Genomic DNA, 115,343 nt, shown 5'->3' with positions numbered 1-115,343 from the left:
CTGACTTTTGTCAAAAAGTTAGCAGATGGCAAATTCAAAGACTCCCGCCTGAATTGTTTCGATTTTTTCTTTCCGACAGTGATTTTAATCATTTTCACCCTCTTTACAACTAATCAGCTCAGCAAGATTCCGAAAATTTTCCAATTGTACTACAACAGTTTAGAGATTATTTGTTCATAGTGAGGTATTTCTGATAGCCTAGCTCTTCTAGCTGAGTTTGTTTTTTCATTACAGATTCGGACAAAGTTTTGCGGTAATCCAGGATTCGCTCCAGCAATTGAGGCTGGGAAACTGCTAATATTTGAATTGCCAGCAAGCCAGCATTTTTAGCATTGCCGATCGCCACTGTTGCTACGGGTATGCCGGCTGGCATTTGGACGATCGAGTACAGCGAATCTAGGCCTTGGAGGTGGCGGCTCGCTACTGGTACACCAATTACCGGCAATGGTGTTAAAGATGCTACCATACCCGGAAGGTGCGCCGCTCCCCCAGCACCTGCGATAATTACTTTCAAACCTCGTTGGTGCGCGGTTTGAGCATATTCCACCATCCGATCCGGGGTACGGTGGGCGGAGACAATTGCTACGGAGCAAGGTACGTGGAATTCTTCGCAAACTGCGATCGCTTCAGACATGGTAGGCAAATCAGAATCGCTGCCCATGATAATTCCAACTGTCGGTTGACTCATGCAATTTTCAGATGTGAGATTTCAGATTAATGGTAATTTTAAGTTATGGCGTTAACTAAAAGATCTCTTGCAGAAATACAACGCACCCCACCCCAACCCTCAGAGCGAGTAAGGGGAGGGGGTAAGATTATTCTTGTTTCCCCCCTTAATAAGGGGGGACTTGCGGGGGGTAAATTTGACGAGAGCAAGAGTTCTAAAATTTAGATATTTTGTAGCCCAACTCATGCTCGAAAGCAATTTGGTGACAAGCCAAGAGTGCAGAAAGCAAAAATCTCCACATCCTCATCACGAGCCCGCAGATTTATCGAGGCGAGCAAATCTAAAATCTAAAATCTAAAATCTAAAATCTAAAATCGGATGACTGAAGCCACAACCCCAACTGCCGCCCCTACAGATATTCTCAATGCTCGCCTGCCCGGTTGCAAGGATTTGCAGATGCTTGCTGTTGACAACACGGGCATCATTCAAGAAGTTTGTTCGATGGACAAAGTATTTAAACGAATTGCTCCTCCCAATTTGCAAGTGATCGACGCTGCGGGTGATTGGGTTTCTCTGGGCGGTGTTGACTTGCAGATTAACGGAGCGCTCGGTTTAGCTTTCCCAGATTTAGAAAGCAAGGATGTTGAAGTTTTACCTAAAATTTGTCAATTTTTATGGTATCAGGGAGTTGATGCTTTTTTGCCGACTTTGGTGACAACTTCCCTCGATAAGTTTAGGCGATCGCTCTCCACGATAGCTGATTATATGCGGACTGCAAAAACCGCTGCTCCCGCCACCAATAAATCCCAAAGTGCCGAAATAATCGGCGTTCACCTCGAAGGCCCTTTTCTCAACCCCCAGAAGCGAGGAGCTCACCCAGTTGAGTTTTTACTACCACTAACGATAGAAAATGTCAAGTTAGTTTTAGGAGATTGTGCCGATATTGTCAAAATAATTACTTTAGCGCCGGAGTTAGACAGCACTGGTGAAGTCATTCCCTATTTGCAAAGTTTGGGAATTGCCGTCAGTCTGGGACACTCCCAAGCGACGGCAGAGCAGGCACAGCAAGCATTTGCCCAGGGAGCTTCAATGGTAACTCACGCTTTTAATGCGATGCCGAGTTTGCATCATCGAGAACCGGGTTTGTTAGGGGCGGCGATCGTTTATCCGGGCGTAAAATGCGGTTTAATTGCTGACGGCAAGCACGTTTCTCCGACAATGATTGATTTTTTACTGCGTGCTGGCAGATACGACACAGGCGTTTTTTTGGTAAGCGATGCTTTGGCTCCTTTGGGTTTGCCTGACGGTGTTTATCCTTGGGATTCCCGACAAATGGAAGTCAGAAAAGGTACGGCGTGGGTAAGATTGGATTACCATTCGCCGCTGGAATCTGCTACTTTGGCAGGTACAACTCTGCCGCTGTTGGCGGGAGTGCAGAATTTGGTGAAGTGGGGGATTTGCGATGTCGAAAGTGCGATCGCCCTAGCAACTGATTCTCCCAGAAAGGCGATCGGGCTTTCGGGAATTATCGGCAAACCGGCAACTCAATTGTTGCGCTGGAATTTCAATGCAGCGACAAAAGAATTGATTTGGCATCGGTTTTTTTAAGGAAGAAGGAAGAAGGAAGAAGGAAGAAGGAGGAAAAATAATGCAACTTTTTTAAGTTACCTATGCCCTATGCCCTATGCCCTATGCCCTATGCCCTATGCCCTATGCCCTATGCCCTATGCCCTATGACAGTAAAGGATTTATAAGCAATTAACTGGACTTGATATAATTCGGTGTTCTCGGCAAGTTCGATCGTAAATATTATTTAATTCCACAGCCAAGCAAATCTCACCCCGCAGCCATAGCGGTACAACTGGAAGCGTGGAACCCACAGCTAAGTTTTCCTGCCAAATATCTAGACATTGGTTGCCGTCTCGCTCGATCGGGCGATAAGCTGTAGCATAGAGCTCGGCGTCGAAGGGCGAAGCAATTCCTCCCACTAGACGGGCTAACAATTCATTGTGAAGATTTGCCTTCCTAACCGTCACAACATCCACTATTACCAACCCAATTCCCTGTCGCAAATACGTCTCGCACTTAGACACAAAAGCACAGCGATGACTAGAACGATCTTTGTTAGCAGGAGTTACTAATTCAATTGCACCTGCTAAAACCGGGCCACCTTCTGTGTTAAAAATATTGACTTGTACAGATTCCGCCACAGGTATAAAAGGTATGCTTTGTGCTGGGGGCGACATCCAATTGTTTGGTAAATCTATTGGCAAATTAATTACCGTCTCTGGACAATCAAAGTCCGGTAGAGGTTCCTCAAAAGCTGCTACATCAATTTCAATTTCAAACTGCACGTTGGGTTCGGCAAAGTAACCTTCGGGTAATTTGGCATTCAAGTCAGATGCAATATAAGTCGCCCAAGCATTGTAAAAGGCGTGCCAGTGACGGCGCGCTGACAGCGGCGGGCGGAAATGATCTTGTAGCACCATATTTTTTAAAGTTAGCGCTAATTAAAATTATAATGTCTAATCGTTGGCAATAACTCAGCAGCAGGCAGAAAGATGAATTTGGTAAATGACAAAGATATTGTCAAACAGTATTTTAACTCGACGGGCTTCGATCGATTTTTGCGAATTTACGGCGACGGCAAAGTCAATAAAGTGCAGCTAGACATCCGCACCGGGCACCAGCAAACGGTAGATACAGTGCTCGGCTGGCTGCAAGCTGACGGCAATTTGGGCGGGCTTAGTGTCTGCGATGCCGGCTGCGGTGTGGGCTCTCTGAGCATTCCCCTAGCTGAGGCTGGAGCAATTGTTTGTGCGAGCGATATCTCTGAAAAGATGGTAGCAGAGGCCTACGATCGATCGACAGCCGTTCCTGGCAAGCTGTACAACATATCCTTCGCAGCCCAAGATTTGGAAGCTTTAACGGGCAAATTTCACACAGTAATTTGTTTGGACGTGCTGATCCACTATCCTCAAGCTAAGGCTGCGGAAATGATCGCTCACCTAAGTTCGATCGCCCAATCGCGACTAATTCTCAGTTTTGCCCCCAAAACTTTAGCACTTACCGCGCTCAAAAAATTTGGCGAACTTTTCCCCGGCCCGAGCAAAACTACCCGCGCCTACCAGCACCGCGAAGCTGATATTATCAAAATCCTCGAAAGCAACGGTTTTGCGATTAACAGAACAGCAATGAATAGCACCAGCTTTTACTATTCTCGTTTGCTGGAAGCCGTTCGGAAATAGGTTAAAAAAAAATCGGCTAAAAAGCTAATTTATCATAAACGTAGGGTTTGCAGTACAGTACGTTGTTGCGATGAAAGCGCTGTTTCATGAAAGAGCGCTTAAGCGCAACAACGTACCTACAGGAGCGCTCCATTTTCTGGGATTGATTTGCTAATTTTTTATTAATAGGCAAACCGCAGATAAATGCAGATAACGCAGATGATTTCAATATAGTTTGTGAATTAATGCAACTCAAGTATATTTATCTTCACCAATTACCAATTGCCAATTAAAAAATTATGTCAACGCTAATCCTAACACGCATTTTCATAGCAGCAGCAGCAGCCCTATTTGGAGGTTTATCGGTTGCCGGCGGGGCTTTTGCCTCCCACGCTTTGAAAAATCAATTGACCGATCGCGCTTTAGGCATTTTTGAGACCGGCGCCCGCTATCAAATGTACCACGCCCTGGCTCTATTACTGGTCGCTTTATTATTAAGCCGCGCCCCAGAGTCTCAAACCTTTTTTGCAGTGGCTGGATGGGCTTTTATTGTCGGTACGATAGTCTTTTCAGGTAGTTTGTACGCCCTGAGTTTGACTGACATCAAATGGCTGGGTGCAGTTACGCCTGTGGGCGGAGTTGCTTTTATTGTCGGTTGGGGCTGTTTGGCTGTTGCAGCTTGGAGTTTTAAATAGAGATTGGCAATTATCAATGCCAAATCCTTCCGCGAGAGCTCCGCTTTTCGACCCCATGCCCCATGCCCAATTCCCAATTCCCAATTCCCAATTCTCTAATTGTCAAAGACATCGCTGGAAAACATATCTGTCACAGTCCGCAAGTAAGGTAAAAATACCATAACATCGGCAGCCGGGAGGTGATCGGATATTTCCCAAAATAAAATTAGCAGCATATCCTGCACTAATTCCCAACTTACATGAAGTCTCGGGTACAGCATCACGCAGATTGGAAACAATTCTTGCTGTACGGGGCGAATGCTTTCTTCCAAAACGCACCAGCACAAATAACTTTGAAAAATCTCGACATCCCGAATGCCAGAAATTTTGACCTGCGGATCGGTCAAATAACCGCTGCTGCTGCGGTATCCTTGATGCTGGGAACTAGCTCGATCGTACACTGCACTAGCAATCTGAGTTGTCTGCTGCAACAAATGCTGAACGGCTAAGAGAGCTTTTGAATTCGGCGCATGATCCGCCGCAGCTTCGTTAATCTCTCCGTGGGGAATGTGCAGATAGTCGTCTATAACTTTTAAGTAGGGTGCAAATTCCGATCGCTCTGACTCCGAAAGGCATCCTAACAAGATTTTGCTAGTGTATTGAAACTCCAACGTCACAAATCCCAGCACTAACGGATCTGTGTCTGAGTATTTCCGTCTTACTTGGACAATATCTTTTCCCACCAGCACTGACAAGCGGAAAACAGGTTCCCTATCGCCGTAAGCGTCTATTGCTTTCCGATATAAGCTGCGAGTGTCGGCGACAATTTCTTCTTGATTAATTAAGCTAGGATCGATCGCGTGTCGCTCTATTTGTTCCCCTAAAAGTGCCTCTACTTTATTCCAAGCTATCTGGCTGGCAACTTTCAGAGTATCTGTCAATTTGTCAACTATTTTGGCTCGATTGCCATCAAAATTGCTGAAATCTCGGCTCTCGGAGATTTGCTGATGTGTTTGGTTTTCTCGTCCCGCTACTGTACTGTAATATTTTTTTGCCCAGCTAACTGCCAAGGAGGAAATGCTAACTCCTTTAGCCCCTGGGATGTTGTGAATGTCCGATTTCGTAATAGCCTGTGACGCAAAACTGTCGCCCTGTTGCAGTTCGTCGGCCACCGATAAAAACTTTGAAGATCGTTGTGAAATGCCAGCCATGAGAAACCTCGTTGTTTTATAAAGCCGTACCCGATAGATTCCCCTAATTTTTAACGTTATTAAATATAATCTTCTGCTTTTATACCCTGACAGTCATCCGCCATTGTGCTTAAAACTATGAGCCATTTGGCTGCAATCCCTGCATCATATACAATTTGCACGTCAATAACGCTATTCATTGTGCGCTCGATCACAGTCACTATGTGATAGTCACTGATTTTTTTCTTTACCTGTAAAGACGGCAAAAGTAAATTAAATTTGTCTTAAAAGCTCAGAATTAAACTCTAGTCTGCCTTGAAAAAATTGCTCGTTGAGATATTTTATCTTTGTTTTATCCTTTGTGTCGATCGCCCTAGGTTCTCAAAGAATCTAGGCTACATCACGATCGAGCGGTGACTTTGATTGATTTATTTTCCTATATCAAGCCAAAAAAATTAGTCTGACATTTGTGAGGAAAGCTTAACACATTCAACGAGCGGCATTTCTAAATAAATTATTAAATTTGAGAGGAGCATCAGATTTATGTGAATTATGTGAATGCTATTGCCAGCGCGATTTTTTGGTGCTGGTTTTTTGAGCTTTCTCAACCGCCCGCAATCGATCGCCATCCATTCGATCGCCCGCTCGCGCTTCAACTAAACCAGCAGGAGTCCCGCGCTCTACTTGTACCCAGGTGAGCGTCGGGAGGAATGCGCGCGAGTGAAGAGATCCGCCCCGAACCAAAACGATAGCTTGAGATGTCGGAGGGTGAGGGGCGGTCGATGAAGGAGCAAATTATTTTTTGACAACACTTGACCTGATTCTCTTCACGAGATAAGCTCTGATTATAGTTTGTGAAAAACAATGTTCCAGGTAATCACCGCCAAGTTAAAGCTAAATCTGAACGCCGAGCAAAAAGCTCTGGTAGCTCAGACTGCTTTAGCCTACCGTGACGCTTTGAACTATACTTCACAAGTCGCTTTTGATGCGGGCAAAACCAGCAATGGGCTTAAGTTGCAGAAATCTGTCTATAACGAATTGCGCGAAAGATTTGGGCTGGGCGCTCAAATGGCTTGCAATGTGCCTAGACAAGTGTCAGCAACCTACAAAACCCTCTGGACTAAGGTTAAACAATCTAACGATGCTATCGCTAAAGGATACACCAAGAAGCGATACAAAGGACTGGATCGAGTTCCTAAGTACGTTTCTCGGACTTGTACCTTAAACTATCAACGTGACTACTCTTTTAAGACAGAGCAAAGGGTGAGCATTATCACTTTAGCTGGCAGAATAGTAGTGACCTATGATGGCTATAACAAGCATCTGGATTTGATTGTCAGCGGTTCCAAGATTGGGGCAGCCAAGATTGTATATCAGCGCTCTTCTAAAACTTACTATTTAATGGTGAGTATTGAAGTAGAAACTCCTGAAGTTGACCCACTGAAAATAACCAGAGTTTCTGGTGTTGATGTGGGGATGCGCTACCTTGCCGTGGAAACAGACTTGCAAAATAAGTCGAAGTTCTATTCAGGATCGTCAGCCAGACACAAAGCCAATCGCTATCACAAAGCGAGACGAACTCTTCAGCGTAAAGACACTCGTTCGGCAAAGCGCAGATTAATTGCTTTGTCGGGAAGAGAGAGACGGTTTATCGCTGATGTGAACCACCAAATCAGTAAGAAAATTGCTAGAACCAACAGCTTAATTGGACTAGAAAACTTAACCGGAATTCGGGAAAGAACTAAGTCTAAGGCTGGGGATAAAGCTAGTAAAAAGCAGAGAAAAGCAAATCGGAATAAAGCTAAATGGTCATTTGCCGAATTACACGGTTATATCGACTATAAGGCTAATCTGAATGGCTCCTTAGCTACTAAAGTTCCAGCGCATTACACTTCGCAAAGTTGTCCTAAGTGCGGGCATACTTCGACGGGGAATCGTCCGAACAAAGGGCTGTTGTTCCGATGTGAATGTTGTAACCATGAACTTCATGCTGATTTGGTGGGTGCGCGAAATATTGCGATAAGAACGTTGCTTGTCCGGCAAGACTGGACGAGTACGGGGAGCTTGTCAGCATCCCCTGATGTGTCGGGCTGTGAAACTAAAGCTGAGATTCTGCAAAGGTTCTCGGAATTGCGGTGGAGCTCAGATACAAGCCCACATCATAGCGGTACTCCGCTTGATGCTGGGTAGTTGACAACCGGAATCTCGATCGACTCGCCCGATCGTTCCTACACTTTACAAACCCTGGCTAGTTCCAGTCCTCTGTCGGAAGAGGTACCTTGGCTCTACAACGATACGAGTGGGTTTCCATGCCCCACAGGCTATCGATCGTTACAAACAGATAGCCAGTGCATCTTTAAGGCTATGCCTTCGGGTAGGATTAGTAGGACGAGAGGAAGTGGATAAAATGAGCGCCAGCAATTCAACAGAAATCAAGTTCGGAACCGATGGGTGGCGGGGACTGATTGCCCATGACTTTACTTTTGCCAACGTGCGAAAAGTCACCCGGGCGATCGCCAGCTACCTCGAAACCGCTTACACGAAAGACCGCCCAGTGCTAGTATCCTACGATACCCGCTTTTTGGCAGACGAGTTCGCCCGCACATCGGCGGAAGTCTTGGCAGATTTGGGATGGACGGTGATGGTAGTCGATCGAGATTGCCCGACGCCAGTTATAGCCTACAGCGCCAAGCATCTCAACTCCGCAGGCGCCCTGATGTTCACGGCTTCGCACAATCCCGCACCTTACTGCGGCATCAAGTACATCCCCGACTACGCAGGGCCGGCAACCCCGGAAATTACGGATACCATTGTGGCAAATATTACTGGTGCTTCTGATGCCCCGGCGATCGGCAGCCACAACGATAAAATCTCCACTTTTGACCCGAAACCCGAATATCTGAAGTTTCTGTATACTTTGATCGATGTGGAGCGGATTCGCTCTGCTAAGTTGAAGGTGAAGTACGACGCCCTCTATTCGACTTCTCGCGGCTATCTAGACGAAGTTTTGGTACACTGCGGCTGCGATTTGGAAAGTTTTCACACTTACCGCGACGTGCTGTTTGGGGGCGGAATGCCTGAACCCAAGGGCGAACAGTTAGTCGAGTTGGTGGAAGCTGTTAAGAAGGATGCGGCAGATTTGGGTTTGGCTACGGATGGCGACAGCGATCGCTTTGGTATTGTTGATGAGTTGGGTAATGTCTTGACTCCGAATACTGTACTGTTGCTGTTGGCGCGTCACTTGGTTAAGAATAAAGGCTTGACTGGGGCGATCGTCCGTACCGTCGCAACTACTCACTTGCTAGATAATATGGCCGCCAAATACGGTTTAACAATCTATGAAACCGCAGTCGGCTTTAAATACATCGGCGAAAAGATGCGGGAAACAGCCGTGCTCATCGGTGGCGAAGAGTCTGGCGGTTTGAGCGTTTTGGGTCACATCCCCGAAAAAGACGGGATTTTGGCTGATATGCTAGTTGCTGAGGCGATCGCCTATGAAGGCAAACCGCTATCTCAGCTAGTAGAAGAAGCCATCAAAGAAGCTGACGGCCCTCTGTACAACAAACGCTTGGACTTGCACCTAGAAGAAGCGCACAAAGCAGCAGTTTTGGACTCTTTCACCAAAAATCCCCCGACAGAAATAGCGGGTATTGGCGTTAAGGAATTGGGACGCAAAGACGGGATTAAACTGTATCTTGAAGACGGCGGTTGGGTATTGCTGCGGCCTTCGGGAACCGAACCTTTGATGCGGGTTTACATGGAAACCAACTCTGTGGAAAAGGAAACCAAAGTTGCCGAGTACATGGAAAAGGTAATTGCCCAGTTAGAACCTGCTTAACTTTCAATTTATCCTAATGCGGGGTTTTTCTCGTAAGCGTTGAGATTGTAGGGTGCGCGCCGCGCACCTTACGTATTTTTGAGAATTTTTGCCAAGCTTGTGAACATTAGACTTCTTGCTCTCATTAGGGAAACAGTCGTGGGGTGCGTCAGCCAATTCTCGATACCCGCCTGAAAATTATGCTCATCGCTGACGCACCCTACAATATCTAACTATTTTTGCAAGAAGTCTATTATATTTCTGGTATTAATTCGTTTTCAATTACCAAAAAAAATAGGTCTAAAGCCCCGTCCTTTTAGGACGGCTTTTATTCCGGAACTTGTTAGCAACTGATGGTATAATAGACAAGTAACAAGCGCCATAAAAATGAAAGCAAGATACCAATTCCGATTCTATCCAACCAACCAACAACAACAGAGTTTAGCTCGGTTGTTTGGGTGCGTTCGGGTAGTTTGGAATGATGCGCTTGCTTTGTGCAAACAGTCCCAGAAAAAACCTAGCTCGGCAGAACTCCAAAAAGTAGTAATAACTCAAGCAAAGCAAACTGAGGAAAGAGTTTGGTTGGGCGAGGTTTCGGCAATTGGGTTGCAGCAGTCTGTAGCAGATTTAGAAACAGCTTTTAAAAACTTTTTTGAGTTCTGTAAGGGAAAAAGAAAAGGACGCAAAGTCGGCTATCCCAAGTTCAAAAAACGTACAAACAGTCAGTCGGCAAGACTAACTCGTGGGGGCTTTTCAATCAAGGGAGACGGGGTTTATTTAGCGAAGATTGGCATTGTTAAGCCTATCTGGTCGAGACAACTGCGATCAGAGCCTAGTTCTGTAACCGTCATTAAGGATTGCGCTAATCGCTATTTCTTAAGTTTTGTTGTAGAAATTAATCCCGAAATTGTCGAAGCTAAAAACCACAGCATCGGCATCGATTTGGGTATTAAAACTTTTGCAGCAATGAGCGATGGAACGACAGTCCAAAGTCCAAATTACAAACCGCTCGATCGTAAAACCCGCAAACTTCAAAAAAAGCTAGCAAGGCAACTCAAAGACTCAAAGCGCCGGAACAAAACTCGGATTCAGATCGCCAAGTTGCACAACCAAATTGCTGATACCCGCAAAGATTTTCTACACAAACTTTCAACCAAAATAGTTAGCGAAAACCAAGTAATTGTTTTGGAAGATTTGAACGTGTCGGGTATGGTCAAAAACCGCAAACTTGCACGAGCGATTAGCCAGCAAGGATGGTACGAATTTAGGAATTTGTGCGAGGGTAAATCCGAGAAACTGGGTAGAGAGTTCAGGGTAATTAGTCGCTGGGAACCTACCAGTCAAATATGTTCGGATTGCGGGTTTAAGTGGGGCAAATTAGACCTCTCTATTCGGGAGTTAATCTGCCTCAACTGCGGCATCCAACAAGACAGAGATTTGAACGCCGCAAAGAATATAGTAAAAGTCGGGATAGGGCATTGCCACGACTCTAAACGGACACAGAGAGAAGGTAAGACCGCTTGCGGCGCATCTCAATGAAGTGTCAAGAATCCACTCGCCTTTAGGCAGGGGAGTATGTCAACAATCTACCTTAGATGCAACTGAACGGGAAGATTTTAGGGGTTGAGGTTGATGCCCTATAGGATAACTGTGCCGCGCATACTTTTCGGCTTGGGATTCTACTCAGGCAATTTGAAGAATGCTAGGTTCCGGGATGGGCGAACCTTCTTCCTGCCAAGCTTCTAGATACATTTCGATCACTTCTTCGCCATGTCGGATAGCTGCTTCGCGGGTTTCACCGTGTGTACAGGGCATAATCACGCGATCGGCAAATTCTGGAATCGTCACTAAGAAAAGTTGATCTTCGTCAGACCATTGGACGATCGTACTGTATCGATTCATTAATCTTCCTCCTTTAACTCGTCGAGTTCCGCTAACAATATTGCCAACTGTTTGGGATAGGTGAGATAGTGGGTGATGAGTTAACCTCCTCTGTAAACTTCCTTCCGATGTTTGCATTGCAACAGCAGAATCCTTAACTCTTCATCTTCAATTTCATAACGAACACGATAATCACCGATGCGAATACGGTATTCATTTTCATAACCTTTGAGTTTAACCACTCCATCTGGGCGCGGGTTTTCCGCAAGTTGCTGGATTTTGACAGCGATACGATCGTAGATATCATCGGGCAAGGCATCTAGCTGTTTTTGCACAGCTTTGGGTATGATGATTGTATAAGTCATTTTGACTTTCTTGCCCTTTGAGTCGTGTATTGGTGGAACGTGGTGTATTCACCGGCTTTGTAATCAGCACGGGCTGCCTCAATTTCAGCAATATCTGCTGGAGAATCTTCGTCATCTGGAAATAATTGAGCTTCCAACAGTTCCCAAAGCTGCTTTTTTTCAGCAGTTTCCAGTGACGAAATTGCTTCTAGCAGTGATTGAAATGAGATATCTATTTTCACGGTATTCTCAGCCATTCAAACTTTTCTCTATATTTAGTAGTTTTACATTTTTAATTGTGTCTGTAACAATTCTTGCAGTTGTACGTCGGGCCGATCGCACTTTAAAATTTTTCCATCAAATCTTTTTCTGCGGCATAAACATCCCGTAGCTGTTGTAGCGCCGCCCCAGAAATTGCCGATTTGAGTTTAGCTACCAATTTCCCCCACTCAAACAAGCAGTCAACTGAAACAGCAGCCTGGAAGTTGTGGGTATAAAATTTAGTCCAAAATCCGGGTGCTTGCTTGCCTTTCCAGCGTTTGTACCACCGGCCAAAATCTTGAGGGGAAGGCGGATTGACTCGTAAGATTGGGGGAAAATCGGCGTAGCTGACAAACCGGCTGATGCCTTTGGCGTGGACATACACCATGTAGCGGCAGCATTCAATCCGGTAAATCTCCTCTGTTGAGATGTTGAAAAGCAGTGCTACTGTGTCTTCTGTGACGAATCTCGCCAGCGGATGCAGGATGGGAGATTTGTGGATAATTTTTGATTCTGCGATCGCCGATGATTTTCTCGGAGCATCTGATATCATAGTATGTACCTATTCTGATTGTAGATAAGTCTGGTAGGTGTTTAAGACAGCTAGTAACTGTCTATGTAAGTTTTAAAGACGATCGCCCTTTAGTTTTCCAGGCCGGGGGGCGATCGACTTTTTTGATATGCTTATTTTAAGGTGGCATGACACCAAGTGTCAAGTATGGGTTTAGTTAGAGTAAAAGTTAGAGAATTAGCCGCCGAGAAAGGCTGGACGTTTAAGGAAGTCTCAGAACGCTCTGGAGTCTTGTATAATACGGTCAAACATTATGCCCGCTGTCCAGCGATGTCAAAGGTTGACTTTACTTCTCTGCTGAAGTTAGCTCGCACGTTTGACGTGATGATTGAGGATGTAGTCGAGGTTTTGGAGGAATAGGTCGATCGACCTTGAGTTATTCATACCGGGGGGCGATCGCTTTCTTATATGCAATCATAAAACGCAATTGCATTATTTGTCAAGTATGGGTTTAGTCAGAATCAAAGTTCGAGAACTGGCGGCAGAGAAAGGCTGGACGTTCAAGGAAGTCTCAGAGCGTTCTGGTGTGGTTTACAGTACGATCACAACTTATGCTCGGCGATCGTCGATATCAATGGTTGATTTTACTGCTATCTACAAGTTAGCGCGGGCGTTTGACGTGATGATTGAGGATTTGGTTGAGATTATTGAGGAATAGGTCGATCGACCTTTCCACATTTCCACTACAAACATTACGCTCCGTCTTGTTAAGACGCGCTTAAGCGCTTTGTATCGCAGCTAAGGGCTTAACTTAAAGGTGCTAAGATTTAGTCGAAGTTGTTAATCTCCCGTTAGTGTTGTGACCAGAGCCAGTACCGCGATCGGAGTCAGCCCCATCATCAAGGATATAGTGCAGAAAAAGGCGCTAGCAACCCGACTAACGCTGAAGGAAATTATATATGTCGGGATGCTGGCGATCGACGAGTTGGACGAAAAGCGCCTGCAAGAATTGGCTGACAAGGTGCATCAGATGCAGGTTAATGCCGAGATTTGAGGGGTTGAGGGCGATCGGGCTTTTGGTGAAAAGAGGGGAATGCGATTCAGTCCGCTCCTACAGAATAGTTGTGCCGCTGTCAAGGATTGTAGTCCATTAAGCTCAAATATTTCAAGCCAATCCAATCACCGCGTGCGGTACAGCCAAACTTGTATCCGCATCCTACATCCCAGAAGCAAAACATATATTGTTTTTGGTCTTGCAGGTATTCATGCACTAACTGATTAGTAGGTTCCTCCTCAGAAAAGTCATGATAATTTATATTGAAATAGTAAATGTCATCATCCAAAAACTTGCCTACCTTCAGAGCTTTTTCAATTGCTGTGGCTTCCTCAGAAGCTGCTGTACAAAAAATCTGATGATGGTGGCTGTATTCGTCGTAGTAACCAGTCACTTTAATAGGTTGAATTTTAGCAAGAATTTTACGAATTTTATCATGTAAATCTCGCGTTACAAAGTTTCGTGAGTCACAGCAAGTTAGTGACGCGAAGGCTGGATGATACGAATTAGAGTATCGATTCCAAACGGCATCGGGAACGGTAGGAGCAAGACAAATCCAGTCCGAATCTGGAGTTTGACCCACAATTATATAAATCTTAAATTCGCCCGACCCCCGACGATAGTTGAGGCTACGTTCAATACTACTCAAACTGTAAACTTTAAGGTTCTGCAAACTCTTTTTTAAGAAGTAGGCTAAAGCATTGTAATACTGGAAATGCTGTGATTGTAAATATGGATTCCAGGATTTATCTTTACGTTTGCGTCGAGGTAGTGCGTATTCATAGCCAGGATATTCCTTGGGGTCAATGGGCAATCCACGTCGCTCTATGAGTTTCCATGCTGTAATGGCTCGATCTATATCTGCAAGCTGAACAAAGCCTTCGGAGACTAACAGATTCCAGGCATTCAGGCTTCCTCTACGCTCTGTATCCCACCAAAATGGGTTCAAACTTTTCGCATAGCCTTTGAACTTGTCGATTAGTTGCTCTGTCTCTGGGTGCATATCACTATCTAAAACCGCCAGAATCGTCTGTCCTTTCCAACGCATTGTTCATCAACTACGCAGATATTTACTTACACAGTGGATCAATCAATTATCAGCCTGAAAGTTAGATTTATTCTTGGCTCTATATTCCTCGATGTTTTCGGAATTTGATGCTGCCAGAAATGCTGAGTTTCACCAGCCATTAACAAAAAACTACCATGTGTTAAATCAACTTCTGCTTTCATTTCCTTATCATATCTATGACGAAACATAAATCTTCTGGTCTCGCCAAAACTAACAGAACCAATTATAGGATTCTCTCCTAATTCTCGCTCTGCATCCGTATGCCAAGAGATTCCATCGCTTCCGCTACGATATAGATTTAGCAGAACACTATTAAACTCAACCTCTGCAACCTCTTCAATCCGTTCCTTTACTTGAAGTAATGTTGGTGTCCAAGGTTCAGGTTCGAGATGAATACCAGAGAATGTATATGATTTGTTGCTATCTCCATACCAAGCAGTCTTTCTTGGTAAATTGACTTCCTTACCATAGACATTCATTTTGTCTTGTCGCCAATTAATCTCCTCAAGTAGAACTTGAAAAAGCTCGTCGCTGTCCTCTCGCTTAAAGAAGTTTCGATAGAAAAAAACCTTCGCATCTGGCATGGATAAAACTTCTTTTGATACCTCATCAGACGTAGCGACGCTAATATCAGAACCAAAACCAGAGAACAAGTCTCCTTGAACATAATTTAGAGTAGCTTTACTTTTCATCAGAATTATTTCCTCAACATTAAGTCAGGTTTACAGTAAATTGCCTCTCGTACCTACCTATTCTACATCTTTCATATTGTTTGTTTTTAAAGTAAAATACTTCTTGATAAATTGGCAGATCAGAACTTGCTGAGTTCACAAGTTGGCAAGACTGAGAAAATAAATCAGAGAAATCATCTAACCTATATTTGCCATTGCTGTCTGGACTTGTACAGATAAGTCGATTACAACCTTGGAAAGAAGCAAGTATCAACCTGTGCAGATCGTTTAAACTGAATGCTTCTACATCAATGATGTTGGAAAAAAGATGTACTTTGATGGTTCCCATCTCTGAGGCTAAGTCGTTAGCTGTCAAATCATCTATGTATTTGTTTACCTTTCTGATGGTGCAACGGCTAGAGGAAGTGGATTGCAGCATCTGACGAGTAAAGTTGTTACCGCGATTCAGTGCTATCAACGAAGGTTCTATAAGTGTGACTGATACAATATTGGGATTAATATTATTATCGATCAGATAATCAATCAAAACACAAGTCGCCAATCCTTGACCGCATCCCCAGTCAATGATTTCTATATCTTTGCTCTCAGTATACCGAAAGTTAGTTGAGGCAAATGCTGCATAAAGTTTGTGAAAATGATGTCCGCCATAAAAAGCTATGTAGCGATCACATTTTCTATCGTCATCCAATACTGCCTTGCCGTTGTCTAAAATACTGAGAACACTTGGAATGTCTTGTATATTTTTACATTTTTCCACGCAAGGTTTATAAATACCGTCTATAAATCTCATGCTCTAAAGGGTCTGAATTGCGGTCTGATCAAGAAAGATATCATCAAAATTGACTGTGAAATTCAAATGCACAGCAGGCTAATTATACCGCGATCGCACTATAAATTTCTCTGTAGGCTTCAATTATCGCAAACAGCTTTGACATAAAGGGTTTTGGAAAAACTTGATCGCCTTCAGATTTCTGATTAACAGCTTCCATCAACCAAAATATCAAAAAAAATCCCCCGCCCGAAGGCAGGGGATTTGATTTAATTACCTACAAAACCAGAGTTCGGAATTACCCGAATTTCCCGGCCGTCGAGGCAATTACAAAGGCTGCGTAAGTGAAGACGTTGCCCACCGTAAAGTGAACTAAGCCAACCAAACGACCTTGGACGATAGACAAAGCAACAGGCTTGTCTTTCCAGCGAACCAAGTTGGCCAAAGGAGTGCGCTCGTGAGCCCAAACCAAGGTTTCGATCAACTCTTGCCAGTAACCTCTCCAAGAGATCAGGAACATGAAACCAGTTGCCCAAACGAGGTGTCCGAATAAGAATATCCAGGCCCAGACAGACAGGTTGTTAGTACCATACGGGTTGTAACCGTTGATCAACTGAGAAGAATACAGCCAGAGGTAATCGCGGAACCAGCCCATCAGGTAGGTAGAAGACTCATTGAACTGAGCCACGTTACCTTGCCAGATGCCTAGGTGCTTCCAGTGCCAGTAGAACGTTACCCAAGCTAGGGTGTTCAACATCCAGAAGACAGACAGGTACATGGCATCCCAAGCAGAGACATCGCAGGTACCGCCACGGCCGGGGCCGTCGCAAGGGAAAGCATAACCGAAGTCTTTTTTGTCCGGCATCAGCTTAGAACCGCGTGCATCCAGAGCGCCCTTGACCAAGATCAAGGTGGTGGTGTGCAAGCCGAGTGCGATCGCGTGGTGAACCAAGAAATCGCCAGGTCCGATCGCCAAGAACAGAGAATTTGTACTGCTGTTGATTCCTTCCAACCAGCCTGGGAGCCATACGTTGCCGTAGTTGGGCCAAGCAGTCGCCGCAATGCTGTCAGGGTTGGAAAGAAACACGTCCATGCCGTACAGAGCCTTCCCGTGAGCAGCTTGGATGAACTGTGCGAACACTGGTTCAATCAAGATTTGCTTTTCAGGAGTTCCGAAAGCGACTACAACGTCGTTGTGAACGTACAAGCCGAGAGTGTGGAAGCCCAAGAACAGCGACACCCAGCTCAAGTGAGAGATAATCGCTTCTTTGTGCTGCAACACGCGATCGAGCACGTTGCCTTTATTAGCTTCAGGATCGTAGTCCCGCACCAAGAAGATAGCTCCGTGGGCGAAAGCACCGACCATGATGAAACCAGCAATGTATTGGTGGTGCGTGTACAACGCAGCCATTGTCGTATGATCCTGCGCTATGAAAGCGTAGGGAGGCATTGCGTACATATGCTGTGCGACCAAGGATGTAATGACACCCAAAGCAGCTAGGTGAATTCCGAGTTGGAAGTGCAACGAGTTGTTATAGGTTTCATACAACCCTTGGTGAGGCAGGTTGAAGGGGCCTTCACTCTTGCCACCGACCAAACCAGCCTTAGAATCCATCATCTCTTTGATGCTGTGGCCGATACCGAAGTTAGTCCGGTACATATGACCGGCAACGATAAACAGAACTGCGATCGCCAAGTGGTGGTGAGCAATGTCTGTGAGCCACAGGGATTCTGTTTGAGGGTGGAAGCCACCCAAGAAAGTCAGAATTGCAGTTCCCGCGCCTTGGGAAGTACCGAAGACATGGCTCGCTGCATCTGGGTTCTCGGCGTAAACGCCCCAGTTACCAGTGAAGAACGGAGCCAAACCAGCCGGGTGAGGCGGGGTAGACAGGAAGTTGTCCCAACCTACGTGCTGTCCGCGAGATTCGGGGATAGCAACGTGAACCATGTGACCAGTCCAAGCCAAAGAGCTGACACCGAACAAACCAGCCAAGTGGTGGTTGAGGCGAGATTCAGCATTTTTGAACCAAGACAAGCTCGGGCGGTACTTCGGCTGGAGGTGCAACCAACCTGCGAACAGCATGACAGAAGCCAACAGTAGCAAGAAGATAGCTCCTTGATACAAGTCGCCATTTGTCCGAACCCCTTGGGTATACCACCAGTGGTAAACACCAGAGTAGGAAATGTCCACTGGGTTAGAAGCGCCCGCTTGAGTGAAAGCTTCTACTGCTGGAGCACCGAATTGAGGGTCCCAAATCGCGTGAGCGATCGGGCGGACGTTTAGAGGGTCTTTAATCCACTGTTCAAAGTTACCTTGCCATGCTACGTGGAACAGGCTGCCCGAAGTCCACAAGAAAATGATTGCTAGGTGGCCGAAGTGAGAAGCAAAAATCTTTTGGTAAAGATTTTCTTCGGTCATGCCATCGTGGCTTTCAAAGTCGTGCGCTGTGGCAATCCCGTACCAGATCCGCCGTGTGGTCGGGTCTTGGGCAAGGTCTTGGCTAAATTTTGGAAATTTCGTTGCCATAAGCCTTGATTAATCCTGAATCCTGAACGTTGAAGAGGTTCGGTTCCGAGGTTTGGATTCTGGGTTTGAGATTGCTCCCAAATCCTGAATCCAAAACCTAAAGGTAGTTTACCCTACCGAGATGATTCGCGCTAGGAAAAATGCCCACGTAGTGACAATTCCTCCCAGGAGGTAGTGAGCTACACCCACTGCCCGACCTTGAGTAATGCTCAGAGCGCGAGGCTGAATCGAAGGAGCTACCTTGAGCTTGTTGTGAGCCCAAACAATGGACTCAATCAGTTCTTGCCAGTAGCCGCGGCCGCTGAACAGGAACATCAAGCTGAAGGCGAACACGAAGTGTCCAGCTAGGAACATCAGACCGTAGGCCGACAGTGCCGAACCGTAGGACTGAATTACCTGAGAAGCTTGCGCCCACAAGAAGTCCCGCAGCCAGCCGTTAATCGTGATCGCACTTTGTGCGAAGTTGCCGCCGGTGATGTGAGAAATTGTGCCGTCTGGCGATACTGTTCCCCACACGTCCGACTGCATTTTCCAGCTAAAGTGGAAAATCACGATCGAGATGCAGTTGTACATCCAGAACAAGCCGAGGAACACGTGATCCCAACCAGAAACTTGGCAGGTACCGCCACGGCCTGGGCCGTCGCAAGGGAACCGGAAGCCTAAGCTGCCTTTGTCAGGAACCAAGCGAGAACTGCGTGCGAACAACACGCCTTTCAAAAGAATCAGAACTGTAACGTGAATGGTGAAAGCGTGGATGTGGTGGATCATGAAATCCGCCGTACCCAACTCGATCGGCATCATCGCTATTTTGCCACCGACTGCTACTGCACCGCCACCAAAAGCATGGCTGACGATTTCCATAGCATTAGGCGCTGTGTTACCTGGTGCCAAAGCGTGGATATTTTGTACCCATTGGGCAAATATCGGACGCAATTGGATGCCCGTATCTGAGAACAAATCTTGAGGACGGCCGAAAGCCCGCATTGTATCGTTGTGAACGTACAAACCGAAGCTGTGGAAGCCCAAGAATATGCAAACCCAGTTAAGGTGAGAGATGATTGCATCTCTATGGCGGAGTACGCGGTCGAGCAAGTTATTAACGTGCTGAGCCGGATTGTAATCCCGCACCATGAAAATTGCTGCGTGAGCTGCTGCTCCAACAATCAGGAATCCGCCGATCCACATGTGGTGGGTGAACAGGGATAGCTGAGTCGGGTAGTCAGTCGCGATGTACGGATACGGAGGCATCGCGTACATGTGGTGAGCCACGATGATGCTGATAGAGCCCATCCAGGCCAAGTTCCACGACAGTTGAGCGTGCCAAGACTGCGTGAAGATTTCGTACATCCCCTTGTGGCCTTCGCCAGTGAAGGGGCCTTTGTGAGCTTCCAGAACTTCTTTGAAGCTGTGGCCAATGCCCCAGTTCGTGCGATAGAAGTGTCCGGCGACGATGAACAGCACTGCCAAAGCTAAGTGGTGGTGCGCTGTATCGGTCAGCCACAGACCGCCCGTGGTGGGGTTCAGACCGCCTTTGAAGGTCAGGAAGTCTGTGTATGCGCCCCAGTTGAGGGTGAAGAAGGGCGTTAGACCTTTAGCGAAGCTTGGGTAGATGTCTGCCATCAAGCTCGGTGAGAAAAGCCACTCGTGTGGCAGCGGGATATCGGCAACTGTTTTGATCAGTTTGCCGCCGACTGTCAACGGTGCGCCTGCATCAATCGCGTCCATGCAAGCGTTAATCGGCAGAGCTACGTGAATTTGCTGACCTGCGAAGCCCAAGCAACCGCAGCCTAGCAAACCTGCCAAGTGGTGGTTCATCATCGATTCCACGTTCTGGAACCATTCCAGTTTCGGAGCGCGGACGTGATAGTGGAACCAACCGGCAAACAGCATCAGAGCTGCCATTACCAATGCGCCGATCGCAGTGCAATATAGCTGGTATGAGTTAGTGATGCCGTTGGCGCGCCACAGTTGGAACAAACCAGAGGTGATCTGAATCCCGTGAAAGCCGCCGCCTACATCTGCATTTAAAATTTCTTGACCAAAAATCGGCCAAACCACTTGAGCGCTGGGCTTGATGGCTGTAGGATTTGTCAGCCAAGCTTCGTAGTTGGAGAATTTAGCGCCGTGGAAATATGCGCCGCTCAACCATACGAAAATTACTGCCAAGTGGCCGAAGTGAGCGCTAAAGATTTTGCGCGAAACGTCTTCTAAATCACTTGTATGACTGTCGAAGTCGTGAGCGTTAGCGTGGAGGTTCCAAATCCAAGTGGTGGTTTTTGGCCCCTTAGCTAGAGTGCGATCGAAATGACCTGGTTTTGACCACTTCTCGAAGGAAGTTGGAACCGGATCTTTATCGACTACTACTCTAACTTTTACCTCTCGCTCTGGAGGACTAATGGTCATGAAGACTCTCCTCTCGATAAGACAAGGAACGAGAACTGAATACTGTATCTGACACTCCCCACGCTTAATTAGGCGGGGGATTCTCGGTTCCCCGAAACAGCTTGCACTTCGCTCTTTGCAGAGTTACACGCAGGTGGATCGTCTCCCCAAGCATTTTGCTTCTTTGTAAAGAAGCCAGTTCCCCAGTGTCGCTAACAATGTCCCTGGGTACTGCCAACTCTTCTCGCCAGAGCTGCCGATCGCCTCCTGGATTCAGGTTTGATACGGCTGCTCCTTTTGAGGGAGTTTTATGAATTATAAGCCTGCTAGAGAAGTATTAATCGCTTGTTAACAATACTTAAAAAAGCCTCAATTCTTGATGCAATCACCCCCTTTAATTTCCACAGCCCCTCAAAAAAGTCAAGGGGTATTGCCATTAAGTTTACAAAACTCAAAGATAAGGCAATTGAGGAATACTCATTTATCAGAAAAATGGGTCTAAAACCCCGTCCTTCGAGGACGGCTTTTGGTACAATTAAATTGGTCGATGACCCACCCGTGACGATGGATCAGATAGCTCGGGCGGGCGAAGTCCAGCAAGCGTACTGGCGGCGCAGCAAAATCGGTAGACCGGGAAAAGCACTCTGGGGCAATGGTAAAACATCCCGCTCGTGACACAAACAAAACAGAAATCTTGAGATTTCGACACATCAGAACCGCGCTGGACTAGCGGGAATAGTCTGTGGAGCGACCGTAAGACCCCATGAGAGCAAATCTCGCAAGGCTGGTGCTATGAAGCAGAAACCCAAATAGTGATGTTTGGGAATCACCGTGGGTTTACCCCGGTGAGGATGTCAAAGAGAGATGTTTGACAAATAGTCGGGAACTCCCCCACCTCTGGTAATGAAGCAAGAGCGAAGCAAATTGCGGAATGGCTCATGTGGGGGATGAAAGACGCGACTGTTGCAGCGATAGCTGCAACAGCCAATTGAGAGTATAATTGAGTTGGTCGTTGACCCACCCGCATGGCTGACCACAAAAGGCTTTTAGCCTGGGAACTAGCATGAGAAACGGGGAAAGAACAAATCCGCTGGCTGACCACTGTCGTAAGTCCTTGATGCGTTGTACGAATAGAAATCAAACAATCTCAGGAAGTGGGATTGCTGCCTGTGGAGGCTGTGTAAGACCAACGCTATGACGGCATAGTAGAGGCAACGGCTGTTGAGACGGGAAACTCCGAAGACGAATAAGACCGTCCTTGTTAGCTCCGGTTGGAAGCCCCAACTTCAGCGAAGCAAGTTGGGGTACTTCACGAAAACGGCTGGGGCAGTTATTAGTGGGATCGGATTGGTTGCGTGCACAGCCTGAATCCGGGGCACAGGGGGCCCTGAATTGCCGATCGGCAATTCGGCAATACTAAATTCAGTTTTGGGCTATAGTTCCCTATGAGAAGGCTTCTAGGAGTATAGTTGCGTGATTGGCATCAATTGGCAGAGAACGGTTGCAGGCAGGCTGCTGGCATTGTTTGCAGCAGCAGTATTGATTTTGGGTGTAGCAAGTTGTGGCGCGGGCCATCCCTCCATGCCCAAATCAGGAAACAAGAGCGGCTCAGCTACCGCCGAGGTAAACAGAATCTCAGAGGTTTCTCCCCCAGAAGCCATTCAACAACTGCGTCAGGCTCTAGAAATTTACCAGCCTCAAATAAGTATTTTGAATCCAAAACCTGACGAAGTGCTTCAGGATATAAATGTGTCTGTTAAGTTCCAAGTCAAGGACTTCCCCATTTTCAAAGAAGCAAACTTGGGTTTGGGGCCCCACCTGCAAGTTTTATTAGACAACCAACCTTATGCAGCAGTTTACGACATCAACCAAACTTTAACGCTCTCCGACTTAGAACCCGGAACCCATACCCTGCGGGTGTTCGCAGCTCGACCTTGGGAAGAAAGCTTTAAAAACGAAGGTGCTTTGGCCCAAACCACTTTTCACGTTTTTACCAAAACACAGGACAACAATCCCGATCGCACATTGCCCCTATTAACGTACAACAGCCCGCAAGGCAGTTACGGGGTAGAACCCATCCTGCTCGATTTTTACTTGACAAATGCGCCTTTGCACCAAGTGGCTCAAGCAAATTCCCAAGATGACATACTCGATTGGAAAATTCGAGCCACAGTGAACGGGGAAAGTTTCGCGATCGACCAGTTGCAACCTATATATCTTAAAGGATTCAAACCGGGGAAAAACTGGGTGCAGCTAGAATTAATCGACGAACGGGGAAATAGCGTCAAAAACGCCTTTAATAATACAGTCAGACTGATAGATTACCAACCCCAGGGGCAAGATACTCTTTCTAAATTAGTGCGCGGGGAACTAACAGTAGCAGATACTCGCGGTATAGTCGATCGCACCTACCAAGTACCCAAGCCCACACCAACCCCAACCCCAACACCCGAACCGACACCGACACCTGCATTAGAAAAAACACCAGTAGCCGAACCCTCACCAGCGGTTCCAGAAACCCCAGCTACCGAGCCGAGCTTAGAGCCAAAAGTTGCTCCCGTTCAAACAATAGAACCGACACCAACAGCAACCCCCCAACTCGAAGCACCAAAACTTGTAGAACCACTTCAAGTCATAGAACCGACACCGACACCGACAGCAACCCCACAGCTAGAAACCCCCAAAGTTGTGGAACCAGTTCAAGTCATAGAACCCAAACCCATAGCAACTCCACAGTTAGAAACCCCCAAAGTTGTTGTACCCGTTAAAATAATAGAGCCGAAACCAACACCATCTCCCCAAACACAGAAACAGGAATACAAAGGATACTACAATCGGTTTCGCAACTTTTTGAATCAAGTTACCGAACCTGCCAATCCTTCAGTACCCCCAACCCTGCCAGAAATAACAGACAAAGCTCCTGTACCTAAAGCAGTCACTCCTGCGATACCAGAGGCATCTCCCAATTTGGTAGCACCAGCGCCCTCGGTTGGCGTTCCCCAAAGCGCAGAATTAACAGTTCCCGAAACAACAGTTTCAGAACCAGAAAACACACCAAAATCAGAACAAGAACCAGTTCCCGAAACAACAGTTTCAGAACCAGAAAACACACCTAAGTTAGAACAAGAACCAGTTCCCGAAACAACAGTTTCAGAACCAGAAAACACACCAAAATCAGAACAAAAAGTCGAATTTGAAACCTAAAAGATATTTCTGAATTCATCTGCGTACCCTTCGGGAAGGCTTCGCCTACATCAGCCTAAATTCGCCTACATCTGCGGTCAAAAAACACAGGAAAATTGAAAATGACCTATCTCGAAACAGCAGCCAAATTTTATAGCGACGTTGCCGAAACCCCCCAAATCGGGCTGTGCTGCGTCCAAAGCAGTCCCTTGCAACTGCCAGGATTAAAAATTCCCGAACAAATGCAAGAAATGAACTACGGCTGCGGCACAACCGTTCACGCCGCCGAACTTGTCGGAAATCCAGTCGTGCTTTATGTCGGCGTCGGCGGCGGATTGGAAGCACTGCAATTTGCTTATTTTTCTAGGCACAATGGATCGGTTATTGCCGTCGATCCGGTTGCAGCAATGCGAGAAGCGGCTGCACGCAACTTGCAAATTGCCGCCCACGAAAATGAATGGTTTGATGCTAGTTTTGTCGAAATTTGTGAAGGCGATGCTTTTGCGTTGCCGATGCCGGATGCTTCTGTCGATGTTGTCGCACAAAATTGCTTGTTTAATATCTTTGAACCTGCGGATTTAGCCAAGGCATTAAAAGAGACTTATCGGGTTTTGAAGCCAGGGGGCAGATTGTTGATGAGCGATCCGATCGCAACTCGCACAATTCCCCAGCATTTGAAGGAGGACGATCGCCTGCGCGCCTTGTGTTTGTCCGGTGCTCTGACATACGCAGAATACGTTCAACACCTTGTAGACGTGGGCTTTGGGCAAGTGGAAGTGCGGGCGCGCCGTCCTTACAGATTGCTCGACAAACACAATTACAAATTGGATGCGGATCTGCTGTTAGAAAGCCTGGATACAGTTTCCTTTAAAGTGGACATTCCCCCGGATGGCGCTTGCATTTTCACTGGCAAGACGGCGATTTATGCGGGTTCTGAGGAGCTATTTGACGACGGGGCGGGTCACGTTTTGCAGCGGGGAGTTCCGGCGGCGGTGTGCGATAAAACTGCTGGGAATTTGGGCGGATTGATGCCGGATAAGGTGTTGATTACTGATTCGACTTGGCACTATAACGGCGGCGGTTGCTGTTAAATTTATTTCGGAATGGGGAGGTAGCGTTCACCGCAGAGATATAGCGGTTCTCAAAAAAGTGAGGTATGCCCACGGAGGCCACGGAGGCCGCGGAACCCACGGAGGCCTATCCCCATGAGTACCTCATCTTTTTGAGAAAGGCTATAGCTGCCTCTTTCAACTCTTTATGGTGTATGGGTTATTTGGGAAAATAATTGCAGGGAAAAGCAAGCATAAAATTTAGGAGAAGCAAGAGACGCCAATTGCTGAAGTTGGTTGACAAGCGATTCCTAATACTATAGTATTCGAGCATGACATATAAGACTATTGACTTATTTTCTGGTGCGGGTGGCTTGACTACAGGATTTCATCTGGCTGGTTTTGAATCTTTATGTGCGATCGAGGTGGATGCGAAAGCCCTAGCCACCTATAAGCACAATTACCCAAACACCAAAATTGTTCATCAGGATATACGCGAGCTCAATCCTTTGGATTTGCGATTGTGTTTGGGTTTGCAGAGGGAGGAACTAACAGCGTTGATAGGCGGCCCCCCATGCCAAGGATTTTCAAGAAATATTCCTGCTGACTATCGCTACCTCAGCGACTCTCGCAATCAGTTATATCGGACATTTTTAGAATTCGTACAGGAATTTAGACCCCTTTACGTTGTTATGGAGAACGTACCTGAAATCTTGAAAGCTTATGGTGGTGTAGTTAAGAATGAAATTATACAGCAACTTGAGTCGCAAGGTTATAAAGTCACTTATGGATCGCTAAACTCCGCGCATTATGGAGTACCGCAGACGAGATCGAGAGCTTTTTTCCTGGCTAGTTTAGATAAACCGCTTCAATTCCCTGAAGCTACACACGCTGGTGAGATTAGAAGTGATTATAGATCTGTGAAATCTTGCTACCAACTTAGTCTCCTAACATCAAACATTTCTTCAGTCGTCACAGTTAGAGATGCGATTGGAGATTTGCCGTCATTGAACGCAGGAGAGGAATATAATGCTGAAGTTTATCCTTTTCCAGCCCAAACTGCGTACCAAGCAATGATACGTAATGGAAGTACGAAACTTTTCAATCACGTTGCTCGTGCTTTGAGTCCCATTCAAATGTCAAGAGTGCGTCTTCTTAGAGAAGGGCAAGATGCTAGAGATTTGCCACCTGAATTAGCTCCTAAAAAGCACTATAGCGGTGCCTATGGAAGGCTTTACTGGGATAAGCCAGCAAGAACTATCACAAGATGGGTTTTCCATCCAGGATCGGGCAGGTTTTTTCATCCAACCCAAAATCGGACAATTACAATCCGTGAAGCTGCAAGATTGCATTCTTACCCAGATAACTTTCACTTCCTGGGAACGTACACTGATATGGCTTCTCAAATAGGAGAATCAGTACCCCCACTTCTAGGTAAAGCAATAGCTGCATCTATTCTCCAAGTTCACTGTCAAAAGACTGTGTACTGAGTTGATCTTGCAAAGCAGAGAGTATAGTCTGCACATATCGATCAATTGTGAGACGAGTTCGCTCAACCTTGATGCGAACGGCTTCTGGAGGAATGGTTCTAGCTTTGAAAAGTTGCTTTTGATTTTTGTACCAAACTAACTCTGGCTTACCTGCAATACTGCCTTGTAGTCCTGCTCCTGATTTTCCAGTATTTCTATCAACTGTCCAAGCCCAAGAAAAAGTATTTGGGTCAAGTACACTAAGAGAGAATTCACAGTAGACATATTCATACCCTCTAATGGTTTTCAATAGTATGGCTTCATAGCTATTCGTAATGTTCTGTGCTGCCTGACTTGATATAATTTTCTCGTTCCAATGCTGAACAATAGCCGCTCCTAGTTCAGCAGGTGAGGATTTTTCAGTCAGACCAGGAAAACCAAGTTGGGCGGCTTTTTTGATAACATCTGCTCTCTGAATGACAAACCAAAATGTATTGACAACCGTAAGACTATTCAGTTGAAGAGATTTGAGTGACCAACCAGTTGCAGTGGTGGTGTCAACAGCATCATAGAGGAGTTTGCTACGTCCTAATGCTGGATCTGATAAAGGAATATCCTTGACATAATGAAAAATTGCTTCCCAAGTATAATCCTCTATCGATCCGATAACTGGAGATGCAATGGTAGCAATAATGGCTTCCCTCAATCTTTCAATCTCGTTTTCCGTCAGCACTCAATAGTTCCTCTACAACTCGTAAAAACTCACCCATTGTTATGTCCAAAGCATTTGTAATGTGACTCAGAACTCTAACAGATGGACTTTTCAGTCCTCGCTCAAGCTGGCTGATATAGGTTCTGTGCAGACCTGTGACTTCTGCTAGATATTCTTGTGACCAACGTTTCTCTATTCGACGACGCTGTATTTCTAATCCTAATATTTGGTCGAGTTTGCTAGGCTGCATAAATAGAGATATTAAGGTTTTGAATACCAAAGTTCTACAGACTAAAGTATTCAAACTAACAAGACGATCGCCCCCCTCGCCCCCATCTTGTGACACAGGCATCTTGCCTGTGGCCAAAAACCCAGCTTTAACCAGCTTTTCCCCCATCTGGCGAAACTTCCCGCTAAATTAAAGGAGTGTAAAAATTACTCAGGCCCTACCAAGGAGATATCCATGCCTCGCGTCAGAGCACCAGAATTCCCCGTAAAGTACCCCTGGCTGAACACCGAAAAACCTTTATCCATTGAATCCTTAAAAGGGCGCGTCGTCATTCTCGACTTCTGGACGTACTGCTGCATCAACTGTCTGCACGTCCTCCCAGACTTAAAATACCTGGAACAAAAATATAAAGATTCCCTGACGGTGATCGGCGTTCACTCGGCTAAATTTGAAAACGAAAAAGATGTAGAAAATATCCGCCAAGCTATCCTCCGCTACGATATCGAACATCCCGTAATCGTAGACAGCGGCATGAAAGTTTGGCAAAGCTACGCCGTTCGCGCTTGGCCGACTTTAATGGTGATCGATCCAGAAAGTTATGTCGTCGGCTTTGTTTCTGGCGAAGGCAATAGAGAAGCACTTGACCAGTTAGTTGGTAAGTTAATTGCTGAATACAAAGATAAAAATGCGATCGACTTTAGGGAACTTCGCTTCAGTTTAGAAAAACAGCGCAAACCTGTATCAACTCCCCTGGCTTTTCCTGGTAAAGTGCTGGCATTTGCGATCGCGCCAACGGAGGCAAAACAGCTTCACCAACATGAGGCGCTGTTGGGCGAAATGACTGAGGACAATGAATCTGTAGATGAAACTGTACTGCCGGGGCCTGCTAATTCAGTTATACAAAACTTGGTCGGTTCTTGCTTGTTTGTTGCCGATTCGGGACACAATCGAATTGTTGTCAGCACTACTGAAGGTGAGGTGCTGCACGTCATTGGTACTGGGAAACCGGGTTTGACTGATGGCAACTTTGAAGAAGCTGAGTTTTTTGCCCCTCAAGGTATGGCTTTTGATGCAGAAACTCAAATTCTCTATGTTGCTGATACGGAAAATCACGCTATCAGAACGATCGACTTTACGACTCAACGGGTGGAAACTGTTGCTGGTACTGGCGAACAAAGTCACGAAATTGCACCTCGCAGCGGCAAGGCTTTAGAAACGGCATTGAATTCGCCTTGGGATTTAGAAAGAGTTGGCGATCGACTTTTTATCGCCATGGCGGGTTCGCACCAAATTTGGGAGATGCAGTTAGATACTGGTACGATCGCCACTTATGCGGGTATTGGTCGAGAATCCTGTGTTGACGGTAGTCTGGCGGAATCTGCTTTTTCTCAGCCCAGCGGCCTGTCTACGGATCGATCGGAGTTGTTTGTCGCTGACAGCGAAATTAGTTCGATCCGCGCCGTCGGTATCGATGAAGACCCGAAGGTACGCACTGTCTGCGGTAGCGGTGAATTGTTTGGTTTTGGGGATAAAGATGGTCGCGGTGAGGAGGTGAGGTTGCAGCACTGTTTGGGTGTTGAATACGCTCAAAATTACCTCTGGGTTGCTGATACTTACAATCACAAAATTAAGCGAATCGACCACCGGGGCGGTACTTGCATGACGATGATTGGAGATGGTACGGCGGGTTTGGTAGATGCTAAAGGTCTCAAGGCTCGATTTTTTGAACCTTCAGGCTTGAGCGCGATCGGGTCTCATTTGTTTGTTGCTGATACGAACAATCACGTGATTCGGCGAATTGAGTTGGATACTTTGGAGGTCACAACTTTGGATTTTCAGAGTTTGTGTGCGCCGGATGTTTGTCTCCCTGATTGATCCGAAATGTTGATAATAGACCTCTTGCAAAAAAAATCACGAGTTACAATTAAAGGTTTTGAGTTTTAGACCTGAGAGCTAACTCATAATTGTCAAGTGCCGATCTAACCTGCAATCTGCTCCACTTAAGCCAAACCCTAGCTCGTAGCATAAAATTATTTTGCAAGAGGTCTAATTATTTCAACAACTCAGAAACAGTTTTAAATTGATAACCTTTTGACTGCAAAGACTTGACAATTATCTCAGTTGCTAATACGGTTTTCGAGCGATCGCCCCCGCCATCGTGCATCACCACAATCGAACCCGATCGCACATTGTCGATCACCTGATTTGCGATATCCTCAGCCGTGTGTGTTTTCTCATAATCTTGAGAATCCACATCCCACATAATCAATTTTTTGTGCATTTGGGAAACCAAATAAGACAAACCTACAAATCTCCGCCCCCAAGGTGGCCGAAAAGTAATACTCTCTTGCTTAACGCCCAATTCCTGTAAAAGTTTGTCCGTTTTTTCAATCTCAGACAGCAAATATTCCCGGGGTTTAAACATCATATCTTTGTGCGAGTAGGAATGGTTTGCCAACTCATCGCCCCTCGCCACAATCATTTTTACAATTTCTGGATGTTTCTCAATATTGCGGCCGATTTCAAAAAAAGTTGCTTTAACTCGATAGCGGTCTAAGATATCTAAAAGTTGATTTGTATAGGGAGGATAGGGGCCGTCGTCGTAGGTAAGCGCCACCACTTTCTCTTGAGTGTCGGCGCGGTTGATGCCAAAATAATTGTGGAATTTAGTAACGTTAATCAGTAGCGATGCTGCAAAAAACAATGCTATTGTGAACAGCAGAAACTTTTGTAAATTTTTACCGATCCGCATAGCTGGATGAAAGCTCGATCGAGCATGAAAGTGGATTGATGTCAGATTACCACAATTTATGGCTGATGCCATAAGATCGATCGCCCTCCTCAACTCTGCAAAAAATAAGTACGTAGCTGCGCTTGGGCGATCTTTATATATCAAAGAGCGCCCAAGCGCAACAACGTACCTTTATTTAATGTGACAGTTGCGTCTTGGACTGCATAAGATCGGCATTGTCAACTCTGCAAAAAAATGCCGGCAATAGTGCCGACATATACCTGTTGTTGAGGTTCAACGCTAGAAGATGGAAGAGAATACGGGTCAAAAGTACGATCGCGCTTTTGAAGAGATTTGAAGAGAGATCCGCCTAGGCGGCAGCGCGATCGCAAATTCCCGCATTTCAAGCTATACCCTCCACCAATAAAGTAATCTTGTCAATTCCTACCACATAAACCAGCTCCCCGGGTTTAAAAGTTATGCCTTTATCGCACTTAGCGGGCCACCAACTACATTGAAAGCGGACGCGGCCACATTCACCCGGTCGAATTTCTTCTGCAACGATTGCTTCTTCAACATAGTCAAAAAACATGATTGCTGCTCCTAAAAATGGGTTGGAATTGTTTTGAATGCGAACAGTTTCTGAGGTGTTCACCAATTAATTAAGCATTCATCAATCCCCAAATCCGCAAATCTCCCAATCTCAAATCGAAAATCGAAAATGGTATGACTCCCCACAGACAGATGCTTTGCAATTACCCTTCCACAATCAGAGTCACATTGTCAATGGCGATGACTCGAACCGCTTCTCCGGGTTTAAAAGTAATTTCTTGGTCAGATGTTGCAGGCCACCAACTGCTTTGAAAGCGCACGCGACCAGATTCTCCCGGACGAATTTCTTCTTCGACGATCGCTTTTTGGTCTGGGGCGATATCTTTTGGCGCTAGATGAGTATGGACTGTTTCTGCATCGCCGACAGCGGGTTTTTCCTCACCGGCCGCCGTCTCTTCTGCTACATCGGTGCTGGACTTTTCCGCACCGGAGACGGCTGATTTTGCTTGATTAACACTGTCCACTTTTTCCTCATCAGCGAAGGCTAAGATTCCTTCTTCTTCAATAAAGCTTGCTTCTTCGACATAGTTAGTAGACATGGCGGATGGCTCCTGAAGATAGGTTGTGTTTGACTTTTGGATGCAAAAAGCTCGCGCTTTTTCAGTTCGATTAAATGGTCAGATTTCTTATCCCAACAATTGCAAGCGGGAACTTAAATTCTGCCTTCTACAAACCGATACAAATCCTCAACTTGAGTCTGGCAGATCCTGATTTTAGACTGACTTTCAAGCTCTCAGATTTAATGAGAGTGTAAATCTAAAATCTAAAATCTAAAATCTAAAATCGACTGACTACTCCCCACCTCAGAGTTTTTCCGAACTAAGCTTCAACTACTAGAGTAATGTTGTCAAGTCTCAGGACTCGAACCACAGCACCGGGTTTCAAAGTTATTTGTAGATCGCACTTCGCCGGCCACCAACTGCTCTGGAAGCGCACGCGACCGCATTGGTCGGGTCGAATTTCTTCTTCTACGATCGCTCTTTCCAAATCGCTGACAGTCATATTTTTGGCTCCCAATTTCAAATTCTTTGTAACCTTCAAAGGCGATAAACTTATAACCAGACTCGGTAAATCCTTAATTTCCAACTACGCTTCAACTATCAGAGTCATGTTCTCAAGTGCCAGGACACGAACCACTTCACCGGGTTTCAAAGTTACGTCTCGATCGCACTTCGCAGGCCACCAAGTGCTTTGAAAACGGACGCGACCGGATTGACCTGGACGGATTTCTTCTTCTACGACCGCTTTTTTCAAATGGTTGAGACTCATAACTTTAGGACTCCTGAGTGCAGATTCGTCGGATTCTTGAGAGGTAAAAACTTGTAGGACTCGATTCGTTGGCTCGATCGATAGCTAGGCTGCCACAATCAGAGTAATGTTGTCAATTCCGATGACGCGAACCACGTCACCTGGTTGAAAAGTCATCTCTTGCTCGCATTTTGCAGGCCACCAACTGTTTTGGAAGCGCACGCGGCCGGACTCTTGAGGGCGAATTGCTTCATCGACGATCGCTTTTTCGGAATTGTCAAAAGTCATGATTGCTGGCTCCTGATTATAAGTTTGGCTGAATTTTGAGATGCGAAAAACTGATTGCTCGACTCGTTACCAATTTCCAGGTAGAGGTCGCCCTCTTGCGGTCAACTGTCAACTGTTAACTGTGAACTGTCAAAGCTAGGCTGTGACAATCAGGGTAATGTTGTCAATTCCCACAACTCGAACCACATCGCCGGGGTGAAAAGTTATGTCTCGATCGCATTTTGCAGGCCACCAAGTGCTTTGAAAGCGCACCCGCCCGGACTCTTGAGGGCGAATTGCTTCATCGACGATCGCCTTTTCATCAGTGTTAATAGACATAGCTGCTGGCTCCTGAATGTATGTTCGACTTGATTGCTGCGGATGTCAGAAGCTTGTCGGTCAACTTCCCCTCCACACTCAACAGTCTGGCAGGTCAACCTCGGCTGTGTCAGTCGGCAAAAGTCCTTATAAGTCGGCTGTTTGAGCGTGTAAGCGAGTCGGAAAAAGTCTGTTAGAGTTGTTTCATATAGGTAAGTAACGCTAAACCTGGTGACTCAATGGAAGCGGATCAAGCACTGGATTTTACTAACTCGTTACTTGTGGCTCGAAACCTGAAAACTCTTGACAACCTTGACAGCGCGATCTTTCGCGAAGCATGGATGGGGGTGCAAGGCAGGACGTACCAACAGGTTGCAGAGAGTGAAGGATATGGAGTAGGGACTGTTAAGGATGCTGCTTCTAATTTGTGGAAGCGCCTTTCAGCTTTGTTTGGAGAAGGCGAAAAAGTTAAAAGAGATAACCTGCAAGCGGTAATAGATCGATATTGGCGCAGCACTTTACTAGAACCCCAGTCGGGACAAATTGTTCCGCCGCGATCGTCTCTGGGGCTAGATTCGGAGTTGGAAATCGAAAATCCCAACTTTTTGGGTAGGTCTCAGGCGATCGAGGATCTGAATACTTTGGTCGCCCAAGGCGCTAAAGTGATTGTGATCCAAAGTGCCGGCGGTATGGGCAAAACGACTTTAGCCAGACAGTACCTGAAATCTCAAGGGTTCGATCGCGTCATTGAACTGCTGATGGCAAAAGAGACAGAAAACCTCACAGCCTTAGAGAGTGCGATCGAAGAATGGTTAAAGCAAGACTTCCAAGAAGAACCAGGGCCAGACTTTGGTGTCACCCTCGGGCGGCTGAAGCGGCAACTTCAGACTCTCAAAGTCGGCGTCTTGATTGACAACTTGGAAGCCGCCCTCGACGGACAAGGCAAGTTTATTGAACCGCACCGGCTGTACGTCGAACTGTTGCGAGTTTTGGCTGACGCGGCGGTGCAGTCGGTAACGCTGATTACCAGTCGCGATCGACTTTGCGATTCTGACGTAACCGTCGAACACTACCTGCTTCCGGGATTGGATGTGGAAACTTGGCAGCAGTATTTTAGCGATCGCAACATCAAAATAGATCCTGTCGCACTCGGGGAAATGCACAAAGTTTACGGCGGTAATGCCAAAGCCATGGGCATTCTTTGGGGCACAATCCGAGAAGATTTTGACGGAGATATGGCAGCCTACTGGCTGGAAAATAGCGACGATCCGTTGGTGGAAACCGACTTAAAAAATCTAGTTACCAGTCAATTCAACCGCCTGCAAGAATTAGATCCCGAAGCCTATCAACTCCTCTGCCGCTTGGGCTGTTACCGCTATCAAGACGTGCCGACAGTCCCTAGTGACGGACTTTTGTGCCTGCTTTGGGACGTACCCGAAGCTGGGCGCAGACAAATCATTAAATCGCTGTTGCACCGATCGCTAGTCGAGTCCCAAAAAGGCGAATACTGGGTGCATCCAGCAATTAGAGAAGAAGCAGTCGATCGGCTTTCGCCCGCAGACTGGGACACCGCCAACCGCAAAGCAGCCGAGTTTTGGACGGATAGCGTCGAGATTATTGAAACAGTAGAAGATGCGCTGAAAGCTTTTGAAGCTTACTATCATTACGTGGCAATTAGCTGTTTCGAGCAGGCCGCTAGCGTCATCCTCAAAAAAATCAATATCCAGTTTGCCAAAGACTACAAGCTCGGACGAGCGCTCTATAAACTAGGTTTCTTGCAGCCAATAATTTCAGCAACTACTCGCATCGTCAACAATGTGACTTCTGACTATTATTTGAGCGGTCTTTACAGTATTTTAGGCGTTTCTTACAGAATATTGGGCGATATCAATCAAGCCATAGAATGTCACCAAATATCCGAAAGAAAAGCAACTAAATGTCTGCAAAATATAGCAAAAAATAGCGAACCGGAAAACGGCCAAAAAGCTAATCTAGAATTTTGGAAACTTAACGCTGCAATCAATATAGGGTTTTGCAAAATAGAAATGCTGGAATTAGAACCAGCTCTGGAGATATTTGCCAAGATGAAAAATTCGCGGGAGGAAATCGGGATTATCGGGATTAACAGTTATTCGATCGAGGTCGGGTTAGCTTTTCTCAACTCCTGTGTGGGAGTCAAAAAAGCTGCCAAGGAACTCGCCGACAAACTATATGCCGATCGCGAAGAGAGTCAGTTAGTGGGTACGGGATACAAGTTAGTGTTTCTAGCCAGCACTTACAAAAACCTCGGAGATCCAGAAAAAGCTTTGAGCTTGTACAGTCAGGCGATCGCCCAGGCAGACGAAAACCAGTACAGCACCGTCAAAGCCAAAGCTCTTAGCGGTATAGCTGCCCTGTACCGAGAACGAGGAGAATTTGACCAAGCCATGCAGCACCATGCAGAAGCAATAGAAATACTCGATCTGCCCAGCGCTAAATTAGACCGAGCCGAAGCTTGCTATCAACTCGCACTGACAGAACAAAAACTCGGTAACATCGAGAAAGCCCAAGAAAATTTCGATCGCGCCATTCAACTGTTCAGCGAAATGGACGCCAGCAAACAAGTAGAAAAAGTACAGTTTGCCGCTACCAAAAATCCCGAAAAAATCCCTAATTAACTGAGAAACAAAGGAAAAAAGATACAATAAAGTAAAGCACAACAATAAAATTTCTAGACATGAAACTAAAACGATTGGGACACGTAGCCGTCTGCGTGCAAGACATAGAGAAAGCTGCTGAGTTCTACAGCAAATTGGGAATGGAGTTAGTCTGGAAAGATGCAGACTGGGCTTATTTAAAAGCAGGAGATGATGGACTGGCGCTGTTGAGTCCGACTTACGACCAAGCAGGGCCGCATTTTGGGTTTGTATTTGACGATCGCACCGAAATGGAATCCGCCTACGAACAACTCAAAACTGAAGGTGTTTCCGTCACCCAGATTCACGAACACCGCGACGGTACAGCGTCTTTTTACGGCAGAGACCCCGACGGTAACGGTTTTGAGTACCTTTACGAACCTGTCTGAGGTCGATTAGTCAACTTCTGGACGTATTAGAAGCAGATAAACCGGGTTTTTTATCTAATTTGTGACCATAACCAAGGATTTTAGTAAAAAACCCAGATTTATGACTACTTGTACGTCCAGGAATATCAAATTTTGTCGATCGTGCGAGGTATAGCCTTTCTCAAAAAGATGAGGTATAACTGACAGCTCGATAACCCCTTAAACGTATAGGGCTGAAGCCCAACAACGTACCTCATCTTTGTGAGAACCGCTATATCGACAATTTACCAGCGACGCACCATATCGCAATGGTTTTATAAACAAGCACAACTATTATCTAACAATCTTTTGTGAAAATGGTATAAATTGCGGACAGCAACCGACTTTTCGCCACTAATACACGAAATGTCAACCCTCAATCAGACGGAAAAGCCCGGTTTCTTGGTGCAGGAGCCCGTAAGCCATAGAATGATGGCCGCAGACACTGCGATCCCGTGGGAGACTGCCCGGAACCTCCGTACAACTGGCAGAATAAAGTAACATATTGACACCAATGCTTCTAAAGTGCGGTGCAGGCTCAGAATCCAAAATATACCCACAACTTCCGAAAATCGGCTCGATAATCTAAAATCTAAAATCTAAAATCTAAAATCCTCATGTTTCAAAGAATACAAGTCAGAAACCGCTGGACATCGATCTTCAAACCGTGGGAAGAAGCAGATCCTTGGCTGTTTGCCGCTTGCATCAGCCTCACCATCTTCGGCGGAATCATGATCCGCAGCGTCGAAATCAACCAGGGATCGATCGACTGGTGGCGGCACTGGGCAACTGGCGGAGTCGGTTTGTTCCTCGCCATCATCATTTCCCGCTGTCGCTACCAAATACTGATGGACTGGAAATGGCAGATTTACGTAATTATTAATTTGTCGCTGATCGCAGTGCGGTTTATTGGTACTACAGGGCTCGGTGCCCAGCGGTGGATCAATATCGGCGGCTTCTACCTGCAACCCTCAGAATTTGCCAAAATAGGGATGATTATCACCTTAGCGGCTCTCCTCCACGACAAGACTGTCCCTACAGTGCGCGATATGTTGAGAATGCTGGCGATTATGGCCCTGCCCTGGGGATTGATCTTTGCTGAACCAAATTTAGGTACTTCGCTGGTGTTTGGCGCGATCACAATGGGGATGTTTTACTGGGGTAATGTTAATCCCGGTTGGCTGATATTGCTGTTCTCTCCTCTATTCTCAGTTCTCCTCAATAACGTGTCCACACCGATTTGGATAGCCTGGGTAGTCGTTGCGGGTATTATCGCTTGGCGAAGCCTACCTTGGCCTTGGCTGGGGACTTTCGGTGCTGTGCTAGTGAATGTGGTGTCGGGACACGTCGGACACGTATTTTGGGGCGTGCTCAAGGATTATCAAAAAATGCGCCTGACAGGGTTTTTGAACCCCGAGAAAGACCCTTTAGGTAGTGGATATCACTTGATTCAATCTCGGATTGCGATCGGGGCTGGGGAACTCAAAGGCAGAGGTTTGTTTCACGGAACCCAAACTCAGCTTAACTTTATTCCCGAACAGCATACGGACTTTATCTTTTCAGCGATCGGCGAAGAATTGGGCTTTATTGGCTGCATTGCAGTGCTGTTGGTGTTCTGGATCATTTGTTTCCGCTTGGTGACGATCGCACAAACTGCAAACGACAATTTTGGTTCCTTGCTGGCGATCGGCGTACTGTCAATGTTAATTTTTCAGGTATTCGTAAATATTGGGATGAACATCGGCTTAGCCCCGGTTACAGGGATTCCACTACCTTTCCTGAGTTACGGAAATGCCTCGCTGCTGAGTAATTTTCTCGGATTGGGATTGGTAGAGGCGGTAGCGAACCAGCGACAGCGCAAGAAGCGTTGGAATTAGCACATGATATTTTTTGAGGACTGAAGTCCTCACTACAAACAGAATAACAGGTTTGTAGTGAGGACTTCAGTCCTGATATAGCGGTTCTCAGTTATAAATTGTAGGGTGCGTCGCTTGCTGGCCGCCCGGTTGAGGGCGAGAATTATTCGTAGCGACGCACCCTACGTCTCTGAGGAGGACTTCAGTTATAAATTGTAGGGTGCGTCGCTCGCCCTCAGCCTGGTTGAGGGCGAGAATTATTCGTGGCGACGCACCCTACGCCTAGGTAACTGTCAATTGTTGAAATATCAGCAGATTACTCGTTCATATTCTTGTAGAGATGCAACAATTGCTAGACAAGATGACTACGGAACTAAGCGGTAGCGGATCGCTTCAGTAATTAATTATCCGGTTGATGTATCTGTTGGTAAATACTCTTGTTGTGGTGGCAAGAGTATTTTTTTGTCTGAAATCGCGATCGAAAATTGGCAAAAAAAATACATCCCTTAGTAAGGGAGGTACGTGATAAGGAGAGGGGGTAAGAGGTTAGACCTCTGTTAATTCAACTGATTCGCTTACGCCCAGGTAGTGCCTGAGTATTACGTCAACACTGTTACCGCAAGCGGTAGCTATGTGAAGCAAGGCATTGTTGTTATGAGCATTGGCGTGCGCTGTGAGCGTGATATACGTGTGGCGGGTGTGATACTGAGGTAGATATTTGCTGATTAAACCTTGTTCAGCTAACCGAGTGACTATACCAGGGTAGAAGTGGTTTACCTTTGTGCCATCAACCATCTTAGAGCTATGACTCCCCCGCCATACGTTGCCTATAATTGCCTGTAGCATATGATTACCTTCAGTATTCGCAAAAACTAAGCCAAATTTCGATGTTGCTTTTATCCCAGAAAGTAAATTTTTTAACCGAGATTTGTTGCTGAAATAAAACAATCTTGTTTCACCCGTTTTTGTTTCTTTCACTTTTTTCGTTGAGATACCCAACGATTTACTGAATCGGATTATTCCGCGATCTAAATCAACATCATTCCAAGTGAGTGCCAAGGCTTCTCCCGTTCGACATCCTGTAAGAAAATAAAATTCAATTAATGGCGCTAACGCCCGTCGATTGACGCGTCTCGATTCGTAAAAAGCCTTGATAATGATGTCACGTTCATCCTTGGTAAAAGCGCGTCTGTCATCTTCTAGCGTTTTTTCATCCCGTATTTCATGCCATTCTTTTTCCTCCCCGTTAACAATTCTGCTGGCATACTTTTGTTGGGTGGTTATAGTAGGCGTATTGTACTTATCTAGTACAAAAGGGTTCTCAGTTGTTGGATTGACTAATGTGCCTTTTGATTTACAGAAGTCAAAAGCGCGACTAAGTTCATTCAACAACTGACTTTTTTTAGAAACACTTATTTCTGCAACCATTGTTTTAATTTGCTGAGCATTATCTAGCGATAAATACAACAAGCTCTTAATGGCGTTGGAGAAATGCTTTTCATATGTAACCTTGAACGTCGTTTCTTCAATGACAGTTCTCTTCCATTCTAAATAGGCTTCCCACATTGTCCCCACAGTAATTTCGGGTTGCGCTTGTACCACGCCTGGCAACTGAAGTACGTCAGCTAATTTGGCATATTTGCCACCTAGCAAGCCCGCCAAGCCGTACTTTTCAAGCGTGCGATCGAACAACTTTTCCCACTCAGGATGATCTAAGTCATCCTCCATCTGAGCGGCTATCAACTCGGCACGCCTAACGTCGGTCGGATCAGACGCTGAGAAGCCTGCCTTACCTAGGTAGAGGTACTTTGGCTTGCCCTTGCGTGATTTACCGTCCATTAGTTCCCACAGGGGTGTGTGCCTCTTGGGAAATGAAAGGCGGATGCTACCTCTGTCGATCGTAACTTTTACGTCACAAGCAGCCTGTGCTTTATTTTTGGCGTACACGGTGTTTCTCCCTTTGAAATGATTGTAACTATTGGTCTGTAAAGGTTCTGTGGTTTCTATAGATTTTCTAGATTTGGTCTAGATTATCTCTGTTTACTAGCTAGGCGCCTAACTTAGGCGCCTGTGTGTAATGAGTATAGAATGGTTTGCAGATTACTCGTTCATGTTCTTGTAAGTAGCAACCGCCGAAGGCGAACTCCGGTTTAAATAACGGAATATCCAATACTTAAATACCGTATCCAAGATCACGGGAAACGTCGCAATAAACAGAAAGATAAACTGCCTATTTTCTGGGAGTCCCAAATGCCTCGACAAACCTTCGAGAATTACTTCCCAACCGTGCGGCGAGTGGAATCCCACAAACACATCGGTAAACAAAATAATTACAAAAGCCTTCGCACTGTCGCTGAGTCCATAAACTACGTCATCCATGAAAGATTTTAAAACTTCAATCTCTTTCTTGTTTGTGACGAGAATCGCGGCAAAGGCAATCACGGAAATCAAATCGGCAAAAATATTTTTAATTGCTCCACCGCTTTCTTTGCGGTATTCCTCAGCTAGCTCAACTGCTTTCTCGGCAACCTTCTTTTCTTTTTCCTCTGGAGAAAGTGACGGTGCTATGCCAATTAAAGTGTCAAATTTTAGATGATTTTCAAATCGCTCTAGTTCTTTTAAGGCTTCTTCTTCTAGGTCAACATTTATGAATAATGGAGCATTCTGCTTGACTCGAAAGTGGTCAATTACTGGCCCCACTATAAAGTTCTTGGAAATTTGATTTGTTAACAGCGGAACTAAAATCAAAAGCAAAACAAATCTCAGAGAAATGACTGTTTTTACTTTAGAATTTCGGAAATTTCTAACTACCTCTTTTTCCGCTTCCGGATCTAACTCTTTAGTAATTCGATTCAAAGTTCCCAAAAGCGATCGGGGTAATAAATTTACCTCTTCAGAGCTAGTGTCAACCTCCCCATGAGTTTGATTGCCATTAGCTAATCCTTGATTGGCGTTAGGTTGAGAACTGCTTGTAGATTTCACCTGCACGTTTACCGAACTGACAAGTGGGACAATGGCAGTTGATTTACTATTATTAATATACTTGTCAATGACTCCATCAATAAACTCTAGCTTCTCGAATACCAGGGACGATCGATCTTTATTCTCTAAACCTAATCCTTGTTGGTGGCGCTGGGCGCTGTTACCCGCCTGCGGTTTTGCCCCCACGCGATCGGGCAATTCCAAAAAAGAACGGCTAGCATTAAACTCAACCATTCTCGTTTGGATGACCTTGAGGTATTTTTTCAGTTCGGATTTAAAGTAAGACAGGGTGCTGTGTCCGTAATCTCCCGATCGCTCGGAGATGCCTTGGCCGCCAAAATGCTCATCTTCGATCGCCTTAATTGCTAGCGCAGCATCATAGGCTTGTTCTAGTGCCCTTTCAGGCGTTTCTCTATACCACTGGTTAGCGCTGTAGAGATATTTTACAAACCTGTTCCACAGAGAAGTATTCATAGCTGGAGTCCATTAGTTAGTAGCAGATATTAGTGATTAAAGTATTCATGGTATGGTAACAAATTTAGATAAATTAGGAACCGTTTCCGCAGATTCTATTTGGATTGTAGGAGGCGCTCGCAGTGGCAAAACAGCTCGCTTAGTCGAGCAGTTTTGCGTGTGGAGCAAAACTGTCAAGCCCTTGCCCGCAAACGTTTCAAGCCGCGGGCGTTCCGGGCGGTGGCGGGCAGGACAAACAGCCCCAGCAATTTTAGTATTAGCAGCTAACGGGGACAACCGGTTGGAATTGGCCGATCGCATCGCCATAGCTACCGAAGGAAAATATGCCTTTCACTCCACAACACCATTCGGTTTTTTTGAGCAGGAAGTATTGCTATTTTGGCCGCTGCTTTTGCAGTCGCTGGATTTGAAGGCTCAATTTCCCCTGCGGCTGCAACCTGAAACAGAATTGGAACTTGCAGCCAGACTCTGGCGTCGCGAGTTAGACGAAGGGATTTTGCAACAAACAGGGGTAAGTCCAAATCGCATGGTGCGTCGAACTCTAGACTTATTACAACTTGCTGCTGTCAGCGGTACGCCCAGAGAAGAAATTCCCCACATTCTCCAACAGGGATTTGCCGCTGGTGACGGCTCGAATAGCCTGTGGACTAGCATGGGAGAGTTGCTCGAAAGGTGGCGGGAATGGTGCTTGACGCGGGGGCTGCTGACTTACGGGATTGTCTGCGAACTCTACTGGCGCTATTTGTTGCCAAATGTCACTTACCAGCAGCAGTTGGCTTCTAGATATCAAGCTGTCATCGCCGATGATGTTGACGATTATCCAGCCATCAGCCGTCATTTGTTCGATCGAATGCTCGACACTGGCGCAGCGGGGGCCTTTTCCTACAATCCGGATGGAGGAGTGCGTTTGGGTTTGGGGGCTGACACGGAATACCTCGCCCAACTCGAAAGCCGCTGCGGCTTGGTGGAAAATTTGGACGCACAAGCCGGTTTATCCTCAGAGATTGGGGATTTGGCCGTAAGTTTGGCAGTAAATTCTGACGGTTTTTATCCTTTAGGCTTGAGTTTACCAGGCTCGGTTCGATCGCTCGAAACCACTTCCCGGGCGCAACTGCTGCGAGAAACCGCCGAAATTATCGTGGATGCGGTGAAGTCAAAAGCTGTCGAAGCGCAGGAAATCGCCGTAGTTGCTCCTGGGATGGATGCGATCGCCCGTTACAGTTTAACCGAAATTCTCGCCCGAGATGGTATCGCAGCCGAATCGCTCAACGATCAGCGTCCCCTATCGACTACGCCAGAGATTCGAGCTTTGCTGACTTTGCTAGCGTTAGTTTATCCTGGACTAGGCCGTTTAGTCGATCGAGACGCCGTAGCCGAAATGCTAGTAATTTTAGGCAGCCAGAAACACAGGGAATTGCCGGAAACAGCAGAAGATAACCCCAATTTCCATCTAAAATCTCAAATCCAAAATCTCAAATCGATCGACCAAGTGAGAGCAGGTTTAATTGCCGATCACTGTTTTTGTCCCGATCTCGATCGACCTCAACTGCTGGAAATTACAGCCTTTCCCCGGTGGGACAGAGTGGGACACAGAGCAGCTTTGGCCTACGAGCAAATTGTAGAGTGGATCGAACAACAGCGATCGCAACAACAGGAGCGGCTGTTACCCAGTCCCATTGCGCTGATCGATCGAGCGATCCAGAAATTTCTCATCAACGACAGATATCTGCCGTTCGATCGGCTAGCAGCCCTCCGAGAGTTAATGGAAACCGCCGCCCACTACTGGGAAATACACGCGCGAATGCAGCGTGTAGAACCCACAAACGGGGGCGACTCAGAAACAATCGCCCGGTTCATCCAGTTGTTGCGCCAAGGAACCGTCACCGCCAACCCGTTTCCAGTCCGTTCCCAAGGCCCAGAAGCCCAAGCCGTCACCCTCGCCAACATCTTCCAGTACCGCAGCAGCCGCCGCGCCCACAAATGGCACTTTTGGCTGGATGCCGGTTCGCCCCTGTGGCTGAGCGGCGGTGCGGCGACTTTGTTTGGTGCACCCTTATTTGTGCGATCGCAATTGGGGCGTCCCTGGGGAACCGAAGACGAAACGGCCGCCGACCAACAGCGACTGCGGCGAATTCTGGTAGATTTGTTAAGTCGTTGTTCTGTGCTTTACCTTTGCCACAGCGAACTAGCCGTCAACGGCCAAGAGCAAACCGGGCCGCTTCTGCCTCTCATTAACAGCTCTGTTTCTTTTGATACTCCCCAGCCCTAAAGGGACGGGGATTCTTGAAGAGTCCTGATACGAACTTTCACTCGTGGAAATCAAGGCGCCTCTACCCGCTCAGCTTAAATAAATCCAAGCTTTGCGTATACTTTTAGCTTTTTTATGCTTTCGGAGTCCATCACTAATGCCAAAGATACGGTACGCTCAACAACCTGCCATTATTTGCCCTTTAACTGTTCCGAAGCGAAGTCGGATATGTCCGTTGCCTGGATTTCTCAGAACTAGGATGTCTCAACACGTAGATGGTTATTCTTACTTACTGCTCCATTTTATCACAAATACGCTTAGGCGGTTGAAACCGCCGCCGACTTATCCCCGTGTCTCGCATCCAGGGGCCCGGCGGGCTCGTCCTTCGGTCAACAGTCACCCTAAGCCATTGGGCAACAAGCAGGAGGAAAGAAAATTATGAATGCCAAGATTTTCATTTTTTCTACCTCTGGATAGATACTCGGGCTTTACTCGCAGCCTGACTTCTAGATTCGAGGGAAATTGGGGGAGATAAAAGTGTACCCAAAACAGGTATCAAAACGTGCAATCATTAATATTTTTAGCTCGAAATATATCAGAGTTAAAAAATATCTATAGCCCTTGCAATTTTGATTTAGTATGCTAGAAATGAGCGAGATTATTAATCAATTTTAAGCCAGATTTGTGGCAACAAGCTGATACTAATCAGTTCTTAAAGTTAATCGGGATCGTTGTTGATAAGGAGCCAAAATAATGCCCAGTGCAGTACCAATTATTATAGTTGAGCCAACGCCAACGCCAACGACGCCAACGCCAACGACGCCAACACCAACGACGCCAACGCCAACGACGCCAACGCCAACGACGCCAACGCCAACGTCGCCGACACCAACCCGGACGCCAACTCCCTCTGACGACACATTTGGCGGCATAGACGACACATTGGGCGGAGGAAAAGGTACCGTACCCTCAATCATTGGGGGCGTACTTCGGGGAACAGAAACCAACGACTCGTTAGTTGGGAGTCCCGGCCCCGACGTGATTTCCGGGCTGCAAGGCAATGACAACCTGCAAGGATCGGCCGGCGACGATTTACTATTTGGTAACGATGATGAGGACGTATTGTTTGGCGGCCCCGGCAACGACGTGCTCGACGGCGGTTCAGGACTCGATACCTTGTACGGAGGCAAAGGGGGCGATTCCCTCGACGGGGGAAATAACCCCGATTTGTTGTACGGCAATGACGGCAACGATACGGTAATTGGAGGTGAAGGCAAAGATACAGCCTACGGCGGCAAAGGCACCGACAGCTTGCGCGGTGGGTTGGGCGACGACAGCTTTTTGGGCGATCGCGGCGATGACGTTCTCTGGGGCGATCAAGGTAATGACTCGCTCTTCGGTGGCGAAGGCGAAGACTTGCTATTTGGCAACGAAGGAGGCGACTGGCTCTACGGCAATGGCGGCGCGGACACAATTTTTGCAGGTGACGGCGACGATATCGTGTTCGGCGGTGCTGGGGACGATATCGTGGACGGTGGTGCTGGCAACGATATTCTTTGGGGCGAAGCAGGCAAAGACATAGTAGCAGGAGGCGAAGGCAGAGATGTCTTCGTGATCGGTACCTTCAGTACCCCCGGTGGCAGCAGCAGCAACGGCACTAACCCAGCATTTCTCACCACAGGCGGCCCGGATATCGCCGATGCTGATATTTTCACAGACTTTCGCCAAGGTGAAGATGCGATCGGGCTGAGCGGCGACCTCAAGTTTGAAGATTTGGTAATCTTCCAAAGCACCGACAGCAAAGCCGGCAGCACCATTATTCGCAACGGCGTCAGCGGCGACTTTTTAGCAGTATTGCCCGGAGTAGACAGCAGAACCCTGGGACGCAGCTCATTTGTAATTGCCCCCGTAGTTCCAGGTAGCGCCACCCCACTGCCGGCTCCCACGCCGACTCCGAGTCCGACGCCGACTCCCACACCGACGGCAAGTCCGACTCCCACACCAACTCCGAGTCCGACGCCGACTCCCACACCCACAGACACTCCGACTCCCACAGACACTCCGACGCCGAGTCCGAGGCCAATCTTCCCCACGCCGACGGCAAGTCCGAGTCCAACGCCGACGCCGACAGGAAGCCCGACACCAACAGCAAGTCCGACGCCGACAGGAAGTCCGAGTCCGACACCTGTCAATCAGCTTCCAGTCGCAGTTAACGACAACTTCACTACGGTTTCAGGTCAAACTCTGAGTTTCAACGTTCTGTTGAACGATACCGATGCAGACAAGAACCCTTTGACGGTTACGACTTTTACCCCAACAGCCAAAGGAACTCTGACTCCCTTGGGCGGTGGCGACTTCAAATACACCCCCAATGCTGGCTTCTCTGGTTCTGACAGCTTCAGCTACTCGATCTCAGACGGCAACCGCGGCACGGCTCAAGCGACAGTAACTATCAACGTCAGCAACCCTCCACAGCTAGTTATTAACGACGGTGTGGTAGTTGCCAAAAGTGCTCCGACTCAGACAATCACCGCCGCCGATTTGTTGGTGACAGATCCCGACAACCCTCCATCGGAAATTGTTTACACGATTACTAAAGCCCCCGACGCTACCAGAGGTTTTGTGCAAAGGGGCACCACATTTCTCAACGTGGGCGGCAAATTTACCCAAGACGATGTCAACAACAACATCGTCAAATACAACTTGCTAGCAGGAGGTGGCAGCGACAGTTTCACCTTTACAGCCTCCGACGGGTCTTCAAAGATCGGGCCGGCATCGTTCAGCATTACGGTGGTAGATAATATTGTCGATCGCACCGCACTTCCTGCCAGCAGCTTTACAGGCAGCAACCTCAGCGACTACATCATCGGCGGGGCAGGCAACGATACCATCTCAGGCGGTGCCGGGGACGACATCATCGACGGCAGGGGCGGCGACGACTTTGCATTCGGTGATGCAGGCAATGACTCGCTGCTGGGCTCGATCGGCAACGACAACCTCGACGGCGGACTGGGTAACGACACTGTCAATGGCGAAGATGGCATAGATTCGCTAACCGGCGGACTGGGCAACGACCTGATGTTCGGCGGCAATGACAATGACATCATCTCGGGCGGTGACAACGGCGACACCATTGACGGCGGCGCTGGGAATGATTCGATATTGGGAGAAGCCGGCGAGGACTCGATACTGGGAGGCTCCGGCACCGATACATTATTCGGTGGAATTGGCGACGACTCGATCGAGGGCGGTGCCGGCGACGACATCCTCGACGGCAGCATCGGCAGAGACTTGCTCGATGGCGGTATCAATAACGATTCGATCTCCGGCGGCGATAGCGAAGACACCATTTTAGGTGGAGAAGGCAGCGACACCGGACTCGGAGGTGCGGGCAACGACTACATATTAGGCGAGGGCGGCGGCGACTCCCTGTTGGGCGAAGCGGGCGACGACACTGTAGACGGCGGCGCCGGTAGCGACTGTCTCAGCGGCGCCTTCGGCAACGACTTGGTATTGGGTGGCGATGACAATGACTCGCTTTCCGGCGGTGCGGGCAATGATATTTTGGGCGGCGGGAACGGTTCTGACTTGCTCACCGGCGATGCTGGTAATGATTTCTTCTACTACGAAACTCCGAGTGAAGGTGTAGATATCATTACTGACTTTAATGCTAACGGCACCGGCACCGACAGATTCTTGTTCAGGTCGTCAAATTTCGCAGGTTTAACCAACTCGGGAACTACTAACGATTTCACCAGTTTTATCGTCAGGAATATCGGCAGTGGCGGCGACAACATCAGCAAGCAAGAAGTGATTTTGTTTGAATCTAAATTTGACAACGCTCAAGCAATCAATGCAGTGTTGAAGAATCAAAACGGTTCGAGCAAAACAGGAGCTTTCTTCGTGTACCTGAACAATACTTTTAACCAGTATGTTCTCGGCTTTGACCCGAATGTGGCAGACGACAGTCTTCCAGCTTTCGATTTGGCAGTGTTGAATTCTATTCCTACAGTGCCGGGAGCTCTTAGCACCGTCATTACTGCCTCTGACTTTAAGTTTATCTAATCGTTTTTGAGTAGCGTCGCAAGGAGTCCGAAAAATGCCCAGTGCAGTACCAGTAATTATCATACCGGAGACCACTCCTACGCCGTCGCCGGGGACTTCTCCTACGCCGTCGTCGGGGACGGGGACTTCTCCAAGTACGACGGGAACGGGGACTTCTCCAAGTACAACGACGGGGACTTCTCCAACCACGACGGGAACGGGAACTTCTCCGATAATGAGTGGGACGGGGACTTCTCCAACCACAACGACGGGGACTTCTCCAAGTACAACAACGGGGACTTCCCCGACAACGATGGGGACAGGCCCGGGGATTTCGATCGTACCGGTGCCTCGACCAACTCCGACTGTACCCACGCCTCCCCCACAGCCGCTGTTTGTCGATGGTGTAGTTGTCGCCAATGACGGGAATAACTATTTAATCGGCAGCTTGTTCAACGACACGATTTCCGCGCGCGACGGGGACGACACGGTTCTGGGTCGGGACGGGGACGATATCATCAGGGGCGAAGACGGTAACGATTATCTCAATGGTGGCGCTGGTAAAGATATCGTTGAAGGCGGGCGCAGTAATGACAGCGTGCGGGGCGGCAAAGGCGATGACTTGGTTTCTGGCGACCAGGGCAACGATACTGTTTTTGGCGACCAGGGGAACGATGTTGTCTTGGGCTCTGAAGGCAACGATACGCTGTATGGCGGTAAAGGCAATGACTGTCTGCGCGGAGGTGCCGAAGACGATCTGATTTTTGGCGACAAGGGCAGTGACACTGTTTTTGGCGACACGGGCAATGACTGCCTGATAGGCGCTGCGGGCAATGATATTCTTTTGGGCGCAGACGGCGGGGATGTCATCAGCGGCGGTGTTGGTAACGATACTGGTGAGGGTGGCGAGGGTGATGACCTGCTATTTGGAGGAGATGGCAATGATGCTCTGTCTGGAGATGCTGGGGATGATATTCTGACGGGCGATCGCGGGTCTGATACTCTGACAGGAGGCGAGGGTTCGGATATCTTTGTTCTCGGTAGGGTGGGTACGTCGGTTTCTAGTAGCGGGTTTCTGACTACTGGCGGCCGCGAGATCGGTGATGCTGATTTAATCAGAGATTTTAAGGCAGGAGATTCGATCGGCTTGGCTGGAGGTCTGAACTTTACACAGTTAAACATCTTCCAGGGTCAAGGCTCGAATTCTAGCAACACGATTATTCAGGACAAGCAAACTGGCGAATTTTTGGCGGTGTTGGTTGATGTGCGACCTGGTTCGCTAGATGAATCTAGGTTCACTACGGCTCGAATACCGCGCGTAGAAGATAATCCCTTTACTATTCAGGGAACAAGTGTTTCTCCAACACCGAGGGGGACAAGTCCTTCTCCAACGCCGACGGGGACAAGTCCTTCTCCGACACCGACGGGGACAAGTCCTTCTCCGACACCGACGGGGACAAGTCCTTCTCCGACACCGACGGGGACAAGTCCTTCTCCCACACCCTCAACGGGGACAAAACCTGTTACGACACCGCCACCGACTCCAACTCCGACGACTCCAACTCCGACGACTCCGACTCCGACGACTCCAACTCCGACGACTCCGACTCCGACGACTCCAACTCCGACGACTCCGACTCCGACGACTCCAACTCCGACGACTCCAACTCCGACGACTCCAACTCCGACGACTCCAACTCCGAGTCCAACTCCATCACCGGGGACAACTCCGAGTCCAACTCCATCACCGGGGACATTGCCGACACAGATTCCGAGTCCGAGTCCATCACCGGGGACAACTCCGAGTCCGAGTCCTTCTATAGTCCCGACTCCAACTGCGACAACCCCAACTCCTCCGCCTTTTGGTGGGGGGCCAGTTCCGCCGAGTTTTACCACTCCAACTCCTAACGAACTGCCGATCGTCGAAACTGGTAAAACGCTGACAGCTTTGCAAAATTCGCCGCTGTCTCTAAGCATTTCCCAGCCCACGGATCCAGAGGGCCAGCCATTGTCGATCGGAGTAATCGGAGTGCCCAATCCGAATTTCGGTCAAGTGCTTGTCGGTACAACTCCGATCGCCCTGAACCAAAAATTAACAGTTCAGGAATTACTCGGCCTGCAATTCCAACCTAAAACTGATGTAATCGGGTCAGCCGGTTCCTTCAGCTACAGCGTAGCGGACGATCAAGGTGGCACCGCAGCAGCCTCAGTCGCGATTAACATCAACTCTTTCAATACATCGTCAACCCTTCCGACTAGCCTGCCGCCGGTGCTTGGCGATGATGGCATCGTATTTACGAATACGAATAATCTGCTACCGACGTTCATCGACGTACTCGCCAACGATTCCAGCCCACAAAAAGGGCCACTCAGCATTATCAATGTCGGCACGCCAAAACTGGGCATAGCTGTGAATCTCGGAACTCAGGTGCAGTTCATCCCCGGCAACGTAGCGGGTACAACTACTTTTACCTACAGCGTCAGCGACGGATTCGGGACAATTCCGGGCACAGGTACGATCGCCGTTTCAATCTTGCCGGCGGATAGCGGGCCTAACAGGTTGGTTGGTGGCTCTTTGCCGGACAATTTGAACGGTTTTGCAGGGGCAGATACAGTTGACGGCCAAGGCGGCAACGATACGATAAACGGCGGCTTGGATAACGACGTGCTCGTAGGCGGCCTGGGTGCAGATACCGTAACGGGCGGCGGCGGCAGCAATCAATTCCGCTATACCAGTCCTGCGGATGGTGGCATAGCCTTTGATGCAGCTTCTTCGGCGGCCATCAATGCTGCGATCGCCGCAGGCGGATACGATGTGATTACTGACTTTACCGGTCTGGGTGTGCCGATCGCCGATCAGTTTAACTTTGCCCCCGGATTCCCAAATCTCAATAGTGGCACTCTAGTTATACTGAACGTGCAGACAACTGTTTCTGCAAATATTCTAGGAGGAAGTGCATTCTTGTTTGCCTACGATTCCGGCGGCAATACATACATCATTTATGACGGCAATGGCAACAACCTCGCCGGCAACGATTCTCGCATTTTGGCGAAGTTAAATGGTGTAACAGGAGTTACTTCTCTTTCAGGATTTGACTTCACGTTTATCTAGGAATAGATCGCAAAAAAGCGCAGAAGACTGGGCGGTTGAAACCGCGCCTATACAAACAAAACCCGCCTCCGCGGGTTGAAGACCAGAACAGCGGGCTGTTGAAATTATGTTATTTTCTTCAGTCCGCGGAGGCGGACTTTGTTTGTGTAGACGCGGTTTCAACCGCCGTCTTATCTAAATCTGATTTTCCTCAGAAAAAAGTCCCAACAAAGGGCCGAGAATCGCACCAAAAACAAAGCCGCCTGCGTGGGCCCAATAGGCAACTCCCCCCGATTCCATGCCCACACTTGCAGGCGCATTCAAGGAAGCCAAACCGCTCAATGCTTGCTGTGCAAACCAAAATCCTAGAAACAAGAAAGCGGGAACTCTGACTGTAGTAATAAAAATGCCCAAAGGTAGTAAAGTAAGAACTTTGGCTTGGGGATATCTGAGAATGTATGCACCCATCACACCTGCGATCGCGCCGCTAGCGCCCAGGGATGGAATAGCCGATGTTGAGGAAAAATACCACTGAGTTAGTGAGGCTAAAACACCGCAACTAAGGTAAAATATTAAATATTTTATGTGTCCTAAACGGTCTTCTACGTTGTTACCAAAAATCCACAAAAATAACATATTTCCGGCAATGTGGAGAAAGCCTGCGTGCAGGAATTGCGAGCTAATTAGCGTCGTCCATTCGGGAAATGGCGAAACAGGCAGAGACACCCGACACATATTGCTTAACTGGCAAGGAACTACCGCCCAAGAGTAGAAAAATTGCGTTAATTGGCGATCGCCCAAACTGAGTTCGTACAAAAATACTAATACGTTGGCAGCAATCAGCCCGAAGGTGACGTAGGGAGTGATACTGGTGGGATTGTCATCGCGTAAGGGAACCACAGTTTTTTTTCCTCGACATCAAAATATTGGCAACACGATATCGTATTTGCAGGTCAAAAGTCTTCTGTCGGAAGGAAGAATTTATTAGGATTAGTCAGCAGTCATTAGTTATTAGTCAGTCGGAAGGAAGAATTTATTAGGATTAGTCAGCAGTCATTAGTTATTAGTCAGTTGTTGTCTCTAGAATTTATCTATTGTCAGGATTGCCGTAAATCATTTGGGAAACTTTGGGGGGGGTGTCTCCGATGTGAAAAGCACGGGCGGTTTCTTCGATCGCGCGATCGGCATTTGTGACTCGCTCGAATTGGCGTTTGTGCTCTGCCCAAGATTCGACAATTATCGTTTCTACAAAGCGGCTGGGATAGGATAAATCTTGATACAATCCCCACTGAATCGCCCCGTCGCGCCGCCTGGTGCGACTTAGTGCCTGCATTACTTGTTTAAAACTATTTGCATCGGCCGGATCGATGCAGTATTCTAAAGTAATTAATACCGGGCCGTCGTTGGGAGATGGTTCAAAAGAGTGGGCTGGTTGCTGCCAGTGCAGGGAAGATGTTAAATCCATTTTTTCTGCACATCGGAGACGGTAGCGAGTGGCGAGGGCTGTAGTCGCGATCGCCCCCACTCCTGCAATCTGTAAACTAACAGAAATTCCCGCTTGCTGGGCAATGGTTCCCCACAGTAAACTACCTAAAGTCATGCTTCCCTGAAACACTAACAAATATGTCGCTAAAGCTCTCGCCCGCACCCATATAGGAACGGCTGTTTGAGCAGCTACATTCAAACTTACCATCACTGTCAAAGACGATAATCCTACTACCAGCATGGCCGCACACACAGCATAGAAATTGCGCGCATAACTCAATACCAGCATCATTGTGCCAAACACCGCTGATGCTGCGGCTACCGACAAATCAGTGGAAATTCGCTGCCGGATTTTGGGCAAAATAAATGCTCCGGCTAAGCCTCCGATTCCCCAAAAACCGAGAATTATGCCGTATCTAAAAGCATCTAAACCTAATTCTCGGCGGCCCAAAAGTGGCAGCATGGCAAACAAAGCGCTGGCAAAGAAAATGTATGCTGCCGAGCGAATTAGCACTATTTGAAAAGGCGGAGAATAACGCACGTAGCGAATTCCGGCTTGCATTGCGCCGATAAATCTTTCTGCGGGTAAAGCTGTTTCTTGGGGCTTTCTCTGCCACGTATAAATGACTAGAATGACTCCGATAAAGGAAGCTGCATTCAGCAAAAATACGAAGCCTGTTCCGGCGGATGCGATGATAATTCCTGCTAAAGCGGGGCCTACGGATCGCGATAAATTGATGACAATTCCGGTCAATGTTACGGCTGACGGCAGTTGTTCTTTGGCAACTAATTCGGGGGTAATTGCTTGCCAAACGGGCATATTTATGGCGCTGCCGATGCTGATGGCAAAGGTTAATCCTAGGAGTATCCAGGGAGTTGTGAGGTTGGTAACGGTGAGAATTCCTAGGAGTGCGGCGGCGGCAAGCATCCAGCCTTGGGTAAATAATAGCAGGCGGCGTCGATCGACTACATCGGCGATCGCACCTGCGGGTAGCGCTAGCATAAAAAATGGCAAGCTGGATGCTGCTTGCATCATGGCGATTAGCAGCGGCGAGGGGGAGAGGGATGTCATCAGCCAGGATGCCCCTACGTCGTGCATCCAGGTGCCGATACTGGAAACTGCGGATGCTAGCCAGAGGGCGCGAAATACTGGCTGGGCGAGGGGACTCCACATTGAGGCGGGTTTTGCTGCGGTGACACTCATGTTTGGGAAGGGAAGGTTTGCGATCGAACTTTATCTTACATCACCTGAAATTATTGTTTTTTTAATACCATGAGTGACATACTCCTTCTTGACAAAATCACACAAATTAGGCTAATCTCAAAACGTCGAGCGAGACGACTGGTCTAGTAACATTGTTTATGAGTGGAAAAGTTGCCATCAAAGAAGATACAAAACTTGCTCTGATTAAAGCAGGGCGACGAATTATTGTGGAAAAAGGATACAACCACGCCGGAATTCAGGAAGTTTTGCAAGCGGTAGGGGTTCCGAAAGGTTCTTTCTATCACTTCTTCAGTAGCAAAGAAGAATTCGGTTTGGCGATTATCGAATACGATTCCCAAATGCACGATCGCATTGTCGAACAGTATTTAGGCGATACCAGTCTCACTCCTCTGAATCGGCTGAAGCGTTACTTTACTTTTAAGTTAGAGGAATTTGAAACTCTGCAATACCGAGAAGGCTGTTTGTTTGGCAATCTCAGCCAAGAAATGGCCGATCAAAACGATCGCTTTCGCCTGCGGTTGCAAGAAGCTACGGATCGTTGGCGAGATCAGTTTGCTGAGTGCATTGAAGCTGCCCAAACTGCGGGTGAAATCTCCAAAAACCAAAAGGCTCAAGACTTGGCAGAGTTTTGTTTAAATAGTTGGGAAGGTGCTTTGTTGCAAATGAAAGTGAGCAAAAGTGATGCTCCTTTGAAGAACTATATTCAGTTTATGTTTGGGATGATTTTAAAGTAGCTTAAAAAGTGGCGGACGAGTTGGATTTGTCTCAATTTAACTTGTCCGCAAGTTTTTGGTTTCAATCCCCTTGCGGGGAAAAGTGAATTGCGACCAACAATATCACTGACATAATCACACTCGGATTTAGGTTTCAATCCCCTTGCGGGGAAAAGTGAATTGCGACATTAAATGCTAACTTTCCTAATACGGAAATTGATGTTTCAATCCCCTTGCGGGGAAAAGTGAATTGCGACACGCTAAGAGTAAACACACGGCAAAGATTCAGGAGGTGTTTCAATCCCCTTGCGGGGAAAAGTGAATTGCGACAGAAAGCATCTGGCTTGAAACAACCAGTGAGGGAGAAACGTTTCAATCCCCTTGCGGGGAAAAGTGAATTGCGACTTGAAGACTTGTACTGGGGACATTCAGAAGAATTATGTTTCAATCCCCTTGCGGGGAAAAGTGAATTGCGACAGGACTATCCCGACGGTACCCGAACGGGTACTGTTAAGTTTCAATCCCCTTGCGGGGAAAAGTGAATTGCGACCGCCTTAAAGGTGCACCATCCAATGGTCTAGCACGTAGAAAGTTTCAATCCCCTTGCGGGGAAAAGTGAATTGCGACGACCCCTACGTACAGCCCAGACGGTGTGTACTTCGAGTTTCAATCCCCTTGCGGGGAAAAGTGAATTGCGACAAGAAAGGAGTAGATGGTTGGTACACAGGTATTTGTAGTGTTTCAATCCCCTTGCGGGGAAAAGTGAATTGCGACCTCATAGCTCATTAACCAAAGGAGAAACCATGACTGTTAGGTTTCAATCCCCTTGCGGGGAAAAGTGAATTGCGACTCTACTGAGTGCGTACTGCAAGGTACAAGCTAAATGGTTTCAATCCCCTTGCGGGGAAAAGTGAATTGCGACTTCTAACAAATGACTATCGTTTCTTAAACCTAAAACAGACAAGTTTCAATCCCCTTGCGGGGAAAAGTGAATTGCGACATCGCCTTTTCCAAAAGTTGTTAGAGTCATTGAATCTAAGGTTTCAATCCCCTTGCGGGGAAAAGTGAATTGCGACTCACATAAATCGCGCTCACGGCCTCAATACTCCGCCACGTTTCAATCCCCTTGCGGGGAAAAGTGAATTGCGACTTTATTTATCGAGGCTAAAGATCTAAAGGAAGCCAAGAAATATAGTTTCAATCCCCTTGCGGGGAAAAGTGAATTGCGACCCAAAAATTTTATCCTGGCTTAATTAATCAGGTAGTAGATTACGTTTCAATCCCCTTGCGGGGAAAAGTGAATTGCGACTCACCCCGGCGCCTTCGTCCAGGCCAACGGCGGCACCCTATTCCTGTTTCAATCCCCTTGCGGGGAAAAGTGAATTGCGACGAAAAGTAGCATTTGAACTAGAACCCAATTTAGACGTTTCAATCCCCTTGCGGGGAAAAGTGAATTGCGACATTGTATCGTCAAACTCTAAAGGCTTTACCGTGTAAGGTTTCAATCCCCTTGCGGGGAAAAGTGAATTGCGACTCAAGAGGCTTGGGCAGAACCGAATTTTCTGATCTAGTTAAGTTTCAATCCCCTTGCGGGGAAAAGTGAATTGCGACTCTTCAGATGGTTGAAGAAACTGTAAAATTTATCCTGTTTCAATCCCCTTGCGGGGAAAAGTGAATTGCGACTGGGCGGTAAGGAATTGATGATACACCACTATCAGGAGTAGTTTCAATCCCCTTGCGGGGAAAAGTGAATTGCGACTTGGAATTAACAGTGCTACTCGCGCAGCAGACCAGACAAGTTTCAATCCCCTTGCGGGGAAAAGTGAATTGCGACCAACAGGGTAAAGCTGGCCTCCTAATGGAGGTGCTAGTTTCAATCCCCTTGCGGGGAAAAGTGAATTGCGACCTTATAACAGATATACTCGTGCTATTTCCGCTATTTCGTTTCAATCCCCTTGCGGGGAAAAGTGAATTGCGACTTATACTTATTATTTGAGGTAAACAGGGAAAGTTATTTTTGAATTTAGGTTTCAATCCCCTTGCGGGGAAAAGTGAATTGCGACGTGGAATTATTGCAGACGGGACAGGAAAAGCAATAGTTTCAATCCCCTTGCGGGGAAAAGTGAATTGCGACCCCTCGTTGTGGAAGCCGTGCCCAGTAAAGGCTCCAGAAGCCGTTTCCGACCGATACGATTTTTTGATTTATCTACGCCTAAAACTAAGTCTTAAACATAGCTGAAATCCTTACTGGATAAGGGAACGACCGATCCAACGAGAGAATCAATGTTTTAGCCATTTGGCGTATCGGTCGGATCGCTCAATGATTGAACTGCTAAAACACTACTTTAATTTATTCAATTTTCTAGGTACTGGTGCTGTTGATTTGGGTAGTAACTAACACGACAAGTTCATTTTAGTTTGTGTGGATTTACTACTGGAATCTAGCAACGCAAGCATAATAACCTACATTTCTCTGGCTGTCAAGTGTCAAAAAAAATACTTTCAAACAACGATCGAAGTCGAGGGCTGAGTCACCGGTGGGTCAGAGTCCCAAGTATTGACAATTAGAATAGACTGGTCTAATTTAATTGTAAGCAGGTTAGGACAAGCCTTTGGCGACTCGTCTCAAACCTGAATCCACCCACAGTTTTTCGGTAGATTGGAGCATCTCACAATGAAAGGGAAATCAAAGTTAATGCCGATCGCATTGTTCGCGCTTACTCTGACTGCGATCGCCTGTACTTCCGCCACCACCAATCCTGTGCCACCAGCCGACACATCCCAAACTCAAGCTACTCAAATAGCAGATACTCGCGACTCTGCCACTACACCCAAAGTCGGTCAACTGGAACTCGTGGCGAATCTGAACATTACTCCAGGTAATATTACGGTGTCTCGCACGGGACGCATCTTTGCCAGCGTCCACGGAATGCGACGCGGCACTGCTCAATTAATTGAAATCATGCCTGGGGAGAACAAATGGAAACCTTTTCCCGATGCGGCTTGGAATGCGGCCCCAGGTAGCGGTAAGGATGTGATGAATACAGCGCACGGAGTGGCGATCGACAATCAACACCGCCTCTGGGTCATCGATCACGGGAATTGGATGCCCAACAACCAGCCTGCGGCAGGGCCGAAGCTGGTGGCTTTTGACATCAACACGGGTAAACTCGCCTTCCGCCTGGATCTTGACTCATCGGCGGCTCCGAAGGGTCAAATTTTGCAGGATCTGGCTGTGGATACAGAGCGAGGCTTTGTCTATATTGCCGACAGTGGCGATCGAGCAGGCATTTTAGTCGTTGACACGAAAAATCGCCGCACTTGGCGCTGGGAGGGACATCCATCGCTTCAGGCTGAGAATATTGACATGGTTGTCGAAGGCAAAAAACTGTCCTTCCGCCGTCCCGATGGATCGCAGAATCCGGCACGGATTGCGGTGAATCCGATTACCCTTTCTGCCGATCGCGAAACCGTATTTTATGGCGCTATGACTGGTACTAAATGGTACAGCGTTCCTGCTAAGTTACTCCGCGAGCAAGCCTCATCGCAGCAACTGGCTCGATCGGTTAAATTAGTCGGAAATAAGCCGATTTCCGATGGCGTCAGCACCGATGCAGAGGGCAATCATTTCATCACGAATTTGCCGGAAGATGCGATCGATGTTCTCAGCAAAGACGGCAAATTAACGCGCCTCGTGCAAGACAAACGCTTTCTTTTTGCGGACAACGTGCGCTTTGGTGCAGATTCTTGGCTCTACATCAACATCAACCAACTCCATCGCGCTTCGATTTTTACGGGTAAACCCACCGATGCAGGAACGCCACCTTATCAAATCTTCCGCGTTTGGACAGGTACGAAAGGGCAGCCCGGACGATAGAAAATCGAGTTTGTGGGCAATTCCTGTTAAGGTAATTCACCCATTTCTAATTTTCCCAGTACAATTAAACTTTCTAGGTCTTCCACAGCATCAGGAAGGTATGTTTTTACGGTCTTTCTGACTAATTCTAAGGCAGTTTCATCTGCCCCTCCTAACATCCGCGTCAAGTCGCCAATATCTATACCGCGACTGGCTTGCAACCTCATTAATATCAAATAAGGTAATCCGATAATTGGCAAATTGTCGGGGGCGATGTTGGGATTTGCGATCGCTTCTCTAACCCAAGTTTGTTGTGATTCAAGAACATCCAAAATACTACCATCTGGTAGTTGCCAACTACTACCACCAATGCTGAGTTCTCCAACTTTCATGCTACCAGCTTCGGCTAATTCTCGATAGATATTGTCGGCATCTTCAGTTAATACTAAAATCTCAATTTTGTCAGTTATCCGTTCTGGCATATAAAGTCTAGTGGCAATTCCTCCTACTACTACGAATGGAGTTTGTTTGATAATAGCCTTAATGTTAGTTACGGGACGGTTCCAGGTTCTTTTTCTGAGAAATTCTAAGCTGCTACCGCTACCGGGACGGCATCGGCGCAGTGCTATTTCAATGTATAATTTTCGTCTTTGTTCGGGAAGTTGCAGATTTTGCATTTTACAATCTCATAATATCTTATTTTTTATCCTCAGATTTCGATAAAAACTCCTACACTTTCTACGGCCATTATGCTCACCGCACACAAAGCATAAATTCCCGTTCCTACCGTTACTTGTACGGTGTCTGCATTGATGATTTTGATAAGCTTCCAGCTATCGCCATTCTTTTGATAAAGCGTCCAAGAACGGATGTTTTTATCGGCGGGATTTTTCCACTGTAAAACGTTGTTATTTCCCACTTTTTGTACTACCACTGATACTGGAGGGGCTGGCGGCTTTCCATTTTGCCAAGGCATGGCGGGAACGAGTGCGGGTTGCGTGTATGTTGTCGATTTGAAATTATCGTAGATTTGCTGGCGGTTTTCGCTAAATGCTTTCATGCTGAAGAAAACGTTGCCTAAAGCTAAGCTGTTTTTAGAGTTGCGCGTAATCTCAATTTGATTGTTGATTTCCTGCACCGTCCACTTATTGCCGTCGAGCTTCCCGAGGTTATTTCCCACGTAAATATGTCGGTTTTGGGGGTTGTTTTGTAGCCACCATTCTAGCAACATTGGATAGCTTTGAGCTGTTTGATCGATGCGCCAGTAAAGTTGAGGATTTAGATAATCTACCCAACCTGATTCTAACCATTTTTTGGCGTCGGCATAGAGTGTTTCGTAGGCGTCTAAACCGCGACTTTGCGGTGGTTGTCCGGGCCGATAAATGCCGAAGGGACTGATGCCAAATTTTACGTTGGGTTTGACTGTTTTAATTCCTTGTCCGAGTCTTCTAACTAATTTGTTGACATTTTCGCGGCGCCAGTCTCCTAAACTCATTTTGCCGCCTCTGGAAATATAACTATTGTAAATCTTGCTGTCGGGAAATTCTTTGCCGTCAATGGGATAGGGATAGAAATAATCGTCGAAGTGAACGCCGTCTATATCGTAGCGCTTAACTACGTCTAAAATTACGTTGTAAGTCTTGTCTAAAACTAAATCAATTCCCGGATCCATCCACAAGTCGTCGCCCCACGGATAAACGCATTCGGGATTGGTAACTGAGATGTGCGGGCGGACGTTGGGAGGGGTTTGGCTGGAAACTTTGGCGCGGTACGGATTGAACCAAGCGTGAACTTCGATGTTGCGTTTGTGGCTTTCTGTAACGGCAAATGTTAAAGGGTCATAGTAAGGTTGCGGTGGCTTTCCTTGGGTTCCTGTCAGCCACGCACTCCAAGGTTCTAATTCTGAGGCGTAAAGGGCGTCGCCCGCAGCTCTAATTTGGAGGATAATTGCATTGAAATTCATTTCTTGCAGCCTGTCCAGGATTTTCAGGAGTTCGGCTTTTTGCTGTTCTGTGGAGAGTTTGTTGCTGAATGGCCAGTCAATATTCCACACGGATGTTATCCAAACTCCGCGAAATTCTCGCTGGTGGTTGACGTAAACTTGGGGTCTGGGAACTTTGCTGAGAACTATAATATATTGATTGTATATTTGTGGTGCTCTTTTGAGATATACTAATGCTTGATAAACCCAGGCGACTACATCGGCTCTGGTGGCGTTTCCGGCGGGATTTAATAGGTTTAAGTTGGGGGCGTTGACGACTATTTCGGATTGGGTGGCTATGACGATCGCCTTTTTGGCATAATTAGGAATTTCTGTACTGTCTTGGTAGATGTTTGATAGAACCAGATTGCTTGTCGGTGCAGCGTTTGACCCAAATATGCCGCTGACTAAGGCAACTAATGCCTCGGCCCTGGTAATCAGGCTTTCGGGTTTAAACAGGTTGTCGGGATAGCCGGAGATAAATCCTCTTTTATATGCTGCTTGAATGGCTGTGGCGGCCCAGTGGGTGGCGGGAACGTCGATAAAGGGTATGTAGGGCCGTTTGTCGGGTACGGGAAAGGCTTTGCTGACTATGGCGGCGAATTGGGCGCGGGTGAGGTTGCTGTTGGGGCGAAAAGTGCGATCGGGAAAACCGCTGATTACGGCTCTTTCTACTAAGCCGTCAATGAATATTTTTGCCCAATGATTTTGAATGTCAGAAAAGCGATTAGTGCTGGAAACCATAGTTGTATTTATAATCGGGAATTGGGAATTGGGAATGGGGCATTGGGCATTGGGAATGGGGCATTGGGGAGCGGTTATTAGTTATTAGTTATTAGTTATTAGTAGCAAATAACTAATAACTAATAACTAATAACTAATACAACTATAATTGCTATAGCAACTGTCAACTGTCAACTGTCAACTGTCAACTGACTACAGCAAACTGGCATTTTCGTACAGCAGCCGGATGATATTGATGATTTTTTGTCCGTATAAAGGATCGGAATTCCATCGGCCTGCAAGTTCGTTGACGGTGGGGGCTACGCCGCGCTTGACAAAACGAAAACGCACGTTTTCTTTAACTAAAGGTTGGTTGATTGGTTCGTTACTGGCGTAAGCTTTTAAGTGCTGAATTTGCGCTCTAATTCCTGTTCTGGCATCGGGAAAGGAAATGCCGGAATTTGTGGGGCTGACAATTCCCATGTCGGCAAAGTTGAATTGTTCTGGTTTGACTGCACCGCCAAAGTTGAGATAGTTTGTTTCTAAACACATTTGGCAAAAAGCTACGTCGTGGTTGACGCCTTCTGCGGCTGCTTCTTGAACGTAAATTTGAGGTAGGTTGGGAAATATTACCAGGGATTTGCTGTTTGTTTTGGTGAGAAATACTGTGATTTGTTGGGCGGTAGTTAAACCGCGTCCCATGATTTTTCCTACGCCCGAGAGGATATCGCGGCGCGATCGCAGGGAGACTGATGTGGTGGCCTGATCCCAAGTTACGGAAATATCGTTATCGCGCAAATCGACAGCCCGCACGAATACTACTCCATTGTACGTGATTCGGCGATCGGCTGCCTCTGGTTTAACATTGAGAACGTCTAGAACTTCGGAAGGAACAAAAGCATTTCCATTGACCAAAATGCCTTTGTCTTCGTGGGGCGCACCGTTGATTTGGATATTAATTAAAGGATAAACTATAGGTTTTGGTGTCGGTGTCGGTGTCGGTGTCGGTGTCGGTGTCGGTGCAGGTGTCGGTGTCGGTGTCGGTAAGGGTTTTAAAGGAGTATTGTTTAACCAAGCTTCAAGTCCGTCAGCGAGTCCGAGGGCGACATCACGGCGGCGATTTTGAAATACCTTCAAATCGTCAGGGCTGGTTATAAAACCGAGTTCAATTAAAATCGAAGGAATGTTGATGCGGCGGCAAAATCCGAGGCTACCAACACCTGCTTCAGTATCTGGTTTAGCGCCGCGATTCGGTACTTCTGGACACCGACGTAAATAGCCATTTAACAGCAAATCCGCATCAGCTTTTCGGGTGGGGTTGCTACCAATATAAAATGCGCTAGCACCCCGAACTTGAGGATTAGAAAAAGCATCAGCGTGCATTTCTAATGCTACATCTCCCGGCTGGCAGCGGTTGTTTATCCAAGCGATAGTTTCTACTAAACTTAGAGTATCGGGTACAGAAAAAGTTGTGATGCCTCGTTTCTGCAATTCGGTTACTACTAAATCCCGAGTTAGGATCATTTCCTGTGCTTCGGTTGCGCCAAATGCGATCGCCCCAGAATCGCGCACGCCGCCTTCAAACCCGCCGTGTCCGGCTGAAACAAAAATAGCACCCATTAAATAAAATCCTCAACCCTGCAATTATTTGAACTTCTGCTTTTTCAGCTTGGGCTTTATTTTACCGCAAAGGCGTAGATTTTATAATTGCATAGCAAATTTGTAGTTGCGCCCTAGGTGGGGGTTTTCACCCCTGGGCGCAACTACAAACTTGTTAATCCGGGTGCAGGTTACCAGAAAGAATTGGTTGAAAGCCCCAAGTCTTTAAGGGAGAAATTACGATCGGACTATTCGTTACTCCAATCCTCTGACTTAAGGGTAGAGGTAGCTCTCAAACTGTCAACTGTCAACTGTCAACTGTCAACTGTCAACTGTCAACTGTCAACTGTTTACATCTTGACAGCGGGGCTAGTCGAAGGTTTTGGCGCTTTAATTTCTTGGGAAGCTGCGCGGGCGCGGAAGAGTTTAGCCACGACTTGCTCGCACTTGGACAAATCTGCTTCTATCTCTGTAAAAATGGCAGTTGATACCGGATCGGTGAACTTCGCTCGCAGGTTGTTGATATCGACAACACCTGTTTGCAAATCGCCGAGAGTGCTCCGCAGCAAGAAGGTTTCATCGGTTCCTTGCATTGAGGCTTTTAATTTAGCGTATTTGTCAGCAATTTGGGCGGGAATTGACGGTTTTTCGCCGAAATCGTTGAGCCGGTTTTCGAGAGCGAGGATGTGTTTCTGTTTATTTTGAATCATTTCCGCCAGGAGCGATCGCAAATCGGCATCTCCGGTTTTTTCCGCATAATTCTGAAACGCTTCGCAAGCATAGCGTTCCCCTGCGAGGGCGGTATTCAAACCTTTCACAATGTCCGCTTGTGTCGAGCCGCCCCAACCATTAGCTAGTTTCCACCATTCTGCATTCGTGTCAGTTTCTTCGGGCAAACCTACTGCTTTACCGCCGTAACCGAGGCGCGCTAGAATAGCGGTGGTAAATATTCCTAAATCTCCAGGTTGGCGGGAAGTAATCAAGTTACCGTCAACTACTAAAGGTTCGTTGATGTAGTTAGCTCCGGCATTAATCATGTCTGTTTTAATTGCCAAGAAACCAGTCGCATTTTTGCCTTTGAGCGCGTCGGCTTCAATCAAAAGTTGCGGGCCGTGACAAACAGCAGCGACTATTTTTCCTTGTTCCATCGCTTCTTTGACAAACCGCACTGTATTGGGATTTGTCCGCATAGTATCGGGAGCCATACCGCCGGGAATTACGACTGCATCGAATTCTTCTGCTAATGATTCAGTGGTAGTTCCGTCAGCTTGCTGGGCGACTTTACCATTTTTTCCTGCATACTTTTCGTTTGTCCGCGAACCGAGGACAACTACGTCAAATCCTGCTTGTTTTAAGCCGTTGTAAGGAACCAGAAATTCTGAATCTTCAACTCCATTTTCGATTAGTATGGCAACTCGTTTGCTTTTGGCTCCGTTATCTGCTGTCATAACCAGTTTCCCTTAAGCTATCTTTTTATCTAAACATAAATCACCTCTCGTTTTTTGAGCATCTGGCTAAAGTGATAAATTAGTTATTCTTAAAAGCTGTTAAGGTGAGTCTTTAGAGCTATTTTATAGTAGAGCAACATTATCAACTGTCAACGAAGAGGGCGGGCACGGGGGCACCGCCCCTACAACTGTTAATGCACGTAAGAGGCTCCGTTAATGTCGATCGTGGTTCCGGTAGCGTGGGCAGCCAAACCCGATGCTAGAAAGGCGATTACGTTGGCAACATCTTGAGGAGGGGCGATTTTGCCGATCGGGATATCGCGCACAATTTGTGCTTCACCGCACTCCCGAATAAACTTATCCGACATTTCCGTACTCACAAATCCCGGCGCCACAGTAAAAGCCAAAATATTATCAGCAGCGAATCCTCTAGCAATGCTGCGAGTCAAAGAAACGATCGCACCTTTTGATGCAGCGTAGTGCAGATAATTCGGGTCATCGCCGCGAAAAGCAGCGCGACTTGCTATATTAATAATCGTACCACCATTGCGAGTTTTAAAATGCAGAATTGCTTCCCGGCACAAATCGGCAACCGCAACTAAATTAACTTGTAGAGTTTGCTGCCAAGCCGACGACCAAATATCGAAATCGTCCTCAATACCCGCTGACTGCATAATCCCAGCATTATTAACTATAATATCAATATGACCGCGCCACTTTACAGCATCTTGCCACAAAAGAGAGGCCGCATTTGGTAACATCAAATCTGCTGCTAATAAAAAACAGCGATCGCCCGCCACACTTGCTGCTACCGATTCCGCCGCTTGCTGACTGCGACAGTAATGCAAAATCACCTCAGCCCCAGCATTAACAAGAGTCCGCACCGTCACTGCACCAATCCCTTGCGAGCCGCCCGTCACTAAAATTACCTTTCCAGTTAAATCAATCATTTCTCTCTCTTTTTTCTCTTTCTCTGCGCCCTCTGCGCCCTCTGCGGTAAAAAAAATAAATCCCATTCACAAGCGAATAGAATTTGCTATATGATAATTGTACATGATTAAATGTCCTCTTAAAAATAGAACGATAATTTTTCTCTCTTTCTTCTCTTTCTCTGCGCCCTCTGCGCCCTCTGCGGTAAAAAAAAATAAATCCGATTCACAAGCGAATAGAATTTGCCATAGGATAATTGTACAGGATGAAATGTTCTCTTAAAAATAAACCTAAAAAATCGCCATGAAAGCAGTTGTATTCGATCGCCACGGCAGCGTTGACGTATTGCAGTACCGAGAAGTAGAAAAGCCGATCGCCAAAACAAACGAATTGCTAGTCAGAATTCGCGCTAGCAGCGTCAATCCCGTAGACTGGAAAATCCGGCAAGGACACCTGCAACTACTCACAGGATTTAACTTTCCTCGAATTGTCGGTTCCGACATCTCGGGAGTTGTCGTAGAAATCGGCTCGGAAGTGACTAGATTTCAACCCGGAGACGAAGTTTATACATTTTTAAATCCAATCGCTGGCGGTGCTTGTGCCGAATACGCTGTCGTGCCAGAATCGAGTGCCGCCTTTAAACCTCACAACATCACCCATGTCGAAGCAGCAGCAGTACCCATCGCAGGTTTAACGGCTTTGCAAGCATTGAGAGATTTGGGTGAAATTAAAGCAGGATACAAAGTATTGATTAACGGTGCTTCCGGCGGAGTTGGGATTTTTGCGGTGCAAGTTGCTAAAGCAATGAATGCGGAAGTAACGGGAGTTTGCAGCGCCAAGAATAGAGAATTTGTCAAGGGTTTGGGAGCAGATTTTGTTGTCGATTATGCAGAAATTGATTTTACTCAACAGCCCGAAAAGTATGATATAATTTTGGATGCTGTCGGTACAAAAACATTTGCTGAATGCGAAAACGTGCTGCAACCGGAGGGAGTTTATATCTCGACTTTGCCGAGTTTTGACAACTTCCCACCGATGTTGACGAGCTGGTTTATTCCTGGTAAAAAAGCTAAATTCATTCTAGCCAATGCCAACCCAGCCGACTTGGGGATTTTGCGGGAGTTAATCGAATCCGATAAAGTTGAGCCGATTGTCGATCGCACTTACAGCTTACCAGAAGTAGCCGCCGCCCACGGTTATAGCGAAACCGGCCGCGCTGTCGGCAAAATTGCGATCGGCATTGAAGAAGTCAGTTGACAGTTGACAGTTGACAGTTGACAGTTGACAATTGGTAGGGGCGGTGCCCCCGTGCCCGCCCTCTCTGAGTTGACAGTTAATAGTTACCAATTACAATTACCAATTAACAAATCTAAAATTGCCCCATTACCACAAAGAATTGGTTGAAATCCCCAAGTCTTTGATGGACAAATTAAGCTCGGACTATTCATTACTCCAATCCTCTTCCTTCTAGGTAGAGGTCGCTCTCAAACTGTCAACTGTCAACTGTCAACTGTTGAAAGATTCCCCATTACCAATTCCCCATTCCCTATGACTGTGCCCTCAGACTTGGAGACATCCAAACAAGATTCCGACAACAACCTCGAACAAGTTAGCGCGGAAAATAGCATTGCACCAGTCGCCGATGATTTGATGGCTGTCAACAACTTAGAAGGTGCAGGAGTTAGCCCGGAAAATATTGCACCAGCCGCTGAAGATTCTCTGGGTATGAGTAACCTAGAAGGTGCAGAAGTTAACCCGGAAAATAGCATTTCAACAATCGTCGATGATTCTACGAGTGTAAGTAACTTAGAAGCTGAAGAAGTTAGCGCGGAAACGGAAAATAGCATTGCATCAATCGCCGATGATTCTACGACGGATGTCAGCAACTTAGAAGCTGAAGAAGTTAGCGCGGAAAATAGCATTGCACCAGTCGCCGACGATTTCACCGATGTCAGCAACTTAGAAGCTGAAGAAGTTAACCCGGAAAATAGCATTGCACCAATCGCCGACAGTTTTCTGGGCTCCCGCAACCTCGAAGACGAATATCTAGACGAACTTCCCGACGAAGTTGAGATGTCTTTGTTCGATCATTTAGAAGAATTGCGACAGCGACTTTTCTACTCGCTAATTGCAGTAGCAGTCGGTGTAGTTGGTTGTTTTTTAACTGTTAAACCCATCGTACAATTGCTAGAAGTACCCGCCGGGCCTGTCAAATTTCTACAACTAGCTCCTGGTGAGTATTTCTTTGTTTCTATCGAAGTAGCGGGATACAGCGGTTTGCTGATTGCAAGTCCGTTTATTTTTTACCAAATAGCGCTATTTGTGCTACCGGGTTTGACTCGCAAAGAACGCAAGTTGCTCGGGCCAGTGTTTTTGGGTTCTAGTTTCCTCTTCTTGGGCGGGCTGGTATTTGCTTACATCGCTTTGATTCCAGCGGCGCTGAACTTCTTTGTTACCTACGGGGCGGATGTTGTAGAGCAGTTGTGGTCGATCGACAAATACTTTAAATTTGTACTGTTGTTAATGTTCAGCACGGGTTTAGCTTTTCAAATCCCAATTGTCCAAGTATTGCTCGGCGTTTTGGGAATAGTTTCTTCTAGCAAAATGCTATCTGGCTGGCGTTATGTAGTCTTGGGTGCGGCGGTTTTGGGTGCTGTTTTAACGCCTTCTACTGACCCTTTGACGCAAAGTCTTTTGGGGGGTGCGGTGCTGGCTCTTTACTTTGGTGGCGTCGGTTTGGTGAAGCTTTTGGGGCGTTAAACAGTTGACAGTTGACAGTTGACAGTTGACAGTTGACAGGTGACAGCGAAGTGATAAGAACCGAGATTTAAACTCCGTTCTTATCACAATCTGCCTTGATGAGTAAGGGCTTCAAACTCTTGCTATTCGGTGAGACTTAGAAATAGCAAGCAATAGACAAGATTCTAAAAATAACTGGGACAGGCATCTTGACTGTCCCACAACTTTCTTTCGATCGATCGCCTATCTTGATTTACCAGTGCGATCGTCAGGATGTAAAATAAACACGATCTAGTTATCAATCCTTGAAAAAATGCGAGAACTTTACCCGCCCAGACAACCTTATAACGAAGGAAAACTCAAAGTTTCTGACATCCATACAATTCATTTTGAGGAGTCAGGCAACCCAGAGGGAAAACCTATTGTATTGCTACACGGGGGCCCAGGAGGTGGATGTCCGCCTTTTTACCGACAATATTTTAACCCGGAAAAATGGCGTTTGGTGATGTTTGACCAACGCGGATGCGGTCAAAGTAAACCTCATGCAGAATTGCAAGAAAATACAACTTGGGATTTAGTCAACGATATTGAGAAACTTCGAGAATATTTAAATATTCAGCAATGGGTTGTTTTTGGTGGTAGCTGGGGAAGCACTCTATCTTTAGCTTACAGTCAAACGCATCCTGACCGTTGTAACGGTTTAATCTTGCGCGGCATTTTTATGCTGAGACAAAAAGAAATTCGCTGGTTTTATCAAGAAGGAGCAAGTTATATTTTCCCGGATGCTTGGGAAGAATATGTTAAACCTATCCCCATAAATGAAAGGGACGATTTGCTAACAGCTTATTACCAGCGCTTGACGAGTCCAGATCCTCACATTAGATTAGAAGCGGCTCGTGCTTGGTCAATTTGGGAAGGGAGTACGAGTAGATTATTTCCCGATTTAGATGTCAAGCAAAGCTTTGGAATTGATGCTTTTGCCGAGGCGTTTGCCAGAATTGAGTGCCATTATTTTATCAACAAGGGATTTATAGACCCGGAAGATAAATTGCTTTTAAATATCGATCGCATCCGCAAGATTCCGGCGGTTATCGTTCAGGGAAGATATGATGTTGTTTGCCCGATGATCTCGGCGTGGGAACTGCATCGTGCTTGGCCTGAAGCTGAGTTCATTGTAGTTGCCGATGCCGGACATTCGATGAGCGAACCGGGAATTCGTACCTGTTTAATGGAGGCAACAGATAAGTTTGCAGACTGGTAGTCATCCAAATTGCTAATGGTGAATTGCTGATTTTTAATTAGTCCTATAAAGATTTTATATCAAATCTGGTAGCATCAGAATTATTCAACTCCCCCTTCTCTCTCTGTGTGCTCTGTGTTCTCTGCGGTTAAATCATTCCCATGGAACCGGAAACAATATTATGCGTGAAAATGATTTTTTGGTGAGTATTAGACGATCGCTCAATTTGAAGATTGATAAAAAATATAGAGGTGCGATCGCCCGCGCCTCTATATTTTAGTAAAAGTTAAAATCCCACACCAAAGTTTTGTCAAAACTTTGTCTACATTCGGAACTGTTCTACTTCAGGCGTATAGCCGATCGGCAAAATGTAATCGAGATTCTCGTGGGGACGAGCAATTATGTGATACGATAGCAACTTTCCGCCATCGACCTTTTTAACTGATTCAATTCCAGCAGCAACGGCTGCTTGCACTTCAGAGATATCTCCTCGAACTATAATTGTCCAGTAAGCACGGGTTATTTTTTCATAGCGAACTAAAGTAACTCGGGCTGCTTTCACCATTGAGTCTGCAACTTCTACGGCAGCGGGAAATCCTAAGACTTCAACCATTCCAACTGCAACACCCATTACAACATTCTCCTAAGTTTCACAAGATATCTGAGACTCATTGTATGTGAAAGTGTTGACAGAAATTGGTTCGGATGATTTTGGTCAGCTAGAAACCCCACCGCCCCAAATTTTCACAGCCCCACAGCCTCCTGCGGCATTTCAATCCTGCTGTCTGGCGCCCAGGAAAGCCCGCTACATCATAAGTTTGAATCAAAAAACTGCGAAAATTAGCTGCGCCACAGCGACGGTTCCTCACCGCCCCCACGCTGGCTGACAAATTCGCCTGACGATTTTTGGGACTTTCAACTTAAAAAATCCAGCCCCGCCCAGACACAAAACTTTACAAGCGACGAGATGGGCGATCGATCGCTATGATTTCCTTTGCAGCTTTCCCGATCGCACTCCGGTATGATTCGGATGTCACCGTATTTTATATGACTGAGGACTAAAGACTAAGGACTGATGACTGATGGCTCAAAACTCATCAAGCAACCACTCCGAGGCTCTTTCGCCCAAATCCAGGGGAACGCTGACAGCTTTGCCCAAGCGCGGGCGATCGCGAGTAGTGACAATATATTCTCTCACCTGTTCGGTGCTGCCCCAGCCGTTGAGGTAATTGGCCACCGCGTCCAAATGCTCGAAATAATCAGCCTCCGTCATCGGAAAAGACACCTGTTCCAAATATTTCCACATCACCTGCACAAAAATCTTGCCTCGCGTTCGCCGCAATCTGATATCGTAAGACTTTCCCCATTTTTGTAGGAGTAGCTGGTGTAAATCCTTGCCCGTCATGGTTGCTCCTGAGTGAATCTGTTAAACAATAAAAGACAAAGTTCAAAAAATGTAATAATACTCTAATAAAGGCTGGAAGGCGCATTCTTAAAAGGAATTTTCGCTGCCTCAAATTTGTGCGAGCAGATTAGCACCGATAGTCCGAGTTGTCTGCACGTACAAGTTGGCTCACAAACAAACGTAACTTAAAACCGTAAAGGCAGGTCATGGCTCAAACTTCTGCTGGAAATCCCGATGTTCCCGATATGGGGCGTCGCCAATTTATGAATTTGCTGACGTTCGGTACAGTCACAGGTGTGGCACTGGGCGCACTTTATCCCGTTGTCCAATATTTTGTTCCTCCGTCGAGTGGGGCTGTTGGTGGCGGTGTCACCGCTAAAGATGCCTTGGGTAACGACATCATCGTTAGCGAATATTTGACTTCGCACCCTGCGGGCGATCGCACTTTGGCCCAAGGCCTCAAAGGCGACCCCACTTATCTGGTGGTCGAAAAAGACCTAACTATCGCTGAATACGGCATCAATGCAGTCTGCACTCACTTGGGTTGCGTCGTGCCTTGGAATGCTAGCGAAAACAAGTTTATGTGTCCTTGCCACGGTTCTCAATACAACAGTGAGGGCAAAGTGGTACGGGGCCCCGCACCTTTGTCTTTGGCCTTGGCCCACGCCACTGTCGCAGATGACAAGGTGGCTTTTACCCCTTGGAAAGAAACAGATTTCCGCACCGGCGAAGAACCTTGGTGGTCTTAGTTGTTAGTCATTAGTTAGTAGTTAGTGGTTAATAGTTAGTGGTTAGTGGTTAGTAGTTAGGAGTTGGGAGTTAGTGGTTAGTAGTTTCTAATAACCAATAACAAATAACCAATAACAAATAACCAATAACAAATAACCAATAACAAATAACCAATAACAAATAACCAATAACAAATAACCAATAACCAATGACCAATGACCAATGACTAAATTGTCTGAACCTTTGAGATTGAATACTCTGATGCCACAAATTAACTTATCTGCGATATTTCGCCGCAGTGCCAGGACGATCGCCAAAACTGCCTTAATTGCGATCGCCGCCGCCGGATTTTTTCTCAGTAGCGACATCGCACTTCCCCAAGCAGCATTCGCTTACCCTTTCTGGGCCCAGCAAACAGCACCCGCTACTCCCCGCGAAGCTACAGGGCGGATTGTTTGCGCTAACTGCCACCTCGGTGCCAAACCGACTGAAGTAGAAGTCCCCCAATCTGTTTTACCCGACACAGTTTTTGAAGCAATTGTCAAAGTTCCCTACGATCAAAGCGTGCAGCAAGTTACCGGCGACGGTAGCAAAGGCGGCTTGAATGTAGGCGCAGTTGTCATGTTACCCGAAGGTTTCAAGATTGCTCCCGCTGACAGAATTCCCGAAGAAATGAAGGAAAAAGTCGGCGATCTTTACTTCCAACCTTACAGCGAAACCCAAGAAAATGTTGTTTTAGTGGGCCCGCTCCCAGGCGAACAATACAAAGAATTGGTATTCCCAGTTTTGTCGCCAAATCCCGAAACTGACAAGTCAGTTCACTACGGCAAATATCTAATTTATGTCGGCGGCAACCGCGGTCGCGGTCAGGTTTATCCTACTGGCGCCAAGAGCAACAATACTGTTTATAATGCCTCAGTAGCTGGCACTATTTCTAAAATTGCTCAACCCGAAGATGGCGGTTATGAAGTGACAATTCAACCAGCAGAAGGTGCAGCGGTTGTTGATACAATTCCCGCAGGCCCAGAACTGATTGTTACTGAAGGACAAACTGTTGCATCCGGCGAAGTTTTGACGAACAATCCTAATGTAGGCGGTTTCGGTCAAAAAGACGTGGAAATTGTGCTGCAAAGTGCAGGACGAGTTAAAGGATTGATGGCTTTCGTGGCTATAACCATGCTAGCTCAAATCATGCTGGTTCTGAAGAAGAAACAGGTCGAAAAAGTTCAAGCTGCTGAAATGAATTTCTAAGCAGGACTTTCATGAGTTGGGTAAAGTGCTCAGTTATTAGTGTCAACAAATACGTCTTGTGTAGTGCGAGACTGCTGCCTTACTATTAAGCCTAGATCCCCCCTAACCCCCCTTAAGAAGGGGGGAACAAGAGTATTCTTAAAGTCCCCCTTTTTAAGGGGGATTTAGGGGGATCGAGACTTAGATACAAACCTGAGATACAAAAGGTTTTAGGCAATTGTTGAGACTAATGGTGCTTTGTGCGTACCCAACTATTAAGTAAGTAAGTAAGGCGGGGAATACCCGCCTTATTCTTTGATAAATAAGAAGTAAAATAATGCCAATTGATGAGAAAACAATTCAAGTAGGGTCACTGGAATGGTTTTATCGGGAAGCAAATCCGGTAAACGAAAGTGATAAATCTCCTGTGTTGCTGCTGCACGGTATACCCTCCCAAAGCTTTACCTGGAGTGCGATTATGCCAGATTTGGCTGCCCAGGGATTTCGATCGATAGCGCCGGATTGGGTGGGCTACGGGCGATCGACAAAACCAGACAAACGCGACTTTGCTTATACTCCCGATGCCTTTGCAGACGCCCTTGCAGGCTTTATTCAAACCCTAGAATTAGACAGAGTTTCCCTAGTCGTCCAAGGATTTTTAGCATCTGTCGGCATTCAATACGCTTTACGAAATCCCGATAAAATCGATCGTTTAGTAGTCATAAATACACCAATTTCAGCAGATATCAAATTGCCTTGGAAAATGCAGCAGTTGGGACTGCCATTTATTGGTGATATGCTGACGCAAGACCCACTTTTGGTGGACAGAACCCTCGAAGGCGGAAGCCGCATCAGGGTATTAGACAAAGATTTAGATGTTTACCGGCGCCCGTTTTTGAAGAGTTCGGATGCAGGGCGATCGCTAATGAACACCATCCGCAACATTCAATTGCCAAAGTCCATGGCAGAAATTGAATCCGGGTTACAAGGATGGACAAGCCCAACCTTATTTGTGTGGGGTTTAACCGACCCTTGGCTGAGTGTTGAACCAGCTAAAAAATTAGTCACTTCCATGAAAAATGCCGAGTTAGTCACCCTAGAAGAAGTTTCCCATTATCCTCAAGAACATTGGTCAGAAAAAGTTGGCGGTGCTCTGATAACTTTTCTGCGCCAAAAGGAGGTAAAATAATATTTTGTACATAACTCTCGGTGCAAAGTAGGGGCGGTGTCTCGGTGCCGGCCCGCAACGAGAAATCTAAAATCTAAAGTCTAAAATCGCTGTCAGGAACTCAGAGGCTCAAGCCACTGAGCTTGTAAGAAATTGCAAGCTGTTCTGACCAGACCCCTCCTAGGAGGAGACGTTATTTAGGTCACGACACCGGAGAATGCGACGCCAGTTTTCCGCTCTGTCATCTGCGATTAAACAGTTTTAAAGTCACTGAAACAGTGTCGCAGGTCTAACAAGCCTTTATAACCAGGTCAAGGCGAACATTACCCCGGAAGGGAGGCTCCATCAGGAGCAAACATTATGCGATCGCTGGTTGCAACATTTGAGATGGTAATTGTCCCATCGAAAGTACATTACAAAAGTACACCGGACTCTTGCAACTCCAAGGCAGTAATGGAAAGATTCAAGGCGATTAAAATCGCCGGGTCGTTTTCCTCTCAGGTCTTTCATACTCTGAGTTTACCACTTACCGTATTGTTTTTATGACTCGTCCCCGTTCCTTTTTTGCCTTGATGATGGCATTTTTGATGGCATTTCTGGTTAGTTGCAGCAGTGTCGAAGCAAAAGTTCCCACGACTTACACAGCAGCCCAGATCCAACAGATTCAGCGCTATGTTCCTACTCTGACAGAGTTCCGATCGCGCATGGACAACCTAGGAACCCTAATTCAGAAAAAAAATTGGATTGATGCCAAAACTTACATTCACGGGCCTCTCGGCGAATTGCGCGCCACGATGAAAACCGTGTCGGGCAGTTTGTTGCCGAAATCTCAACAGCAAGCTATGGATTTGACCAAGAGTTTGTTTGCTGATTTGGTAGAGATTGATAACGCTGCTAAAATGGCTGACAATGCCAAAATCACCGCTAGTTATAGCAAAGCTGTGAAGGATTTCGATACTTTCTTGCAGCTACTTCCTAAAGCCTAATAGCTTTAGTTTGTCGCGCAGATCGGACGTATGGTTGAAACCGCGCCTATACAAAGACGGCGGTTGAAACCGCGTCTACACAAACGAAGTCCACCTCCGTGGTGTAAAGAAAATAACGTAAAACGTAATTTTTACTGCCACGGCGGTTGAAACCGCGTCTACACACACGAAGTCCACCTCCGTGGTGTAAAGAAAATAACGTAAAACGTAATTTTTACTGCCCGTTCTTCAACCCGCGGAGGCGGGTTTCGTTTATGTAGCCGCGGTTTCTAACCGCCCGGTATTCTTCTGTACAATCTAAAATCTAAAATCTAAAATATAAAATTCAATGGTTCGCGTTGCAATTATTGGTTGCGGTATTGTCGGGGCTTCGATCGCGTTTGAATTAAGTAAATTTCCCGAATTAAAAGTCACTGTATTCGACAAACAGCCCCCAGCCCAAGCTTCTACAGGTGCAGCCCTCGGTGTTTTGATGGGAGTAATCAGCCACAAAACTAAGGGCAGAAATTGGCATTTAAGGGAAACCAGCCTTCAGTATTACGAAACTTTGATTCCTGAATTGGAAGCAGCTACGGGACGGAAAATTCCATTTAACAAACAGGGAATTTTGCTGCTGTGTTCGGAAGGAGAGGATTTAAGTAAGTGGGAAAAGCTAGCAGCAACTCGCAAGTCTCAAGGTTGGAAATTAGAACTTTGGGAGGTGGAACGAGTGCGCGAGTTTTGTCCTCATCTTGATTTAAATCATAACATAATTGCTGGGATTTATTCGCCTCAAGACCGGCAAGTCGATCCGATCGCACTAACTTTGGCTTTGGTGGATGCTGCTACACAAAATAAAGTGATTTTTGAGTTTGGGGTGGAAGTTGCAGGGGCCCAAATGGCTGATAGTGGCAAGTTCGATCGACTAATTGTATCTGCTGGTTTAGGTTCCGCTGCTGTCACTGCATCGCTAAATCAATTGGTGGACATTCGCCCGGTGTTGGGACAAGCGCTGCATTTGCGGTCAAAAAATCCCTTAGGAAACCCAGATTTTGCGCCAGTAATTACCTGCGATGACGTTCACATTGTACCTTTGGCAAATCAAGAATGTTGGGTAGGGGCGACGGTGGAATTTCCCGAAAACGGCGGGGAAGTGCAGGCGAATGCTGATATGTTGGATGAAGTGATGGCAAGGGCGATCGCACTTTGTCCGGCCTTAGCCGAGGCCCAAATCATCCGAAAATGGTCGGGATTGCGCCCGCGCCCCGAAGGACGCCCAGCCCCAATTATCGAAGCGCTTCCCAGTAACAGCAAGGTTTTGATAGCTAGCGGCCACTACCGCAACGGTGTTCTGCTGGCCCCTGCAACCGCGCGATCGATCCGAGAGATGATTTTGCAATAATTAACAAATGTTAATATAATCAATAAAGTGGTTGAAACCGCGTCAACACGAGACTTTACCCGAGGAGTGCGGGTTGAAGACTAGGTAATTGAAATTACGTTATCTTCTTGAGTCCGCGGAGGCGGACATTGTTTGTCTAGGCGCGGTTTCAACCGCCGTCTTATCTTACATCTAAAAATGTCCGAAAACCCCTTAGGAAAGCCACGAATTTTGTGGCGAGTAATCTTGCTATCTGGAGTCAGCTTGCTGCTATATTACGGCTGGTACAAATGGATTATTCAAGAAGAATTGCGGACTTATAACGGCAAGGGTTGGTCGGGGACACTTTGCTTGTTGCCCTTTGTTTTAGGAGTAGCCATCCCCCAAGCTTTGCGAATATTCGACCCCGACGTTCCCGGATGGTTTGGTTGGTTTTCCTTCGTGGGAATTGCTTGGATTTACATCGTGCAGTTCAAACTTTACAACACAGTTAACGAATTGTACCGCCAAGAAGGAATTAAAGAACCGCTAACTGTTTGGTGGATGTTTGTACCTGGTTTAAATTTAATTGTCGGCTTGCGGCAAATTCATTTCTTAAGCCAGTTTTGGGCAAAAAAACAGGGAATTGAAGTCAAGGATAACTTAGCCGAAAGCCTTCCTTTTCTGTCAGCTAACGCTTGAGGTAAAACTTTTCACACCGATATCATAGGTTTGTAGTGAGGACTTCAGTCCTTTCCATTTGCACAGGTTTGTAGTGAGGACTTCAGTCCTTTCCAGGTTTGTAGTGAGGACTTCAGTCCTTTCCAGGTTTGTAGTGAGGACTTCAGTCCTTTCCAGGTTTGTAGTGAGGACTTCAGTCCTTTCCAGGTTTGTAGTGAGGACTTCAGTCCTTTCCTTGTACAGCAGAATAATGATTTTCCGAGTGTAGTGCGATCGTCCTCCCTCGCATGAAAGTGTGGCATCATCAGCCCTTTCTCCATGTTTGAGTCAATCAGGACTAAAGTCCTCACTACGAACCTGTTAATCAGGACTAAAGTCCTCACTACGAACCTGTTAATCAGGACTAAAGTCCTCACTACGAACCTGTTAATCAGGACTAAAGTCCTCACTACGAACCTGAGTTAATTAGGACTAAAGTCCTCACTACGAACCTGTTAATCAGGACTAAAGTCCTCACTACGAACCTGAGTTAATTAGGACTAAAGTCCTCACTACGAACCTGAGTTAATTAGGACTAAAGTCCTCACTACGAACCTGAGTTAATTAGGACTAAAGTCCTCACTACGAACCTTTGAATCAGCAAAACCGATTCGGTAAATTAGCAAGAATCAGTTTAAGTTCCGGTTCATTAACCCGCTTAATTGCTTTCGGAATACTTACCCACTGTCGCTTTCTACAGCTAGCTTCCGGCCATTTTTCCAGAACAGTTTGTACTTGCAGTAAAAATACTTCTACCTGACAAGTATAGCCAGACTTTTGGTACTCGTAAGTTCCCAGCAAATCCGGGAACACCTTACCCAACAAACCTGCTTCTTCCCAAGCTTCCTTAGCAGCAGAATCTTGAGGAGTCATGTCAGGTTCAATTAACCCTTTAGGAATCACCCAACGCTTACCCGTTGAAGAAGTGATCACCATTACTTCAATTTGTCCGTTTTGAATGCGGTAGGGAATGACAGCCGATTGTTCTACCAATACAATAGTTCTTGTACTCATGATTTATGCAATCTTTAGGGTGCAAAGGCTGCTTCAACTTGATTGAAAGTTGAAGATTCAAAATAAAAATGTTGATACACCCTGATTATCTATTAGAACTTACCCACCGATACAGCAAAATCAGTTCCTTTTATGAAAAATAATTGCTGAAAGCTATTTTTTCATAAAAAAAGCCAGGTTTATTTATTGAGTCGGATTGCTTAAGTTCTATTTGCGATCTCTCAGTCGAGACAATAACTAAGTCAGAAATAGAAATATGTAGGATTTTACCTTTGCTTAAAATACCAAACTTCAAGGCAATACAGCTAAAAAATAAGATTATTTTAATAACAGGGCGATCGCCAATCGCAACTTTAAATGCACCCAACCCAACTAACGGCGTTTCCAGAGTTTTGCCAAATTTATCCACAAAATAGATGGCTGCTGTTGAACTGGCAGAATGTCTTCCAGGATACCTAATGTTAGAATTATTGTAATTGTTAGCTGGTAGGGTGCGTCGCCCGAAACAATCCTCGATCGTAGCAACAATCTCATAGCGACGCACCTTACTACAATATTTTTTGTCAGATTTAGCTTGCTACTGGGGCGGTGCGTGACTGTACACATTTGGCTGGTTTCGATTTAACGATTTATCGCCGTCACACACCCTACAATTAGCTCGTAGGGTGTGTCGCCCGACACAATTGTCGATCGCAGCGACAATCTCATAACGACGCACCTTACAAAATTTACCTAATCTTTGTCTTTCTTCGCCTTAGCCTCCAGATTTTCCATCCTACTCTTCAAATCTTGATTGTCCTTTTTCACCTGATCTAACTCCTCGCGCAACTGCTTCACCGCTGCATCAGAACCAGCATTTTTCTGCACTCTTTGCACAGCTTCATCAGCCATCATGCGGACGCGGCCATCAGGAGTTTGGTCAGCTAAAGAACGCAAAATTCTGATAGCTTTGCGAGTTTCCATCTGTCCCAAACCGACAACAACAGATACTTGAGTCAAGAAAAAAGTCTCTTTAGAAAGTTCCGCCAATCGGTGCAAAATGCGTTCCAAATTGAGCTTAGTTTGACCTGTCGAAATTGTCCCCAAAGAGCGAATTGCAGCCAAGCGCAAAGCTTGCGGAGTACCGACGGCTGTGTATTTCAAAATCAGGTTGAGCGCATCTTCCGAAGTTTTCATTTGCGCCAAACCGGAAATAGCACCCGATCGCACAACCTCATTCCAGCCCTCGCGCTCTTTCAAAACCAATTTTAACTCTTTGAGTACCTGTTCGTCCGTGGGCTTTTCGTCGGGGTTAGCGCCTGCGATCGCACCCATCGCACTCGCTGCGGCCGCTTCTACATAATAGCTGTCATCGCCTTTTTCAACGATCGACCTCAGCGCCTTATAAGTCTCGTGAGTCTTAATTTTACCTAACGCATTCACCACCGCACGGCGCACCCGAGCATCTTTATCCTTCAAACCAGTTACTAAACCATCAAAAGCTTGGTCGAGTTTAATCTCAACCAACTGACCGGCCACTTCCGCCCGCACAGCCCAAAACGGCTCTTTCTTGAGAACTTCTGACAGCGCTTTCACAGCTTCCAAGCCTCCCTTTTTCGCCAAAGCGTGGGCGGCGTAAATCCTAGAAACCGGGTCTGGATCGAACTGTAACTGAGCTTTTAGTTCGGCAACTCCATACTCTAGAGCAACTGTTTTTAGGTATTTATTGCCGACATCAAAACTGATATATGCGGGCTTCTCTTCTAGGGGGAAATAGAAACTTTGCTCGCGTTCGTGAACTCGAACCGTGAAAGTTTTTATATTAGCAGCATTTCGCTCATCTGCATCTTTTTCCGGTTTGTAGCCGAAGCCGATTGGAATTTTGAGGTCAAAGACATCTTTGCTGTTACCGTTGCCATTTTTGTTGTCTTTTACCTGAGTTTGGGTAATAGTAACTTTCGCTAATTTGCTGTCGCCATCCCAGGAATAAGCAACTTTGTAATCTGGATGGCCGCCGCGATAAACGTACTGGTCAAACAGGAACATGAGATTGCGACCCGTAGCTTTTTCGATCGCCCTTAGCAAATCGATCGTTTCCACAGTCTGGTGAGCGTTATCCCGCACAAAAGTTTGAATTGCCTTGTAAAACAGTTCGTCGCCCAACTCAGCGCGAATCATGTGATACACGCAAGCGCCTTTTTCGTACAAATGGCGATCGTACAATTCGATCGCTTCGCGGTAAACGTGAGTCACCATCGGGCGGCGGTAGCGGGCACTGTCTTCAGCTAAATAGTTGCGAGCTTCACCTAACATATAATAGGCCGCATCTTCTTTGCCGTATTCTTGGTCAGTCCACAACACCTCACAATAGGAAGCCATGCCTTCTTTGATCCAAGCATGAGACCAATGTTTAATTACTACTAAATCGCCAAACCATTGGTGAGCCAATTCGTGGGCGACTAAGCTTTCTGTACCGCGATTGTCGAGGCTGGCGCGTTCGTCTAACAAGCACCTATCTGTTAGCAAAGTTGTCGAAGTATTTTCCATGCCGCCGAAGATGAAATCATCGACGCAGACTTGAGCGTATTTAGGAAAAGGATAAGGATAGCCAAATGCTTTAGAGAAAAATTCAATCATTTTGGGCGTTTTGCCCATGCTGCGCTTACCGTCAGCTTCGCGGCCTTTTTCGACGTAATAATTAACTGGTTTGCCGTTCCATTCGTCTTTAATTTCGGCAAAATCTCCGACTGCTAATGTCATCAAATAAGTCGGATGTACCTGAGTTTGCGACCAGTGATAAATCTTGTCATCGCCGTCGTTTTTTGTGCTAACTAATTCGCCGTTGGATATTGCAAAAAATTGTCTGGGAACTTGCACTCTAATTTCGGAAGTTGCCAACTGTCCGGGATAGTCGAAACAGGGAAACCAGAAGCGGGAATCTTCGTCTTCGCCTTGAGTCCAAACTTGTGTTGGTTTGTCGGGATAGTGTTTGTCTGGCCCGACGAAATAGAGGCCGCGCTGGGGTTTTTCGACCGAGTAGGCGATCGCAATTGTAATTGGTTCGTAAGCTGTTGTTGGTTCGTGCAGTTGAATTTGCAGCACTTCGCCGTCGCTGTCGAAATTTTGCTCGGTTTCCCCGACTTTGACAGATTTAATGTTCAGGTTAACAGCATCTAAGGTTAATTTGTCAATACCGCTGCGGACTGGATTTATGCGGATGCTGCAAGTGCCGCGAAAACTTTGTTTGGGAATATCGAGCACTAAATCGAGGAAAATATGCTCTACTTGTCCGGGGCGATCGGGGTTGTAGTGGGGTCTAGCACCGGGCATCTCGAAGGATTTGTGACCGTTTTCAGTATCAAAGTAGTTGTTTGACATTGTGATTGAGGAGTTGTGAGTCGATCGGCGATCGCAGGCAGCAGCTATCGGGCGGAACTGCCAGCTTAATTACAGAGTAGCGCGTCCCAGTTGCTGTTGTCGCTAATCTGAAAAATTCAGGCGATCGTTGCCGGGATGGAAAAAAAGATTTTTTAGCTACAATATCAGCAAGGCTAATGTCTGCAATCATCAGCCTGCAATTGAAATTGAGACTTACTGAAATCCTAGACATTTCTGGAGAAATCCCGAAATAGCTAAGTAAGTCCAGGCTTTCGTTATTAGGGAGCGTTAAAGTTCATACCTTGGAGTACGTGCCAGCCCCAAGCACTATAACTCCGCAGTTAAACAGGCAAGGATTTGTAAAGCCAGTGCTGTGGAGAAAGTACCGCCTAATAACCGTGCCGAGGCAACCTTTACTAATTAGGAATAGACGCAACCATGTCTAAAACCCCAAATCAAGTATTCGTACTTGACTCCGACAAAAAACCTCTAACTCCGTGCCTGCCAGTGATAGCTAGAAAGCTATTGAATGCAGGTAAAGCAAAGGTTTTCAGACTGTACCCGTTTGCAATTATCCTGAAAAAATCGGTCAACGATTCACCAGTGCCCATTGAAATCCGCATCGATCCTGGTAGCAAAACTACTGGCATAGCTTTGGTTCAGGGAACCCAAGTCATTTGGTGTGCTGAACTCACCCATCGGGGTCAAGCTATCAAGTCAAGACTTGAAACCCGTCGAGCCGTCCGACGTGGGCGCCGTAACCGCAAAACTCGTTATCGAAAAGCGAGATTCTTAAATCGCACTCGTCTGAAAGGCTGGTTGCCTCCGAGCTTGCAGCACCGAGTGTTAACTACTATGACGTGGGTTTCTCGCCTTCGTAAACTAGCACCTATCCAATCAATTGCTTTCGAGTTAGTAAACTTTGACACTCAAAAAATGCAAAATCCAGAGATTTCCGGCGTTGAGTATCAACAAGGGGAATTGCAAGGTTACGAGGTTAGAGAATACCTGCTCGAAAAGTGGAAGCGGAAGTGTGCTTACTGCGGTAGTGAAAATTTACCGTTGCAAGTTGAGCATATCAATCCACGCGCCAAGGGTGGGACTAATCGTGTTTCTAACCTTTGCTTGGCTTGTGAAAAATGTAACCTCAAAAAGGGGACTCAAGATCTGAGAGATTTTCTCAAGAAGAAGCCCGAAATTCTTAAGAAAATAATGAGCCAAGCTAAAACCTCATTGAAGGACGCAGCGGCCGTTAACGCAACCAAGTCCGCTTTGTTCCAAGCTTTGAAAGACACAGCGATTGAACCTATTTATGTAGGACGCGGTTCTTTAACTAAGTTCAACCGGACTAACTTGAAGTTTCCAAAAGCTCATTGGATCGATGCTGCTTGTTGTCGAGATGTCAGTCAGGGTTTAACTTTGGCGATCAATCAACCGTTGTTAATTAAGGCGATGGGTTTGGGTAGTCGTCAAGTCGTGCAGACTGATAAATATGGGTTTCCGCGTCGGGGATACAAGCCAAAGAAAAAAGTCGCGGGCTAGAATACGGGAGATATTGTTTCAGTAATTGATGGAAAACATCAGGGGGTTAAATGCAAAAGAATTAAAACCACTAGGTTCAAAGGTAATTTTGATATTCGGGTGAACGATAGTGTGATTAGCGTTTCTCGAAATCAACTTAAACCTGTTCATCGCAACGATGGTTACAACTACTCGTTTGGTTGAGATTGTCGTGAAATGTCTACAAAAACAGTGAGAGGGTAAATCTGTATGACAGCTACACTATCAGTTCCCAGTGCGATCGCATCTTGGCTTGGTGACGAAGCCGAAGACTTGCTCACCCATCAAGCAAAAATTTCCAAAGATTTGTTGCACCTACCAGGCCCGGATTGGGTCGATCGCATTTTCGCTCAAACCGATCGCTCTCCTCAAGTTTTGCGATCGCTCCAGCAACTATATTCTAGCGGACGCTTGGCAAATACCGGCTATTTATCCATCCTGCCAGTAGACCAAGGAATCGAACACTCAGCGGCCGCTTCTTTTGCACCAAATCCCATCTATTTTGACAGCGAAAACATCATCAGACTAGCAATCTCCGCAGGATGCAATGCTGTCGCTACAACTCTCGGAGTGTTAGGAAGCGTATCTCGCAAATACGCGCACAAAATCCCTTTCATCCTCAAACTAAATCACAACGAACTGCTAACTTATCCCAATCAATCCGACCAAATAATGTTTGCTTCCGTCGAACAAGCTTGGAATTTGGGAGCCGTTGCAGTCGGAGCCACAATTTATTTTGGTTCCCCGGAATCGACGCGACAAATCCAAGAAGTCAGTCAAGCTTTTGCCCACGCTCACGAGTACGGAATGGCAACAATTCTGTGGTGTTATCTCCGCAATGATATCTTCAAACAAGACAAAGATTATCACACAGCCGCTGATTTGACCGGGCAAGCAAATCACTTGGGAGTCACAATTCAAGCTGACATCATCAAGCAAAAATTGCCCGAATGTAACAATGGATACGGAGCAGTTGCGAAAGCCAGCGGCAAGAGTTACGGCAAAACCGACAGCCGCGTGTATTCCGATTTGACAACCGATCACCCGATCGATCTAACCCGCTATCAAGTGCTCAACTGTTATGCAGGAAGGATGGGTTTAATCAACTCCGGCGGTGCTTCGGGAAAAACCGATTTTGCCGAAGCAATTCGCACGGCGGTAATCAACAAGCGCGCAGGCGGCTGTGGCTTAATTTCCGGCCGCAAAACTTTTCAGCGTCCCTTTGAAGAAGGTGTAAAATTGTTTAACGCCATTCAAGACGTTTATTTGTCGCCCGAAATCACGATCGCCTAAAACTTCACAGCACACTAAAATTAGGGTGCGTGCTGCGAACCCAATACTATAAGGTTCGTAGTGCGTCCTGGTGTCCGCTCTTATTCTGCGGACACCAGGACGCACTACGAACCGTTTTGGTTATGCTAATCTACCGGACATGATATCAGTTCTAATCCCGAGCAAAAAACTCGATCGAACGGTTTGATTTCCATACTGTGCAACTGTCAACTATCAACTATCAACTATTAATGAGCGGTATAACCCCCATCAATTACCAATTCAGAACCAGTAACAAACTTCGATTCATCCGATGCCAGATAAAGAATACCGTAAGCAACATCATCAGGTTCACCCATGTGTCCCACCGGATGTAAGCTATCAAGGATTTTCCGTCCTTCAGTCACATCACCTTGTTCGGCCAACAACTTCTCTACCAGCGGTGTCCAGATAAATGCCGGATGAACTGAATTAACCCGAATCTTATTTTTGGCATACAATAGCGCATCTGTTTTGCTCATCAACCGCACTGCTCCCTTTGAGGCATGATAAGGAGGCATATCCGGGCCGCCAACCAATCCGTAAACAGAAGACAAATTAATAATGCTGCCACCTCCCGTTTCTAGCATCGAAATCAAAACGTGTTTAGTACAGAGGAAAACACCATTTACATTTATTGCCATCAACTCATTCCATTCATCTTCGGCGATTTCGTGGGTGGGTTTATTGATACCAACAATCCCTGCATTGTTCACTAAAATGTCAATTTTTCCCCACTTCTCTCGAACTTCAGACACCACCTGTTTAACGCTCGCTTCTTGTGTAACATTTAGATGCCAGTATTCTGCTTTTCCGCCTTTTTCGGTAATCTCTTCTACCAAACCTCTGCCTTCCTTCTCAGCTATATCCGTTACCGCAACACAGGCTCCTTCTTTCGCCAGCAACAGACAAGTCGCCCGACCAATTCCCGAAGCGCCACCTGTGACAACCGCAACTTTCCCTTCTACTCTATTCATAAAAACCTCTTCAAGAAATGAGTTACAACAGTGACATCGGATACACCAACTTGGCTACAAGTATGATATAGCGAAACTAACCAATTCGCCGATCCATCCCGACACCAACCAGGCTACAGGTATCATGTGGGGATTCTGGCGAATATGCTACGCAAATAGTATAGTGTATCAGGAACCTGCTTGTACCATGTGTGGGTTGAACCAAGCCACAATTACTTGTTGTAACTCAATCAATTTTTGTCGAAGTATGGCATTCGCGCGATCGTCCACGATCGGAAGCGAGAACCAGGGAAATAGTTTTGAAGAGGGTTCTCGCATGACCGCATATAAATTATTAGTTATAATCTCATATTTACTGCGGTCATGCTTCGCCCATACACATATATTTGCCTGCACACAAATACAGCCATAAAGTTAAAAAATGCCAGGAAATTAACGCAATGGAATTGTCAGAAAAATAATTTTTACAAGCTTTGGTTGGAATCAAAATTTCCCAATTAATGAGAATTCGATCGACCCGCAATACACAGCCTAGAAACTACCGGAGCATGACTCCAACAGTGATGAATGCGGTTGCGAGCATCAATCCACCTGCTAGGCCATAAGTTGTACCTAAGCCCGCCCATTGACTCAAAGGTTGACTGACGAAGGGTGAAGTAAATTGACCTAGGAAAAAGCTGGTGGTAAGTCCGCCCAAAATTCGCCCTCGCAGAGATGCGGGAGTTGATGAGGTCAAACATACGTTCATATTTGGCATCAGTAACCCGACACCTAAACCAGCGATCGCCAAACCAATCAAAACTATCTCATAGGTGCGAGCAAAACTAATCACCAGATAACCAATCCCCATCAACCCAAAGGCGATCGCATAAATGTTCGTAAAGGTGAAACGAGCTTTCAGCCGTTGATAACTCAGGGCGCTGATGGAAGTAGCAAGGGTAGCAAGGGCGATCGCCAATCCACTTTGAGAAGCATTAGCACCCATTAACTGCTGAAGATAAAACGGAATCTGCACCGGAATCATGTAAAACACGATTTGAGTCAGCAGTGCAATACCGTAGGTTGTCAGTAGCAGCGTCCACGGGACTGTTTCAGATGCGATCGCACCTGTTTGTTGAACAGCATCTTTATCGCGATCTGGTTCAGGAAGTACCAGCAAAATCAATGGTAGAATCAACCACGCCATCAGGTAAATTAGAAACGGTTGCCGCCAATTGCGATCGGCCAAATAGCCGCCGAGGGTGAGAAAAATCATGCCGCCGAACCCCATGAAAGCTGCTTGCAATCCCAGGAATTGCGATCGAGCCGCACCGATGTAATAATCAGCAATCAGCGTGGTTGCAGTCGTCATAATACCTGCCACGCTGAAGCCCAGGAGCATCCGTCCCAGCAAAATTAGCCCAATTTGATCCAACAGAAACCCAGAGCTGCCTGCGAAGCCATAGACAAACACAGATAAACCCAGCAAGCCTTTGCGCCCAAAGCGATCGATCGCAATTCCGGCAATGGGCGCACCGATCGCGATAAACAAAGCTGGGGCCGTCAACACCAATCTCACCCAATAATCGGCATTAGCAACAGCCGAAAAGTGCTGCCGCATTGCTGGGAGGGAAGGGGCGATGGTTGCTCCTGCCATCACGGTTAGGGTGCTCACTAGCAGCAGGGTTGCTTTAACGAGAAATGTATCAGGGCTGTGTGGTTTCATAGACTGTTTAGGCAATTATCTGCCTTCATTTGTGTGGATTTGCTTGTCATATCATGTCCGGTTGATTACCATCACAAAAACCGTTTGTAGTGCGGACTTCAGTCCGCAGCATAAAGCGGACTGAAGTCCGCACTACAAACCTTACTTATTGGGGTCAATCGATCGGACATGATATATATCATTTGCGATCGGTCTATCAAATTCTTACATACCAAAGTTTTTTTTGTACCCATCTGCTTAGATCGACCCCAAATATCAGGCAGGTAAACACAGATGAACACAGATAATTTCAGGGTATTTTGGAGATAATGCAATTCCTGTCTATTCAAAATGATTGACTAGGGTTTGAAGTCGATTATAATAATCCTACTTTCCCAATGTATTCTGCTACAGAAGTTACTGCGACCTGCGGATATTCAATGTTCGCAATATTTTCTAGCTTGCCCTTACCATAAACCATCGTGAATAGATCCAAATCTAAAATCTAAAATCTCAACTTCTAACTCATCTTTTTGAAAAAAGATATATAATTAAAAGATGCCTCACAGCCTTATTTTAAACCTACTGCCAGTTGCACCAATCCCATCCCAATTTTTAACGGGACGGCATCTCCACGCCTTATTTCTCAACCTGGTGAGTGCTGTAGATAGCGATTTGAGCGCGTACCTGCACGACCAATCCAACGAAAAAGCTTTCACATTAAGCCCTTTCCAAGTAAGCAGAAAAGAGACTTACAAAAACAGCAACCCGCAGCCACAAAAGAGGGTTTTGCCTCCGGCGGGGCGCACTATTTCCCAGGCCCTACAGTGGGAACACAAGCAAGCAATTGGGGAAAATACGCCGATTTGGTGGCGGATTTCTCTGCTGGATGACGGTTTGTTCGATCGCCTAACTCAACTGTGGCAGCAACTCAACTTCGAGCGCCCGTGGCATCTGGGCCCGACAGATTTGTACGTGACTAGCATTGTCAGCCAACCGCGATCGCACCAACCGTGGGTGAATTTTTGCAATTACGCCGAATTGTTCGATCGCGCTTCGGAAACTGAGCGCCAAATTGCGTTTACCTTCTGCACTCCTACTAATTTTCGGCAAGGCGTGTACGATAGTGCGATGCCGACTAGAGAGAGTATTTTTGGCAGTTTGGCAAATCGTTGGAACAAGTACAGCGAAATTGCGATCGAACCTACTTTCACAGAAGCTATTTTTCCCAGTTTCTTCGATATCCGCACCGAAGTTTGTACGGATTCTCGCAGTAAATTTATTGGCTGCGTCGGCGAGGTTAGTTACCGAATTATGGGAGATGTCAATCCGCTTTCTGTCAAGCAAATTAATGCTTTAGCAGATTTTGCACTTTACAGCGGAGTCGGGCGCAAGACGCCGATGGGAATGGGAATGACGCGCCGATTGCCAAATTTTTAATCATTCACTTTTCGGCTTAATTTCACTGACGATTTCATAAACATCAGTGTCGGGAATTTTCGCAAACAAAGGCGTCATCTGCTTCAATATTTGCTGATAAGCTTCGCTTTGGTTGGCGGCCATCTCTTCTACGCTTTCCCAAAAAATGATGGCAATACCTTTGTCTGTATTGGGCAATTGCAGTAGGTATGCTCCCTTAAAACCTGTGGCATAAGTCGCAACGGCTTTGCCAAAAAGTTCTTCTGCTTCTTTGAATTTTCCTGGTTTAAATTCGCCAATTGCAATGTAGGCGAACTGATGTCTGAGAAAGTCTAAAAATTCTGACATATCCTTTTCCTCAAAAAATTGTGATACACCAAGTTATATTTTAGGCGATCGCCCGAAAATTGTAAAATTCGCCCGTTTAGTAGCTTCGCGCTCAGCACAGCCACCGATTTATGAGATATTGCAGCTAGCTGCGATCGCACTTTACACCTAAAAACACGTAAAAAACGGTTTTTTGCAATAACCCAATTGAAATTTGTAGAACTTATCTGCAAAAATTCTAACAGACAAATACCAATAAAGTAAATAATCGCTAAAAAAAATGCCAAAAATATTAGTAATTGAAGACAATAACTTAATCCGAGAAACCGTTTTAGAAATTCTGAACTTGGGCGATTTTGAAGCTGTCGGCGCTGAAAACGGAAAACTTGGTGTCGAGTTAGCGATCGCCCAAATTCCCGATTTAATCTTGTCTGATGTCATGATGCCGGAACTCAACGGCTTTGAAGTTTTTGCGATTTTGCGATCGCACCCTGCAACCGCCAGCATTCCGTTTATTTTTCTGACAGCCTCCGAAATGGAAAAAGCCCTCGAACTCAAAGCAGACGGCTATCTCAAGAAACCTTGCAGCATGACAGAAATCCTCGGGGCGATCGCAACTCAACTAGAAAAACCGACAGTTATAGAAGAAGGAAGAAGGCTCTCGGGCTACGCTCAGGCTCAAAAGACTTGTCCTCAGCGCAGCCGAAGGAAGCAAGAAGGCACTTCTACTTCGCTCAGGCTCAAAAAAAGGAAGAAGGAAGAAGGAAGAAAAAATACAAGCTCGTGGAAAGTGGAATTAAGAATATCCTAAGCATCAGATATGCTACTATATAGCGGTTATCAGAAAGATTCGCGGACGTTGTTGGGATGCGAGCCCTCTGAGTTTACTGGTTTTGCAAACTGTCTGTTATACCTCATCTTTTTGAGAAAGGCTACATCAACCCAAAACATCCAAAAGTAAAGAACAATTCTGCGCCATCAAATCTCAGGTTGTGCGCCCGGGTTCAAAAATCTCGGTTTGAGATTGCGTTGCGTTGCTCGCAATGACGCCCGCAGTAACATTACTGATATACAAATTGAGGGAATATCAAATTGGTTCCAGCCGGGGGTGGCTTAGACTGGGTATGTTGAATTTGGTAAAAAGTCATGAGCGCACAACCCAAAGGCCGCCTAGTTTGGAATCACTCTACTCACCTTCCTGGTTTGATACCAATTTTAGAGCGCCTCACTCTCATAATGGGCATTCAAACCGTTACCCCAGGCGTCATTAACAAAGTTAAAGGACACATCCCCCACATGACATTAAGAGTGTCAGTACCCATTCGCGGGGGATTTAAAATCATTGCCAGACAAGGCAAAACCGTACAAGAAGTCTTTATATTAACCACTCTCACACAAAGGGACTTGGAAGAGACGATCGCCCAAACCCTAGCCAAATGACAATTTTTCCTTAGCAAGCAAAGCCCGGGCTCTAACTGCCAAAGTTTCATCGCTTTGGGCTATTTCCTCAAGTTTTGCCGAAACTTCCGCTAACCAATCCGGTTTAACAGTCGCAGCACCAGCCAAAGCTTGCAAACCTCCCGCCGCTGCGTAGCGAACCACCCATTCCGGATCTCGGGACGCTTGCAGCAGCGTTTTGACAGTGCGAAGTTGAGCATCTGCAATTTTTTGTGTCGGCATAAGTTCCCAGCAAATCGTCCCCAAACCCCTAGCCGCCGCCCGCCGCACGCTCAAAGCAAAGTCATTCGCCGCCGCATCCAGCAAAATCTCTAAACCTCTGGGATCGCCAATTCCCGCCAAAGCCCGAACAGCCCAAGCTCTCGCTCCGTAATTGTAGCCGTCAAGCTGTTCTAGCAGCGGCAGCACCGCAGGTTCTCCGAGTTGAATCAGCCCGTCAACGGCGGCCACGGCGGCACCTGGGTTGTTGTAGCCGAGCACTGTTATTAAGGTAGGAATTGCTGCTTTTGAGTCAGCAGCCGCCAGTGCTTTGACTGCGTTTAACAAGCCTTCGGAAGAATCTGCTTGTTCGACGGCGCGAATTAGTTCTAATGCCATTTATTTATACAATTTACCGTGACCATTGTAATTGTATGTTGGCTCGATCGCGCGATCGAACTTTTTGTCGCATGGGTGAGGCGCGGCGATTAACTAGGACAGTCTTGGTTAAAGAGTCGAATCCGCAAAAAACTCGACTCCATACCTGCGCTAGGAATTTTTGCGCTGTGCATCCTCACCGCCTTCGCGCTTCCTATAAGCCTTAGCCCAAGCATATCGCTGCGGATTTTTTTTCAGCAGATATTCCACAACTTCCCGACGCTTCTCATCTTTAGCATTTTTGACAACCTGCTTGAGTTCGGAATCTATATCTTCTGATTCAGCACCGCGTTTAATTGCCTCCTTAAACCAACGCTCACCCTCTGAAAATTGACTCCGCTCAAAACAAATAGCTCCCATCAAAGTGTAAGGATGATGACTCTGAGGCTGATACTCAATAGCTTTGAGCGCGGACTTCTCAGCATCATCTAATTGATCGATATCTCTGAAAGCACCGCCTCTTGTTGTTAGCAAAGCTGACTTGAGCTTATTTTCTTTTATTTGGTCGAAGTCCAGATTTTCTGTCACCTTCAATGCACTGTTTGGTTCATCTGCCTTGCGCCAATGACTGCTAGCGTTGGGCAAGTTCCATTTATTTCCTGTGCGCTCATATTCCTGCTCATAGAAACGCGCTTCAAGCCTGTGGTACGCTATAGCAATCCTTCCATGACTAGCTAAACGTCCCTGTTGTATTAACTGAACAACTAACACAGGATCTAGACGCTCTTTTTTCTCCAATTTTACCATGATTGCGTAAAATGGCTCGAAGGGGAAATCACTATCTATAATCCGATACTTGACCTTCAAAGCGACAAATTCCTTTTTTTGTGCAAAAGTAATTACGTCTTCACGTCCATTCTGTTTCACCCAATCAATATCAGCCTCACTCAACGGCTCTCCCGATTGAATCTTTGACTTCAGAATAGCAGCATATTTGTCAATAGCAAAAGTAATTACATCCTCACGTTTATTCTGTTTCAGCCAATCAATATCAGCCTCACTCAACGGCTCTCCCGATTGAATCTTGGACTTGAGACTAGCAGCATATTTGTCAAGCGCCAGAGCAATTGTCTCAGTCAGTTTACGCTTTTTAAGAAAGTTAATATCCTGCTCACCTAGCGGATTGTCTAAGTCAATTTTTTTAAGAACTTTATAAAGATGGCTCGATCGTGATGAATCCTCAGATTTATTAGCTTTATACTTAACTTTTAGTTCAGCAAAGTGGCGTGTCTGTTCAATTTCCAAAACAATGCTAAGGGTTTCGCTAAGTTGATGCTCTTCCAGCCAGTTAAGTTCTGACTCGCTCAACTGTAGATCCCAATTCAGCTTTTTTAGGATTTGATAGAGCGGACTTGATACAGATGTTTCTGGGTATTCACTAGCTTTGTACTTATCCTTGAGTTGGGCAAAGTCAGCTTCCCGTACAGCTTTTTGTTGCCAAAAAATTTCCAGAGTATCAAACAGTTGGTTGTTGAACAGCCAGTTAGCCTCTACATCAGTTAATCTTTCTCGTGCATTCAGTTTCTTGAGAATTTGATACAAGGGGCTATCAAGTGAACAATCTGGGTATTCACTAGCTTTGTACTGAGCCTTTAGTACAGCAAATCGCGCCATATCTTGAACGATAGCAACTGTTTGAGTCAGCCCCTGTTCTTGGATATATTTAACTTCTAAGTCAGTTAGGTGATTTTCTGAATCAAGTTTCCAAAGGATAGGATACAAAGGACTGGATATGGGTAGCCCTCTGGTTACTTTAAACTTAGACTTGAGTTCAGAAAATTTAGCATCTAGTTTTTTTCGTTCTTCAGCTTTACGTTGTGGCTCTTGCTTGATAGCTTTTCTTGTTTCCAAAAGCTCTTGGTTTAGTAACCAATCACACTCGAAGTCGGTAATTTCAATTTCTAAATCAGCTCTTCGCAGAATGAGATACAGAAGACTAGAAGGAGATGAATCTTCATATTTTATTGCTTGATACTTGGACTTCAGCGCTGCAAAATGTTGTACCTGGACTTCAAAAGGATCGTTGCTCATGGTGAATCCCCCGATTTATACTTCTAGCTGCTACACAGCCATCTCGCAGCATTCCGCGATCGCTATTGTCAAAATCAAAAGTTTTTTAACTAAAAACTAATTTACAGGATAATATTATTTTAGCACGCTAGCTTTCACCAACAACAGCTACCAGTCTCAGTGTTTTTACTGAATTTTATAAAAATTAGTACCTAAAGCCTCGTTTCTTATTCATCAAATAATCAGACATAGATTCACCAGGTTAAAAGGGAGAAAATATGAGTTCTCAACTGCCTGAAATACAGATAGGGGTAGGGACGCAGCGCCGTGCTGTTTCCTGAATGTAGTGAAATACAGATAGGCGGTAGGGACACAGCAGTGCTTTTTCCTGAATGTGCTGTGTCCTGAATATGGCAGACAATTGAGAATCGCTACAGCAATCCTATTATAGTTAGGAACTAATTTTTTTTAAAGTAAACTATCCATTAAATTCATCACTTCGATCGCTTCATCTGACAAAGATAGAGATGCTTGTTGTTCGAGGTGATGCTCCAAAACTCCTTTTAGCGCAATCAATTTCATGCTATTTTCAGCTAAAGTTTCCGCAATAGCTGGCGCTGCGGGTAAATAGCCGATCGCCCCCAAGTCCATTAATGCCGATCGCCTCAACTGCAAATTATCCCCATTCAAAGCAGTTACCAACCGATCTCCGTAAATGCGATCGCCAGTCAACTGATACATCGCCCGCGCCGCAGCGTACTGCACCCGCTCCACAGAATGCTCTAAAAAAGGTGAAATTAGCGGTATTGCCTCTGTCGCGTACAGCGTACCCAAAGCTTCAATTACCGAGTCGTAAGGCTGCACGAGGTGCGATTTTCCAGGCACTCGCAGGGCTACAGCTACGCCTCCATCTAAGAGTTTCATCAGCGGTGGAATAGAATCGCGATCGCCCAGCATTTCTAAAGCTTGAGCCGCCGCTTCCCGCACGTAATAATCAGCGCATTCCAAACAGTGAATCAGGGCAGGTAAGGCTTGTTTATCGCCCAATTTTCCCAGAGCTCGTGCCGCATTTCGCAGTAGGGAATAGTCGCCAATTTTTGTCTGTTCTGATTCTTCTTGCAAGGCGGCAATCAAAGCTGCAATTGCTGCCGGTTCCTTGACTCGAAATCTGCCCACCCACCAAGCAGCGTAATACCGGAGACTGTAGTCTTGGGAGTGCAAATTTGCGATCGCCTGTTCTATTGTTAAAGACTCGCCCTCAGCTACACCCGCTGGTGGTGAGTCGGATTCGTCATAATTCACAGTCATAATTCATAGTTATTACAAAACTCGGCGATTGAAATCGCTGCTAGACAAACAAAACCCGCCTGCGCGGGTTGGGAAACTTGGCAATTTCTATCGCCTTTTCAAGGAGACTATTAATTATCATCCTCGGATTATTCCAACGATGATTTTGCGATCGCACATAACCGGACAATCATAACGAGACAATCATAAAAAACTGATTTCTGCATCTAGTCGAATTACATTAGCTATTAGAGCTTAGCCAATGGCCATTAATCTCTAGTAAATTCACTATTGACTAACGACCGATGACTAATCACTAATAACCGATGACTAACGACTAAATTGGAGTAATGCTGGCGATTTTCCCGCCCAGGCGTTGAAATTTCTGCATTTGCGAGGACAAATCCTCACCAGGTACGATAAACGCCTTGCTGCTGTGGCGCACGCGGGGATAGCCACCCGTGCGAATGCCCGACACTTCAACGCGGAAAAGCCGCCCTTCTTTACCGTAAGCTGCCGCGCCACCGAAACCGCTGCTGGGAGTTACGTTTTGTGTCGAAGACCGGTATGCCCAACCTTCGTTACCACCAGAAGGCCCAACTACAGCCGTAGCACTGTTAGTACCGAGTTCGACAGCTAGACGGGAGTTATTGCCTTCTAGCTGAGAGGTATCGCTGTTGGCATAGCCGCGATATAACCGGAACATCCGGGTAAAACCAACGGTTTTTTGACCTGTCTGGGTGTTAAAGCCCCGGTAGTAAGGGACGATATTGTCGCCGAAGTTTTCTTGATACTCTATTGAATCGATGTAAGAATCAATATCAGCATCGTAACCTTCTGTTTGGTACAAATCTAAGTGATAAATTACTTCAGATTCGTCGTAGGGAGCGCGACCGAGCAAGTGTTTGTAGTTTAGTTCGATCGTCCGAGTTTGGAAGCTGCTGTACAAAAACTTGGTTTTGTACAGTTCCGATTTTGCCACTGCCCGCACAAATTCTCGCACCGTTAAACTGCCGTCTCGCAGGAGAGATTCAGCACTTGTCAGGCGCTCGGATTTCATCAAATAGTCGTTGCCCAGCACCTGACGGTAAACTGCACGAATCACAGTTTCAATGTCTTCTTTGGTGTAGTTCGGGCGCAATTCTACCTTGGGTGCATCGCTCAATGCGGATGTTCCCAGTCTGGACGCTGCTGTGGAAATAGCCACCAGATTTTCTCCTAAATTAATAACAAAAATTTAAAGCTTGGTTGAACTTGAGATTTTTAGGACTAAGACCAAGATGTGTTAAATTAAGGTGCACTCGCGGTGCAGCTTGTCTGTACACATCAATTAATCCTAATTTGCTAAAGACGTTTCAAAAAAACATCTTTACAAACTTTAAGCTGTGGTAATAGTTACCACTTTGCCAGCACGTTTGTTGATTTGCTGGAAGCGGGTCGAAAGTCGATCGCTAGACACGAGATATTCGGTAGTTTTTCACCGCACTTGGGGTAAAAACTTAGCCACCGAACCTTGCATTCAAAAAAAATTTTCCGATAAGTTTCGGACTCATGAACTCCCGCACAAAATCTTTAACTGAAATCTGCCCTTCCAGCAGCAAAGATTTGGCACTGGTAACTCGTTCGCTCGACATTAAATACTCGTTACCGAAAACTTGGCTGCAACCGACGCGAATTACTGCTTTCGTATCGTCTTGCCTTCAGTGAGGGCGCACTTCTACTCGTCTCGCTGTTTCAAATGCTTTATTCCTAACTTTTCTGCGGTTTGTGCTTGAGAAGTTCTGAAAAAAATATTTGGAAAACTCGGCTCAGATCGCAGATGCCCGGAATCGTAAACAACAGTTAACACTAAAGCTAACAGCAGCTTACATTTCCGGGCATCACGCAAATCTAGCTTAGAGCGTTGATTGCGTAGTCGATGTAGGAATTAGCTTCAGTTGCAGCATCGCCACTCAAACCGTGGTTGGATTTGATGTACTTGAGAGCTTCAACATACCAGCTAGGAGACAATTCAAATGTCCGGTTGATTTCGTCAATACCTGCAATCAGGTACTCATCCATTGGACCTGTGCCGCCTGCAACTAAGCAGTAGGTTACCATCCGCAGGTAGTAGCCGATGTCGCGGGAGCACTTAGCTTTACCGGTTGAGGTAGAAGCGTAGTTTGGCCCTTGCATTTGTTGGGTGTACGGGAACTTGTTGTACACAGCTTGAGCTGCACCGTCGATCAAGCGCGCAGAGTTGGCGCTCAAAGACTTGGCTGCTTCCAAACCTGCTGCTGCTTGGCGGAAACGACCGAAGGCTACTTGCAATTCGGTGCTGCTCAGGAAGCGGCCTTGAGAATCGGCGGCGGTTACTGCTTCAGTCAAAGGGGTTTTCATTGTTCTGGTGTCTCCCTAATGTTTTGTTTTGTTTGTACCAAAATGATTGCTTGCAAATAATGCGATCGCTCGCTTCTTTACAGGAAGAAATGTTTGCGCTTGCTATTTTTAGCCGACTGCATTAGCTGCGCGGTCGAAGTAGCTGCCGATTTCGGACATCAGCGAGCTGCAATCACCACGGGTTATGCCGTTGGGGTCGTTAGCGATCGCGATCGCTGCTTCTTTCATTTTTTGTACGCCGGTTGCAACGGATGCACCTGGAGTTCCCAGAGCTTGGTATGTTTCGCGCAGACCGTTCAAGCAACGATCGTCCAAAACGCTGGCGTCACCTGCGAAGGTTGCGTAGGTTACGTAGCGCAAAATGATTTCCATGTCGCGCAAGCAAGCTGCCATGCGGCGGCTGGTGTATGCGTTGCCACCGGGGGCGATCAACTGAGGCTGTTCAGCAAACAAAGAGCGAGCTGCATTAGCGACGATTGCGGATGCGTTACCGGTGATCCGGTTTACTGCGTCAATCCGCTTGTTGGCGTCAGAAACCATGCTGCTGAGAGCATCTAGTTGGCCAGTAGCCAAAAATTCGCCACGAGCGTCTGCTTGGGAAACCACTTTTGTAAATGCGTCAAACATGAACGAACTCTCCTACTTTGAGTTAATTGAGTTTGGTTGCGGTATAAAACCGTTAAGTTAAATTTGTTCAGGCTGTTGGGCCTGCAAGGGTTGAAGGTTGACGCCAGCTACTGCGCTGGCCGGCTCGATCTCTCCCTTTCCGCTACCTTCACTATTGTGACATTGCAACGGACATTTAAGAAACCTTAGAAAATTTTACATCTTTTATGAGATGCGACAAACCTTGTTAATCAGTGTTTTTGTTAACTTTCGCCTGTCGTTTCAACCCTCTGATAACCTTTATACAATGCTGGTTCCTCTTTGTTTATTACAAATTATTACGGAAACTTATCTCTTTTAGAAGGTAAATCGATGTGGGGCAAGTGGTGGCAAATCTAATCCTTGGGATAGATGCCAGATTGCAGCGGTAAACTGCCGATCGAGAGATTGTCTGTGATTTTCGAGAGCCCGATGGCGAGAAAAATCGATGAAATTCGAGGGAAAAAGTAGACTGGGAAAGGATTTGATGAGTTTTGACCCGGAATTGAAATATAGAATGTACAATGCAGTACAAGTTAATTCTAGAGTTTGCTTGGATCGCCCTTGTCGCTAGCGTGTCCCGCCCCAAATTGTCCCGCAGACCGATCGCCTCTATTGCCTTGGACTGAGCAAAGCCGAATAAGTAACCACACAAAATTAATTACAGAAATACTCCTTGCTAGGCAAGGGTTTCAGTCAAAATATTGTGTAATTAATTCTGTTTGACTACTTAATTAAGAAAAGTTAACAAAATTTAAGTTGTGCTAAAACAAGCCAGGAGGAATAGGGAAAAAAGCAAAAATTATGCCCGATGCAGGATGTTGGCAGAATTTGGTGTTGTTAAAATCCAACAGATTGGCAGGGCCCTGGCACAACCTCAGCTTTTGAACGAAATATCAGCATTTAAAGACAGAACTCAGCCGTTGGGTCTTGGGTAAAAGCCGGAGAAATTGCTAATTTTTAGTTGTAAGGTGGATAAGTGCTGTCAGCGGTAGGTCTACAAACGGCGCGAGAGAGCCACCAGACGCAGCGAAGTTGACAGCTTCCTGCTCTCTGAGCATCGAACCGGGGTTAGAAACTGTAACTAGATTGTTAGACAAAGTTGCCCATATTTGCCCAATCGTGGGTAGCTTTTGTCTTCTGTTAGATTTTCCATACTTGCTGCGGTGTCTGATATTGGTCACAATAAGACAGTGCAAGCAAGAAATATATGTCGCGATCCAAATAAAGGAATGTCATGCTACTCGGATTTAAAACCGAATTAAAACTCAATGCCCGACAGCGAATACTGCTAGCCAAACATTGCGGGGTAGCGCGTCACGCTTGGAATTGGGGACTGTGGTTGACCAAAAACATTCTCGACCACAATCAAGCAAACCCCAAGGAAAAACTCAAATTTCCCACAGCTATTGATCTGCACAAACTGTTGGTAGCTTTGGTGAAATCAGAGAATGCTTGGTATTACGAGTGCAGCAAATCTACACCGCAGAGCGCATTAATAGCATTGCGAGAAGCATGGAAACGGTGTTTTAAAAAGACTGCTGGCGTACCAAAGTTTAAGAAAAAAGGAAGGCGAGATTCTTTCACATTAGAAGGGACAGTCAAAATCAGCGGGAGTAACAAAATCCAAGTTCCTGTAATTGGCGTCCTCAAAACTTATGAAAGGCTACCACAAGTATCAACTAAGTCTTGCGCGATATCCCGTATTGCCGACAGGTGGTTTATCAGTTTCAGGTTTGATGTAGAACAGCAAGAGTCATGCAAAACAGACATCGTAGGAGTTGACCTCGGTATTAAAGCATTGGCTACTCTATCGACAGGTGAAGTAGTTATCGGTGCTAAATCCTACAAAAAATATGCAGCAAAACTATCAAGGATGCAATGGTTGATTCGTCATAAAGTCATCGGTTCAAGTAATTGGCAAAAAGCACAATTCAAGATAGCTATATTGCATAGAAAGATAGCTAACATCCGTAAAGATACGTTGCACAAACTAACGACATTACTTGCCAAAAACCACGGTGTAATAGTCATAGAGGATTTGAATGTATCCGGGATGATGGCTAATCATAAACTAGCTGCATCAGTTGCTGATATGGGTTTCTTTGAGTTACGACGCCAGCTCACCTACAAATGCAAGTTGTACGGTTCAAAGTTGGTAATAGTTGACCGTTGGTTCCCAAGTTCAAAAACCTGTTCTAATTGTGGAACAAAAAAAGAAACACTCTCTATGAGTGAGCGAATGTTTGAATGCAGCCATTGTGGTTTTAAGATTGACCGCGACTTAAATGCAGCAATCAATTTGTCAAAAACCGTCAGTTAGACGGGGATAGCCTGCGGACTGGTCTAGTGCCGACACTACCAGGTTGAAACAGGAAGTAAGATTCCCCAGGACAGCTTTGTGTAAAGTTGGGTAGCTTTGGGTAAGTCTTATGTAACGGCCAAATACGAGTCTCAAGTTCAGCAGTTTTTTATTCAAAACTCAAAACTCAAAACTCTTTTACTGCCATCGGCCACGTTCATCGGCTGTAGCTTATCCGGCCGCAGTCCCCTAATTCCCCCATGCTCGATCGTAATTATGTCTTCAAATTCTCCCTCTTCTTGGCACACCGTAGCAATTGACAAAACCCTCCAGCAGCTAAGCAGTAACAAAGACGCGGGCTTGAGCAGCCAAGAGGTGTCAAAACGCTTGCAGCAATACGGCCCCAACGAACTCGAAGAAACAGGAGGCCGCAGTGCTTGGTCGATTTTTGTCGATCAGTTCACCAACATCATGTTGTTGATGCTGATAGGTGTGGCGGTGGTTTCTGCATTCTTAGATATCAGGTCAAATACTTTTCCGAAAGATGCGATCGCCATTTTTGCGATCGTCATACTCAACGGCATTCTCGGCTATTTCCAAGAGCAAAGTGCCGAAAAAGCCCTCGCAGCCCTCAAAAACCTCTCTTCCCCGCTAGTCCGAGTCCTGCGGGACGGCAAAACTTCGGAAATCGCAGCCAAGGAACTCGTCCCCGGAGACGTGATGCTGTTGGAGGCTGGGGTAAAAATAGCAGCAGACGGGCGCTTGATCGAAGCTTCCAACCTGCAAGTCAGAGAATCTGCTTTGACGGGAGAAGCGATCGCAGCTACCAAGCAAGCCGATCTCGAACTTCCCGAAGATGCTTCGTTGGGCGATCGACTCAATCTAATTTTTCAGGGTACAGAAGTTGTCCAGGGACGGGCCAAGGCGATCGTCACCAACACCGGAATGCAAACGGAATTGGGCAAAATTGCCGCCATGCTTCAGTCAGTAGAAACCGAACCAACTCCCCTACAACAGCGGATGAGCCAGTTGGGAAATGTTCTCGTCTCCGGCGCCCTAGGCTTAGTGGCAATTGTCGTCATCGGCGGCATGATTACCTTCAAAAACGGCAGCATTGGGTTGGATACCAGCAGATTTGAACAACTGTTAGAAGTTTCTCTCAGCATGGCAGTTGCTGTCGTTCCCGAAGGACTTGCCGCCGTCGTCACAGTTACTTTGGCACTCGGAACTAGGCGGATGGTGAAGCGAAACGCTCTAATTCGCAAATTGCCAGCGGTAGAAACTTTAGGATCGGTAACAACCATTTGTTCCGACAAAACAGGTACTCTGACTCAAAATAAAATGGTAGTCCAGCTAGTCTCTACAGGCGACTGTACTATCAGTGTTGGAGGCGACGGCTATGCCCCGATCGGAGATTTTACCGATCGGCATACATCAGCCCAAATTAATAATTTAGAAGAATATCCAGAACTCGAATCCTTATTAATTGCTTGTGCAGTTTGCAACGACGCAGTATTGCAGCACGAACAGCAAGAATGGAAGATTTTGGGCGATCCTACGGAAGGAGCTCTGCTATCTTTAGCGGGAAAAGCAGGCATTTATAGGGAAAAACAGTCTCAATTGCTGCCGCGCACGGCGGAATTTCCTTTTTCTTCCGAACGCAAGCGGATGAGCGTAATTTGCGAAGTACCCGGACATTCGGGACATTCGGGCTTTCCCCCAGAAAAAGGACAGCAGCAGAATTATTTGATGCTGACAAAAGGTTCTCCCGAGTTGACTTTGGAGCGCTGTCAAGGAATTATAGTCGGCGATCGAGTACAACCTTTAAACCAGGAAATTCGCGATCGCATCCTCGCCGAAAACAACAACATGGCAAGCGGGGGTTTGCGAGTCCTCGGGTTTGCATACAAAATCTGGGAAAACTTGCCGCCCGAAGGTTCCGAAGAAACCAGCGAACAAGAGATGATTTGGCTGGGACTCGTCAGTATGCTGGACGCCCCGCGCCCGGAAGTACGGGAAGCAGTGGCGAAGTGCCGCGATGCAGGGATTCGGGTGGTGATGATTACCGGAGATCACCAGTTGACGGCAAAAGCCATCGCCTACGATTTAGGTATTGCGACAGAGGGCGATCGAGTTCTCACCGGTCAAGAATTAGAAAAGCTCAGTCAAGAACAACTAAAACAACAAGTCGAAGACGTTAGCATTTACGCCCGCGTCTCCCCCGAACACAAATTGCGGATTGTCCAAGCTTTGCAAAGTTTAGGCAAATTTGTCGCCATGACAGGCGACGGAGTTAACGACGCCCCCGCCTTAAAACAAGCCGATATCGGCATTGCAATGGGAATTACCGGCACCGATGTCAGCAAAGAAGCTAGCGATATGGTGCTTCTCGACGACAACTTCGCAACTATTGTCGCCGCCGCCGAAGAAGGACGAGTTGTTTATACCAACATTCGCCGCTTTATTAAGTACATTTTGGGCAGCAATATCGGCGAAGTTTTGACAATTGCCGCTGCACCTTTATTGGGTTTAGGAGGAGTACCGCTAACTCCGCTGCAAATTCTGTGGATGAACTTAGTAACAGATGGCGTTCCCGCTTTGGCCTTGGCCGTGGAACCAGCCGAACCAAACGTGATGAAAAAGCCTCCTTTCAGTCCGCGAGAAAGTATTTTTGCCCGGGGTTTAGGTTCTTACATGATTCGGATCGGGATTATCTTTGCAATTTTGACGATCGCGATGATGTCCTGGGCTTACGGATATACTCACACTCCCGGACACGGCGATCCAGATGCTTGGAAAACCATGGTATTTACTACTCTGTGTTTAGCGCAAATGGGTCATGCGATCGCCATTCGATCTAACACTCAGCTAACGATCGAGTTAAATCCCTTCACTAACATTTTTGTTTGGGGAGCTGTGATTGTGACTACGGCTTTGCAATTAATGTTGATTTACGTTCCACCGCTGAGAGCATTTTTTGGTACTCACTATTTGACACCCTTTGAATTGATGATTTGCTTCGGATTCAGCGCCCTAATGTTTGTTTGGATTGAAATGGAAAAACTGTTCGTGCGCTTATACAAAGCTAGAAAATAGTAGCATATGTCCATACTTGGTTCGTAGTGAGGACTTCAGTCCGCATAAAATCAGAGGACTGAAGTCCTCACTACAAACATCTCTTGTTGGTTCGTAGTGAGGACTTCAGTCCGCATAAAATCAGGGGACTGAAGTCCTCACTACAAACATCTCTTGTTGGTTCGTAGTGAGGACTTCAGTCCGCATAAAATCAGGGGACTGAAGTCCTCACTACAAACATCTCCTTGTTGGTTCGTAGTGAGGACTTCAGTCCGCATAAAATCAGGGGACTGAAGTCCTCACTACAAACATCTCCTTGTTGGTTCGTAGTGAGGACTTCAGTCCGCATAAAATCAGAGGACTGAAGTCCTCACTACAAACATCTCCTTGTTGGTTCGTAGTGAGGACTTCAGTCCGCATAAAATCAGAGGACTGAAGTCCTCACTACAAACATCTCCTTGTTGGTTCGTAGTGAGGACTTCAGTCCGCATAAAATCAGAGGACTGAAGTCCTCACTACAAACATCTCCTTGTTGGTTCGTAGTGAGGACTTCAGTCCGCATAAAATCAGAGGACTGAAGTCCTCACTACAAACATCTCCTTGTTGGTTCGTAGTGAGGACTTCAGTCCGCATAAAATCAGAGGACTGAAGTCCTCACTACAAACATCTCCTTGTTGGTTCGTAGTGAGGACTTCAGTCCGCATAAAATCAGAGGACTGAAGTCCTCACTACAAACATCTAATTACTAATTCCCAATATTATGTATTTGAAAACACTGCACTTACGGCAGTTTCGGAACTACTTGGATCAAACAGTAGCATTTGACGCTCCCAAAACCATATTAGTAGGAAATAACGCCCAAGGAAAATCCAACCTGCTAGAAGCGGTAGAGTTGCTTTCCACCTTAAAAAGCCACAGAGTATCGCGCGATCGCGACTTAATCCTCGAATCAAAGCCGATCGCCCAAATAGATGCTACACTCGAACGTCAAACCGGAGCGATCGACCTAGCCTTAACTCTGCGCTCCGGGGCGCGCCGCACCCTGAAGCTCAACGGCGAACCCCTGCGCCGCCATTTAGACTTCTTGAGCGTCATCAATGTAGTACAATTTTCCTGTTTGGATTTAGACTTAGTACGCGGCGGGCCCGAAGGAAGGCGCAACTGGATCGATCGGCTAGTCATCCAACTAGAGCCGATTTACGCTCACATTTTGCACCAGTACAACCAAATTTTGCGCCAGCGAAACGCTCTGTTAAAACGTTCTAGAGAAACCAGAAAAACAGAATTTTCCCAAAGTTTGGACAAAATGCGATTTATCGGATCAGAAACTTCCGAAGACCAAAATATCGCAGAATCCCCAATGCCCAATGCCCAATGCCCAATGCCCGATTCTCAATCCCCCATTCCCAGTTCAGAATTAGCCTTGTGGGACGCACAGTTGGCGACAGCAGGTGCTCGGGTAATCCGCAGGCGCGATCGTATTTTGGAGCGTTTGATGCCTTTAGCGCGCAATTGGCACGGTTCAATTAGCGGTTCTACAGAAGTTTTAGATGTCAAATACGATGCTAATATTGAAGTAGGCCCAGAATTAATCGCTAAAGACAATCTTGAAGGAGTACGGCAAGCATTTTTAGAGAAAATTCAAAAAAGGGCGATCGCAGAACAATTTCAAGGAACCACCTTAGTCGGCCCGCACCGCGACGACATTACATTTACAATTAACAACACCCCAGCGCGTCAGTACGCATCCCAAGGTCAGCAGCGAACTCTCGTACTAGCATTAAAATTAGCCGAATTGCAGCTTATTGAAGAAGTCGTCGGTGAAGCACCTTTACTATTGCTCGACGACGTACTTGCAGAACTCGATCTGAGCCGCCAAAATCAACTTTTAGAAACAATTCAAGAACGATTTCAAACTCTGATTACAACGACTCATCTAGGCGCTTTTGACAGTCAGTGGCTGCGCCAAACTCAAATTCTATCCGTCGTTTCCGGACAAATCAATCAATTTTAGATTTGAGAGTTGAGATTGATAAATCATATTATGTCTGCTCACTTATCCCTAATAAAAATAGTTTGATCGTTCGGACTTTAGTCCGCATCCGTCAGAGGACTAAAGTCCTCACTACAAACCAATTTGATTGTGGTTGTTCGAGCGGATATGATATCAATCTATGTGAGATTGACAAATTTTACTTTTCATGGTATTCATGCAAAAATCTTGAAAAGTTGACATAATTAGCTCAATTCGAGATAGGATAAAGGTTAATTTTGATTGCCGCTTTCGCCTCCATTTTTCTAAGCCTTATGAAGCATTACATTTCCCGTCTGTTAGCTCTGGTATTAGTTGTTGTCATCGGCGTAGCAGGCTGTACCAATGTTCCTGCCAGTCTGAGCGGAGACTACAGCAAAGATACATTAGCATTAGTCACCAGCTTGAGAACAGCGCTTACTTTGCCAGAAGGCACGCCGGAAAAAGCAGCCGCTCAAGCCACTGCTCGCACAAGTATCAATGATTTTTTCGCAGCATACCGCCGCGATCCCGCTCTTACCAAGCTGGCATCTTTCACCACAATGCGGACGGCATTAAACTCTTTGGCTGGACATTACAGTTCCTATCCAAACCGTCCCGTGCCTGAAAAGTTGAAAAAACGTCTTGAGTCGGAATTTCAGCAAGTAGAAGCTGCTCTCAATAGAGGAGCTTAATCTCAAAAATTAGGGATAAAAAATAATTTGAATAATTCATCTTTTATCCTTAATTTTTGATAAGCAACATTTTTTAGTAGAAATATCAGTTGCTTTTAGCGCCGGCTGTACCCAGGCGCTTTTTTTGCAGGATTTTGCTGTAGGGTTCGCCGCCATTGACGTTTGCATTGTGCGATCGACTTGTGCCATAACTAGGTCAGTCGATTTTAGATTTTAGATTGACTCCACAGATTAATCTGGGAAATTTAACTTGGATCTAAAATTAGGGATCTGCACAACTCGATGGGGGCTTGCACCCGTTGTTGGACGGGGTTAACCTAAAAAAAGTAGAAAATTTGTAGCTGTGCGTCTGCGCGATCGCCAAAAATGCGATCGCCACCCAATTTCAACTAAAAAACCAGATTCAATTATCCCGTCAGGAACTCAGAGGCTCAAGCCACGCTCGCTTGTAAGAAATTGCAAGCTGTTCTGACCAGACCCCTTGAAAAAGGAGACGTCCCCCACCGGTCACGACACCGGCGAATGATCCGCCAGTTTTGGGCTCTGTCATCTGCGATTAAACAGTTTTAAAGTCACGCTTTACAGTGTCGCAGGTCTAACAAGCCTTTATAACCAGGTCTGAACGAACATTACCCCGTAAGGGAGGCTCCAAAAGAGCAAACATTATGCGTACAGGGTTGCAAGGTTTGAGGCGGTAACTGTCCTGCTGAAAGTACATTACAAAAGTACACCAAGTCGAGCAACTCCAAGGCGGTAATGGATAAAGAAAGATTCAAGGCGGTTGAAACCGCTCTTGGAGTTTCCCTCTCAGGACTAAAGTCTCTGAGTTTCCCACTTACCGAGCTATTTTATGAAAATTGCACCAACTCGCATCGCCAACTTTCAATCCCAGCGACGCTGTTTAAGTGCGGTAACTGCTGTTTTAACCAGTAGCTTCATCAGCCAGCTTGTTTTGCCATTTATCGAAAATCAACCAGCTTTTGCCGAAACATCAGCCTATTGCCAATTATCCAAAGAGCAAGTCAATCAAAAAGAAGACTTGCGCCGCGCCGCCCTGTCAGGAAAACCAGAATCCCAGCAAGCATATTTTGCCGTTTTGAGCAAACACGCACGGGAAATCGCAGAATGCCGCCAAAAAACTTGGCCCGAAACCCAAGCAGTTTGGCTGCGTTTGTATCCCTGCGATGTCAGACCCGGAGAGATCGATCGCGTATTAGACAAGGTTGTCAATAAAGGCTACAATCAAGTCTATGTCGAAGTGTTTTATGACGGTCAAGTCCTACTCCCAGCCGCAGAAAATCCGACTGCTTGGCCTTCGGTTTTGCGAAATCGCGGCTACGAAAAGTATGATTTGCTAGAAAAGGCGATCGCCAAAGGCAAACAGCGAGGATTAAAAGTATACGCCTGGTTATTTACCATGAACTTTGGCTATACCTACGCTCAGCGTTCCGACAGACAGCAAACCCTCGCCGTCAACGGCAAAAATCAGACCAGTTTAACAGTAATTCAAGACGCAGGTTTAGACGACCAAACCGGAGAAAGTCACGCCACCCACGCCTTTGTCGATCCCTACAATCCGCAAGCAAAGCAAGACTATTCTTTGTTAGTCAATCAAATAGTCAAGCGCAGGCCGCAAGGAATGTTATTCGACTACATTCGCTATGTCCGGGGCGTCGGATCTGCTTCAGTTGCTACCAAAGTTCAAGACTTGTGGATTTACGGCCAAGCATCGCAGCAAATGCTTTTGCAGCGAGCGAACAATCAGCAAGGACGAGACTTAATTCAGCGATATTTGACTAAAGGATTTATCAATACTAATGACGTTCAAGCCGTAGTCAAACAGTATCCAACCGAGCAAGAACCTCTTTGGCAGGGGCGAATTCCGCGAGCCATCCCAGTAGCAACTCCAGCTTCTAGAAGGGGAAATGCCACATCAAAAGCAGCTTCAATAACTCCCGCTACAAAATCGCCCAACCCTGCAAATCCCACACCAAAACCGACACCAAAACCGCCGCTTCCCGATACCGGCGTTCTGCAAAAAGACCTCTGGCAACTGAGTATTGGTCATGCAGTCCAAGGAATTTTAGATTTTTTTGGAATGGCAACTCAACCTGCTCAAAGGATGGGGATTCCTGTAGGAGCAGTATTTTTTCCTAATGGAAATCAAAAGATCAATCAAGGGGGATTTGATTCGAGATTGCAGCCTTGGGACAGGTTTCCGGCTTCCGTAGAATTCCACGCGATGTCTTACGGCAATTGTGGGGATGTAAGCTGCATTGTGCCGCAAGTGCAGCGGACTTTGAGTTTAGCGCCTCCGGGAGCAAAAATCATTCCTGCGATCGCCGGAGATTGGGGAAAATCTCTGAAAAATCGTCCGTCTTTGGAGATTCAAATGCGGGCAATTCGTGCTGCAACGCCGCAAATTAATGCGGTGAGTCATTTTTCTTTTGGCTGGCAAGAACCGGAGGATGAAAGGGCGCGGCAAACTTGCAGACTGTAGTGTAATTATTTGTAGAGACGCAATTCGTAGCGTCTCTATAAGAGGCTATTTGTGCGATAATATTTGAAAATGTTCCTTTCTGTTAGGAGCGGATCGTCATCTAAGTTTTATTAGGACAATACCGGATTGTAATAAAAATCAACACAAAGGAGTATTTCCTATGGTAAGTCAGCCACAACCATATCAGCAAGTATCCAACCAAGATTCGATTGATGACTTAAATTTCAGTCAAGAAGAAGATAATGGCGACGAACCTTATGAAAAAGATAAACTGATCTATGACCCTGATGAAATTAATATTTTTACCAAAGAACCAACCATCGAGCAACTTCTAAGAAGAATCAATGAGGAAGCTCTTGACTTAGCACCCGACTTTCAGCGCCATGCAAACATTTGGAAAGATGACGCTAAAAGCAGACTGATTGAGTCGATCCTGATTCGGATTCCATTACCAGCTTTTTATATAGATGCAACTGATGAAGATAAATGGTTAGTTGTGGATGGATTGCAAAGGCTATCTGCTCTCAAGCAATTTATGAGCGATAAAACACTGAAGTTATGCGGACTAGAATACCTGCTCAATTTAGAGGACAAAACTTACGATGAAATAGAACGCAGATACCAGCGAAGAATTGAAGAGACTCAGGTGACAGTTTATTTGATCGGAAAAGGTACGCCTCCTTCAGTTAAACATAATATTTTTAAACGTATTAATACAGGGGGATTACCAATGACTCCTCAAGAACTTCGCCATGCTCTCAATCCCGGTAAGGCAACAAAGTTTTTGGCTAAACTTGCTACATCTCGTGAATTCCAACAAGTTACTAATCTGAGTAAGTTGCGTAAAATGCGGATGGACGATCGGGAATTTATACTCGGTTTTTTAGCCTTTACGCTTACATCTTATCAAAATTATAAAGACAATAACAGAAATGTGTTTTTAAGTAGAGCCTTATTTAATATAAATAATTTACCAGAAGAACAATTAAAAGTAATTGAAAAAAACTTTAAAAAAGCCATGATTGCAGCATTAGAAATTTTTGGGAAAAGCGCTTTTCGTAAAATATCTCAAAACCAAATAAAAATGTATCCAATTAATAAAGCATTATTTGAATGTTGGTCAGTTAATCTCAGTCAACTGAGCGATGAACAAATTAACATATTGAAGCATAAAAAGCATAATTTAATTAAAATTTTTATTTATTATGTAGATGAAGATCGAGATTTTCTGACATCTATATCTCAGGCTGCTGATAAAATTGAGTACAGATTTAGAATAATTGAACAAATAATTAACGAGGTATTGGCATGATTAATTCACTACGTTTACTTAATTTCAAACCTTTTGCAAATCAACTATTGAAATTCAAAAATTTGACTTTGCTTGCTGGTCTAAATAGCACTGGAAAGTCTTCCGTATTGCAATCGCTATTGCTGCTGAGACAATCTTATCAACAGGGTTTATTGCCAGAAAAAGGATTGGCACTTAATGGCGATCTTGTGAATATTGGCACTGCTCAAGATGCACTGTTTGAGGGAGCAAAAGAGGAATTAATTGGTTTTGACATTGTTTGGGAAAACAACAGCGAGGGCATATGGCGCTTCAAATATGATAAAGAGGTAGATGTGTTGAATATTAATTCCAAACAAGTTAGCGCAGAAGTATATCAATCAAATCTTTTCGGCAATAATTTTCATTATCTTCAGGCAGAACGGATCGGGCCTCGGCCATTTAATGAAATGTCAGATCATCAAGTGAGACACCTCGATCAACTTGGGATTAAAGGTGAATATACCGCACATTTTCTTTCACTTAAAGGAGGTAAACTTATTCCTAATAGCAGTCTCAGTCATCCCAATGTAAAATCAAAGATTGAACCAGGCGAAGTTCAAGTAAAATCAATGGAATTGATAGACCAAGTGGAGGCGTGGATGGGAGAAATCAGTCCAGGTACCCGCCTTAAAATTGAGACTAAATATGATGTTGATTTGATGAGTGTTCAATATTCCTATGGAGATAGCAATCCTTACCGTGCAACTAATGTGGGATTTGGAATTAGCTACACTTTACCAATTATTGTAGCGGCACTTGCATCAACACCTGGTACAATCATTTTAATTGAAAACCCTGAAGCTCATCTGCATCCCAAAGGACAAGTTAAAATGGGTCAATTATTAGCTTTAGCAGCTAGCGGTGGAGTTCAAGTTGTGATAGAAACTCACAGCGATCATGTTTTAAATGGGATTCGTCTTGCGGTTCACGGGGGTAAACTTGACCCGAAAGATGTTCAGTTGCATTACTTCCAGCGTCAAAATAAAGAAGGACAAGCTGTGACTGATGTAGTATCTCCTAAAATCGATCGCAACGGACGAATCGATCGCTGGCCGGATGGTTTTTTTGATGAGTGGGACAATAGCTTGGAGATTTTGTTGGAACCTGCGGTGCAAGGAGAGTAAGTAATGGATTTGGAGATGGTGTTTAATGAACTATCTGCGCGAAATCTTGCTCCTGATATTTCTACAGCACAACAATGGATGTCAGAATTGATTAGTACGATGCGTGAAGCTAAAGGCTGCGGACTGAAGGGAATCCGCACTCAAGCAGATTTTCATGCTATGGTTCTCGCAGAAAACTATCCTCTTTCTCGTTGGCGCAACGATTCTCAAGTTAATAGAGAAGAGCGGACTTTTCTGAGAACTCTGGCAACTAAAACTCCTTTATCCGTTGATATTCCCGATCTAAAGATTAAAATAAAAGTTGAAGATCCAGATTGTGAGTTAAGTTTACAGGGGAGCCAAGCAGAAGGCTTTAAAGTTGCTCACTATCTTGAAACATTGGCAATTAGTCTGAATTCAGATTCGCTGTGGAATGGTAGTCGCATTAAGTTAGAACTAACACAAATTGATGAGAATGGGGAGATAATAGAAGAAATTGTAGAGGTTATTCATGCTAGTCAGAAAAACCACGTTATCGAACACGATGATTGGATTCAGAAGCGCCAGCTAACAGGAGTTGTTGACGGTTTAGAGCTTTGGAACCGTCGAGCTGAGTTATTCTCCAGCCTGGAATTTTGCGATCGCCTTAGCGAACAGATACAAAGCGTTGTCGATCCAACTATGTTACGACAAGTTCTCAGAAAGTTATTTGAACTTGATGAATTATCAAAAAATTGGACAGACGGATCGCTCGATTTAGATAATCTTCCTAGCAAGGTATCTCCAGAAAGTGAGTCAAGACTTAAGCAGTTTAGAGAGCAACTAAATATTAAATGTCTTGACGGAACAAAGCGTATTTTCAGTTTGCACGTCCGCATGACACCGGGAGCTTGGCGACTTCATTTCTGCACAGAATTAGGGCCGGGAAAAATAATCATTGGGTATATTGGCCCCAAAATACAATAATTTTAAGATTCGCCCAACTTTTAGCTGAAGGTTTTGGCGTGGCGTAAATGGCTGTTTTTAAACAAAACTTAATTTAGCCAACTCTCAAGCTGGCAAAGCTGTAAGCGATAATTAGATCGTTAACAGCAAATAGTACAGTGCATGACTCGCAAATTCACTAAAAAATCTGCAATTCAAACGTTTATACTTGTCGCAGCGCTCGCCCTAATTTTACTGTTTCCCGATCGCTTAAAAACTGCGAATTCAAATTCGATCGCCCAAATCCCCCCTTTTGGCAATCCCCCGCCAAACCTGCTGAAACCGCCCAAACCCCAAATACTCCCTTCTCCCGCCGCAACTCCGTCTCCGAAACCTCTCGTAGAACCTTTGGTTTTCGCACCACCAGCGCAATTTCGCGGACAAATTGTTTACCAAGTAAGTATCAACAACTCGAAAGTTATCGCCCTGACTTTTGATGATGGCCCAACTGCGGAAACTTTGAAAATATTAAAAATATTGCAGAAACATAACGCGGTAGCTACGTTTTTCTGCTTGGGTGCAAATTTGCGAGAGAATCCAGAAATTGCTAAACAAGTAGTAAAGGCCGGAAATGCGATCGGCAATCATACTTGGCATCACTTTTATCACAACGTCACGGAAAAAACAGCAGCCGATGAAATTGATAATACTGGTGTTCATATTTATCGATCGACTGGGGCGAAAAGTTTGTTGTTTCGTCCTCCCGGTGGGCGCTTAAATAACGGTTTTGCGGATTACGCCAAAAAGAAAAATTATGTGGTGGTGATGTGGTCGATCGATCCTAAGGACTTTTCGCAACCTCCGGCATCTGCGATCGTCAGTACGGTGCTATCCCAAGCGATATCGGGGGCGATCGTATTGTTGCATGACGGCGGTGGCGATCGCCAGCAAACAGTCGAGGCCGTATCTGTAATCATTCCCAAACTCAAACAGCAAGGATACCGTTTTGTAACAGTGCCGCAATTACTAGAAATCCAAGCTGCACAAAAACAGGAAAAGGGCGATCGTAAATCCCCATAAACAGACATCCTATTTCATCTGCGTACCCTTCGGGAAGGCTTCGCCTACATCCGCGTTAATCTGCCTTTATCTGCGGTTCAAAATCCCGATCGTGCTAAACTTATGAATAACATAAAAACTTTTATCAATCCTCATGCAAAAACTACAAGCAAGAGATATTAACCTCCGCTATTTAATTGATAACTTCGGTTTGCAGCGAGTTCGGAATCAAGAATTTTTCCGAGAATGGCAAGAAAACTTGCCGGAAGTAGCTGACTTTGAGAAACAATTACTCGATCGCGTCCAAGACATATACTTTAACTTAGTAGACACCCCGCCTGTGTTGGAGAATGCAGTCAAGCTAACAATCATCAGCCCGATTTTGTTTATTGCCGGTCTCTTTGAGTCTCCTTTTCAAGTAAAAGCCGAAAAATCCATCGCAATTCAAGAAGAAGACGAAGGCAGAATCATCGAAGGTAGAATAGATATCCTGATTATGAAAGCAAACTTGTGGGTGACAGTAATTGAATCTAAACAACTTTCGTTTTCAACTGACGAAGCACTTTCCCAACTCCTGACATATATGCTGGCAGATCCGAATCCAGAAACTCCTACTTTTGGGATGATTTCCACAGGTGCTAACTTCAGTTTTGTCAAATTAGTCAGAGGCGAAACTTTGCAGTATGCCCGATCGCCTGAATTTGTTGTTTCCAATCCCGGCAATGAATTGTACCGCGTTTTGCAGATTTTAAAACGCCTGAGTCAATTGCCAGACTAACCCTAAAAATTATTTTGAGTTATCTTATCATTTGAAAATGACAAGATCTCAGATAGTATCCGAAAAAAAACAATTAAATTGGTTTGTAGTGAGGACTTTAGTCCTCATCAAAGAGAGGACTAAAGTCCTCACTACAAACGGTTTTTATGATGGTAATTAACCGGACATGATATAATATCTGAAATTTATAAATTCTGCGAGCATGGTAAATTACTGGATAGTCGGCGCTTTAGCAATAGCTTCTGTCTGTTGGGCAGAAATCATCCGAGATTTTTATCACGTCGCGTCTCATTATGTGCCGGCACTGCAAAAGCTGCACAATTGGCATCACCGCGTTTTCCGCCCGAATTTGACGCCCGTTAGCGAGACAATTTACAAGCAAGCGCACTGGCGTCACGATGTGCCCGAAGCTGCGGCGATGATGGTTTTGGGCTTGTTGCTGTGGGTTTTAGCTTATTTTGCCTTGCCGGAATATCACTGGGGCGCAGCAGCGGGTTGTATTTATACTTTAAGCTTTTTGTTGAGCGCGATCGCCCGCGCGATCGGTATCAAAGGCGCAGACGAGTTAACCGACATCACCCACCAACCGGGAAACTTCCAAACTATCCCGGGTAAATGGTTTGTGAATAAACCTTACCACTGGAAGCATCATTTCGACAATCAAAATGCTTACTATTGCGGTACTTTCACCTTAATAGATAAACTTATGGGTACAGCACTTTCTCTCAAAGGCAAAACTGTCGCCGTCACGGGTGCATCGGGAACCTTGGGGCGTTTGCTTCTGAAACACCTGCAAAAAGCTGGTGCAAAAGTTATCGCCCTCTCCTCTGGAAATGAGGAAATTACTTTGAATGCAGACGGCGAGATTTTGCCTGTAAAAACCGTAACTTGGCACGCTGGCGAAGAGGCTGATTTAGCTAAAATGTTAGAAAAAATCGATATTCTCGTCATCAATCACGGGATTAATGTACAGAAAGAAAGAACCGGAGAGGCGATCGCAAACTCCTACGAAATTAACACTTTTTCGGCGTGGCGGCTGATGGAACTGTTTTTCTTAACAGTTCGCACTAATGAAGATATAGCTTGCAAAGAAGTCTGGATCAACACTTCCGAAGCAGAAGTGATTCCCGCTGTCAGTCCCCTGTACGAACTCAGCAAGCGCGCCCTGGGAGATTTAGTAACTCTGCGACGGTTGGATGCGCCCTGTATCGTCCGCAAACTGATTTTAGGGCCGTTCAAAAGCAACTTAAACCCGATCGGCATTATGTCTCCTGACTGGGTAGCGCAGCAAATTGTCAAACAAGCTAAAGCCGATGTCCGCAATATCATCGTCACAATCAATCCTTTGACTTTGATTGTTTTCCCAGTCAAAGAATTCTTTGTTTCTTCGTATTTCCAACTCTTCAGCCGCAAGACAGTTGCAGAGATTAAAGCAGCGGCCACAGCGGAAAAATCCAGCGTTGAAGCTAAGATTAATTGACAAAGAAAAAACGCAGAATATCGGGCGGTTGGAAACCGCGATTACACAGACAAAACCCGCCTCCGCGGGTTGAAGACAGGCCGTTAAATTTACGTTATTATCTTCAGTCCGCGGAGGCGGACATCGTTTGTATAGACGCGGTTTCAACCGCCGAGTTTCTACTCCGATCTAATTGCTAACCTCAGCCATTTCAATCACTCGGCCATCATAATCCTTAACCAAAAAATTAAGCGGCTTTTCCCGGCGAATTTTATAACTAATCCCGCGAGTTTGTACTCTCATTAATAGCTGATCCAAACAATCGCGATCGAAACAAACATGACGTTCGCGATTTTTTTCGCCTGCGCCAGCCCCGCTAATAATATGCAGTTGCGTATTTTTCATCAACTGATACCACAAACCCTCGGGACTCCCCATCGTTTGAGAGCTCGTTCCCCTCCCGACATTGGGCGACAAATACAGGGGGTCGATACCCGTTGTCCCCAAGGTTTGCTCGTAATTATAGTAGTAGTGCAGTGGCACTTCTGCTACAGGGAGGCTTAGCATACCTTCATAGAACTCCCTCGCCTGTGCGAGATCCGATACCATCACCGTGTGTACCTTGGGAGCACTGGTGAGAAACATCCACATCGCCCCCGCATAGGCGGCTAGCAGCATCACCATGATCCCTTGAGTGGAAAACAAGCCGTCTAGGGGTAAGTCGGGCAAAAAAGAGCTCAGGTACAAGGGCCGAAGTCCAAAAGCAATAAAACTAACTGCTAGAGTCATGAATTATAAGAAAGGGTAAACAACGAAATTTATCAAGATTGCGGTCGCGATCGCCCGCGAGACTTAAACTATTAGCTTAGGCATCTAATATAGCAAAAACTAGCGATTAGGCCCTACCCGATGAAAGTCTTTGTCTACGGCACTCTCAAACCGGGGGAGTGCAACTATCTGCGCTACTGCGAGGGAAAGGTTGTGGATGCTTTGCCCGCGATCGCCCGCGGCCAACTTTTTGCACTGTCGATCGGCTATCCTGCAATGGTGGCCGGAGAGGGCATCGTCTGCGGTTTTCTCCTCTGTTTCGCGAATTCCGCTATTTTGCACGATTTAGACAGACTGGAAGACTATCATCCGCTGCGGGAACCGACCCAAAACGAATATCAGCGGGAAGAAATCGAAATTTGCGATCGACACCTCAAACCTCTAGGCACAGCTTGGACATACTTCATGTTACCCGATCGCGTTCGCGCTCTAGGAGGCATCTGGCTGCCCGATGGGACGTGGGAAAATCGGTTTTTCACAAAATAAGATAAGACGGCGGTTTCAACCGCATCTTACCTTATTCTTTAACCCGCTCCCGTCGCGTGAGTGTTTGTATTGACGCGGTTGAAACCGCCCGGTATTGAGATCCCAAGCGTATTGCGATCGAATCTGTAACCGTAATCCCGAACAGATACATTTAACCCGGCAAATCCAGGACTAAGCCTGATACTACCGTGTATGGCAATACAGAAAAAGCTGCAAGCTCTCCTGTCAAGGAGGTATCTCTCAAAGCTTTCAACAAGATATTGAAAGCGCCATTTGAATTTCTGTCCACACTTTGAACGGGTTTTTGATGTTTATTCTTCCGTTATGCCTACTACAAAACTGCCATATTTAACAGCAGCTTGATGCTTCAACATTTGCTGGAAATGATAATGACTCAAAGTGACCATGGTCTTAGCTGTTTTAGCCCACATTCCGCACCCCCAACTGGCACATAGGGGGATTGAGGGAGTAAAAGTGAATCATCCGAGACAAAAATGAGTAGAAATACTCAACTATCTCGGTCACTCAGCATTACCCAGTAGTCCATTCT

The 115,343-nt window shown here is 46.1% G+C and carries 102 protein-coding genes and 1 CRISPR repeat array (1 of these 103 running past the window's edge); of the genes, 49 read left to right on the top strand and 53 right to left on the bottom strand.

What is annotated here, in order from left to right:
• Together QZW82_RS03915 and purE are read right to left on the bottom strand one after the other, a co-directional pair.
• Nucleotides 1-92, bottom strand: partial view of an ammonium transporter gene (locus tag QZW82_RS03915; protein WP_293144869.1) — the 5' end (the start) only. It extends 1,522 nt beyond the left edge of the window; only the first 92 of its 1,614 coding nucleotides appear in the window; it begins with the start codon at nucleotides 90-92; the stop codon falls past the left edge of the window.
• Nucleotides 93-166: 74 nt separating this feature from the next.
• Entirely contained in the window at nucleotides 167-688 is a 522-nt protein-coding gene (purE, locus tag QZW82_RS03910) for a 5-(carboxyamino)imidazole ribonucleotide mutase (RefSeq protein ID WP_293144866.1), read from the bottom strand.
• Nucleotides 689-1,045: 357 nt separating this feature from the next.
• On the opposite strand from purE, the gene nagA reads away from it, so the two are divergent.
• The gene (gene nagA, locus QZW82_RS03905; RefSeq protein WP_293144862.1) at nucleotides 1,046-2,275 is read left to right on the top strand and encodes an N-acetylglucosamine-6-phosphate deacetylase; all 1,230 of its coding nucleotides are present in this window, start codon (nucleotides 1,046-1,048) and stop codon (nucleotides 2,273-2,275) included.
• Between the two features lie 140 nt (nucleotides 2,276-2,415).
• Here nagA and QZW82_RS03900 read toward each other — a convergent pair whose 3' ends face one another.
• Nucleotides 2,416-3,156, bottom strand: a complete 741-nt coding sequence (locus QZW82_RS03900) for a DUF4058 domain-containing protein (protein WP_293144859.1) — start codon at nucleotides 3,154-3,156, stop codon at nucleotides 2,416-2,418.
• A gap of 72 nt (nucleotides 3,157-3,228) precedes the next feature.
• Between QZW82_RS03900 and bchM the strand changes: the two genes are divergently transcribed.
• Together bchM and QZW82_RS03890 are read left to right on the top strand one after the other, a co-directional pair.
• Nucleotides 3,229-3,915: a magnesium protoporphyrin IX methyltransferase gene (bchM, locus tag QZW82_RS03895; protein WP_293144856.1), complete on the top strand. Its 687-nt coding sequence runs from the start codon at nucleotides 3,229-3,231 to the stop codon at nucleotides 3,913-3,915.
• Between the two features lie 278 nt (nucleotides 3,916-4,193).
• Nucleotides 4,194-4,589 (top strand): DUF423 domain-containing protein, encoded by a 396-nt coding sequence (locus tag QZW82_RS03890; protein ID WP_293144853.1) that lies wholly within the window; start codon nucleotides 4,194-4,196, stop codon nucleotides 4,587-4,589.
• A 95-nt stretch (nucleotides 4,590-4,684) separates the two neighbouring features.
• Here QZW82_RS03890 and QZW82_RS03885 read toward each other — a convergent pair whose 3' ends face one another.
• Together QZW82_RS03885 and QZW82_RS03880 are read right to left on the bottom strand one after the other, a co-directional pair.
• Nucleotides 4,685-5,779 (bottom strand): hypothetical protein, encoded by a 1,095-nt coding sequence (locus QZW82_RS03885; RefSeq protein ID WP_293144850.1) that lies wholly within the window; start codon nucleotides 5,777-5,779, stop codon nucleotides 4,685-4,687.
• Nucleotides 5,780-6,319: 540 nt separating this feature from the next.
• Entirely contained in the window at nucleotides 6,320-6,502 is a 183-nt protein-coding gene (locus tag QZW82_RS03880) for a hypothetical protein (RefSeq protein WP_293144847.1), read from the bottom strand.
• Nucleotides 6,503-6,622: 120 nt separating this feature from the next.
• Between QZW82_RS03880 and QZW82_RS03875 the strand changes: the two genes are divergently transcribed.
• The 3 genes from QZW82_RS03875 to QZW82_RS03865 all read left to right on the top strand — a co-directional run bounded on the left by QZW82_RS03875 (nucleotide 6,623) and on the right by QZW82_RS03865 (nucleotide 11,114).
• Nucleotides 6,623-7,948, top strand: a complete 1,326-nt coding sequence (locus QZW82_RS03875) for a transposase (RefSeq protein ID WP_293144844.1) — start codon at nucleotides 6,623-6,625, stop codon at nucleotides 7,946-7,948.
• Between the two features lie 217 nt (nucleotides 7,949-8,165).
• Entirely contained in the window at nucleotides 8,166-9,596 is a 1,431-nt protein-coding gene (locus QZW82_RS03870; protein ID WP_293144841.1) for a phosphoglucomutase/phosphomannomutase family protein, read from the top strand.
• Between the two features lie 366 nt (nucleotides 9,597-9,962).
• Complete coding sequence (locus QZW82_RS03865; protein ID WP_293144838.1) at nucleotides 9,963-11,114, top strand: transposase; 1,152 nt, start codon at nucleotides 9,963-9,965, stop codon at nucleotides 11,112-11,114.
• 144 nt (nucleotides 11,115-11,258) lie between these two features.
• On the opposite strand, the gene QZW82_RS03860 is transcribed toward QZW82_RS03865, so the two are convergent.
• The 4 genes from QZW82_RS03860 to QZW82_RS03845 form a co-directional block, all read right to left on the bottom strand.
• Entirely contained in the window at nucleotides 11,259-11,477 is a 219-nt protein-coding gene (locus tag QZW82_RS03860) for a type II toxin-antitoxin system HicB family antitoxin (RefSeq protein ID WP_293144835.1), read from the bottom strand.
• Between the two features lie 80 nt (nucleotides 11,478-11,557).
• On the bottom strand, nucleotides 11,558-11,821 hold the full coding sequence (locus QZW82_RS03855; protein WP_293144832.1) for a type II toxin-antitoxin system RelE/ParE family toxin: 264 nt from the start codon (nucleotides 11,819-11,821) through the stop codon (nucleotides 11,558-11,560).
• Nucleotides 11,818-12,057, bottom strand: a complete 240-nt coding sequence (locus QZW82_RS03850; protein WP_293144829.1) for a hypothetical protein — start codon at nucleotides 12,055-12,057, stop codon at nucleotides 11,818-11,820. Before QZW82_RS03850 ends, QZW82_RS03855 begins: the two co-directional genes overlap by 4 nt.
• 86 nt (nucleotides 12,058-12,143) lie before the next feature.
• Nucleotides 12,144-12,614, bottom strand: a complete 471-nt coding sequence (locus tag QZW82_RS03845; protein WP_293144826.1) for a hypothetical protein — start codon at nucleotides 12,612-12,614, stop codon at nucleotides 12,144-12,146.
• Nucleotides 12,615-12,779: 165 nt separating this feature from the next.
• On the opposite strand from QZW82_RS03845, the gene QZW82_RS03840 reads away from it, so the two are divergent.
• The 3 genes from QZW82_RS03840 (at nucleotide 12,780) to QZW82_RS03830 (ending at nucleotide 13,626) form a co-directional block, all read left to right on the top strand.
• The gene (locus tag QZW82_RS03840) at nucleotides 12,780-12,992 is read left to right on the top strand and encodes a helix-turn-helix transcriptional regulator (RefSeq protein ID WP_293144823.1); all 213 of its coding nucleotides are present in this window, start codon (nucleotides 12,780-12,782) and stop codon (nucleotides 12,990-12,992) included.
• Between the two features lie 85 nt (nucleotides 12,993-13,077).
• Entirely contained in the window at nucleotides 13,078-13,290 is a 213-nt protein-coding gene (locus tag QZW82_RS03835) for a helix-turn-helix transcriptional regulator (protein WP_193974418.1), read from the top strand.
• 141 nt (nucleotides 13,291-13,431) lie between these two features.
• Nucleotides 13,432-13,626, top strand: a complete 195-nt coding sequence (locus QZW82_RS03830; RefSeq protein ID WP_293144817.1) for a hypothetical protein — start codon at nucleotides 13,432-13,434, stop codon at nucleotides 13,624-13,626.
• A 79-nt stretch (nucleotides 13,627-13,705) separates the two neighbouring features.
• On the opposite strand, the gene QZW82_RS03825 is transcribed toward QZW82_RS03830, so the two are convergent.
• From QZW82_RS03825 to psaA, 5 genes are all read right to left on the bottom strand, one after another.
• The gene (locus QZW82_RS03825) at nucleotides 13,706-14,674 is read right to left on the bottom strand and encodes a nuclease A inhibitor family protein (RefSeq protein ID WP_293144814.1); all 969 of its coding nucleotides are present in this window, start codon (nucleotides 14,672-14,674) and stop codon (nucleotides 13,706-13,708) included.
• 38 nt (nucleotides 14,675-14,712) lie between these two features.
• Complete coding sequence (locus QZW82_RS03820; RefSeq protein WP_293144811.1) at nucleotides 14,713-15,387, bottom strand: alpha-ketoglutarate-dependent dioxygenase AlkB; 675 nt, start codon at nucleotides 15,385-15,387, stop codon at nucleotides 14,713-14,715.
• A 19-nt stretch (nucleotides 15,388-15,406) separates the two neighbouring features.
• Nucleotides 15,407-16,177, bottom strand: coding sequence for a hypothetical protein (locus QZW82_RS03815; RefSeq protein ID WP_293144808.1), 771 nt, complete (start codon nucleotides 16,175-16,177; stop codon nucleotides 15,407-15,409).
• Nucleotides 16,178-16,454: 277 nt separating this feature from the next.
• Nucleotides 16,455-18,683 carry a photosystem I core protein PsaB gene (psaB, locus tag QZW82_RS03810; RefSeq protein WP_293144806.1) on the bottom strand — a complete coding sequence of 743 codons (2,229 nt, stop codon included), beginning with the start codon at nucleotides 18,681-18,683 and terminating at the stop codon, nucleotides 16,455-16,457.
• Between the two features lie 108 nt (nucleotides 18,684-18,791).
• Nucleotides 18,792-21,086 (bottom strand): photosystem I core protein PsaA, encoded by a 2,295-nt coding sequence (psaA, locus tag QZW82_RS03805; protein WP_293144803.1) that lies wholly within the window; start codon nucleotides 21,084-21,086, stop codon nucleotides 18,792-18,794.
• 471 nt (nucleotides 21,087-21,557) lie between these two features.
• On the opposite strand from psaA, the gene QZW82_RS03800 reads away from it, so the two are divergent.
• The 4 genes from QZW82_RS03800 (at nucleotide 21,558) to QZW82_RS03785 (ending at nucleotide 26,787) form a co-directional block, all read left to right on the top strand.
• On the top strand, nucleotides 21,558-21,740 hold the full coding sequence (locus QZW82_RS03800) for a hypothetical protein (RefSeq protein ID WP_293144800.1): 183 nt from the start codon (nucleotides 21,558-21,560) through the stop codon (nucleotides 21,738-21,740).
• Between the two features lie 798 nt (nucleotides 21,741-22,538).
• Nucleotides 22,539-24,269, top strand: coding sequence for a hypothetical protein (locus QZW82_RS03795; protein WP_293144797.1), 1,731 nt, complete (start codon nucleotides 22,539-22,541; stop codon nucleotides 24,267-24,269).
• 101 nt (nucleotides 24,270-24,370) lie between these two features.
• Nucleotides 24,371-25,339 carry an arsenosugar biosynthesis arsenite methyltransferase ArsM gene (arsM, locus tag QZW82_RS03790; RefSeq protein ID WP_293144794.1) on the top strand — a complete coding sequence of 323 codons (969 nt, stop codon included), beginning with the start codon at nucleotides 24,371-24,373 and terminating at the stop codon, nucleotides 25,337-25,339.
• A 290-nt stretch (nucleotides 25,340-25,629) separates the two neighbouring features.
• Nucleotides 25,630-26,787 (top strand): DNA cytosine methyltransferase, encoded by a 1,158-nt coding sequence (locus QZW82_RS03785; protein WP_293144791.1) that lies wholly within the window; start codon nucleotides 25,630-25,632, stop codon nucleotides 26,785-26,787.
• Here the strand turns inward: QZW82_RS03785 and QZW82_RS03780 are convergent.
• Nucleotides 26,750-27,499, bottom strand: a complete 750-nt coding sequence (locus QZW82_RS03780) for a hypothetical protein (protein WP_293144788.1) — start codon at nucleotides 27,497-27,499, stop codon at nucleotides 26,750-26,752. The two genes, QZW82_RS03785 and QZW82_RS03780, sit on opposite strands and share 38 nt — an antisense overlap.
• Nucleotides 27,477-27,875 carry a helix-turn-helix transcriptional regulator gene (locus QZW82_RS03775; protein WP_293144785.1) on the bottom strand — a complete coding sequence of 133 codons (399 nt, stop codon included), beginning with the start codon at nucleotides 27,873-27,875 and terminating at the stop codon, nucleotides 27,477-27,479. Before QZW82_RS03775 ends, QZW82_RS03780 begins: the two co-directional genes overlap by 23 nt.
• A gap of 66 nt (nucleotides 27,876-27,941) precedes the next feature.
• Here QZW82_RS03775 and QZW82_RS03770 point away from each other — a divergent pair, with 66 nt between their 5' ends.
• Nucleotides 27,942-29,582, top strand: a complete 1,641-nt coding sequence (locus QZW82_RS03770; RefSeq protein WP_293144782.1) for a thioredoxin-like domain-containing protein — start codon at nucleotides 27,942-27,944, stop codon at nucleotides 29,580-29,582.
• A 175-nt stretch (nucleotides 29,583-29,757) separates the two neighbouring features.
• Here QZW82_RS03770 and QZW82_RS03765 read toward each other — a convergent pair whose 3' ends face one another.
• The 7 genes from QZW82_RS03765 to QZW82_RS03735 all read right to left on the bottom strand — a co-directional run bounded on the left by QZW82_RS03765 (nucleotide 29,758) and on the right by QZW82_RS03735 (nucleotide 32,904).
• A complete protein-coding gene (locus tag QZW82_RS03765; protein ID WP_293144779.1) occupies nucleotides 29,758-30,531 on the bottom strand; it encodes a polysaccharide deacetylase family protein in 774 nt (257 codons plus the stop codon).
• A 310-nt stretch (nucleotides 30,532-30,841) separates the two neighbouring features.
• Nucleotides 30,842-31,093, bottom strand: a complete 252-nt coding sequence (locus QZW82_RS03760) for an NfeD family protein (RefSeq protein WP_293145178.1) — start codon at nucleotides 31,091-31,093, stop codon at nucleotides 30,842-30,844.
• Nucleotides 31,094-31,193: 100 nt separating this feature from the next.
• Nucleotides 31,194-31,589, bottom strand: a complete 396-nt coding sequence (locus QZW82_RS03755; RefSeq protein WP_293144776.1) for an NfeD family protein — start codon at nucleotides 31,587-31,589, stop codon at nucleotides 31,194-31,196.
• 280 nt (nucleotides 31,590-31,869) lie between these two features.
• Complete coding sequence (locus QZW82_RS03750; protein WP_293144773.1) at nucleotides 31,870-32,052, bottom strand: NfeD family protein; 183 nt, start codon at nucleotides 32,050-32,052, stop codon at nucleotides 31,870-31,872.
• A gap of 84 nt (nucleotides 32,053-32,136) precedes the next feature.
• Nucleotides 32,137-32,319 (bottom strand): NfeD family protein, encoded by a 183-nt coding sequence (locus QZW82_RS03745; RefSeq protein WP_293144770.1) that lies wholly within the window; start codon nucleotides 32,317-32,319, stop codon nucleotides 32,137-32,139.
• Between the two features lie 84 nt (nucleotides 32,320-32,403).
• Nucleotides 32,404-32,586 carry an NfeD family protein gene (locus tag QZW82_RS03740; RefSeq protein ID WP_293144766.1) on the bottom strand — a complete coding sequence of 61 codons (183 nt, stop codon included), beginning with the start codon at nucleotides 32,584-32,586 and terminating at the stop codon, nucleotides 32,404-32,406.
• Nucleotides 32,587-32,721: 135 nt separating this feature from the next.
• Nucleotides 32,722-32,904: an NfeD family protein gene (locus tag QZW82_RS03735; RefSeq protein ID WP_293144759.1), complete on the bottom strand. Its 183-nt coding sequence runs from the start codon at nucleotides 32,902-32,904 to the stop codon at nucleotides 32,722-32,724.
• Nucleotides 32,905-33,122: 218 nt separating this feature from the next.
• On the opposite strand from QZW82_RS03735, the gene QZW82_RS03730 reads away from it, so the two are divergent.
• The 3 genes from QZW82_RS03730 (at nucleotide 33,123) to rodA (ending at nucleotide 37,842) form a co-directional block, all read left to right on the top strand.
• Entirely contained in the window at nucleotides 33,123-35,540 is a 2,418-nt protein-coding gene (locus QZW82_RS03730) for a tetratricopeptide repeat protein (protein ID WP_293144756.1), read from the top strand.
• 59 nt (nucleotides 35,541-35,599) lie between these two features.
• Nucleotides 35,600-35,947, top strand: coding sequence for a VOC family protein (locus QZW82_RS03725; protein WP_293144753.1), 348 nt, complete (start codon nucleotides 35,600-35,602; stop codon nucleotides 35,945-35,947).
• A 635-nt stretch (nucleotides 35,948-36,582) separates the two neighbouring features.
• A complete protein-coding gene (rodA, locus tag QZW82_RS03720) occupies nucleotides 36,583-37,842 on the top strand; it encodes a rod shape-determining protein RodA (protein ID WP_293144750.1) in 1,260 nt (419 codons plus the stop codon).
• A 525-nt stretch (nucleotides 37,843-38,367) separates the two neighbouring features.
• Here the strand turns inward: rodA and QZW82_RS03715 are convergent.
• The gene (locus tag QZW82_RS03715) at nucleotides 38,368-39,768 is read right to left on the bottom strand and encodes a tyrosine-type recombinase/integrase (RefSeq protein ID WP_293144747.1); all 1,401 of its coding nucleotides are present in this window, start codon (nucleotides 39,766-39,768) and stop codon (nucleotides 38,368-38,370) included.
• A gap of 153 nt (nucleotides 39,769-39,921) precedes the next feature.
• A complete protein-coding gene (locus QZW82_RS03710; protein ID WP_293144744.1) occupies nucleotides 39,922-41,277 on the bottom strand; it encodes a proton extrusion protein PcxA in 1,356 nt (451 codons plus the stop codon).
• 52 nt (nucleotides 41,278-41,329) lie between these two features.
• Between QZW82_RS03710 and QZW82_RS03705 the strand changes: the two genes are divergently transcribed.
• The 3 genes from QZW82_RS03705 to QZW82_RS03695 all read left to right on the top strand — a co-directional run bounded on the left by QZW82_RS03705 (nucleotide 41,330) and on the right by QZW82_RS03695 (nucleotide 50,681).
• Nucleotides 41,330-43,546: a recombinase family protein gene (locus QZW82_RS03705; protein ID WP_293144740.1), complete on the top strand. Its 2,217-nt coding sequence runs from the start codon at nucleotides 41,330-41,332 to the stop codon at nucleotides 43,544-43,546.
• A 732-nt stretch (nucleotides 43,547-44,278) separates the two neighbouring features.
• Complete coding sequence (locus tag QZW82_RS03700) at nucleotides 44,279-47,590, top strand: Ig-like domain-containing protein (protein ID WP_293144737.1); 3,312 nt, start codon at nucleotides 44,279-44,281, stop codon at nucleotides 47,588-47,590.
• A gap of 34 nt (nucleotides 47,591-47,624) precedes the next feature.
• On the top strand, nucleotides 47,625-50,681 hold the full coding sequence (locus QZW82_RS03695; protein ID WP_293144734.1) for a calcium-binding protein: 3,057 nt from the start codon (nucleotides 47,625-47,627) through the stop codon (nucleotides 50,679-50,681).
• 174 nt (nucleotides 50,682-50,855) lie between these two features.
• Here QZW82_RS03695 and QZW82_RS03690 read toward each other — a convergent pair whose 3' ends face one another.
• Nucleotides 50,856-51,560 carry a rhomboid family intramembrane serine protease gene (locus tag QZW82_RS03690; RefSeq protein WP_293144731.1) on the bottom strand — a complete coding sequence of 235 codons (705 nt, stop codon included), beginning with the start codon at nucleotides 51,558-51,560 and terminating at the stop codon, nucleotides 50,856-50,858.
• Between the two features lie 187 nt (nucleotides 51,561-51,747).
• Nucleotides 51,748-53,349: an MFS transporter gene (locus tag QZW82_RS03685; protein WP_293144728.1), complete on the bottom strand. Its 1,602-nt coding sequence runs from the start codon at nucleotides 53,347-53,349 to the stop codon at nucleotides 51,748-51,750.
• Nucleotides 53,350-53,507: 158 nt separating this feature from the next.
• Between QZW82_RS03685 and QZW82_RS03680 the strand changes: the two genes are divergently transcribed.
• Both QZW82_RS03680 and QZW82_RS03675 read left to right on the top strand, forming a co-directional pair.
• On the top strand, nucleotides 53,508-54,104 hold the full coding sequence (locus QZW82_RS03680) for a TetR/AcrR family transcriptional regulator (RefSeq protein ID WP_293144725.1): 597 nt from the start codon (nucleotides 53,508-53,510) through the stop codon (nucleotides 54,102-54,104).
• 58 nt (nucleotides 54,105-54,162) lie between these two features.
• Nucleotides 54,163-56,217: direct repeats of the CRISPR family, unit length 36 nt; unit sequence GTTTCAATCCCCTTGCGGGGAAAAGTGAATTGCGAC.
• A gap of 540 nt (nucleotides 56,218-56,757) precedes the next feature.
• Nucleotides 56,758-57,960 (top strand): L-dopachrome tautomerase-related protein, encoded by a 1,203-nt coding sequence (locus QZW82_RS03675; protein ID WP_293144723.1) that lies wholly within the window; start codon nucleotides 56,758-56,760, stop codon nucleotides 57,958-57,960.
• A gap of 26 nt (nucleotides 57,961-57,986) precedes the next feature.
• Here the strand turns inward: QZW82_RS03675 and QZW82_RS03670 are convergent, their stop codons facing one another.
• The 5 genes from QZW82_RS03670 to QZW82_RS03650 form a co-directional block, all read right to left on the bottom strand.
• Complete coding sequence (locus QZW82_RS03670; protein ID WP_293144721.1) at nucleotides 57,987-58,616, bottom strand: hypothetical protein; 630 nt, start codon at nucleotides 58,614-58,616, stop codon at nucleotides 57,987-57,989.
• Nucleotides 58,617-58,648: 32 nt separating this feature from the next.
• On the bottom strand, nucleotides 58,649-60,664 hold the full coding sequence (locus tag QZW82_RS03665) for a family 10 glycosylhydrolase (protein ID WP_293144719.1): 2,016 nt from the start codon (nucleotides 60,662-60,664) through the stop codon (nucleotides 58,649-58,651).
• A 192-nt stretch (nucleotides 60,665-60,856) separates the two neighbouring features.
• The gene (locus QZW82_RS03660; protein WP_293144717.1) at nucleotides 60,857-62,263 is read right to left on the bottom strand and encodes an N-acetylmuramoyl-L-alanine amidase; all 1,407 of its coding nucleotides are present in this window, start codon (nucleotides 62,261-62,263) and stop codon (nucleotides 60,857-60,859) included.
• Between the two features lie 329 nt (nucleotides 62,264-62,592).
• A complete protein-coding gene (locus QZW82_RS03655; RefSeq protein WP_293144715.1) occupies nucleotides 62,593-63,690 on the bottom strand; it encodes a DJ-1/PfpI/YhbO family deglycase/protease in 1,098 nt (365 codons plus the stop codon).
• Nucleotides 63,691-63,881: 191 nt separating this feature from the next.
• The gene (locus QZW82_RS03650) at nucleotides 63,882-64,640 is read right to left on the bottom strand and encodes an SDR family oxidoreductase (RefSeq protein ID WP_293144713.1); all 759 of its coding nucleotides are present in this window, start codon (nucleotides 64,638-64,640) and stop codon (nucleotides 63,882-63,884) included.
• Between the two features lie 283 nt (nucleotides 64,641-64,923).
• Here QZW82_RS03650 and QZW82_RS03645 point away from each other — a divergent pair, with 283 nt between their 5' ends.
• From QZW82_RS03645 to pip, 3 genes are all read left to right on the top strand, one after another.
• Nucleotides 64,924-65,877 carry an NAD(P)-dependent alcohol dehydrogenase gene (locus QZW82_RS03645; RefSeq protein WP_293144711.1) on the top strand — a complete coding sequence of 318 codons (954 nt, stop codon included), beginning with the start codon at nucleotides 64,924-64,926 and terminating at the stop codon, nucleotides 65,875-65,877.
• 735 nt (nucleotides 65,878-66,612) lie between these two features.
• Nucleotides 66,613-67,380, top strand: a complete 768-nt coding sequence (gene tatC, locus QZW82_RS03640) for a twin-arginine translocase subunit TatC (protein ID WP_293145175.1) — start codon at nucleotides 66,613-66,615, stop codon at nucleotides 67,378-67,380.
• Between the two features lie 292 nt (nucleotides 67,381-67,672).
• Nucleotides 67,673-68,620, top strand: a complete 948-nt coding sequence (pip, locus tag QZW82_RS03635) for a prolyl aminopeptidase (RefSeq protein WP_293144709.1) — start codon at nucleotides 67,673-67,675, stop codon at nucleotides 68,618-68,620.
• 301 nt (nucleotides 68,621-68,921) lie between these two features.
• Here the strand turns inward: pip and QZW82_RS03630 are convergent, their stop codons facing one another.
• A complete protein-coding gene (locus tag QZW82_RS03630) occupies nucleotides 68,922-69,230 on the bottom strand; it encodes a carbon dioxide-concentrating mechanism protein CcmK (protein ID WP_106149684.1) in 309 nt (102 codons plus the stop codon).
• 46 nt (nucleotides 69,231-69,276) lie between these two features.
• Between QZW82_RS03630 and QZW82_RS03625 the strand changes: the two genes are divergently transcribed.
• A complete protein-coding gene (locus QZW82_RS03625) occupies nucleotides 69,277-69,486 on the top strand; it encodes a hypothetical protein (RefSeq protein ID WP_293144707.1) in 210 nt (69 codons plus the stop codon).
• 200 nt (nucleotides 69,487-69,686) lie between these two features.
• Here QZW82_RS03625 and QZW82_RS03620 read toward each other — a convergent pair whose 3' ends face one another.
• The gene (locus QZW82_RS03620; protein WP_293144705.1) at nucleotides 69,687-70,004 is read right to left on the bottom strand and encodes a DUF3067 family protein; all 318 of its coding nucleotides are present in this window, start codon (nucleotides 70,002-70,004) and stop codon (nucleotides 69,687-69,689) included.
• Between the two features lie 206 nt (nucleotides 70,005-70,210).
• On the opposite strand from QZW82_RS03620, the gene petC reads away from it, so the two are divergent.
• The 6 genes from petC to QZW82_RS03590 all read left to right on the top strand — a co-directional run bounded on the left by petC (nucleotide 70,211) and on the right by QZW82_RS03590 (nucleotide 76,158).
• Entirely contained in the window at nucleotides 70,211-70,753 is a 543-nt protein-coding gene (petC, locus tag QZW82_RS03615) for a cytochrome b6-f complex iron-sulfur subunit (protein WP_293144703.1), read from the top strand.
• 241 nt (nucleotides 70,754-70,994) lie between these two features.
• The gene (petA, locus tag QZW82_RS03610; RefSeq protein ID WP_293145172.1) at nucleotides 70,995-71,984 is read left to right on the top strand and encodes a cytochrome f; all 990 of its coding nucleotides are present in this window, start codon (nucleotides 70,995-70,997) and stop codon (nucleotides 71,982-71,984) included.
• Between the two features lie 316 nt (nucleotides 71,985-72,300).
• Nucleotides 72,301-73,152, top strand: coding sequence for an alpha/beta fold hydrolase (locus tag QZW82_RS03605; protein WP_293144701.1), 852 nt, complete (start codon nucleotides 72,301-72,303; stop codon nucleotides 73,150-73,152).
• Nucleotides 73,153-73,673: 521 nt separating this feature from the next.
• Complete coding sequence (gene psbQ / locus QZW82_RS03600) at nucleotides 73,674-74,117, top strand: photosystem II protein PsbQ (protein ID WP_293144699.1); 444 nt, start codon at nucleotides 73,674-73,676, stop codon at nucleotides 74,115-74,117.
• Nucleotides 74,118-74,445: 328 nt separating this feature from the next.
• Nucleotides 74,446-75,498: an FAD-dependent oxidoreductase gene (locus QZW82_RS03595; protein ID WP_293144697.1), complete on the top strand. Its 1,053-nt coding sequence runs from the start codon at nucleotides 74,446-74,448 to the stop codon at nucleotides 75,496-75,498.
• A gap of 177 nt (nucleotides 75,499-75,675) precedes the next feature.
• Complete coding sequence (locus tag QZW82_RS03590; protein WP_293144695.1) at nucleotides 75,676-76,158, top strand: hypothetical protein; 483 nt, start codon at nucleotides 75,676-75,678, stop codon at nucleotides 76,156-76,158.
• A 615-nt stretch (nucleotides 76,159-76,773) separates the two neighbouring features.
• On the opposite strand, the gene QZW82_RS03585 is transcribed toward QZW82_RS03590, so the two are convergent.
• The 5 genes from QZW82_RS03585 to QZW82_RS03565 all read right to left on the bottom strand — a co-directional run bounded on the left by QZW82_RS03585 (nucleotide 76,774) and on the right by QZW82_RS03565 (nucleotide 80,779).
• Nucleotides 76,774-77,190 (bottom strand): NUDIX hydrolase, encoded by a 417-nt coding sequence (locus tag QZW82_RS03585; protein WP_293144694.1) that lies wholly within the window; start codon nucleotides 77,188-77,190, stop codon nucleotides 76,774-76,776.
• Nucleotides 77,191-77,320: 130 nt separating this feature from the next.
• On the bottom strand, nucleotides 77,321-77,599 hold the full coding sequence (locus tag QZW82_RS03580; protein ID WP_293144692.1) for a hypothetical protein: 279 nt from the start codon (nucleotides 77,597-77,599) through the stop codon (nucleotides 77,321-77,323).
• Nucleotides 77,563-77,724 carry a hypothetical protein gene (locus tag QZW82_RS03575; protein ID WP_293144690.1) on the bottom strand — a complete coding sequence of 54 codons (162 nt, stop codon included), beginning with the start codon at nucleotides 77,722-77,724 and terminating at the stop codon, nucleotides 77,563-77,565. The genes QZW82_RS03580 and QZW82_RS03575 overlap by 37 nt, the downstream gene beginning before the upstream one ends.
• A gap of 198 nt (nucleotides 77,725-77,922) precedes the next feature.
• Nucleotides 77,923-80,547 (bottom strand): M1 family metallopeptidase, encoded by a 2,625-nt coding sequence (locus QZW82_RS03570; protein WP_293144688.1) that lies wholly within the window; start codon nucleotides 80,545-80,547, stop codon nucleotides 77,923-77,925.
• Nucleotides 80,528-80,779, bottom strand: a complete 252-nt coding sequence (locus QZW82_RS03565) for a hypothetical protein (RefSeq protein WP_293144686.1) — start codon at nucleotides 80,777-80,779, stop codon at nucleotides 80,528-80,530. The genes QZW82_RS03570 and QZW82_RS03565 overlap by 20 nt, the downstream gene beginning before the upstream one ends.
• 206 nt (nucleotides 80,780-80,985) lie before the next feature.
• Here QZW82_RS03565 and iscB point away from each other — a divergent pair, with 206 nt between their 5' ends.
• Together iscB and QZW82_RS03555 are read left to right on the top strand one after the other, a co-directional pair.
• Nucleotides 80,986-82,089: an RNA-guided endonuclease IscB gene (iscB, locus tag QZW82_RS03560; protein ID WP_293144684.1), complete on the top strand. Its 1,104-nt coding sequence runs from the start codon at nucleotides 80,986-80,988 to the stop codon at nucleotides 82,087-82,089.
• A 228-nt stretch (nucleotides 82,090-82,317) separates the two neighbouring features.
• Nucleotides 82,318-83,400 carry a class I fructose-bisphosphate aldolase gene (locus tag QZW82_RS03555; RefSeq protein WP_293144682.1) on the top strand — a complete coding sequence of 361 codons (1,083 nt, stop codon included), beginning with the start codon at nucleotides 82,318-82,320 and terminating at the stop codon, nucleotides 83,398-83,400.
• Nucleotides 83,401-83,627: 227 nt separating this feature from the next.
• On the opposite strand, the gene QZW82_RS03550 is transcribed toward QZW82_RS03555, so the two are convergent.
• The 3 genes from QZW82_RS03550 to QZW82_RS03540 form a co-directional block, all read right to left on the bottom strand.
• Entirely contained in the window at nucleotides 83,628-84,395 is a 768-nt protein-coding gene (locus QZW82_RS03550; RefSeq protein ID WP_293144680.1) for a glucose 1-dehydrogenase, read from the bottom strand.
• Between the two features lie 168 nt (nucleotides 84,396-84,563).
• On the bottom strand, nucleotides 84,564-84,713 hold the full coding sequence (locus QZW82_RS03545) for a hypothetical protein (protein ID WP_293144678.1): 150 nt from the start codon (nucleotides 84,711-84,713) through the stop codon (nucleotides 84,564-84,566).
• A 220-nt stretch (nucleotides 84,714-84,933) separates the two neighbouring features.
• Nucleotides 84,934-86,100, bottom strand: coding sequence for an MFS transporter (locus tag QZW82_RS03540; protein ID WP_293144676.1), 1,167 nt, complete (start codon nucleotides 86,098-86,100; stop codon nucleotides 84,934-84,936).
• Nucleotides 86,101-86,637: 537 nt separating this feature from the next.
• Here QZW82_RS03540 and cas6 point away from each other — a divergent pair.
• Entirely contained in the window at nucleotides 86,638-87,519 is an 882-nt protein-coding gene (gene cas6, locus QZW82_RS03535) for a CRISPR-associated endoribonuclease Cas6 (protein WP_293144674.1), read from the top strand.
• On the opposite strand, the gene QZW82_RS03530 is transcribed toward cas6, so the two are convergent.
• A complete protein-coding gene (locus tag QZW82_RS03530; RefSeq protein WP_293144672.1) occupies nucleotides 87,520-87,846 on the bottom strand; it encodes an antibiotic biosynthesis monooxygenase in 327 nt (108 codons plus the stop codon).
• A 259-nt stretch (nucleotides 87,847-88,105) separates the two neighbouring features.
• Between QZW82_RS03530 and QZW82_RS03525 the strand changes: the two genes are divergently transcribed.
• Nucleotides 88,106-88,636 (top strand): response regulator, encoded by a 531-nt coding sequence (locus QZW82_RS03525; RefSeq protein WP_293144670.1) that lies wholly within the window; start codon nucleotides 88,106-88,108, stop codon nucleotides 88,634-88,636.
• A 335-nt stretch (nucleotides 88,637-88,971) separates the two neighbouring features.
• A complete protein-coding gene (locus QZW82_RS03520) occupies nucleotides 88,972-89,265 on the top strand; it encodes a DUF2103 domain-containing protein (RefSeq protein WP_293144668.1) in 294 nt (97 codons plus the stop codon).
• On the opposite strand, the gene QZW82_RS03515 is transcribed toward QZW82_RS03520, so the two are convergent.
• From QZW82_RS03515 to QZW82_RS03475, 9 genes are all read right to left on the bottom strand, one after another.
• Nucleotides 89,254-89,880 (bottom strand): HEAT repeat domain-containing protein, encoded by a 627-nt coding sequence (locus tag QZW82_RS03515; RefSeq protein WP_293144666.1) that lies wholly within the window; start codon nucleotides 89,878-89,880, stop codon nucleotides 89,254-89,256. The two genes, QZW82_RS03520 and QZW82_RS03515, sit on opposite strands and share 12 nt — an antisense overlap.
• 150 nt (nucleotides 89,881-90,030) lie before the next feature.
• Nucleotides 90,031-91,950 carry a hypothetical protein gene (locus QZW82_RS03510; RefSeq protein WP_293144664.1) on the bottom strand — a complete coding sequence of 640 codons (1,920 nt, stop codon included), beginning with the start codon at nucleotides 91,948-91,950 and terminating at the stop codon, nucleotides 90,031-90,033.
• A 447-nt stretch (nucleotides 91,951-92,397) separates the two neighbouring features.
• On the bottom strand, nucleotides 92,398-93,237 hold the full coding sequence (locus QZW82_RS03505; RefSeq protein WP_293144662.1) for a HEAT repeat domain-containing protein: 840 nt from the start codon (nucleotides 93,235-93,237) through the stop codon (nucleotides 92,398-92,400).
• A gap of 316 nt (nucleotides 93,238-93,553) precedes the next feature.
• On the bottom strand, nucleotides 93,554-94,423 hold the full coding sequence (locus tag QZW82_RS03500) for a phycobilisome linker polypeptide (RefSeq protein WP_293144658.1): 870 nt from the start codon (nucleotides 94,421-94,423) through the stop codon (nucleotides 93,554-93,556).
• Between the two features lie 171 nt (nucleotides 94,424-94,594).
• On the bottom strand, nucleotides 94,595-94,675 hold the full coding sequence (locus tag QZW82_RS03495) for a phycobilisome linker polypeptide (protein WP_293145169.1): 81 nt from the start codon (nucleotides 94,673-94,675) through the stop codon (nucleotides 94,595-94,597).
• A gap of 40 nt (nucleotides 94,676-94,715) precedes the next feature.
• Nucleotides 94,716-94,892, bottom strand: coding sequence for a phycobilisome rod-core linker polypeptide (locus QZW82_RS03490; RefSeq protein ID WP_293145166.1), 177 nt, complete (start codon nucleotides 94,890-94,892; stop codon nucleotides 94,716-94,718).
• A 214-nt stretch (nucleotides 94,893-95,106) separates the two neighbouring features.
• The gene (gene cpcA / locus QZW82_RS03485) at nucleotides 95,107-95,595 is read right to left on the bottom strand and encodes a phycocyanin subunit alpha (RefSeq protein WP_293144655.1); all 489 of its coding nucleotides are present in this window, start codon (nucleotides 95,593-95,595) and stop codon (nucleotides 95,107-95,109) included.
• A gap of 108 nt (nucleotides 95,596-95,703) precedes the next feature.
• On the bottom strand, nucleotides 95,704-96,222 hold the full coding sequence (locus tag QZW82_RS03480) for a phycocyanin subunit beta (RefSeq protein ID WP_293144652.1): 519 nt from the start codon (nucleotides 96,220-96,222) through the stop codon (nucleotides 95,704-95,706).
• Between the two features lie 971 nt (nucleotides 96,223-97,193).
• Nucleotides 97,194-97,340 (bottom strand): hypothetical protein, encoded by a 147-nt coding sequence (locus tag QZW82_RS03475; protein ID WP_293144649.1) that lies wholly within the window; start codon nucleotides 97,338-97,340, stop codon nucleotides 97,194-97,196.
• A 137-nt stretch (nucleotides 97,341-97,477) separates the two neighbouring features.
• Between QZW82_RS03475 and QZW82_RS03470 the strand changes: the two genes are divergently transcribed.
• The 11 genes from QZW82_RS03470 to QZW82_RS03420 all read left to right on the top strand — a co-directional run bounded on the left by QZW82_RS03470 (nucleotide 97,478) and on the right by QZW82_RS03420 (nucleotide 113,500).
• A complete protein-coding gene (locus tag QZW82_RS03470; protein WP_293144646.1) occupies nucleotides 97,478-98,563 on the top strand; it encodes an RNA-guided endonuclease TnpB family protein in 1,086 nt (361 codons plus the stop codon).
• A 255-nt stretch (nucleotides 98,564-98,818) separates the two neighbouring features.
• Nucleotides 98,819-101,638, top strand: coding sequence for a cation-transporting P-type ATPase (locus tag QZW82_RS03465; protein ID WP_293145163.1), 2,820 nt, complete (start codon nucleotides 98,819-98,821; stop codon nucleotides 101,636-101,638).
• Between the two features lie 739 nt (nucleotides 101,639-102,377).
• Nucleotides 102,378-103,631: a DNA replication/repair protein RecF gene (locus QZW82_RS03460; RefSeq protein ID WP_293144643.1), complete on the top strand. Its 1,254-nt coding sequence runs from the start codon at nucleotides 102,378-102,380 to the stop codon at nucleotides 103,629-103,631.
• Nucleotides 103,632-103,924: 293 nt separating this feature from the next.
• Nucleotides 103,925-104,323, top strand: a complete 399-nt coding sequence (gene psb27 / locus QZW82_RS03455; protein ID WP_293144640.1) for a photosystem II protein Psb27 — start codon at nucleotides 103,925-103,927, stop codon at nucleotides 104,321-104,323.
• Between the two features lie 850 nt (nucleotides 104,324-105,173).
• On the top strand, nucleotides 105,174-106,823 hold the full coding sequence (locus tag QZW82_RS03450; protein WP_293144637.1) for a family 10 glycosylhydrolase: 1,650 nt from the start codon (nucleotides 105,174-105,176) through the stop codon (nucleotides 106,821-106,823).
• A 160-nt stretch (nucleotides 106,824-106,983) separates the two neighbouring features.
• Entirely contained in the window at nucleotides 106,984-108,135 is a 1,152-nt protein-coding gene (locus QZW82_RS03445; protein WP_293144634.1) for a DUF262 domain-containing protein, read from the top strand.
• Nucleotides 108,132-109,280: a DUF3696 domain-containing protein gene (locus QZW82_RS03440; protein ID WP_293144631.1), complete on the top strand. Its 1,149-nt coding sequence runs from the start codon at nucleotides 108,132-108,134 to the stop codon at nucleotides 109,278-109,280. Before QZW82_RS03445 ends, QZW82_RS03440 begins: the two co-directional genes overlap by 4 nt.
• A 3-nt stretch (nucleotides 109,281-109,283) precedes the next feature.
• Nucleotides 109,284-110,225 carry a hypothetical protein gene (locus QZW82_RS03435; RefSeq protein WP_293144628.1) on the top strand — a complete coding sequence of 314 codons (942 nt, stop codon included), beginning with the start codon at nucleotides 109,284-109,286 and terminating at the stop codon, nucleotides 110,223-110,225.
• 141 nt (nucleotides 110,226-110,366) lie between these two features.
• Entirely contained in the window at nucleotides 110,367-111,263 is an 897-nt protein-coding gene (locus QZW82_RS03430) for a polysaccharide deacetylase family protein (protein WP_293144625.1), read from the top strand.
• A 133-nt stretch (nucleotides 111,264-111,396) separates the two neighbouring features.
• Nucleotides 111,397-112,020 carry a restriction endonuclease subunit R gene (locus tag QZW82_RS03425; protein ID WP_293144622.1) on the top strand — a complete coding sequence of 208 codons (624 nt, stop codon included), beginning with the start codon at nucleotides 111,397-111,399 and terminating at the stop codon, nucleotides 112,018-112,020.
• 202 nt (nucleotides 112,021-112,222) lie between these two features.
• Entirely contained in the window at nucleotides 112,223-113,500 is a 1,278-nt protein-coding gene (locus QZW82_RS03420) for a bifunctional sterol desaturase/short chain dehydrogenase (protein WP_293144619.1), read from the top strand.
• 168 nt (nucleotides 113,501-113,668) lie between these two features.
• Here the strand turns inward: QZW82_RS03420 and QZW82_RS03415 are convergent, their stop codons facing one another.
• Nucleotides 113,669-114,268, bottom strand: a complete 600-nt coding sequence (locus QZW82_RS03415) for a glyoxalase-like domain protein (protein WP_293144617.1) — start codon at nucleotides 114,266-114,268, stop codon at nucleotides 113,669-113,671.
• Between the two features lie 120 nt (nucleotides 114,269-114,388).
• On the opposite strand from QZW82_RS03415, the gene QZW82_RS03410 reads away from it, so the two are divergent.
• On the top strand, nucleotides 114,389-114,793 hold the full coding sequence (locus QZW82_RS03410) for a gamma-glutamylcyclotransferase (protein WP_293144612.1): 405 nt from the start codon (nucleotides 114,389-114,391) through the stop codon (nucleotides 114,791-114,793).
• Nucleotides 114,794-115,343: the final 550 nt, after the last annotated feature.

The organism is Microcoleus sp. bin48.metabat.b7b8b9.023, assembly GCF_013299185.1.
GTDB lineage: Bacteria > Cyanobacteriota > Cyanobacteriia > Cyanobacteriales > Microcoleaceae > Microcoleus.
This window is presented reverse-complemented; position numbering and strand designations above follow the sequence as displayed.

Coding starts and splice junctions, on each gene's coding strand:
- purE (WP_293144866.1), bottom strand. CDS start 688: ATGAGTCAACCGACAGTTGGAATTATCATGGGCAGCGATTCTGATTTG.
- nagA (WP_293144862.1), top strand. CDS start 1,046: ATGACTGAAGCCACAACCCCAACTGCCGCCCCTACAGATATTCTCAAT.
- QZW82_RS03900 (WP_293144859.1), bottom strand. CDS start 3,156: ATGGTGCTACAAGATCATTTCCGCCCGCCGCTGTCAGCGCGCCGTCAC.
- bchM (WP_293144856.1), top strand. CDS start 3,229: ATGAATTTGGTAAATGACAAAGATATTGTCAAACAGTATTTTAACTCG.
- QZW82_RS03890 (WP_293144853.1), top strand. CDS start 4,194: ATGTCAACGCTAATCCTAACACGCATTTTCATAGCAGCAGCAGCAGCC.
- QZW82_RS03885 (WP_293144850.1), bottom strand. CDS start 5,779: ATGGCTGGCATTTCACAACGATCTTCAAAGTTTTTATCGGTGGCCGAC.
- QZW82_RS03875 (WP_293144844.1), top strand. CDS start 6,623: ATGTTCCAGGTAATCACCGCCAAGTTAAAGCTAAATCTGAACGCCGAG.
- QZW82_RS03870 (WP_293144841.1), top strand. CDS start 8,166: ATGAGCGCCAGCAATTCAACAGAAATCAAGTTCGGAACCGATGGGTGG.
- QZW82_RS03865 (WP_293144838.1), top strand. CDS start 9,963: ATGAAAGCAAGATACCAATTCCGATTCTATCCAACCAACCAACAACAA.
- QZW82_RS03860 (WP_293144835.1), bottom strand. CDS start 11,477: ATGAATCGATACAGTACGATCGTCCAATGGTCTGACGAAGATCAACTT.
- QZW82_RS03855 (WP_293144832.1), bottom strand. CDS start 11,821: ATGACTTATACAATCATCATACCCAAAGCTGTGCAAAAACAGCTAGAT.
- QZW82_RS03850 (WP_293144829.1), bottom strand. CDS start 12,057: ATGGCTGAGAATACCGTGAAAATAGATATCTCATTTCAATCACTGCTA.
- QZW82_RS03845 (WP_293144826.1), bottom strand. CDS start 12,614: ATGATATCAGATGCTCCGAGAAAATCATCGGCGATCGCAGAATCAAAA.
- QZW82_RS03840 (WP_293144823.1), top strand. CDS start 12,780: ATGGGTTTAGTTAGAGTAAAAGTTAGAGAATTAGCCGCCGAGAAAGGC.
- QZW82_RS03835 (WP_193974418.1), top strand. CDS start 13,078: ATGGGTTTAGTCAGAATCAAAGTTCGAGAACTGGCGGCAGAGAAAGGC.
- QZW82_RS03825 (WP_293144814.1), bottom strand. CDS start 14,674: ATGCGTTGGAAAGGACAGACGATTCTGGCGGTTTTAGATAGTGATATG.
- QZW82_RS03820 (WP_293144811.1), bottom strand. CDS start 15,387: ATGAAAAGTAAAGCTACTCTAAATTATGTTCAAGGAGACTTGTTCTCT.
- QZW82_RS03815 (WP_293144808.1), bottom strand. CDS start 16,177: ATGAGATTTATAGACGGTATTTATAAACCTTGCGTGGAAAAATGTAAA.
- psaB (WP_293144806.1), bottom strand. CDS start 18,683: ATGGCAACGAAATTTCCAAAATTTAGCCAAGACCTTGCCCAAGACCCG.
- psaA (WP_293144803.1), bottom strand. CDS start 21,086: ATGACCATTAGTCCTCCAGAGCGAGAGGTAAAAGTTAGAGTAGTAGTC.
- QZW82_RS03800 (WP_293144800.1), top strand. CDS start 21,558: ATGGGTCTAAAACCCCGTCCTTCGAGGACGGCTTTTGGTACAATTAAA.
- arsM (WP_293144794.1), top strand. CDS start 24,371: ATGACCTATCTCGAAACAGCAGCCAAATTTTATAGCGACGTTGCCGAA.
- QZW82_RS03785 (WP_293144791.1), top strand. CDS start 25,630: ATGACATATAAGACTATTGACTTATTTTCTGGTGCGGGTGGCTTGACT.
- QZW82_RS03775 (WP_293144785.1), bottom strand. CDS start 27,875: ATGGGGGAAAAGCTGGTTAAAGCTGGGTTTTTGGCCACAGGCAAGATG.
- QZW82_RS03770 (WP_293144782.1), top strand. CDS start 27,942: ATGCCTCGCGTCAGAGCACCAGAATTCCCCGTAAAGTACCCCTGGCTG.
- QZW82_RS03765 (WP_293144779.1), bottom strand. CDS start 30,531: ATGGCATCAGCCATAAATTGTGGTAATCTGACATCAATCCACTTTCAT.
- QZW82_RS03755 (WP_293144776.1), bottom strand. CDS start 31,589: ATGTCTACTAACTATGTCGAAGAAGCAAGCTTTATTGAAGAAGAAGGA.
- QZW82_RS03750 (WP_293144773.1), bottom strand. CDS start 32,052: ATGACTGTCAGCGATTTGGAAAGAGCGATCGTAGAAGAAGAAATTCGA.
- QZW82_RS03745 (WP_293144770.1), bottom strand. CDS start 32,319: ATGAGTCTCAACCATTTGAAAAAAGCGGTCGTAGAAGAAGAAATCCGT.
- QZW82_RS03740 (WP_293144766.1), bottom strand. CDS start 32,586: ATGACTTTTGACAATTCCGAAAAAGCGATCGTCGATGAAGCAATTCGC.
- QZW82_RS03735 (WP_293144759.1), bottom strand. CDS start 32,904: ATGTCTATTAACACTGATGAAAAGGCGATCGTCGATGAAGCAATTCGC.
- QZW82_RS03730 (WP_293144756.1), top strand. CDS start 33,123: ATGGAAGCGGATCAAGCACTGGATTTTACTAACTCGTTACTTGTGGCT.
- QZW82_RS03725 (WP_293144753.1), top strand. CDS start 35,600: ATGAAACTAAAACGATTGGGACACGTAGCCGTCTGCGTGCAAGACATA.
- rodA (WP_293144750.1), top strand. CDS start 36,583: ATGTTTCAAAGAATACAAGTCAGAAACCGCTGGACATCGATCTTCAAA.
- QZW82_RS03710 (WP_293144744.1), bottom strand. CDS start 41,277: ATGAATACTTCTCTGTGGAACAGGTTTGTAAAATATCTCTACAGCGCT.
- QZW82_RS03705 (WP_293144740.1), top strand. CDS start 41,330: ATGGTAACAAATTTAGATAAATTAGGAACCGTTTCCGCAGATTCTATT.
- QZW82_RS03700 (WP_293144737.1), top strand. CDS start 44,279: ATGCCCAGTGCAGTACCAATTATTATAGTTGAGCCAACGCCAACGCCA.
- QZW82_RS03695 (WP_293144734.1), top strand. CDS start 47,625: ATGCCCAGTGCAGTACCAGTAATTATCATACCGGAGACCACTCCTACG.
- QZW82_RS03685 (WP_293144728.1), bottom strand. CDS start 53,349: ATGAGTGTCACCGCAGCAAAACCCGCCTCAATGTGGAGTCCCCTCGCC.
- QZW82_RS03680 (WP_293144725.1), top strand. CDS start 53,508: ATGAGTGGAAAAGTTGCCATCAAAGAAGATACAAAACTTGCTCTGATT.
- QZW82_RS03675 (WP_293144723.1), top strand. CDS start 56,758: ATGAAAGGGAAATCAAAGTTAATGCCGATCGCATTGTTCGCGCTTACT.
- QZW82_RS03670 (WP_293144721.1), bottom strand. CDS start 58,616: ATGCAAAATCTGCAACTTCCCGAACAAAGACGAAAATTATACATTGAA.
- QZW82_RS03665 (WP_293144719.1), bottom strand. CDS start 60,664: ATGGTTTCCAGCACTAATCGCTTTTCTGACATTCAAAATCATTGGGCA.
- QZW82_RS03660 (WP_293144717.1), bottom strand. CDS start 62,263: ATGGGTGCTATTTTTGTTTCAGCCGGACACGGCGGGTTTGAAGGCGGC.
- QZW82_RS03655 (WP_293144715.1), bottom strand. CDS start 63,690: ATGACAGCAGATAACGGAGCCAAAAGCAAACGAGTTGCCATACTAATC.
- QZW82_RS03650 (WP_293144713.1), bottom strand. CDS start 64,640: ATGATTGATTTAACTGGAAAGGTAATTTTAGTGACGGGCGGCTCGCAA.
- QZW82_RS03645 (WP_293144711.1), top strand. CDS start 64,924: ATGAAAGCAGTTGTATTCGATCGCCACGGCAGCGTTGACGTATTGCAG.
- pip (WP_293144709.1), top strand. CDS start 67,673: ATGCGAGAACTTTACCCGCCCAGACAACCTTATAACGAAGGAAAACTC.
- QZW82_RS03630 (WP_106149684.1), bottom strand. CDS start 69,230: ATGGGTGTTGCAGTTGGAATGGTTGAAGTCTTAGGATTTCCCGCTGCC.
- QZW82_RS03620 (WP_293144705.1), bottom strand. CDS start 70,004: ATGACGGGCAAGGATTTACACCAGCTACTCCTACAAAAATGGGGAAAG.
- petC (WP_293144703.1), top strand. CDS start 70,211: ATGGCTCAAACTTCTGCTGGAAATCCCGATGTTCCCGATATGGGGCGT.
- petA (WP_293145172.1), top strand. CDS start 70,995: ATGCCACAAATTAACTTATCTGCGATATTTCGCCGCAGTGCCAGGACG.
- QZW82_RS03605 (WP_293144701.1), top strand. CDS start 72,301: ATGCCAATTGATGAGAAAACAATTCAAGTAGGGTCACTGGAATGGTTT.
- psbQ (WP_293144699.1), top strand. CDS start 73,674: ATGACTCGTCCCCGTTCCTTTTTTGCCTTGATGATGGCATTTTTGATG.
- QZW82_RS03595 (WP_293144697.1), top strand. CDS start 74,446: ATGGTTCGCGTTGCAATTATTGGTTGCGGTATTGTCGGGGCTTCGATC.
- QZW82_RS03590 (WP_293144695.1), top strand. CDS start 75,676: ATGTCCGAAAACCCCTTAGGAAAGCCACGAATTTTGTGGCGAGTAATC.
- QZW82_RS03585 (WP_293144694.1), bottom strand. CDS start 77,190: ATGAGTACAAGAACTATTGTATTGGTAGAACAATCGGCTGTCATTCCC.
- QZW82_RS03575 (WP_293144690.1), bottom strand. CDS start 77,724: ATGAGATTGTTGCTACGATCGAGGATTGTTTCGGGCGACGCACCCTAC.
- QZW82_RS03570 (WP_293144688.1), bottom strand. CDS start 80,547: ATGTCAAACAACTACTTTGATACTGAAAACGGTCACAAATCCTTCGAG.
- QZW82_RS03565 (WP_293144686.1), bottom strand. CDS start 80,779: ATGTCTAGGATTTCAGTAAGTCTCAATTTCAATTGCAGGCTGATGATT.
- iscB (WP_293144684.1), top strand. CDS start 80,986: ATGTCTAAAACCCCAAATCAAGTATTCGTACTTGACTCCGACAAAAAA.
- QZW82_RS03555 (WP_293144682.1), top strand. CDS start 82,318: ATGACAGCTACACTATCAGTTCCCAGTGCGATCGCATCTTGGCTTGGT.
- QZW82_RS03550 (WP_293144680.1), bottom strand. CDS start 84,395: ATGAATAGAGTAGAAGGGAAAGTTGCGGTTGTCACAGGTGGCGCTTCG.
- QZW82_RS03545 (WP_293144678.1), bottom strand. CDS start 84,713: ATGCGAGAACCCTCTTCAAAACTATTTCCCTGGTTCTCGCTTCCGATC.
- QZW82_RS03540 (WP_293144676.1), bottom strand. CDS start 86,100: ATGAAACCACACAGCCCTGATACATTTCTCGTTAAAGCAACCCTGCTG.
- cas6 (WP_293144674.1), top strand. CDS start 86,638: ATGCCTCACAGCCTTATTTTAAACCTACTGCCAGTTGCACCAATCCCA.
- QZW82_RS03530 (WP_293144672.1), bottom strand. CDS start 87,846: ATGTCAGAATTTTTAGACTTTCTCAGACATCAGTTCGCCTACATTGCA.
- QZW82_RS03525 (WP_293144670.1), top strand. CDS start 88,106: ATGCCAAAAATATTAGTAATTGAAGACAATAACTTAATCCGAGAAACC.
- QZW82_RS03520 (WP_293144668.1), top strand. CDS start 88,972: ATGAGCGCACAACCCAAAGGCCGCCTAGTTTGGAATCACTCTACTCAC.
- QZW82_RS03515 (WP_293144666.1), bottom strand. CDS start 89,880: ATGGCATTAGAACTAATTCGCGCCGTCGAACAAGCAGATTCTTCCGAA.
- QZW82_RS03510 (WP_293144664.1), bottom strand. CDS start 91,950: ATGAGCAACGATCCTTTTGAAGTCCAGGTACAACATTTTGCAGCGCTG.
- QZW82_RS03505 (WP_293144662.1), bottom strand. CDS start 93,237: ATGACTGTGAATTATGACGAATCCGACTCACCACCAGCGGGTGTAGCT.
- cpcA (WP_293144655.1), bottom strand. CDS start 95,595: ATGAAAACCCCTTTGACTGAAGCAGTAACCGCCGCCGATTCTCAAGGC.
- QZW82_RS03480 (WP_293144652.1), bottom strand. CDS start 96,222: ATGTTTGACGCATTTACAAAAGTGGTTTCCCAAGCAGACGCTCGTGGC.
- QZW82_RS03470 (WP_293144646.1), top strand. CDS start 97,478: ATGCTACTCGGATTTAAAACCGAATTAAAACTCAATGCCCGACAGCGA.
- QZW82_RS03465 (WP_293145163.1), top strand. CDS start 98,819: ATGTCTTCAAATTCTCCCTCTTCTTGGCACACCGTAGCAATTGACAAA.
- QZW82_RS03460 (WP_293144643.1), top strand. CDS start 102,378: ATGTATTTGAAAACACTGCACTTACGGCAGTTTCGGAACTACTTGGAT.
- psb27 (WP_293144640.1), top strand. CDS start 103,925: ATGAAGCATTACATTTCCCGTCTGTTAGCTCTGGTATTAGTTGTTGTC.
- QZW82_RS03450 (WP_293144637.1), top strand. CDS start 105,174: ATGAAAATTGCACCAACTCGCATCGCCAACTTTCAATCCCAGCGACGC.
- QZW82_RS03445 (WP_293144634.1), top strand. CDS start 106,984: ATGGTAAGTCAGCCACAACCATATCAGCAAGTATCCAACCAAGATTCG.
- QZW82_RS03440 (WP_293144631.1), top strand. CDS start 108,132: ATGATTAATTCACTACGTTTACTTAATTTCAAACCTTTTGCAAATCAA.
- QZW82_RS03435 (WP_293144628.1), top strand. CDS start 109,284: ATGGATTTGGAGATGGTGTTTAATGAACTATCTGCGCGAAATCTTGCT.
- QZW82_RS03430 (WP_293144625.1), top strand. CDS start 110,367: ATGACTCGCAAATTCACTAAAAAATCTGCAATTCAAACGTTTATACTT.
- QZW82_RS03425 (WP_293144622.1), top strand. CDS start 111,397: ATGCAAAAACTACAAGCAAGAGATATTAACCTCCGCTATTTAATTGAT.
- QZW82_RS03420 (WP_293144619.1), top strand. CDS start 112,223: ATGGTAAATTACTGGATAGTCGGCGCTTTAGCAATAGCTTCTGTCTGT.
- QZW82_RS03415 (WP_293144617.1), bottom strand. CDS start 114,268: ATGACTCTAGCAGTTAGTTTTATTGCTTTTGGACTTCGGCCCTTGTAC.
- QZW82_RS03410 (WP_293144612.1), top strand. CDS start 114,389: ATGAAAGTCTTTGTCTACGGCACTCTCAAACCGGGGGAGTGCAACTAT.